The organism is Paenibacillus sp. GCM10028914 (assembly GCF_042666275.1).
GTDB lineage: Bacteria > Bacillota > Bacilli > Paenibacillales > Paenibacillaceae > Paenibacillus_AQ.
Genome location: NZ_JBHTFO010000015.1, coordinates 1 through 115,343, shown reverse-complemented (window position 1 = coordinate 115,343; position 115,343 = coordinate 1). Strand labels below are relative to the sequence as shown.

Here is a 115,343-nt window from a genome sequence, read left to right as displayed (position 1 = left end):
AAGGCATCTTCATTATTAAAGGTGCGGACGATTTAGGATACTTTAATGTTGAACTTGAACCTGGTGATGTAATCTCGGTACCTGAAAACACACCTCACTTCTTCACATTAATGGAGAATCGCCAAATTATTGCTGTACGTCTCTTTATCGAAGAGAATGGTTGGGTTGCTGAACCAGTAGCTGACCCTGGATTCCAATAAGCTTTTATATCTATATTCATTATGTAAAACAGCAGCCTGAGCTCTCGATGGGAGCCCTGGCTGCTGTTTTTAGATTAAGAGCGGTCAATCCATTGAGCCTTTGTCTAATCGAATAGAATAAACATTATCGTTCGATAGCCAAAACTCAATTGTTTGGTTTAAATTCTTGTCAACAAAGCCGATGATATCGGCCCCTTGTTCAACTCTTGTGTAAAAATTATTTCCATACGCACGAATGACTTTTTCTTTGGAATCCCCAACTTGAATTCCTTTTGAAGTTGCAAACGAACTATTCTCATAAACAATAATACGAATTATTTTATCATCGTTAAAGTTTGTTGCGATTTTTGTTCCGTACTCCCAAGTGTAGTATTCAAAAAGAGAATTATTTTTGTCTGCGGTTGGGGCAGGCTTCAAGCCATTGATGCTCTGATTCAGTGCCAAATTTCCGATTTTCTCTTGGACAAGTGGTGTTGTTTTTACGGTCAAATAATGAGCGTTACGAGGACCCAAATTTACATACACAGTGAATGCCAAATAGATTCCAACACCTATAAGTAAGATTAAAAGAGCATAAGAATAACTTTTCTTAATTTTCAAAATTGAAACACTCACTTTCTCAGATGCACCAGCTACCCAAAGATAAGACTGAATTATTCAGTCACTGTTAACTCTTTTAATGGCATGGAGTGCTGTCCTCGTGCAGTTACATGTGATGTAATTCGGTATGTCCCCGGTTCATTAAACGATTTTTCCAACTCATAGTTTCCGTCCTGAACATGTTGAATAGGAACCTTCACTTTCATGCCTCCTCCTTCGCGTACAATTTCAAACTCAACGTCACTCGCATCCTCAACTGGCTCCCCAGACTGAGTGACTTTCACTTGAATAAGCACTTTTTCTCCAACAGCCACCGTTTCAGCATTCAAACTCAGATCTACTATAATTGGATCAACCATGACTAGCTCATCATTTTGTTCTGCTTTACTATTGTTACAAGCAGCTAAGGCGATTGCCATTAGAATCATAACCGAAATCAGAGCGTACTTTTTCTTCATCAAGTTATACACCTACTTTTGAGTCGTATGTATTTTTCATTTCACTCTAATGCTGTCGATAATTTCTTCCATCATTATACAACTGTTTTAATGAACTAATATGCTCCTTTGCTTACAATTGTGTGACGTTTATCACAGAGAAATGTTATAAAAAAAACGATTCTCTCATCAAAGAGAGAATCGCTTTTAGTCCTTCAAAAATTATAAAGAGGATAAAATATCGTGAAGCTCGGTCAAACTCTGTATTTCAAAAGAAGGTACAATCTCTGGATCCTTAGGACGGTCCGTACGGTTAATCCAAACGGTTGTCAATCCAGCAGCGTTGCCGCCTTTTATGTCTGTAGTCAGTTTATCTCCAACCATTACAGCATTCTTCGGTTCAATTCCAAGCAACCCAAGCGCATGTGTAAAGATGGAAGGATCCGGTTTGCCTTTACCAAAGTTCCCCGAGATTACAATGTGATCAAAGTAAGGAGCCAGATCAGGAACCCCATCTAGCTTCTCTTGTTGAAGGTCGGGACTACCATTAGTAAGAAGCAGAAGCTTCACATTACCTTGTAGCTGTTTTAAAACATCAAAAGTCTCATCATAGACATAAGGACGTTTTCTGCGTTCTGCAGCGAATCGTTCTGCGAGTTCAGCAGCTAGCTCATCGTTGTCTACCCCGAGAGATTTCAAGCCTCTACGCCAGGATTCAGTTCTGTAAACAGGAGCGAGTTCCTCCAGACGACGGAATTCCGGTTGATCACCGGCGGAGAAATTTGCCCACAAGCCTTCATATGGATTAATGCCGATCATTTTGGTAAACGCAAAAGTGTCATAAGATTCATACAATGTTCTTGCTTCATTACGAACCGCAGTTAAGAGAGCACCAGCATCAATCCCAGTGCTCTTCGCAGCAACCTGACAAGTTGCTTCAAAAGCTTCCTCTACACTTCTTTCATCCCATAATAACGTATCATCCAAATCAAACATTACCGCAGTTACCGACATCTCTCTCCATCTCCCTCTACTCTCCGCTATTGAACAAACAATCCTTCTATTGGTGTTCTATTGGTGTTCTACTGGAATATTATTAACTTTCGCAAATTGCTCAAGTCTTTCCCCCATCGCTTTTGTATCATAACGATTAATTAGACGAGAGAACACCCAGTTTCCACCACGACCTTTAGTCTCGATGACTACAGAACCTTGCAAAACCTTGATTTTAGAAATTTCGGATGCAGTCAATTTACGCTCACGGTTAAACTTGAAGGTCGAAACTGTACTGCGTCCTACTTTTAAATACGGTTTCCGTAAGAAAATCATTAAAGCAAGTAACAAGTACAAGCTTACGCCGACCCAGTTCAACGTCTGACTACCAGCTCCAGCTTCAACAGTAGCGATACCAAGCAGTGCATATAAAGCTGCCAATGCCACTAGAACGATAGGCAACACATATTTACGACCTTTAAATACATCACCATCGTTGGTTACTGTCGAGGTAGTACCCACCATTGCTTGCCCTTGCTTCTTACGTTGCTTGTTTAGTTGAGACATATTCTTGCTGACTTTTCTTTCCCAAGATCGAGACATGAGTCTCCTCCTCTTCTCTATTGGTCATATATTGAAAATATTTCACAAGCAGACAGTCGGTGATAGATTAATGTTTAAGACCAGCACGATCCTTCTCTTCATCAACCCATTCGATTGTATCCAACTGCTGACGGAAGTTTTTCCGGAAATTATTAAGATAGATTTGACGAAGCTCAGAACGCTCTTTCTGTTCCTCCTCTGTCAACCCTTCATTTTTGTTTTTTCTAGCTAGAACGTTAATACGTTCTACCAAAGCATCGATATCCATTCTTTCGCCTCCAATAAATAATTCAGTTTTAACTTTGACATGTGAAAAAGAGCTTGTCAAGGAATCTTCTCCTTATCAAGCTCGTACATGCGCGCTCTTCTATTATTGTATCATTTTTCTCATAGATTATAAATTCGGGTTCAAAAAAATGTGCGGTTACCAAAGAGGTAAGGAAAGTACATCTCCTGCTTGAATTTCGGGTCCTTTCAGTCCATTCGCCTCACTAATAGAGCTTATGTATGCCCTTGTGTCCATCTTTTCTGGTTTGTATGTTGCTGCGATACTCCAGAGTGAGTCACCTGGTTGTACAATTACATTCTTCTCAGCTATAGGCTTCTCCAATCCGCCAGCAAAAACTGAGAATGCCCCCGTCCAGCCAGAAACAAAAATTAAAATTACGAGCATCATCTTACCAACTCGTGTCTTCATCCATTCCACTGTACGTTCCCATAGCGTGTTCTCTTTATGTCCTTCTTCTTGAAACTGCCCCTCGTAAATACTGCGATATGTAGTGTATCTCATCATTTATCATCATCTCCCAAACAAGTGTTCTCTTATGAATTCAATATAACACGAACACTTGTTTGTTTCAATAGTTTTACGAACGGTTGTTCTTAATATTTTTTTATTTTAGAACTTATGTTTGTACGAACGGTAGTTCTATGATATAATTTTCCCAAACGTTACTAAATGGGGTTGATACGGAATGTCGAAGATATCCAGCCGCCAGCAGGCGATTTTGGAATTTATCCGCAACGAAGTTCGGAGTAAGGGCTATCCGCCTTCCGTACGAGAAATCGGTGAAGCTGTTGGACTAGCTTCCAGTTCAACAGTACATGGTCATCTTGACCGTTTAGAGAAGAAAGGCTTAATCCGACGTGACCCTACGAAACCGAGAGCCATTGAGCTACTTGGTCAAGAAGAATCGGAGACTAGCAATTACTTTACACACACCATCTCCAGAGTACCTGTCGTTGGTAAGGTAACTGCCGGTGTTCCAATTACAGCAACAGAGAACATCGAAGACTACTTCCCATTGCCTCAGCATTTTGTTGGAGACAATAAAGTATTCATGTTAACCGTAGTAGGCGACAGTATGGTTGAAGCTGGCATACATAATGGTGATTATGTCATTGTCCGCCAACAACAAACTGCCGACAACGGAGACATCGTTGTTGCTATGACTGAAGAAGATGAAGCTACTGTGAAAACTTTTTATAAAGAGAAAGACCATATTCGTCTTCAACCAGAGAACCCGATTTACGAGCCACTTCGCTTAAATCACGTCACCATTCTTGGTAAAGTTGTTGGTGTTTTTAGAGATATTCACTAAGTTCGATGATTATCTTTGCAAGGAATTGAAAAGGCTGCTGTCTTGTCTTAGTACAAGCAGCAGCCTTTTTGTGTGTTTCCTTACATAAGGAGCAACTTTCCTTTAACTCCCGCGTCTATAAAGGTAATTACTTTTTTAAAGTTAACAGTCGTAATTGGATTAGGGCTACATGAAAGGAGTTTGCTTTAAATGAAGAACATTACAAGTATATTTATGTGCGCTATATTAAGTATCATTTTGTTTGGCTGCTCGTTTGAGCAAAAAGAAGTCTCAAATTCGGATAGTCCAGTAATGAATTATGAATTATTGGAGCTAAGTGATGTTTATAATAACCTTGAAGATTTAGCCAATGATTCTTCACTCGTTGTAGAAGTCAAACTCACAGCGAAAACGGAAGAAGTCTCGTATGGAGGGGCTGATTTTATTTTGACGAATGCAACAATCATGGATGTTATTAATGGAGACACTAAGTATATGGATCAAGAAATCAAACTTTTTGAAGTAAAATACTATCATACAGACCCATCCTCAACGGGGGATCATTTTATATTATTCTTAGATAAATATGAGGGTCCCGTATATAAAGAGGAAGCATTTGTAATCACAGGGGTCTACCAAGGCAAATATACCATTGATCAAAACAATAATGTTCATTATAAAGCTTCAGATTACAACGGGATTGTCACATTCCAATCAAAAATCACACCAACAACCGTTGATTTATTTAAAGAACAGATTAAGAGCATAAGGAAATAAATAAACTCAATACGAACTATGTAATATTACCCAGACGAACTTTGATCTTGTCAATCCGTATTGCGCACTCTTCATCATGATCTCACTGAAATTAGAATAATTGCCTTATTGTATTCAGTTGAAGTTTGATGGGTAAGTAATATTTACAGACACATATAATTCTGTAGTAAATATTTCCTACTTTTGATAAACTGTATATAGTGCTTATGACATGGAGGGGAGATTATGCTGAAAGAAATAAAAACAGCAATACAGAAAAAACAGATCGTGACGATACGCCTTAATAATGGAGACATAATGCAAGGCATACCTGATGCATGTACAGACCGTGTAACGATGCGTAGTGTGTATGGTCCTGTCTGGGTGCCGTTGGATGAAATAAAACATGTTAGCCGATTGATCAAATTTGAACGTAAAAAAGACCCTGTCAGAATATAACTGACAGGGTCTTCACGTCTTCTCGCTTTCCTTCTGTCGCTTGTGCAATACACACCGACTTATTGCTTGATAAATATAAGTCCCACACAAACTTCGGAGCAATATGGAGGCAAAGTCCTCAAAGTAACTCCTCTTCTCACAGTGCCCCCAAAAAGAAAAACCCTCAACGCTTAGAGCGTCAAGGGTTTCATCTATTAGTACAAAGTCATGTATTGATCGCGTTCCCACTGATGAACTTGGGTGCGGTACATATCCCATTCAATTTCTTTCAATTCGTAGAAGTGTGCGAGTGCATGGTCTCCCAGAGCTTCGCAGATCACTTCACTACGGATCAACTCGTTAAGAGCTTCCTTCAAGTCAGCTGGCAAACTTGGAATACCTTCTTCGATCCGCTCCTCTTCCGACATCACATAGATGTTACGGTCAATTGGCGCAGGCAAAGGAAGTTTACGCTTGATGCCGTCAAGTCCCGCTTTAAGCATAACAGCCAAAGCAAGGTAAGGGTTAGCTGATGGATCCGGGTTACGTAGCTCTACACGAGTACTAAGACCGCGGGAAGCCGGAATACGGATCATCGGGCTACGGTTACTCGCAGACCAAGCGACATAACAAGGAGCTTCGTAACCTGGTACAAGACGCTTGTAGGAGTTAACTGTCGGATTAGTGATTGCCGCAAAAGCACGAGCATGTTTCAGCTCACCAGCCATGAAGTAACGAGCTGTTTCACTAAGTCCTAACTCATCGCTTTCATCCACAAACATGTTCTCCTTACCATTAAAGAGGGACATGTTGCAGTGCATACCGGAACCAGCTACACCAAAGAGTGGTTTAGGCATAAATGTTGCAATCAGACCATGCTGACGAGCAATCGTTTTGACAACAAGCTTAAACGTTTGAATCTGATCAGCTGCTTTAACAGCATTCGCATATTTGAAATCAATCTCGTGTTGTCCTGGAGCTACTTCATGGTGGGAAGCTTCAATTTCAAATCCCATCTCTTCCAGTGTAAGCACGATATCACGGCGGCAGTTCTCACCAAGATCTGTAGGAGCAAGGTCAAAGTATCCACCTTGGTCATTAAGTTCCATCGTAGGGTTGCCTTTCTCATCGGTTTTGAACAAGAAGAATTCCGGTTCTGGACCAACGTTCATGGAAGTGAAACCCATTTCTTCTGCTTCTTTCAGACTTCTTTTTAAAATGTAACGAGGATCACCCTCAAATGGTCTTCCGTCCGGCATATAGATATCACAGATCAGACGAGCAACACGATCTTCAGAAACCCAAGGGAAAATGACCCATGTATCAAGGTCCGGATAAAGGTACATATCCGATTCTTCGATTCGCACATAACCTTCGATAGAAGAGCCATCAAACATCATTTTGTTATCCAGAGCCTTAGGAAGCTGGCTAACCGGAATTTCAACGTTCTTAATTGTTCCTAGCAAATCCGTGAACTGCAAACGGATAAACCTAACGTTCTCTTCTTTAGCAATACGCAGAATATCATCTTTCGAATAACTCACTCTATCCTCTCCCTTACAACATCTGTTTATTTATTAAAAAAGCGGGACAACTCTCCTTGAATTAAAGACACTTGCCCCGGTCTTTTAGCGGTAATCAATTCCTGTCTGAGCAGGCGACGGAGCTGTGATTCCGACATTTCTCTACGTTTATTCTCTGTATCAGGTGTTATTACTGTTGCTTCTTCTGATTCTTTTGTCACCGGGTTCATTACCTGTTTAATCCCCGCTATGTTTACACCCTTCTCAATCAATGCCTTAATCTCTAGAAGTCGTTCAACATCATTGAAGGAAAACAAGCGTTGGTTGCCTGACGTCCGGGCAGGTACAATCAAACTGTGCTGCTCGTAGTAACGAATTTGTCTTGCAGACAAATCGGTGAGCTTCATGACAATCCCAATCGGAAACAAAGCCATATTTCTCCGAATCTCATCACCCATTACTCATCAACCTTCCAAGTGATCTTTTCTGTACTATTGTAATATTTACTGCTATGACATGTCAATCACATGTTAGGAAATCTCACAACAAATTTCGATCCTTCATCGTTTGAAGGGCCATAAGCACTCCATATTTAACATGAGAATAAGTCAAACCGCCCTGCATATAGCCAATATAAGGCTCTCGAATAGGCGCATCGGCCGACAACTCCAGGCTACCACCCTGAATAAATGTTCCGGCAGCCATAATAACAGGATGCTCGTATCCAGGCATGTCCCACGGTTCAGGTACAACATGACTATCCACTGCTGCTGCTCGCTGAATCCCTTGAACAAAAGCGATCAAATGCTCTGGACCAGAAAAGGATACCGCTTGGATTAAATCCGTTCTCTTCTCATCCCAGGCTGGCTTCGTAACGAATCCTACCTCTTCAAAAATTGCCGCAGCATAGATACTTCCTTTCACAGCTTGTCCTACCGTGTTCGGCGCGAGGAACAAACCTTGATATATTCCGCGTGTAGTTCCAAGCATCGCGCCCACTTCACGTCCAATTCCAGGAGCAGTCAGTCGATAAGCTGCTTGATCTACATACTTCTGCTTACCACAAATATACCCACCGGTTTCTGCAATACCGCCGCCAGGATTTTTAATCAAAGAGCCTGCCATTAAATCTACACCAACTTCTGTCGGTTCACGCTCTTCCGTAAATTCTCCATAACAATTGTCAACGAAGACGATAACGTCAGATTTCATGGATTTAACCTTCTCAACCATGATACCGATCTCTTCAACGGTGAAAGATGAACGCCAATCATAACCACGTGAACGTTGAATACCGATAACCTTCGTTGCTGAAGTGATTGCCTCACTTACACCCTTCCAATCAATCCCTCCGTCTTCAAGCAAATCAACTTCCCGATATCCTATACCAAAATCCTTCAGTGATCCCGTTCCATCACCTGATTCACCAATCACCTTATGAAGGGTATCGTATGGACGTCCTGTTATGTACAACAATTCGTCCCCAGGGCGCAACACACCAAACAAAGCTGTAGATATGGTGTGTGTCCCTGAAGCAAAATGAGGACGTACCAGGGCCGATTCGGCCCCGAATACGTCAGCATATACCTCATCAATCACTTCTCTTCCCCGGTCATTGTATGCATAACCCGTAGAGCCTGCAAAGTGGAAATCACTCACTTTATTCCGCTGGAATGCTTCGATCACTTTCCATTGGTTTCGATCAACAATACGATCAATTTCTTGAATCTGATCAACAATCTTACGTTCTGCTTTAATACTTAACTCTTCGATGTCTTGCGAAAATCTTGCCATAACGAACCGCTCTCTCCTCTTGTCTTTTGTATATATTTATTTTATTAAAAATAATTATTGTTCTATATATTCTTTGACCATATAGCCCATTTTTTCATAATCAGCTTTATTAATACGGACTGCATAAATGATATCGTTATCTTCGAACGTCTGCTCGACAACATCTCCGATTCGATAAAGGATTGCACTTACGTCACCGCGATCAGCTGCAATCCGGAACTTAACAATACCACCTGAAAGATGTTTCTGAATCGCATGGCGCACAGCATCCAGATCCTGCTCATCATAAGCACTAATCTTCAGGTATCCTTCTCCGGATGGCAGCATTTCCAGCTGCTTAGGATCACACGCGTCTTTCTTGTTGAAGAGAACCAATTGCGGTTTATCCGCAGCTCCCAAGTCCTCCAAAATTGACTCTACAACCTTCATCTGCTCTTCCCTCATATCTGAGGAAGCATCCACAACATGCAGAATCAAATCAGCTTCATTCGCTTCCTCCAGCGTCGCACGGAACGCTGCTACAAGATCATGCGGCAGGTTTTGAATAAATCCAACTGTGTCAGTCAGAACTACTTCTTTTCCACTCGGAAGCTCTAGTACACGTGATGTAGGGTCCAGGGTTGCAAACAATTGATTCTCAATATATACATCGGCTGCAGTCAATCGATTGAGCAAAGTAGATTTTCCCGCATTTGTATACCCAACCAATGCAACTTGGACTGCACCCGTTTTTTTACGCCGTTCACGGTGTAACACACGGTGTCTCGTAATCTCATCCAACTGTCGCTTCAGATCGCTGATTCGACCTCTAATATGTCTGCGGTCCGTTTCCAGCTTGCTTTCCCCCGGTCCTCTCGTACCGATACCACCCCCAAGACGCGAGAGATTCTTACCGTGACCAGACAAACGAGGCAGCAAATAGCTGTGCTGTGCCAGTTCAACTTGTATGATACCTTCCCTCGTCTTAGCTCGCTGTGCAAAAATATCCAAGATCAACTGGGTTCTGTCGATGATCTTCACATCCAGCGCTTCTTCAAGGTTTCGAACTTGCGCTCCCGATAATTCCTGATCAAATATCGCAGTATTGGCTCCCAGACCATCGATAGCCATACGCAGTTCTTCCACTTTTCCTTTACCAACAAACCATTTCGTATCCGGTGTTTCTCGATTCTGAGAGATGACCTCAAGCACCTGCACACCCGCAGTTTCAGCAAGCTGAACAAGCTCCTGGAGTGAATGCTCCGAATTAATTCCTGACCTTTTTACTTGCTCGGTTACAAGACTCACGAGAATAGCTTTATCCGGCAGATTCGTCTTCGTCTCATGTATTTCATTTGCCATAATCATTGCTCCTTTAATAAAGTTGTCTCTTTGGACAACTTAACGTTCTTTCATTCTTGTTCTACGTAACTACTTTTGATGGCAGTTTAAAATCTTCGGGACGCAGTGTCATCAGTTCCAGTTTGCTAGGATTTCCGGCGACATAATGGTTCAAAAGTCTGACCGCCTGGTTCCGAATGGATTTCTCAATTACATTTCGTACATAACGGGCATTACTAAATGCGTGAATGTGGCTATCTTTTTCAGCCTGAAGATGTTCCTTTAATTTGATCATAGACTGCGGCATTAGAATATAATCTCTCTCCTTGGCCATCAGTTCAGATATTTGTATCAATTGATCCATGTTGTAATCCGGAAAGTCCATTTGGATCGGAAAACGAGAATGTAACCCCGGGTTACTGCACATAAAGAAATCAATTTCATCAGAATACCCTGCCAAAATAAGAACAAATTGATTCTTATGATCTTCCATCGCCTTTACCAGCGTATCAATTGCTTCCTTACCAAAGTCTTTTTCCCCGCCACGCGCTAAGCTATACGCCTCATCAATGAACAGGATACCGCCTATAGCTTTCTTAACCAAATCTCTGGTTTTCTGAGCAGTGTGACCTATATATTCACCTACAAGGTCCGCACGCTCTACTTCAACTAAATGACCCTTGCTGAGCACACCCATTTTTTGAAATAATTTCGCAACAATACGCGCAACCGTGGTTTTGCCTGTACCCGGATTGCCTTTGAAAATCATATGAAATACTTGCCCACCGCTTAATAACCCGGCCTCTGAACGCATCTGAGCTACTTGTAGTAATGCATAGATTTCATAAACCAGCTCTTTAATTTGATCAAGCCCAACCAATTGGTCGAGCTCTTTCTGAATTTCCTGGAATAGAACATGTTGCGTCAATGGACTCGGCGATGGGGCCGGTTCGCGTTCGGGAACCGCAGAGCTGACCAGAGGAGGTTCAGCACTACGGAGCACAACATTGATCTGTCTGGATGGCCGTCCTTCTGACCGACTTCCCGCGGCCGTTACACGTCCGTTCATAGCTCCTCACCTCATTATCCATAGGGCTGACTATCTACTCCAATATATTCTATTTACAAACGGGTTATTAGAAGTTTCATCACTTCAAGCCAAGCTCGATTAATATTTTGTCTGCAGTCCATTTCGTATAAGCTAGAATCTCACGACTCTTATGTTTAACCATCGGAAGCACAGTTGACGTAGTGATAGACAGTTCTGGATTTTCATACTCAAGTGTCTTCGCCACCTCTAGCGATCTCGTACCATGATAATCATGGGTCACAATAATTGCTGTAGACCACCCATGCTCTCTCATAATCCGCTGGCTGAACAACAGATTTTCATAGGTGCTTGTCGCTTCATTTTCAAGGAAGATGTTCTCTTCCGGTACTCCAGCGTCAACTAGGTAATTCCGCATTCCTTCAGCTTCGGTATACTTTAATCCTGGCGCATCCAGACCACCCGTTACGATGATGGATTGATATAGTCCATCTTCATACAGTTTCAGTCCATGCTCTAGCCGCTCTCTAAGCCCAGGACTAGGCTCATCCCCCCACATCGAAGCACCTAGAATAATTCCCACATCCGCTTTATCCGTCACGGTACTTTCTGCTCTATTGATCTGATAATAAACATAAGCCGACCACAAGATCCCGAGCAGAACGATAGCTAACAGTCCGAATAAACTCCTTCTAATCCACACGTGGCTTTTAAAAGAATGTCGGCTTTTTACGCCAGAGTACATTTGATGACGCATTATTGTTTCCTCCTGAACTCTCCGTTATGAAACAATCGATCTCGATCCTCAAGAGACATCATAAAGTATGGAAATTCATGTGCGTCAATGGCCCTGAGTAAATTGCGGGCTGTAACCTTAGCTTGCCGATAGTCATCACGGGTGATATCGCTCCGCTGAAGCGCATCCTCTAATTCATCTTCATCCAGCAAGAATACCTCACCATTCTTGTTCACGACAACATCGAGATACAAATCATCAAACCATGGAACACCTTGATCCGTAACTCCCTGCTTCTTGCATATGTCTATGTACCACTGAACGATATGCCTTTTGTCATCGAACATAGCCGTCACAATAAAGTGACTATCCTTTGGATAATACTGTAACCAGGAATATCCCTTATCCGCAATGCGGTATGTATGCTGCCCGTAAGTTTTCCACAGCGGCTCTTTCAGGCCGTATATCGTATATAAGGTAAGATATCCTGTAAACCGTTCACATTCCACATAGCGGGAAGTGAAGTGCCGGCGGGTAATGCGGCGCCAATTCGCCCGGTCTCCGAATTTACGTTTCATGGAACTTTTCCTCCCCATATCGTAACCTCAGCTTACCACATTTAAGTTTCACACTCAAAAAAAAGAAGCCTCCGCATTTACGCGGAGGCTCCGTTATTAAACGGTGTAATAAACAAAACTACTCGTCAACTGAATTCTCTTGAGTTGTTGCCGGATCAACGGGTTCTTCATCATTCGGGGGCGTAGTACCCGGGACAGTCGTTCCATCTCCTGGACTTTCCGAACCACCGTCGGTACCGCCACCCGGATTCCCTGTGTCACTTCCGTTATCAGGACTGCCACTTCCCTGTCCGTTACCTTGATTTCCACCTTGGCCGTTACCGCTGCCTTGACCTGGAATGGTACCTTCACCACTTCCCTGGCCATTACCATTCCCTTGATCTTGACCGCCGTTACCTTGACCATTACCTTGGCCGGTTCCTTCACCGTTACCTGGCTCTTGACCCGGATTTTCGGTACCTTCACCAGGCACGTCTATAGGTGGAACAGGCTCATTATTGTCATCTGGTGTCTCTTCAGGCTCCTCCTCAGGAGGTGCGGCGCCAGTTATAACAATCTCAACTGTATTAGATGGTTCTGACTCCAAATCCTGAACAGGATCATAGGCCGCAACATAATAACTATACGTTAAACCTTCCATAGCAGTCATATCATCAAATGATGTAGCCGGCGTATCCTGAATACGTGTGTATTCAGCTTCTGAAGTCTCTTTCCGGTACACGCGATACTGAATTCCTTCTCCGTCTACTGCACTCCAGCTAAGGTTTACTTTATTGGTCTGTGCATCATAGGAACCAATCAAGTTCCTAACCGCTTCAAGCTCCTGCGGTTCTTCCTCCTCCGGAGGTGGAGCCGGAGCTTCGGTAGTAGGGAACGATTTCGCTTCATACCCCTGCACAGCTTTCTCCATAACCTTACCCCATAAAGCTGCGGCCATCGGACTACTTTGACGCAACATTCGCTCTGCGCTCGGCTCATCGTAGCCAAGCCATACAGCAGCGGTGAGTTCAGGCGTATATCCAGCAAACCACACATCACGAACTCCACTTACGCCACTAAGACCACTTTGAGTTGTACCGGTTTTACCTGCAACCGGACGACTGATTTTTGCGTTTCTGCCCGTACCGTCTTGAACAACTCGCTCCATCATTTTTGTCATCTCAGACGCCGTTTCAGCTGTCATGACACGTTCTTTGTTGTTTCCTTTATTCTCATGAATGACTTTGCCCTTACTATCCTTTATTTGCTTGATAGCGTAAGCTTCATTCAATTCACCGCCATTTGCAAAGGCACTGAATGCTTGTGCCATTTCAAACGTATTCGTACCGGTACTCATACCCCCTAGAGCAAGACTCAGGTTCTTGTCTTCCTCTCCTGCTTGAATGCCCAGCTTCTGGACAAATTCGAGTCCTTTACTTATACCGATTTTATTTAGCAACCATACAGCTGGAATGTTCTCGGAATTCTGAATAGCATCTTGCATACTAACGGTATCAGAATATCCATGTAAGTTATTCGGACAATAACTACCGAAACATTGCTTCTGGTTACTCAGTCTAGAATCCTTATTGTACTCTCCAGTCTCAAGAGCTGGTGCATATACAGCAATTGGCTTAAGCGCCGACCCCGGCTGACGACGGCTATCCGTCGCACGGTTAAATCCACCGCGCTGGTAGTCACGACCACCAGCCATCGCTACGATTCCACCGGTATGCTGATTCATAATAACCATAGACCCTTGAATGATCGCATCGCCTACGCCTTTTTCAAAATTGTCCGGATTATTAAACTCGGCTTCGAGTGCTTGTTGAGCGCCTGCGTCCATCGTTGTGTAGATCTGATAGCCACCGATGTTTAGATCATCCTCTGTAAGGCCCCACTTCTCTTCAGCTTCCTCCATCACATAATCGATAAAGGCAGTGTATTTCTGCTGTTTGACTGGTGGTTCATAAGCATAGTCCACTTTCTTCGCTTCTTCCGCTTCCTTCGCCGTGATGTAACCTTGTTGTTCCATCAGCGTTAACACGACAGCACGACGCTCTTTGCTTAGTTCTGGATTCTTCAGTGGATTGTATTTGGAAGGTCCTTTCGGCATGGCAGCTAAAGTTGCAATCTCCCACAATTCCAAATCATTCAGATCACTCTTACCAAAATAACGTTCAGAGGCTGCCTTTATTCCGTAATAAGGGCCCCCGAAGTTAATCCGGTTCAAGTACATTTCAATAATATCTTCTTTCGTATGATTCCGCTCTAGCGCCAGAGCAATGGATACCTCTGTTGCCTTACGGAAAAACGTTTTGTCCCGCGTTAAGAAAATATTTTTGGCAAGTTGCTGTGTAATTGTACTTCCACCTTCAACCATAGAACGGGCCATAATATCTTTGACAGCTGCGCGTCCAATAGACCAAATATCTACGCCACTATGCTCCCAAAAACGCTTATCCTCGGTTGCGACAAAAGCATCGACTAATAGTTTAGGAATATCTTCATATTCCACAGGATCACTCTTCTGAATCGAAAGCTCGCCCATCAGCGTCCCGCTTCGATCATATACTTTGGATGTTCCATAAGCTGTAAGCTTGTCCTGGTTTTCCTCCAACAGTTTTTCACCGCTGACCATGATGAACAAATAACCAGCCAATGCACAAAATATAGCGATAACCGCTGTGAAGAATAACGCCCAACCTATACGTTTTCCTCTTCCTTTTTTCTTCTTTTTTGATTTTGGAGATGTCTTAGGGGTCTCTTTGTTTTTATTCACCCTGGACATTTGATTTCGATCTCTACCAGACATAGTTCCCCTCCTGACTCCCTTAATGATTTACATGTTGCACGGTGGAATGAAAAGAACAACCTTCTCAGGTTGCTCCTCTGCAGTCCTATACAACTAAACGAATTATACACAAAAAAGTTTCAATTAAATCATCCCTGCTAAAAATAACCACTTTATTGCTCGTTGTTGTCCTGCATCAGGGAAACATTGCGCTGCGGCATGAACGTAGAGATGGCATGCTTATATACCATTTGTTGACGTCCGTCACTATCGATCACGATCGTAAAATTATCGAATGCTTTGATCGTTCCACGAATTTGAAAGCCGTTTGTCAGGTATACCGTGGCCGGAATGTTCTCTTTACGCAGCTGGTTCAAGAACGTATCTTGGATGTTTATGGACTTGTTCATTCGCCGTACCCCCAATGATTCAATTAGATTGTTTTGAAGTATATTCAATATTTGAGAGAAGCTTTCCTGCTATTATACCATGGATTTTTTCGTAATTAGCAGAAAAATTTTCAGAGTCGGTGACGTCTACCCACTCAATGTCTTTCATATGACGGAACCAGGAAAGCTGACGCTTAGCAAAACGACGCGTGTCTCGCTTTAGCAGTTCTACTGCTTCCTCATAGCTGTACTCGCCTTGAAGATACGACACGATCTCTTTATAACCTAGACCCTGCATCGATACGAGGCCTGGAGCAAACCCCTTATCCATAAGCTTGGCGACTTCATCAACAAGTCCCTGATGCAGCATCAAATCGATACGCTCTTCAATACGGTTATATAGCATTTGCCTGTCCATTGTCAAACCGACCAAGCAAAGATGGTAGGGAGACTCCTTCTTTTGAGAGGCTAATTGGGCTGATAAAGGCGTACCCGTCAAATGAAATATTTCTAAGGCACGCACGACCCGGCGCAGATCATTCGGGTGCAATCGAGCGGCACTTTGGGGATCAACCTCTTCCAGCTTATGGTGCAGGGCCTCAGCGCCATGAATCTCTGCGTATCTAAATTGTTCTTGCCTGAACTCTTCATCTGCGCCAGTTTCACTAAACTGAAAACCATAACATACGGATTCGATATAGAGTCCTGTTCCCCCTACGATAAACGGCAAGCGGCCTCGGTTTGTAATATCGCTGATCAACTGAGTACTCTGTTCCTGAAACTCGGCTACAGAATATGGATGATCTGGTTCATGTATATCAATTAAATGATGGGGAATTCCTTCCATTTCATCTCTTGATATTTTGGCTGTACCAATATCCATTCCTCGATAAACCTGCATAGAATCACCAGAAATGATCTCACAGTTAAATGATTTCGCAAGTTCAATACTCATTTTTGTTTTCCCCACAGCTGTCGGACCAATCAGCACAAGAAGATTCGGTTTAGTTTGTTCTGTCAATGGATATCACTCCGTACGTAATTTTCGATTGGCTCCGTTCGGGAACGGTAAAACCTAGTCGTGAGAATTCCTTACTTCCTCTTTTTTCCTTAAGCACAACCGTTTTGCGGGCAACCCGTACCGCTTCCCTAATACTTTGTTCATCCAGCGCTTCACCGTTAGCATAGTGCCTTAAGGGGTTGATGGAGGCAGATTCAGTTACCGGTTCTCGGAACATCGGGTCAAAGTAAACAATATCGACGCTATTGTCAGGTAAAGACTTCAAGTAATCCAAGTGGTGCCCATGCACAACATTAATTCTCCGCATCGCATCATCACTAGCTTTCAAATTACTTTGGTAGGACCTCAGTCCTTCCTTAAGAAACACATAGAGTGGGAATGAACATTCCAGTGCTGTTACACTCCCGCTCTCGCCACCCTTTATGGAGAAGACAAGAGAATCTGCACCTAATCCAGCTGTACAGTCAAGAACCGAGTCTCCCTCTTGCATTTTTGTCGCCTCAAGCATCGGGTCTGGATCCCCTCGTAAAACCCGTTTTAAGCGGACATATCCCATACTGGGATGAAACTCTAAGACAGCTCGATTAGGACCTCCTAATCGTACATGACCGTCCAATACAACCAGAACATCCTCATCTCCGGTTTTTAAAGCAAGCCGTCTTAGCGATTGGCCGCCGCGAGTAACGTACCTGCAGCCCACTTCCTCCGCTAAAGACTTGGCCCTTTCAACGAGAGCAGGCGCCTCTGCCTCTCCAGTAGTAATAATCATAATTTCCTCCTTGCTGCTTTACATAACACGTTTGAACATTTTCTCAAGATCATAGCTGGAGAAAGAAACAACGATTGGACGACCGTGTGGACAGGTATATGGCTGCCGGCAGGCAGCTAGACGCTCAATTAATGTTCCTGCTTCCTGCTCCGTAAGCTTTTGATTGGCTTTAATCGATGCTTTACACGAGCATAATATAGAAGATGTTTCCCGCAGCTTCGCCAGATCGATGTTTCGTTCACTAAGCACCCATTCCGCCATCTCTTCTATGAGCTCTTTCTCCTCGCCTTTCGGAAACCAGAACGGATGGGATCGCACCAAGAAGGTCTGACCTCCGAAATGCTCTAAATATACACCCACCTGCTCGAACCAATGCAATCGTTCTTTTACCTTTTCCGACTCGGAAGGAGTGAATTCCAAAGTAATGGGGATCAGCAGTTCTTGCGAAGCATCAGCTGGTTTCCCAAACTTTTCATAATAATATTCATAGTTAATCCGTTCATGTGCAGCATGCTGATCGATCAAGTATAGACCGGTGTCATTTTGCGCAATCAGATATGTGCCATGATGCTGTCCGATGATGGACAGTTCTGGAAATGGTGGAATCTCTGGAGCCGTTCCTCCTGCTCTCTGAATCCATTCTTGAGTCATGCCAGGTTTATTATTTATCGCTTTCTTCTCATAACGAGAATCTGGCCGATAATCCGTTGTTGCTCCTGACTCACGCATCTGAAATGAGCCAGGTTTAGGTGAAACACCGCTCACTCCACTATATCCTTTTGACTCCGAATTATTGGAAAACTCCGCAAGTCCAGAAGATCTTTGGATTAGATTGTTAGAACCTATACCTTCAAATTGAGCCGCTGAATTCAAAATATTCCCTTCAGGATTTCTCTGGACAGACGTATTCTCCGGACTGGCTTCGGAACTGCGTTTAGAGAAGTGGAACTGTTCCTGAATAAATGCATTACCTTCTTTACCAATGTTTTGCTTCACTGGTCGAGGAATAAGCACATCCTGCATTAAAACTTTTCGTATTTCTTCTTCAGCGAACGCCATTAGCTCCGGCTCTTTACTGAAACGGACTTCGAGCTTCGATGGATGAACGTTCACATCTACGAGTGATGGATGCATATTCAACTGCAACACAATCAGCGGAAAACGATTGATCGGAAGGAGCGTGTGATATCCCCGCAAAATAGCTTGATTTAAACCGTAGTTCCGGATGTAACGACCATTAATTATAAACGACATAGCATTCCTATTTGCTCGCGTAATGTCTGGTCGACTAATGTAACCTGATAAGGTGTAATCCATATTCTCAGCTTGTATCGGCATCATAGCTTTCGCAGCTTGAGTACCGTAGATTGCTGCAATAACTTGAAGGAGATCTCCATTGCCAAGAGTCTGAAGCAGTGCATTTCCGTTATGACGAACGGTAAATGCTATTTCCGGATGAGATAACGCTAGGCGATACATATAATCCGAAATATGTCCTAGCTCCGTCTGAATAGTCTTCATATACTTCAGCCTTGCCGGAGTGTTATAGAACAATTCCTTCACCAAGAAATCTGTTCCTTTGGGTGCAGCAGTATCCTCATTGACCTTCAAATTCCCGCCTTCGATCTCGAGCACTCTTCCCCTGCCGTCCTCGGAGTTTGAGGTAACCAGTCTGACCTTGGATACAGCGGCTATCGAGGGGAGCGCCTCTCCCCGGAAGCCAAGACTCGTTATATGAAACAGGTCTCGTCCCTGCGAGATTTTACTTGTTGCATGACGATAAAAGGCTGTCTCACAATCCTCTGGATCAATACCAGCTCCATTGTCAGTCACCCGTATACTTAACAGGCCTCCCTCTTCTACAGCAACATCTATTTTGGTGCTCCCCGCATCAATCGCATTTTCCACCAGCTCTTTTACGACGGAGGCAGGTCGCTCCACCACTTCACCGGCTGCGATTTGGTTGGCGATATGCTCGTCCAATATGTGTATTTTAGCCATGTTACCTACCTCCGTTAATCAATTGCAAACTTTGATTACACATTACAAATGATTTGCCTTTATTCTTAGTTCATTTAAGAACTGCATAGCTTGTAGTGGGGTCATATTCATAACATCCACTGATTTTACCGCCTCGATAATCCCCATCACTTCAGGATTCACCTTAGAAGATGCAGCTGAACTGCTCTCCGAGTTCGATGAAGATGACTTCACCGTCTGGGACTCTTCATCTCCGAATATAGACAACTGAACAACAGCACTACCGGTTTGGAAGGAGACATCATCATTTTGTTCCGAACGAACGTCCCCAGAATGAATGTGATTATTTGGGCCGATATATGCTGCTTTATTTTCTTGAGTGACTGACTCTTCAACAGAGCGTACGCTAGAGGATGCTGAAGAAGTATGACTCTCCCCTGTCACCGCAACCAGCGAAGCTTGCTCCAGTCCTTGAAGCAGTCCGTACGCCCGCTCTGTAATACTGCTAGGAAGTCCTGCTAAGCGAGCACAGTAAATACCGTAACTGCTATCTGCAGCCCCTGGAATGAGCTTTCTAAGGAAGTGAACCTTGTCGCCACTCTCCTGAACCGCCATCGAGTAATTCTTCAAACCTGTCAGGCTGTCTTGGAGATGAGCAAGTTCATGAAAGTGGGTCGAGACAAGTGCCTTGCAACCAATATGATCATGTACATATTCAATAACTGCCTGAGCAATGGCCATACCTTCACTTGTTGAAGTACCTCGTCCAAGTTCATCAATGATAATCAAGCTTCGAGGAGTTGCTTTTTCCGTCATGACTTGAATATCTGCCATCTCTACCATAAAAGTACTCTGACCGCCAATCAAATCATCTGCAGCACCAATTCGAGTAAAAATACGGTCAACTAATGGCAGCACTGCAAGGTCAGCTGGAACAAAACAACCAATCTGCGCCATAATAGACACCAGTGCCACTTGACGCATGTATGTGCTCTTCCCCGCCATATTAGGGCCGGTGATTAGTAAAATAGATGATCCTTCTTTTTTAAGCTCCGTTCCGTTAGCAATAAAGGAACTATCCTTCATTACGGCCTCCACTACGGGGTGGCGACCGCCCTCAACGACCAGATCATATCCTTCACTAAGCTCAGGTCTCACAAAACGGTGCTCTGCACTAACAGCTGCAAGCGACTGATAGACATCAATCTCCGCGATCTTCTCAGCAAGCTGCTGAAGTCTAGCAATCTGCGTGTTGAGCTTGTCCCGTAGCTCGATAAACAGAGTATATTCAAGATCCACCATCTTTTCCTGCGCTTCCAGAATAAGTCCTTCCTTCTCTTTCAGTTCAGGAGTTACATATCTTTCGGCGTTGGCCAGCGTCTGTTTACGCTCATATCTGCCTTCAGGGAGTGCAGCAATATTGGATTTCGTTATTTCGATATAATAGCCAAACACCTTGTTATAGCCAATCTTCAAAGACTTGATTCCAGTAACATTCCGCTCTCTAGCTTCTAACTCGGCGATCCAACGCTTACCGTTCGTGCTCGCTTCTCTTAATTCATCAAGCCGTTCATGATAACCTGGCTTGATGATACCTCCATCTCTAACCGACACAGGTGGTTCATCTACAATGGACTCTTCGATAAGCTCGCATAAGTCATCACATACGTCTGTAGCCTCAGCCAACTTCTGGAGTGTTACAGATCCTGACTCAGCACACAAGCTCTTGAGAGCTGGTATTTGACGCAGCGATAACTTCAAAGCGTTCAAATCTCTTCCATTTGCGCTGCCGAAAGCAATCCGTCCGACCAATCGTTCCAGATCATATATCTCCTTCAGAGCCATCCGTAAGTCTTCACGGAGTATGTACTGGTTATATAGATGGTCTACTGCGTCAAGACGCTCTTCAATACGGCTACGCTGCAAGAGCGGTTTATCAATTCGGCGTCTCAACAAACGAGCGCCCATTGATGTTTCTGTACGGTCAAGCAGCCAGAGAAGTGATCCTTTCTTGGACCGCTCTCTGACCGTTTCCACCAATTCCAGGTTACGCCGAGTAAATGGATCGAGCACCATGTACTGTCCAGGTTCATAGGAAGAAATCTGTGTGAGTTGTCCCAAGGAACGTTTTTGCGTCTCACTCAGATATGCAATCAACATGGATACACATGCTCTTCTTTCATCATCTAATCTCGCCCAAGCAGGTTCCCCGAACTGAGTACGAACCAGATTATCATCTCGCCGTTCCCAAGATGTGTACACAACTGGGCGACTTGACACTAGCGCCTGTGAAGAAACGATCTCTAGCAAGTTATCGTCCCCTATAATCTCAGAAGGCTCATAAATGCCAATTTCATCACGCAGCCACTCTTCTGAAGAGGGCACGGATGTTACATAGAGTTCTCCTGTAGATAAATCGCATGCTGCTAATGCTGTAAGACCGCCATAAGCTGTTATACAGACCATATAGTTATTAGACTTGTCGTTGACTACTTTACCATCCATGATCGTCCCTGGCGTGACTACACGGACGATCTCGCGCCTTACCATACCTTTAGTAGCAGAAGCATCCTCCATTTGCTCACAAATGGCTACTTTGTACCCTTTTTCAATCAGCCGCTGAATATAGCCTTCAGCCGAATGATACGGTACGCCGCACATCGGAATTTTCTCTGAGCCACCACCTTCTCGGCCCGTTAGCGTAATTTCAAGTTCTTTGGACGCCAGTACAGCATCCTCGAAAAACATCTCGTAAAAATCTCCTAAACGGAAAAAAAGAAACGCATCCTGCGCTTGTTCCTTAACACTTAAATATTGTTCAATCATAGGCGTATATTTTGCCATGAGTTACCTCCATGCCGTTTCTAGCTTGACCTCTATTATAACAGAAAAAGTTAGAAGGTCACGGCACGGCCGGAATATTCCAAAGCGACCTTATATCACGGCTTTCATCCCAAGTACATCCATCCCTGATATGCTCAAATATCTGATCAATCACCTTACTGTATGCAGCGTAATTAGGTAGGAGCGTGAAATCCTGATGCAGCTTTATAGCGACTTCCCTTAACACCGCTGGCCTTCCTTCATAATAAGCCTTATGATACCTCTCACGGTTCAGTGGCCTAGCTCGAAGGATGTCATGATGGAGAATGATCAGATGAGCCATATAAAGTGTAGCCTTGGTAATTAAAGGTGATACCAAAAAGCTTGGGAGCGTGCGATATTCAAACCCTCCGTATGGTTGACGTCTAAAATCTCCAAGAAATCCGTATCTTGGCCTGCGCCCTCGCCCCTTTGGATCTTCAAGGATTGCCAATGGGAGTGCCAAGTAATTGTCCAGACACTGTATTACTGACAAAGTGAGAGGAACACCACTGAAATGAATATGCCCCCCTAGCGGATATCCAGGAGCAGGAAGTCCCCCGGCCTTCCATAGAAGCGAATGATCTGTTATAAGTCTAGAGGCTTCATATAGAGTCTGGCGCATGGCTCTCAATAATCCATCCGGATCAGGGTATGGTGGCGGCCGAAGCTCACCTAGAGGATAACTCACTTCATCGCCATCACGAACGGCATCGCTACCAGCTGTACCATTTCGCTCTAAGTATAAAGAAGCGGGAACTACACGTCCGTCCTTACTTACAAGAATAAACTCTGGATCCATTCCCATCAGAATAACCGATTGTTCCATCTTGAATTGCTGCAAATCGTTTTGTTGCTGTTCAGCTCGAATTGCTTCATGCGACCCTTTTTTATCGATAATAATCTCTTCTACAGCGTAACGCCGACCTGGAAGAGCCGCGATTTCAACCTCTCCAGAATCTATGCCCAGCGTGTACAATGCGCGAATAGCCGCCTTCTCCATCCGTTTACGGAGACCGTCTTCAACTCCATCCTGAACCAAGCCGATCTTGCCGCCTCCTCGCATAGACTGCATCACTGCTGCTGAACTCAGTCCCCTAACCTTTACTCGGTATCTAGCTGTATATCGTCCCGTATCATCGATTTGCTTGCGAAGAATACGACTTGGTATACCCGATCGCTTTAATCTGGCATTCATTGTTTCTAGCGTGAACATTTCTTTGGAATACAAACCGGTTAGATCATCAAGTACCCTTGCCAACTTCAAGCCCTCCCGAGTCCTCTATATATACCTAAAGAATTATAAAAAAAGAGGGCGTTTGCCCTCTGCAAAGCCGCCCCCACTGCATATGCTATACTAAGTTGCCGGCGGGGAGGTCTGGCTTACAGTTCATCCTCCAGATCCTCGAACTCAAGATCCGCGTAATCCCCATCTTCCCCACCGATGAAATCAAATTCTTTGTCCTCATAATCACCGTGATTATGTCCGCACACCTTAACCATCACCTTCGTCTCAGCAATCAGCTCTACAGAGTACTCCCGCTCAACACGCAGAATTACACTTTTTCCGTTAGAGGAAACGCTAGCTTCCACACAGCTTGGTTCCTGCGTCGCTTCCGCGGATACTTCTACCGTAGATGCCCGGTGCTTGGGATCCAGATAAGATAGAGGCACGCGTTCTACATAAGATACCGTCTCTTTCGCCACATCGGTCTGAGAATTTTTGTCATAGGAATACCAGATGTTAGCATCGTAAGTACCAATAACTTCAATTCCGTCTCCGGCGGCAACCGCCTCATACTGATGATTTATAATCCAGGCCCCCAAAATACTGGTTGGATTATTGGGCGGAGTCACGGTATGTGTTACGGTAGAGAACTTACGACCTTTGCCGCAGACTGCCTTCGTAATGATCTCTCTACATTGGTGTTTACTACTCAATGACATCTTCGAACCTCCTCCATACGATCATTCCATACATGTGTATGCAGGAGATGGGCGAATGTTGATGAAGTGGTCCAAATAAATTCATATGATGCTAAAAATAGCAGAAAAAGATTACAAAAGTTAGAAATTGTTTCGTAACCTATACTCTATCTTTCATCCGATCAGGGTTGGTTCTGCTTGTTGGAGCTTTGTTTTTCTTGGATATATTCAAAAAATACTCTAGCTCACGACATAGCTGTAATATTGCAGAACGTATTTCAAATTCTTCCCGCGTATGGGGTAAATCCATCTCTCTGAAAATAAGCTGAAGCTCATTCAGCAGTTTCTCAGTCTTCCCCGTATATTCTTCCGTAACAACGTCCTCGCTTAACTGATCGAATAAATTGGCCGCTAGCTCTCCGTGCGTTAGCCGCTCATAGACCTGAGAGATCAAATGCATCATCGCCTGAATGTTCTCCATCTGCTCTTTTCGCATATAAAAATATACATTCCAAGCCACATCTGGCTGCAGCATCTGATTCTCCAAGAAACGATTACTTTCCTGAACACCTCGCTCTACTGCCTGATTCGCTTCAATCAACTCTTTACCGTCCCATACATGGTCTGGTTCACGCAGCGTACGTGAAATATGTTTGAAAATAACCGAGAACAGCCCGTCCACTTCACGACGAATCTCCATTAGACGGCCTTCACCCTTAGGCATGTACGCCAAATTAACTAGAACAGCCGAGCCAAGCCCGATCACGAGCAATTCCATTTGGGTTATGAAAATATCCATACTAATCTCTTCCGCTCCAAATACGCGAAAAACAACGACCGAGCTTGTAACAATCCCCTCTTTAAAGTTTGCCTTCGATATAATAGGAAATCCAAGGAGGATGTATAGCGCAAGCACCCAGTAATGAAAACCGAGGAAATGAAACAGGACGAACGCTAACAGCAGCCCAAGTATGGATGCAAACAGACGTGCAGATACGGAGCGTAAACTACGTTTTCGCGTCACATCCACGCCCAGAATCGCCAGCAACCCCGCCGAAGTTGCACCCGGAATATTTAATGCATCGGTAACGAGGATGGCAAGCATCGTCGCTACCGCCGTTTTAATAATTCGAAAACCCATGAGCAACCCTCTCTTATGATCAACATGTACTCATGGTATCCGATTTGATCTGCATGAACAACTCGATTCCTCACTATGGCTTGTATTCAACTACTCTGCAAAGTTATCGATGCTTAAGTAATCTTTTCTCTATATACACAACCATCTGGTACATTGCCGTTGCGACAACCGCAATGATCAACAAACTCGACAATACGAGTGTAAAGTTAAACACCTGGAAACCGTACATGATCAAATATCCCAAACCAGATTTTGCCACAAGAAATTCTCCGACAATTACACCAACCCAGGCCATCCCAACGTTTACCTTTAATGTTGACACAATGGCCGGAAAAGATGCGGGCAGAATAACACGTTTAAATACCTGTGACTTAGAGCCGCCAAATGTCCGAACGACTTTGATCAAGTTAGAATCCACCTCAGAAAAGCTATTGTATACCACTAGTGTCGTCACAATAACGGTAATAGAAAGTGTTGTCACAACTATCGCCGTAAAGCCAGCTCCAAACATTACGATAAATATCGGACCTAGTGCTACCTTCGGCATACTATTAAACACGACCATATAGGGATCTAACACTCTATTCAGGAAAGGCGACCACCATATCAATACAGCGAGCAGTGTTCCTAACAAAGTACCAAGGAGAAATCCGACAGCAGTCTCCCCTACCGTCACTCCTAAATGCTCCCATAGATCTCCTGAAACCATATCCCCCCATATGTTCGCAAAGATCTTGGTTGGATAACTGAATAAAAGTACATCGATCCATTTTGATCGTCCCGCCAGCTCCCAAAGCGCAAAGAAAAGGAGTAAGAGAGCTGTCTGAACCATAATGACATGATTCCTGACTTTACGTTTATGTTTCATATGACGAGCATGTATCTGCTCAAGCCAGCTGGGATCAGAAGAATCCGGGCCGGCCTGAACTTGTTCCGGATCGTTCATATCGCTTCACTCCTTACCGTCTAGAGATTCCATCTCGCTCCATATTTCGTGGAACAGCTCGTTAAACCCCGGTTCTTTACGGGCATAGAACGGCTGGGTATTCCGAATATGCTCAGGGACGATGAATGTCCGATGGATTCTGCCCGGGTTCCGCTTGAGCAGTACAACCTTGTCACTCATAGCTATCGCTTCTGATAAATCGTGCGTCACAAGTATGGCGGTCTTGTTCCGCTCACGCAGTGTCTCCACAATTAGATCCTCAAGCTGAAGTTTCGTCTGATAATCCAGCGCTGAAAAGGGTTCATCGAGCAGTAATAGTCCGGGATCCGTCGCTAAGGTTCGAACAAGTGCTACACGTTGCCTCATCCCCCCAGACAGTTGCTGCGGATACAATCTACTGCTTGCTCCGAGTCCCATTTCCTTCAAGAGCTCTGCCGTAGATATGCGGCTTTGTTCTGTCAGCCTCCCCGTCAACTCCAATCCAATCAGTGTATTGTCCATGATCGTCCGCCATGGAAAGAGGAAATCCTGCTGGAGCATATACCCCACTTCAGGAGACGGTCCATTTACCGAATGACCGTTCACCTTAGCTTCGCCTAGGGAAGGTTGCAGCAAGCCTGCAATGATCGATAAAATCGTAGTCTTGCCGCACCCGCTAGGTCCAACGAGGCTGACGAATTCGCCTGGAAGTACCTTTAATTGAATCCCTTCAACAGAAAGAAGGGCTTCCCGGTCAGTCACATACACATGAGCAATGTTACGAAGTTCAACTACCGGTACCATGACGCTCCCTCCTTTCGTTTGTGAGATTGATTTCAATCATTATTTACCTGTCTGCTTCGCTTTCTCAGCAAAACTGTTGTCCACAATCTTGTCTGTGGAAACTCGTTCTTTCAGTTCGCCAGCCTGTTCCATGACATCCAGCAGGTTATTCCACTCTTGCTCATCAAGAATTGGATCTGTCGCGTAAGTCCCTTGTTCTTTATAACGTTTCACCGAAGAAATAACGATGTCCCGCTCTGTATCTTTGAAGTATGGAATAATTACATCTGCAATCTCTTCGGGGCTATGTGAATCCACCCATTGTTGTGCTTTATAGAGAGCATTCGTGAACTTTTGTACTGTGTCTTTATTTTTATTGATATAACTCTGTTTGGTCATAAATACGGTATATGGCAGATGACCACTCTCTACGCCGAATGAAGCCACGACCTTGCCTTTGCCCTCTTTTTCGAATATCGAAGCCTGTGGTTCAAACAGCTGTACATATTGCCCTGTACCCGATGCAAAAGCAGATGCTATATTCGCAAACTCGATATTTTGTATCAGCTCGAGATCAGTTCGTGGATTGATTCCATTCTTATTCAGTGTAAATTCGCCTGCCATCTGCGGCATTCCGCCTTTTCGCTGCCCGAGAAAAATGCTCCCCTTCAGCATATCCCAGTTAAAATCACTATCGAGATCCCGAGCTACAAGGAAGGTACCGTCTGTTTGAGTCAATTGACCAAAGTTGATAACCGGATCATCTGCCCCCTGCTGATAAACATAAATCGATGTTTCCGAGCCGACTAATGCTACATCAATCGCATCCGAGAGCAGTGCCGTCATCGTTTTATCCCCGCCGAAGGTAGTTTGGAGCTCTATATCCAATCCTTCCTCCTTGAAGAATCCCTTCTCAATCGCCACATACTCAGGTGCGTAAAAAATTGAACGCGTAACCTCGCCAACCTTAACCTTTGTGCCTGAACCACCGTTCCCACCGCAGCCAACAAGTGCCACTCCGCATACAAGCAGAATGGATAAAGCCAGGCCGAACCATTTTTTGTGCATTTCAGAAACCTCCATTCCCTTAACCATGCGTTTCCTTCCAGCTTATGCACAACGCCCGGAAATGGTTAAATATCCATACAGGCTTCAGCGGATCAGATTCAGAAGGCATAGGAATGGCTGTCCACCTACTAATAGGTCAGTACAACAAAAAAAACAGCCGCCCCATCAATAGGAGCAGCTGCCTCTTGCTTTACTAACTTATAAGTTTTATAGCTTATAAATCTCTTTATATTTAGCTTCAAGATAATCTGCCAAGTAATCCGGATTCAATTCTTCACCAGTTACACGGAGTATAATCTCAGCCGGTGTTTCACTCTTACCGTACTTGTGGATTTTGTCAGTCAGCCATTCTTTGATTGGGAGCAGATTCCCCTCTTCAATCAAATTATCCAAGTTAGGTATCTCTTTACGCATCATGTGCATAAACTGAGCTGCATACATATTCCCAAGTGAATAAGATGCGAAGTATCCAAAGTCCCCGCCAGACCAGTGTACGTCTTGCAGCACACCTAATCCATCATTCGGAGGCATAATACCTAGGTATTCTTTATATTTTCGATTCCACACTTCAGGAAGATCCTTCACGGATAGACCTTCATTAAACAACATCTTCTCTATCTCGTAGCGAATAATGATATGGAGGTTATACGTCAATTCATCCGCTTCAATCCGAATAAGGGAATTCTCAACCTTATTGATTGCACGGTAAAACGCTTCGGCATCCACGGAGCTAAATTGATCAGGAAAATGCTGCTGCAAATCACGGAAGTAACGGTTCCAGAAAGGACGGCTGCGGCCGATCATATTTTCCCAAAGGCGGGACTGTGATTCATGAATCCCCATGGAAGCGCCATATGCAAGCCCTGTACCTTCCAGCTCTTTGTCGATATTTTGCTCATACAGCGCATGGCCGCCCTCGTGCAAACAACTGAATAGAGAACTTGTCACATCATCTTGAATATAATTCGTAGTTATCCGCACATCTCCGATACTTAAGCCGATACAGAATGGATGAACGCTCTCGTCCATACGACCTGCCTCAAAATCATAGCCCATCTGTTCCAAGAGAAACGTACCGAACTTTTCCTGCTGTTCATTAGTGAACAGTTGATCTAAGAACTCGGTTTCCGGCTTATTCGGCGAATCCAGAATAGATTTTACGAGTGGAACGAGACGAGCACGCAAGCGATCAAATACTTCATCAAGCTTTTGTACGGTCAAATCCGGTTCATACATATCAAGGAGTGTATCATATCGAGTCTCTTTTACACCCCAGTAATCAATAAATTCTTGCTTGAACGCAACAATTTTGGATAGATACGGTTCAAAACCAGCAAAGTCACTATTCTCTTTCGCTTCTTCCCACTTGGACTCAGAATGAGCTGCAAGCACCGTATATTCCTTGAACTTTTGCTCCGGAATCAGTTTACTACGGTTATATTCCTTCCGACATTCCTCAACCATACGGCGTTTTCTATCATCAAGCTGCTCTATAATTTCCGACTGTGCAAAAAAGTCCAGCAATTCACCCATCTCTTGTGACGTTTGAAGTTTAAATGCCTCCGTAGAAAGCATACCAATCGTTTCAGAACGAGCTTCTACTCCTTTACGGGGTGCTCCTGTTCGCAGATCCCAATGTAATAAACCAACTGCCTCGGAGTAACTGATTATTTTGCTCATCAATTGTTGGAGTTGTTCCCAGCGCTCTTTGAATTGTGCATCCATTAATGGGCCACCTGCTTTCGTGTATGTATTTTGTGCTTACTATTGATGATACTTTTTAGAAGGTTTATAATCAACTTTTAAGTAGACAATATCAAAATACATATTAAAGGAGTGTCAAAATAAGCCATGATCATCGAACTGACCGCAGATGCGGAAAGGAAGCTGAAGGAGAAGATCGGCGGATCGCCAAGCAGAGTCAGGCTTGTATATGACACTGAGGGATGCGGTTGCGCTGTAAATGGGATACCGGGACTTCAAATTATCGATGAACTGGATCATGACGATATTGATCTATCATCCGGGGGTTCAGTCTCATTCGTTATAAACCAAAGGCAAGCAGTTTTTTTCGAGGATTCTTTGAAATTAGATGTCCATCCAGGTCTTAGCTCTTTCCGTTTGGATAGCAGCAATCAAACCTACGGAACGAACATCCAGCTGGTAGATACCAGACAATTATAATCATACGATTCATGATACTCATATACTTGGGAGGAACTATCTAATGTCACATGTTAGCGAAATTATGGAACATAACCGCACTTTTGTTGAGGAAAAAGAGTATGAAGCTTACCGCACAAGTAAATTCCCTGATAAAAAAACGATCGTCATTACATGCATGGACACGCGTCTTGTAGAATTGCTGCCGAAAGCGATGAATTTCAAGAATGGCGATGTTAAGCTTATTAAGAATGCCGGTGGGATCATCTCCCAACCTTTTGGATCCGTTATGCGGAGTGTACTTGTTGCACTGTATGAACTCAATGCAGATGAAGTTATTGTCGTAGGGCACCACGAATGCGGCATGGCTTCCTTGAATGCGGATCACATGATCAAAGAAATGATTGATCGAGGCGTTTCCGAGCAGGTAATGTCAACACTTGAAAACTCCGGTATCAAGCTAACCAAATGGCTGCGTGGTTTCGATAATGTGACGGCTGCGGTTGAGCACACTGTAAGTGTCATTAAGAATCACCCTCTACTACCTCCAAATATTCCTGTTCACGGGATGGTCATTGACCCGACAACAGGGGCGCTGGATCTCGTTGTTGAAGGCTACGATAAATAGAAACAAATATTCATAAATTGTTCATATATAAAGCACAAGCTGATCATCAGCTTGTGCTTTTTTGGTTGATGCAAATCGTTCAGGTTGTCAAACCATACAGTTTCAGTGTACACTTTGAACAAACGGACCGAAACCGGTATGAATTATCGACTCGGGGTTCCGCGATTTTGTTTCAAAGGGAGTTATGTACATGAACACGTTGTCATACGGCCTGCTGGGTCTGCTCGCACGAAGAGAATCATCTGGTTATGAACTTATGCTCCGTATTCAACCATTTTGGCAAGCGAAGCATAGTCAGATTTATCCACTGCTAGCTCGGATGGAAGAGAAGCAGCTTCTCAGCTCACGCTGGGTTCAACAAAGTGATAAGCCTGACAAAAAGATTTATGTTATTACTGAATCAGGTTTGCAGAAGCTGCGCGATTGGATGTATCTTCCCATTGCTCCTGCTGTGACAAAGGACGAGCTATCTCTCCGTACATTTTGTATTTGGTTAACTGACATCGGGATTGCGCTCGACATCTATGAAGAACGACGAGTGATTTATTTGGATAAGATCCAGTATTATGAAGGGATTTTGAAAGGTATTTCAAAAGATAATACGCAATTCGCCAGTAAGGAATTCAGTAACTACATCCTCGCTTCTAAGGGTCTCATGATGGCCGAAACCGAACTAAAATGGTGTGATTGGGTTCTGGAGCTTCTGAAGCAGCACCAAATGCAGGAAAAAAACAACAAGTGATCATGAGCAAAACTTTTTGAAACTTTATCGCATGCCTGTCCGTATTATTCATTATGACTCAAATATCTAATTTTACTGGGAGGTTCAACAGAACACGATGAAAAAAGTACTTGCAATTTTCTTAGCACTCACCATGTTTTTGGTTGTAGTTGCCCCTGATTCTGTAGATGCTAGAAGAGGCGGCGGTGGATTCAGTTCCGGAAAGAAAACTTACAATAGTACCCCTAAAAAGACAGACAATGTTCAGAATTCAACGAATAAATCCAATACAACTGGTACAGCTGGTACAACAGGTGCAGCTAAAAAGCCTGGATTCTTCAGTGGTGGTAGCTTGATGAAAGGTCTGATGATCGGTGGTATCGCTGGTATGCTGTTCGGTGGAATGTTCGATGGAATGGGTATGCTAGGTAACATTATGGGTCTTCTGATTAACTTGCTTGCCGTTTGGGTTCTCATCATGGTTGTTATGGCTGTTGTTCGCTCCGTTAAAAATCGCCGTCGTCAAAACGAACGCCGGGACGATCGGTACTAATCTATGATTCTAAGTATGGATGAAATCATCAATGCGGTCTGCCTTCACCAGGCTGAACGCAAGGGTGTTAAGCCTACGGATGTTACCGTAGAACTGAGTTGGGACGAAGATACAGGCTTTACGGCTGAGGTTTGGGTTAACAGTCGCAGCCAATATTTGATCGAATCGAATCTGATCGAAGCCATCCTCCGCTACCTCTATTCCGAATATAATATTCGGACATATAGCGAACGAGTAAAACTTGATCTAGAAGATGAGATTATTGCAATTGTAGAACAATAAACGGTATGAAATAGTAGAAGCCGCTTTCGCATAATGAAAGCGGCTTTTTTATATTTGATCATAAACACTTTAACGTTCAATGCTTCCTCTTCTCGCTCATTACTTTTTCAATATCAATCCATTGACCGTTCATCACTACAGCAGGAATAGATGTAACACCTAAGGTTAGAATTTTAGCCTCAAGAGCGGAATTTGAACAAGGATCCTTCAAGTTATATACAGTAACTTCACATTTGGCACATGATAATTCTCTGACTTTATTTATAACCTCACTGCTTAAACTACTATCATCCACAAACACTTCAATGATTGCAGCCATCTTCATACCTACCCTTCAGAGCATTTTTGTAAAACTGGACACTGGTTCGGGGGAAGTGGAAGATCTGATGCTGGAAGTTTCATTACCGATTCTAATATAGCTTTTAATTTGGACAATTGGTTAATTTTCGCATCAATTTCTTGAACCTTTGTAAGTGTTAGCTGATACATTTCTTGAGTAGAAATACAATCATCATTCTTATATCGTGCTAAAAGCTCACGCACCTCAACAAGGGAGAATCCGAGTTCCTGTGCGCTTTTAATAAACTGGATATTAGACACCGTCTCTTGTGTAAACATCCGATAACCCGATTCATTTCGTGGTGGTATGCTAATGAGTCCTCGTCTTTCATAATATCGTACGGTTTCTATATTAACATTCGAAGCTTTAGCTACTTGGCCTATCGTTAAACCCTCCATCTCCCACCTCCTCTTTCCTATTTTAAACCCTATACCTAAGTACAGAGTCAATATATAAATATATTCGTATATAACATTTGTCACAAAAAGTTCACTTATGAAAGAAAAATAATTTTGCTATGCTTGAAACCACCTAAAGAGAGAGGAAGATTGATTTTGCCGAGTAATAAAAGAGAAGGTATTTATTTTGGTCTGATGATGGTATTTTGTATGGCGTCTATCATGTGGTTCTACAACTTGTACATGGAGGGGCTATTAGGCACAATATCCGCTAAGGGTGCAGTACTTCAGTTTATAATCACTTTCATTGTTGCTTTTGTAGTGGAGTCTTTAATCGGGCCTTTGATGCTAGGAGTGGCATCTAAGCTTCCTATTGATAAGTCTAAAAAGGCTTACGTTATCATTGCAAATTCGACCTTTATGGTAATTGGTATGGTTCTATGTATGTCTATGTTTGGTTTGATTATGACTGTATTAAATCACGGTATTGAAGGGTCCCTACTCCAACATTATTTGCTATTGATCAGTCGTAATTTTGTAGTTGCATTTCCACTTCAACTGTTAATCGCAGGCCCCCTCGTCAGATGGGCATTTGTTAAGTTTATTAAAGAAAAAAACAGCCCTAATTATGCATAAGATTCGTTATAAGCTTAGCTCATCAAAGGAGCTGTCCTAAAAGTAAGGTTCAGTTTCTTTGAGTTTTAATAGTAAAGGTTCAGCACAGAGTAGCGGAGTGGACGAATTGATTTCGGACAAGCGTTAGCGATCGCCTTTGCTTCCACATTTCATCCTTGCTCATAACCATTCCAAGAAATGTGGGAGCAACAGCGATGGTAGGAACAATTCGTACACGTAGCGTCTTCGAACAGCATGAAGGACCCTTAACGATTTCGATTTCGATGAACCAGATGTTTATTTCACTAATTTACGCAGTACATTAAAAAATATATAATTCATACTTTTAGTCTGGTATGCAGTTTGATTAAAGCTCCCTACGATATATACATCCATATCGGGGAAGTAAAGCATGGAGGAACCACTCGCACCGAGATGTCCCCACCCGATATATTTCCGAGTAAAGGGAAGAAAGCGCAACCGCATCAAGCCATACCCATAATCCAATCCTATCCACATTTTGTTCCATTGCTGCATGATATCCAATGTTTCTTTTTGAATGATCTGATTGTTAACGAGGGCTTTCATGAAGATCAACAAATCTTCTAGTGTACTTACAGTTTGACCCCCCGCATAAAAGCTGCTAAAACTGCGATATTGATCTACGTTTATTTTCAAATCATCTATATATAAGTTCGCAATGGGATCATTGTTTTGTATTGCAGAAATAGAATATTGGGATAAGAATGAATGATTCATATTCAGAGGAGTAAAGATGTAGTCATGAAGAACTTCATGATATGGTTTAGAAGTAATGGATTCGATTATGAGTCCTAAGAGGTTATAACCCGTGTCTGTATAATGAATTCTTTTCCCTGGAGAAAAACAGGGTTTCAAGTGTTCTTTGGTCCACTGTATGGTTTCTTGCGGGGTCCAGTAACGAGACGGATTTTCAAGAATCTCTTCCATAAATGTTCTTCCATGCTTAGGCTTATCCTCAAAGTAATCGGCTATCCCCGATGTATTGTTTAACAAATGTTTGATCTGAATGTCGTATGTATAATCTTTTCCTTTAAATAGGTGGAGATCTTTAAGAATATCTTCGGGTAAGTAATTAGCGATCGGATCATCAAATTTAACCAGACCTTCTTCTACTAAAGTGGCAATAATTACTGAAGTAAAAGTCTTGCCGATGCTAGCCGTATGAAAAGGTTGGATAGGATTTGCAGGGAATCCATCTGTTTCCCCTGCAGCGATAGGCCAGTGGATCCCTAACTTATCTGAATGTACCAACAGATAAACATTATGTAGCTTAGGATCAGAAGCCACACTTCTATTCAGCTTCAATTCAATCTCTTTTCTTACTTCCTTTTTCTCCATACAGGTCCCTCACTTTTATCCAAATAGAAGACCACAAACCTTCACTTCACCCTAATGTATGCTTTTAATTTTTGTTGATGCAGACACAGTATCTTTTCAAACGAAGCCAAAGAACTCTTAAATATTATGATCTTCTTCAACATAGGCATCTCTCTTTTGTCTCTCTAATATAGTTTAGTGTAAGGGAGGGATGCATGTGGCAGCTATTACTGGCCAAGACCAATGGGCAATTTTTCTAGCGGCAGTCTGTGGGCAGACCTATGATCAATATTCGAGCGCGGATGGTTCTTTCGTCGTCCCCATTAATTATCGAGTTCACTATACCATTGAAGCAAAATCCATTAATAACGAATGGGAACGCTTTGGGTTTATCTTAGAATCCGACCAGAACATTATTATTGCGTTTAGAGGAACCAGCTCTCGAACAGACTGGGTATCTGACATGATCGCCTCGCAGAAGAAGTTCCCTTATATTCTAGAAGACACCCTTACCCATCGAGGCTTCACGGATATCTATTCTTCGGCACGTTTAGGGATTGTAGCAGCCCTCTCGAGAATGTCACCTGACAAGTCATTAATCGTTACAGGTCACAGTCTTGGCGCCGCGCTCGCGACATTATGTGCGATCGACATGGCAGTAAATACACCTTATACCTCACCTAATCTGTATACCTATGGGTCTCCTCGTGTCGGTGATCCAGATTTCACGAAAGCTTTCAAACAATATGTGCAGAACAGCTACCGTTATGCAAATATACTTGACATCGTAACCCACGCCCCTCCACCTATCTACAAGCTTCCTAAGCGCATGAAAAAATACTACTACCAGCATGTCCAATCCTTATCTACACTGTCTTTCAACAATGGATCCATCAGTGCTAATCATATAATTAGTAGCTATTTCAAGGATATTTCCAAACGTGAGCCTAAGTTTGCTGAGTCGCTATGCACAACTAACCCGGGCTTCTGTCCGGTTGTAATACCGAAATCCAAGGGATAACGTAAACAACGATTTCGAATATCATTTAATAAAAACTAAGCATTGCTGATTTCTAACGAACGATTATAATATGATTAAAACCCACTCGTAGAATAAGTAAGAGAGGAGACGGACAGTGCTACCAAATGAAGTACAAAATTATGATTTTGCCTTTACGCAAGCTTCGATTGGTATGGCTCTTATCTCATTAGATGGTCTCCTTCTAAAGGCGAATTCAGCATTATGTAAACTCCTGGGGTATACTCTGGACGATTTAAATACTCTTTCTCCTAACCCCCCTGCAGTTCACGAGCTTATCCATAACCTGATTCAAAATGGAAAACCTCTTCAATCTAAGCTACTTGATCAAGCTCTATTAGAGCCATCTTACGACCATCCTGCTGGATATCGGTTATCACTGGGAATCACCATTTCAGTTATTCGAGATCAACAGGATGAGCCTTTATATTATTTTGCACAATTCGAAAATAAGAGCTTGATAAGACAGATGGAGAACCATGTTCAACATACGAAGATCAATCTCCATGAAAATGAGGACGCCTTCCAGCAAATGTTAGACGGTTTACCATTAGCCGTGCTTATTACCGACCATGGAATCATTCAATATACGAATCCTGCTGGATTAAGACTCATTCATGCAGACAATATGGATATGATCATTGGAATGTCCACAAACAATATCGTGGATGCTTCCAATCATGATCGGATCTCTGAGCGAAGAAAGAAATATTATACCCATAATTCGGCAGGGGCGATATGTTACCTGATCCGTTGCTTAAATGGAGAGCAAAAATATGTAGAGGGGTATTCATTCTCTATTACCTATAACGGAAATAGGGCAATTCTTGGCGTTTTCAAAGATTTATCTGAGCAAATGGTAGAAGATGAAAGACTCATGCAGTCTGAAAGATTGTCTACAGCAGGACAATTGGCTGCTGGCATCGCTCATGAAATACGGAATCCGCTAACAGCCATTAACGGGTTTATGAAGCTCCTTCGTTCTTCGGAGCACAAAAACGAACAATATTTCTCTATTATTGAATCGGAATTGAAACGTATTGAGTTCATCGTCAACGAACTTCTTATTTTATCTAAACCTCAAACTGTAAATATAAACAAACCTTTAAACTTTTCTTCTATCATCGAACAAGTGATTACATTGATGAGCGGACAAGCCGCTATGAAGAATATTGAAATCCTGCCTACCTTCCCTGAACAGTCCATCTGGATTCTAGGAGAGCCCAATCAGTTGAAGCAGGTATTTATTAATTTGTTTAAAAATGCGATTGAAGCCATGGATCATGGCGGTATCATTCATATTCAGATATGCTCCAGTGATAACAAAGCCCGAATTCATGTTCAGGACGAAGGCTGTGGCATGACTGAGGAGCAAATTCAGAGACTTGGTAGACCGTTCTTCACGACAAAAGAAAGCGGAACCGGGCTCGGATTTATGATTACGCAAAATATTATACATAACCATGGAGGCGTTATCTCGATTGTGAGCGAACTAGAACATGGCACAACTTTCACTGTTACAATACCCACAATTATGGAGCCAGAAGAAGCGATAATATAATTAAGTATTCCTAAAACCCAGCCTATTCTCAACTCTGTCTCTTCTTCCCTCCGCATGAGTCACGCATATTGTGGAATAGAAACAGTATCTTTCTCTACTACAGTATCACTTATTACATTTAATATTTTCGTCACCGCTTGAGAGGCTGAATCCTGCTGTCTGCACTCCCCAGCCTTCTTTCTCATATCCTGCAACAACTCTGGATACTCAACCATTTCATTTAGCTGAGATTGCAACATTTCGACCTCGCAAGGCATAGCTACGCCTTTACGAATCAAATATTTTGCATTGTCCCGCTCTTGCCCCAGTTGAGGCTCAAAAAGAAGCATAGGCAGCTGCTGCGCCAGCGCCTCTGAGGTTGTAAGACCTCCCGGCTTGGTGATCAATATATCCGATACAGCCATCCATTCATGGATTTCCTCCACAAATCCTTTAATCTGTACGTTCGCCTTGTCGTGCAATGCTTCATGCACACGATGCATCAGCTTCACGTTCCGTCCACAGATAATAATGAACTGCACATCTGGACGAAGGAGATTCGATTGCACTTGATCAATAAAGGTATGATCAATCATTCCCCATCCTCCCCCCATCACTAGCGCAACAAACGATGTTGGATCAATTCCAAATTTCTCACGCAAGCGCTGTTTACTGCATGCCTGAGTACTAAACGGGCGTACGGGTATGCCCGTTACAGAAATTTTCAGATCTGGAACCCCTTTATTTAACAATGCCTTATGTACTTCTTCAGAACCAACCAGATAAAGGTCGGTATGTGGATGAATCCAGTAACTATGGTCGGAGTGATCTGTAATCACAGTCACAGAACATAGTTCTGTCATCCCTTTCTCCTTGAGCATCGAAATCGCCGCAGAAGCCGGTGGAAAGGTACTCACAAGCACGGTTGGGTTCACTTCCTGAATCAATTTACATAATCGTTGTAAACTGGATGAGCGAAATTGTTTTAACAGATATGTAAGCGGGTTCTCCACGCGAGTCTTCTGATATAAATACCCATACAATGAAGGAAAATGCTTCACCCATTTCATAAAGCAATATCGTTCAAACACATGCATACGAGGGTGAATCCACTCCATTATATCTACTACTTTCACAGTTACATTCGGTTTATAAATTGCCGACGCCTCCAGTATAGCTTTCGCCGCCTGCATATGGCCATCCCCAAGCGAGCCGGACAGGATCAATATTTTCTCTCTTTGGGTTGTCATATCAAAACCACCTTTTATTATATTTACAGGACTCCATAATCGTTGCTTGCATCAGACTATGATTATCAGATCAATATATTAATCACTTTACATGTATCATACTTAATCCATCTTGAATAACAAACCGACTAAGGTACGGTTTCTGTCCCCGCCTCAAGACGGAGGTACAATAAAAACAGCCTATCCTCTATTGAGAATAGGCTGTTAACTTATCCAAACTTAACGATATACTCCAGACTTACCCGCTATCCAATCATCATATGCATCCTACACAGAACCACTAACAAGATGTCCCTCAAAACATACCATCTGGCGCTTCGCTCTTCGTGCTACCGCTTCCGCGGAGCAGCTAGCATGAACGAGCACAAAGCTTGCTGCATCCCCTACCCTTGGCCAGATCTGTTCACCATCTTCGTTCAGTGGCGTGATTCCACCTGTAATAAATCCAAGGCTTTGCGCTAAAGACTTTTCATTATTGTAGCCGTATAATTCTGCGAATCTCCCCGCTTTCTCCAAGAGATCTCCATTTCCAAAAGGTGACCAGTGATCCGTAAGACTGTCTGTTGCAAGTTTTACCTTCACCCCTTGTTTATGGAGCATGGGAAGCGGCATCGTTGTACGTCCAATTGGAACGGTAGACGTTATAGACATGCCAAGCGAAGCCATACGTTTCGCCATCTCTTCAGCCTCTTGCGAATCAGCATTCGCAAACCAGAATGCGTGACTCACTGTCACTTTATCCTGTAAGCCCGCCTCTTCTGCCAGATCGAGCAGCTTCGTCAGTGATTGTTTGCCTGATTCTCCACCTTCGTGCAAGTGAATATCAATAGGTGCGTTACTGAGAACCGCCAGTTCAACCATGGTATTAATGGATTTCTCAAAATCACCGTCTACCGAATGGGGATCCAGCCCACCTACATGAGTTGCACCTTCTGCCAGAGACTGTTTCACGAGCTGAACCGAGTCGGAATGAAGTAATCCATGCTGTGGAAAAGCTACGATTTCATAAGATAATTTTCCGGAGAATGTGTTCAAAGCTTGTATCGTCGCTTCTAAGCGACGCAATCCGCTCACAGGCTCAATATTACATTGAGCTCGAACATGAGTAGTCCCCAAACCTTGGATATGTGTCAAAATACTTTCAGCTTGCTCTTTGGCCGTAGGCAAAAGTTTAGGAAGTAATATCTTCTCTTCTTCAATCCGATCAAAGATGCTGGAAATGGGCTTCACCGCTTTCCAAGAACCACCAAAATACGTTTTGTCCAAATGAATATGTGACTCCTCAAAAGAAGGTAACATTAAAAGCTCTTTACAGTCATATTTCGGTAAACTATTGTACTGCTCAGGATATGACTCGCTAACTTCTGCGATTTTCCCATCCTCAACCCGAATATGACAGATCTTCGTTAGCGTCTCTGCGACCCGATCTTCCTCCATAATATAGCCATGTTCCAATCTGACGTTCGTTAACCAATATGAAGTATTCAACATGATAGCATTCCCTTCTGTCGACAATTGAGCCTACTTCGCTTCCTTCTTCACTAGCATTTCTATCATTTCTTGATAACCCCTACTCTTCGCATGTTGTAAAGGCGTAACTCCATCAGAATCCGCAAGATTAACATCAGCACCATGATCGATTAACAGTTGCACAATAGCTTGATGCTTCTTGCCGCCATCACCCAAGATCACAGCTTCAAGTAAAGCTGTCCAACCCAGATTATTGACATGATCAATATTAACATCAGATGTTGTAAGAAGTTCTCTCACAATCTCCACATGCCCTCGGTCTGCCGCAGGAATCAGAGCAGTTCCACCAAAACGGTTAGTTACGGTAGTGTCTGCTCCAGCAGCAACAGCCACTTTCACAAAATCTAGCATTCCCTCTGCTCCAGCATACAAAAGTGGATTATCTGTGCGATTATCTCGAATATTAATATCCGCACCTTGTTCAATCAACAATTTGAATGTATCCAGTTGCTTGGTGTGTACGGCGATCATTGCAGGCGTCCTACCACTACTGTCTCTAGTATTAATATCTGCACCATCAGCTAATAAGTTGTTAATCTTATCTTTATTTCCTTGTTCGGTAACAGATAACAGCTCTTGGTTTAACTTGTCCATAGATTTGTTCACCGTCTGCGTTGATTGCTGCTCTTCTTGGTTTATCGGCTTGACATCATCTGTCTGACATCCTGTAAGTAAGAGGATTAGTGTCAATACGAGAAAGCGCATCGCAAATCAACACCCTTTCGTATAGATTTCATATTTCGAGCTTATCGGCTTGTGAATGTTACTTCAGAAGCTGTTGCCCAAGAACCAACGGGTTCTACTGTATATGTAGTTTCTGCATCCATCTTACCATTATTTTGGATATCGAACACACCTACCGCATTCTTGCGACTGGAGTATTTATAAGAAGCAACCAATTTATCCCCGTTGGGAGCTGTCAATTCAATACTGCGACCAGAAAACAACTCATCACCAGGGTCTTGTGCCAATGTTACCTCGAGAGATGTTTCACTTACCGCTTCAGCACCGGTAATTTGCAAAGAAGCAATGTCCGTAGCTACAAATGTTGGATTATCAATAATAGCCCAATCCGAAGTAACGGTATATTTCACACCAGGCTTCAACGTTTGCCCCTCAGGAAGTCGGAATTTCGGCTCAGCCTTACCATCAGTCGATTGTGTGAACGGTACATAGTTAGCAATTATCGCCTCTTCACCTTCTGGTGTTATCGTTACGTATCTTCCTTGCATTGAAGAGATAATTTGATATGTCATGCCATTTGCACTCTCATTCTCATCCAGTACAAACGCATTAGCACCCCGACCACCGCTATACGCAGATATGACATATCCATAGTCAGTGACGCCATTCGCTTTGAGCGATTCAATCTCGAAAGTATCGCTTGTTACTTGACTTGTCGTTGTCATTTCCACTTTAGTTTCATTTGCTGCAAATGTTCCTGCATTTTTCCCTTTGTATTTCAAGGTATAGTTGATGCCAAGTTGTTGTACCGATGTCGGGACGATATATGTAGCTATCGAGCCTGTTTTTAGACGCGGCATGTTCGTAAGTGTTAGCTCATCATTAAACACGAAATCTTCCTTCGCTTTAGCGAATGCTTCGTTCTCAGCTGTTAATGGAGCATCAAATGTAACGATCAGCGTCATATTGTTGATTGATTTTACATCTGTAATTTTTGCTTTCTCTGATGGGATTGCTTGGCGAGCAGTTTTCAATAAGCTAGCTACTTCTCCACGAGATGCGGAACCACTAGCGGAATAGAAATTATTAGCCCAGTATTTGACCGATAAAAGATCACGCTTTAATGCCTTGGATACGACTTGTACAAGTTCTTCATCCGTTACTGCTGCATTCGGATTGAATTTACCATCCTTCACTTCCATGATACCAAGGTCAACAAGCACCGACGCATATTTGTGATACCAAGCATTCGGTTTTACATCAGAGAACGGAGTAGAACTCTCTGTTTTACCTTGAAGCTTAAAAGTCAACACAACCATCTTTGCAAGTTCTGCACGATTAATTTGTGTGTTAGCACGCATGGACTGATCTTTATAACCATGTAACACACCAAGCCCTGCAAGTACTTCAATAGCTTGTTGAATCTCTAAATCTGTTAAATTAGTCGATGAAGCGGAAATTCTATTCTTGCTTGTTACAGCATCTGCATTTACATGTAGAACTGCGAAAGGTAAAGAAGACATACCAAGTGTAGCTACCACCATCAAGGCTCCGAGTTTTTTAGATGCTAATTTCATATTATTTCCTCCTTAGATCATTTCGTTATATAGTTTCTAGCTATAACAGAATGATAAAGGATAGAAATAAACTCCCAAGAAAAAGATATTAACAAAAGATTAACGGGATCTTAAAATTATCGAAAATCAGTGACAATATTTCGCTTACACCGTAAATCGGTATCCCGCTCCCCACACGGTTTCAATATATTGAGGATTCGATGGATCTGCTTCTAACTTCTCTCGCAGTTTGCGAATATGAACGGTGACCGTTGCAATATCTCCATTAGAATCCATCCCCCAGATCCGTTCAAACAGTTCATCTTTACTAAACACCCGATTGGGATTACTCGCTAAGAACACAAGCAGATCGAATTCACGAGCTGTAAACAACACCTCTTTATTCCGCACATACACCCTTCGTGAATCTTTATCAATATGAACGCCGCGAATTTGAATCTCATTCTTCTCCACAGGCTCTAGCTTACGAAGTATACGCTCGTATCTAGTCAAGTGTGCTTTCGCCCGGGCCACTAATTCACTTGGACTGAATGGTTTTGTAATGTAATCATCCGCTCCGAGATTGAATGCTCTAAGTTTATCGATTTCTTCTTTTTTCGCTGAGACGATAAAGATCGGTACTTCCTTCGCCTCTCGAATGCGGCGGCATAATTCGAACCCATCAAGCATTGGCAACTGCAAATCTATAATGATGAGATTGTAATCCCCCTCAAGCGCAAGCTTTAGCCCCTCAGTACCAGAATGACATAGATCCACATCAAATCCATTAATCTCAAAATAATCCCGTTCCAACTGTGCGATCGTAAGCTCATCTTCAATGATCAAAATTCGTGTCATGTGAATTCTGTCCTTCTTTCTCTATTGATCTTTGCAAAGTAAAGAATAGGCTTGAACCCACACCTTGCTCGCTCTCCATCCAAATGGTCCCCCCATGCCCTTCAATGATTTGACGAGCAATCGCTAGTCCTAATCCGCTGCCTCCTGTCGATAAGTTTCGGGAAGGCTCTTCTCGATAGAACCGTTCGAAAATATGAGGAAGGGCTTTAGGATCAACCCCCATACCGTTATCCTTTATTTCAACAGTCACCCATTCTGAATCTACATGTAGTGATATACAGATTACTGGATCAGGTTTATCCATATACTTGAGGGCATTTCCGATGACGTTTAGTACCACTCTCTTTAACTTGTCCAGATCGGCAACGACTTCAATTCGTTTTGATACACGCTGGTTCCACTTGAAAGTAACACCCTTCTTCTCCATGTCGTAATTCATCTCTTCGAAACAATCATCAAGGAAGCTTACAATATCAACGGTTTCGAATGTAAAATGAACTTGTTTCAAATCCAGTTTGGAATATAGAAACAATTCATCTACCAATTTGTCCATCTCCACCGTCTTGTTGTAGATAATATCGACATACTTGTCCATCTTCTCAGGTGTATTGGCGACACCATCACGTATACCTTCAATAAAGCCTTTAATACTCGTTATTGGCGTACGCAAATCATGTGATATGTTGGAGATTAATTCTTTACGATTCTCCTCGTATTGCTGACGTATATCAACGGTTTCCTGTAATCGTTTCCGCATCGTCTCAAACGCTTGATTTAACTGTCCAATTTCATTCTTGGACTGCAAATTCAGTTCAAATTGAAGATCACCTTCTTGAATTCGTTTGGCAGAGTCTCTTAATAAGTTAAGTGGTTTTACCACACTTCTCGTAATAGAACGATACAACAATACATTCGCAATGATCAGTACACCAATTAATATAAGCGAAAGAATCGGTAACAGTCTGCGGGTAACTTCCGCAAATGGACTCCGTTCTTTAATAACGAATACGCTGCCTTTATCTCCATCTGAATACTTAAAATCAAATTTGGCATACCCATAAAATCTTTCATGGATATTAAATGTGCTTCTAATTTGATAATTATTAAGATCATAGGAGGGCAATGCTTCACTTAATTCGGGTTGATTGAGTGAATAGGATTCAAATATTGTGGAACTCTCACGCCTTACATACAGCCCTGATCTTTCGGTCTTCAGCTTAAAATCGTATTCGCTTAATAGTTCATGGTTCTGTAATTCATCCGGGTCATTCTTGGCAAGGTATTTCAATTCTAAAAATATCGATTCTTCTTGCTCCGATAATGGATTTAACTGATAGTGCACTTTATAGAAATCTTTCAGACTATGTATATCCCCCGTTGAAGCGATGGTAAATAAGCTTGCAGTTAGCCCGAATATCATTAAGCTGACGACAAGCATTCCCGTGTAAGACAGCAATAACTTAATCCGAATCGACACAATTTCCGCCCTCTCATTAGCTTTGTAGAATACTACGAAATTTCTAATCTATCATTTTAGTGAAAATAGTATCACATGAATAAGTAGTTGGCTAATAGCCTTTATTATCGATAAGTATAAAAATTAACAATTAACATACGCTATACCTTATAAATTTTGACTTTTCATGTAGAGGCAGGTGAATTTCCCCATGTGGAAAAAGACGATTCTCACCATAATCTTGATCCTGGCCATGTTCACTTGCTTTGGCTGTCAAAGACAGGAGGCAAAACATAAAGAACAAGATCTTGTACACGTGAAATCGAGTAAAGGGGAACAAACGAAGAAGGTCATCTATGTAATGGTTGATTCTTTAATGGCACAAGCAATCGATCGAGGAATTCAGCAAAAGGAACTACCCACATTCAAATTTCTTATCGATAACGGTCAATATCACAAGGACTTGGTTAGCTCTTTTCCAACGATGTCTGTAACCATTGATAGTTCTCTAATCACTGGTGTGTATCCGGATCATCATCGTGTACCAGGGCTCGTATGGTATTCGGCAGACGATAAAAAGGTGATTAATTATTCAGTCGGTCCAAAGGAAGCGATTCAGCAAGGAGTCGATCCGTTTTTGTTTGACGCATTAGTCAATCTTAACGGGAAGCATTTGAATCAGCACCAACCTACAATTTTTGAAGACTTGTCTCGAAAAGGACTAAAAGCTGGATCCATTAACGGATTAATATATCGAGGGACGAAGGAACACACGTTGTCCATCCCCCCTTGGATTGAAGTCCCAACCTCTTTGCCAAAAGAAATTCAAGTAAAAGGACCCGATTATATGGCCCTTGGTTCTTTGACCAATCCACTCAAAGGTACTAAAAAATTGCCTGACGGGGTAACGCGTAGAATAGGCATAAATAATCAATTCTCGCTAGAAACAGCAAATTATTTAATAACAGAAAACAAATTACCCGACTTTTTATATGTGTATTTGCCAGACTTGGACCAGAAGCTTCATAAACATGGCCCATCTGAATTGAAAGGAGTCAAAGAAGTCGACAATCAGCTTCACTCTCTATTACAATCGTTTGGTTCGCCGGAGGAAGCCTTAAAGAAAGCAGTGTTTATCATCTCAGGGGATAGTGGAATGACCCAGATTCTATCTGAACCAGAAAATTCAAAAATCGATTTGCCGAGTTTTTTCAAGGATTATGAAATTTTACGCACCGGCGAAACCGTCACGGATGATACCGAAGTTGCTTTCGCTGTAAATGAAACGATGGCTTATGTATATAAGCTTAATACAGATAAATCTTTAAGAGACATGGCTCATTTATTAGTCACCGATCCACGGATTGATTTCGTTTCATGGAAAGAAAAGGGATGGATTCATGCAGTGAAAGGCGATCCTGCCAAGGAGGTCTTATATAAAGCAGGTGGTAAGCTCGTAGATCCGTATAAGCAAAACTGGACTGTAAAACAAAACTCAAATGTGCTGGATTTAAAAATCAATACGCTAAATAAGTCCTTAACATATGGGCAGTATCCAGATGCATTGCAGCGCTTATACGGTGCATTACATTCCCACGCGGGTGAATTTTTGGTTGTTACCGCAAAACCGGGGTATGAACTAGCAGACAGAAGCTCTACAACCCACGCTGGAGGCGGTGGACATGGATCTCTTCACCAAGAAGAATCTTTAGTACCTTTGATCATAACAGGAACAAATAAAAAACCTCAGTATCTGCGAATTGTAGATTTAAAATCATTTATAACTAGTCTATTTTAACTAATCTATACAGCTGAAAGGATGAGCCCCTTGGATTTTTTTGAAAGTAAGGAATCGCTGACAACCATCGAATGGATCTTGCGAGGCATTGTCAGCTTTATATTTCTCGTTCTTTCAACTAAATTCATGGGGCAGCGTTCTATTTCACAATTAAGATTTCTCGATTTTATTATTGCTCTGACTCTCGGAAACATCATAGCACATCCGCTTTCTGACGAAAAATTAGGAATGAAAGGTTCCATAATTACGACTCTTGTCCTTATCGTGCTATATGTTTCTACTACATGGTTGAGCCTTAAGTGGACATTCTTAAAGCGATATATGGATCCACTACCCATTACACTCATTGACAAGGGGCAAATTCATTTTCATAACCTGTCCAAAGCGAGAATTTCTATCGATTATCTATTATCCGAGCTTCGGAAAGAAAAAGCAGGTGATCTCAAACAAGTATCACTTGCCATATGGGAACCGGGTGGCACGATTTCTATATTCATGGACACACAGTACCAGCCGGTTACACCAGCAGATTTGAACATTCAAACTCAACCATTATCGATATCTAAACCTATTATTATAGATGGTAAGGTCGATATGTCACTACTTCTAGAACTCGGTAAAGATCTAACATGGCTAAGTACAGAAATATCACACACCCATAAAAAAATAAGTGATGTGAGATTAGCAACCATTACAGGAAAGACCATTCAGGTCTACTCTGAACCGAAAAAAGATTGATTTCCATTGATTATTTCATAGACTCTCTTCATATCGAGATGGTTCCGGACAATATCAGCTACTCGATCAAATTCTTCATACTTACGATCTTGAGCTTTGAACGTATGAGCTAAAGGGTTCAGTCCTTTCTTCAGGCGAATTCCATCCAGCCACATCCTCCGTAACTGATCATTGTCAAACAATCCATGCAGATATGTCCCCCATACAGATCCATCTCCGTTAGCTAGTCCTTCTTCGTGTGCTAAACTCGAAACATTCCTATCACTTCTTGACCGATCTTCTTCCAAGTGAAAAATAGGGCGGTATTCAAGCTCTTCACCTGCATCTGTTCGCTCCGTTACACCCATATGAATCTCATATGCCTCAATTAGCGGCATGGTCGCTTCCGATTGATTCATAAGCAGCGGATGCTTAGAAGATAACTGACCTCTTACTCTAACCGTCCTTTTTTTCTGAAGAAAAGTGGTCGTTATCGGCAACAAGCCGAGTCCTTTCGCTTCCATAACATTCCCTTCCACTGCATGAGGATCATTAAGCCATTCCCCAAGCATCTGATAGCCTCCGCACACGCCTACAAGCTGGACACCTCTATTGTTCACATGATCCAAGATAGCCTGATCCAGTCCGCGATCTCTCAAAAACTGTAGATCGCTGATCGTATCTTTCGTTCCTGGTAAAATGATTACATCCGGTGATCCTAGCTCTTGAACTGAATTGACATAACGAACAACTACATCTGATTCCCAGCTCAATGCATCAAAGTCAGTGAAATTCGAAATTCTTGGATAACGTATAACTACAATATCTATCTCTCGTTCTACCTGTCTTCGATACTGTAATTCATCGAGAACGACCGAATCCTCTGCCTCTATGCGCATATCCTGAATATATGGAAGAACACCGAGGACCGGAATGCCTGTCCGCTCTTCAAGCCAGTCCAGGCCCGGCTTCAGTAACTCGACGTCTCCTCGAAATTTGTTGATAATGAATCCTTTTATCCGCTTCACCTCATGAGGCTCAAGCAATTCCAGCGTACCTACAAGTGAAGCAAACACGCCGCCACGATCAATATCAGCAATCAAGATTACCGGAGCATCGGCCCAGCCTGCCAGATTCATGTTCACGATGTCCCGATCTTTGAGATTAATCTCTGCCGGGCTTCCCGCTCCCTCCATCACAACGACATCATACTCCTGACGTAGTCGATTCAGAGCATCTAGAACAATCTCCTTCGCCTTCGGCAAAAACTGATTTCTGTAATCCATAGCACTCATTTGCATTTCAGGCACGCCATGAATGACGATCTGAGAATGCATATCTTTGACCGGTTTGATCAATATCGGATTCATATCTGTTGTTGCGACAATACCACAAGCCTCAGCCTGAACTCCCTGAGCTCTTCCGATCTCCTTGCCTTCCATTGTTACATAAGAATTAAGCGCCATATTCTGCGATTTATACGGTGCAGGACGAAGCCCATCCTGTACAAAAATACGACATAAAGCGGTCGTTACAATACTTTTCCCGACGTCTGAAGCAGTTCCCTGTAGCATGAGAACGGCTCCCTTCCCCTTGTTAGCAAGCTTGATCTCAGCCTGCTTCACTAGCTCATCTTCTTGTTCAAACATAGATTCTTTCATGTTCTTCCGCCTTTCTTTTCTCGCTTTTCCGGAATCGCTTCGTCCTCTCCGCTAACTCAGAAATTGTTGAAGCGCCTGCTCTAGATCTGACGTATTCTCCGAATGAAGCCATTCGTCAGGAATAATGACATGCTGACTACTGTCGCTGTTTTGAAGATAACTATAAATGATTTGTGCTTGGTCAATCTCTTCCCGTTCTATCTGAGTATTCATAACGTTCTTGTGATCAGCAAAGTTACTTCTTATCAAGGATTCAACCTCGCTTCGCACCTGTTCGATTCCGATCTGTTCCAGATTATACTTACAGGACGCAAGGACGGTGTTCCGCTTAATCAGAAAAATCTTAAGGGTCTCGTAATCTATATATTCAGCCATGACAATATTACGGCTCTCCGCTGTGAAATCAAGAACTTCCTCCTTCTTCAAAATGAAGTGAGCGGACTCCATGTAATCTCTGTACTTCGCGGCTTTTTCAAAATCAAATTGTTCCGCAGCAAGCATCATTTGCTGCTCTATTTCTACATATAAACTCATATCTGCACCATCGAGCAGCGCAATGAAGCGATCCATCACTTGATTGTATTTGTTAGCAGCTTCTCCACCGAGACACATGCCAAGACATAACCCGATTGAATAATTTAAGCAAGGAGTGTTCGTCAAGGTTGTTTGGTTGCACGCAATTTTAAAACATTCCTGTATTCCTTGAACAGCTCTCTCCATCGCATTTCTGCTTGCTGCAAAAGGTCCATAACAAAGGCTTCCTTCATCTACGCTTGGATTGCTCGTTATTTCTATACGGCGTAAACCATTCACTAGTCGAATTACCAAATAGGAATACGCCAGTGGGTTCTTCATTCTTCTGTTATACATTGGCTTCATTTGCTGGATTAAACTACACTCGAGCATCAGAGCTTCAAATTCGGTATCTGTTGTCACATGCTCAATCGTTCTCACATGGTTAACAAGTTTCTTAATCTTAGGTGCATGTGATTTGGAATTTGTAAAATAGGATTGTACCCTTTTCTTTAAACTTTTCGATTTACCGACATACAGAATGCCGCCAAGGGAGTCCTTCATTAAGTACACTCCCGGCGTTGACGGTAACTTGCTTACTTGTTCTTGTATCGTAATAGAAGTGTAAATAGATGCTCCTCCTTTCAGCATTCTAAGCTACTAACTATTATAAAGAGTGAAACTAACTATGGATATATTAACGTATATACTTTTTATTTTAATAGAGTAGCCCTGATTATAATAGACGTAAAAAGAGGCCCCTTCCCTCGCAGTGAATCTTGCGCAGGAACAGACCTCTAATAATGAATTCAGCCGATCAGAATGGCTTCATACCCAATGTGTCGATTTTCTCACCTGTAACATCAATCCCCATTTGGCTTGTAATGTCACGATAATGACCGGCACGTCGCTTAACGGAGCTTCCTTCCGTCTCTCCCAAATTTGCTTCCAAACCATTGAGCACCATGATGGTGATACCAAACCCCGGTTGTCCCAAACCTTTAACTACATCATCCAAGGATGGCTTCCATTTGTTAATGATAACATCATGGGCAGAAGGTTTCGGTGCCTGTGGTGTCATCCAGAATAGAATAGCCGTCATAAAGCCAACTTTTCCATCTGCCGCCACAATTTCCGGATTGCTTAGAAGCATGTTTTTGTCCCCATAGATAATGGAGCTAAACAAACCGTAATTAAAGTTCCAGCTCAGCATAATTGGGCCGCGTCCATAATAACGCTTGTCCTTCACACCTGGATAAAGCTCACTGCTTGCCGGATCTACGAAAGCATCTTTATTCACGCCTGTTCTGCCCGCAATATTTTCATTCCAGAACAATCCCCACTTCAGTTCGCCGCCCGGTGCAGTGGACCATCCCCCGCCTGTTTCATGTGCTAGATTCGCAAGGAATGCTGCAAGCTCGCGTTTACGATCCTTTTTGAATCCCTCTTTCAAAAATGTACCGAAATCGATGATAACGGTTTCAATTTCCTTTTTCTTATTGGCAGCTGAGTTGAAATCCGAAGAACGCACGATTAAGGTTTCAATTCTGGCATCCTTATCAAGTCGATGAATTTCCTGTACACCATTTGCACCTTTACGGGTACTAATCTTCAACTTAATGTTAGAAACTTCTGTTACTGCTGCGATCAGATTGTCATAAGAAAAGTAATCCGTCTGATTGTCTTTGAAATATTCCTTCCCTTTCGCTACTTTAAACCATTCAGGTGAGCCTAATCGGTTAGGGAATAATTCCTCGTATTCCTTCTGTGGCAGAAGTGCTTTCACCGCGTCGACAGCTTGATCTGGCTTGTAATCCGGGTCTATTCCATCCCACTCTCGTTCAATTTCTTTGAGTGTTAGAAAGTGATGTTCACCGACGTCTAATGGACTTCCCTCATAACTATGTTCGTTGATGACAATAGTATGACTTATCCCGCTGTTTGATACGTTCTTCTCAATCGTTACTTCTGCTGCAGAAACCGTCATTGGCAATGCTAGTAAAACGGCACTAAGCGAAAAACTAATAGAGCGTTGAATCATTTTGCTGGATAAGGGATAGTTCCATTTGGACACAAGCATTCTCCTTTTTTCCTTTAAATTGGATGTTATTTCTTTATTATAAAAATTGTAAATATTTTGTATATAGTTCCAATTCCCTGAATGAACATGAAAACAAAGCCTAGGTTCGTCATGAAAAACAACCAAACATCATAATGTTATAATATTTACATAATAATTGCTCGAAAGGTGGAAACAAGTTCAAATATGTAAGATATAGTTTGACATTCACTACAATGCGTAGTATATTCCAATTACTACACGATGTAGTAATTATATGCATACACCGAATACCATATGTTAGAGGTGCTGGCCATGAAAGAAGTACAGAAGCTATCTGATACTGAAATGGAACTGATGGAGGTGATTTGGGAATGTGAGCATCCGGTAAATTCAACCGAATTATTGAAGATTTTTGCTCAAAGAGGAAAGGAGTGGAAATCGCAGACGATCTCTACTTTTTTGTCGAGGCTAGTTGATAAAGGGGCTTTATCTGCTACTCGGCAAGGTCGGATTAATTCCTATGTCCCAAACCTTTCACAGGCAGATTACAAGCTGGCAGAAACGCAAAATGTATTGAATGGATTATACCAGGGCTCAGTTAAGAATATGATCTCCGCGCTATATGACGGTGACAAGCTTTCCGACAAAGACATCGCAGAATTAAAACATTGGTTCTCCGAAAGGTAGGTATGCGTACATATGAGTCATATTCTCCAGCTACTGGTTACGCTTACGGTTGCAGGTAGCACCATTGTGAGCTGTATACTGCTCGTACGCCTCCTCCCATCTCATATTATTCCTCCGAAATGGCGTTACATCATGGGAAAGATGGCTGTTTGGTTCTTTATTCTTCCGGTAGCCTTTACCGCGAAGGAACTTATTGAACTCTTTGCTCCGAAGACTTCTATGGATGGATTATTGATGACTGGAATATTGTATCCAGTGCAGGAACCAGCTCCTGAACTACTGTCAGGTGCCTCTCCGGACCTGACGATTTCTGCCGAAGCTGCATGGATCTTATTAAGCCTATGGTTGATCGGCACTTTGCTCTTCGCGAGTTGGCAGATGTATTGCTACAAGAGATTTATAAAGAGCGTGAAAGAAACCAGCTCTCCCGCTTCGCGAAACAACGAAGATTATAAACTACTCTCTCACTTACTGCAGGTGCATGGGATAAAGGCGCATGTAAACCTTGCCTATTGCTCTAGTGTCAAAAGCCCTGTTCTTGTCGGACTCCTGAAGCCAACCATTCTGCTGCCCGCTAGCAGTGAACTAGATTTAGAACTTGGCATGGTCATTCACCATGAATTAATTCACCTGAAACGTAAAGATTTGTGGGTGAAAATGCTTGTGTTAGGCATAAGTTGTCTGCACTGGTTCAATCCTTTGGTTCATCTATTACGTAAAGACATTCATATCTGGAGCGAATTATCTTGTGATGAAGAGGTCGTAAAAAGTATGTCGTATGCTGAGCGGAAAAGATACGGGGAGACAATCCTGAATGTCATGATCGGTACAAGGGAATTGCCAGTCAAATTCGCTGCTTCCTTGTCTGGAAATGGACAACAATTAAAGAGGAGATTAACGATGATGATGAATGTAAAGAAGCTTAAGAAACGCACGGTATTTATGACGATCTCAGCCCTGCTTGTCATGGGTGCAGTTGGGACATCCACCGCTGTATGGGCTGCAAAAGTCTCGCCCGCTGTTGATATCTTCGGAGGCGAACAATATACAATTGAAGAAAAAGGTGGCTCCCATTTTTCAGATGGCTCCGAATATGATTATCACTTTGGAGGACTATCACCGATCCAGCAAAAGAAAGTTACAAAGGATATGGCTCAGTATTATCTGGACGAGCACGGGAATGTTGTTGATTACAGCACAGTAAATCCGGACAGTATTCCTTATGCAGATCTTACTCCGGAGCAACAGAAGCAAGCAACGAAGGAAATCGGCAAATACTCCCTTAAAGAAGTAAGAGAACTAGTGAATTAATTCGTTGTATTCCCCAAAAAAAGATCTTGAGGGAGAGCGCCTTTAACTTATGAGACGCTACGGGTACAAATCATTCCTCCCATCGCTCTTGTGCTCTTGTTTCCTGAACGAATTTATTTGTGGAAACTAGAGCACAAAGGCGACCGCATCCGCTTGTCCGGAAACGCTTTGTCCCCTCCGCTGCTTCGTGCATCCTATCAATAATATATAGATAACACAGATAAACCGTCCTTGTGTTTATGAAATAACTAAGCTATTACCTATCTTTAGAATCTTTGTATTCTCTGAGATGATATCTAAAAATAAAAATGCCAAGTATTAATGCTAATACAGGAATTATTAACAGCCAATATCGTGAATCATTTCACTTTTGTAACCTTTAGTTCATACTGTGTTCTTATTCACATGATATTCTATCGATTAATGATACGATACATTTATAAAGGAGAGATAAGTCAATGAAGAAACTTTACTACACTTCGTTTTTTTATGCGGTACTTGGGTTGATCGCAGGTGTTTTTTATCGGGAAATTACGAAGCATAGTGATTTTACGGGTGACACAGTATTAGTAGCGCTTCACACCCACATTCTTGTCCTTGGATTTATGTTCTTTATAATTGCTCTGATTCTATCCAAGGTGTTCCAAGTTCATGAAGCGAAATCCTTCGGTGCATGGTACATCGTCTATAACCTAGGATTACTGATTACCATTGGCGCGATGACGACACGTGGTATGCTGCAACTGAATGGCGAAGACATTAGTTTCTTGCCACATATCGCAGGTCTCGGGCATGCGATTCTAGGAGCCGGAATCATCTGGTTATTGATTCTACTAGGCAAACGAATTAAAGAATAGTCAGGGACCGCTGGAAACGATCCAGCGGTTTTTTTATGGCTCAATACATATGCTTTAAGCGAATGGATCATTATTACAATTACTGTTGTTCCCAAATTTATCGAAAAGTATCGAATTTCGTGGTATTATTAATCTTCTGAAAGATATTATAGAGTACTAGGTTCGGATGGTGGAAGTAATATTATGATGTATACAGACTGGTTTTATTGGCTATTTGTGTTCGTGGCAGTTGTGATCTACCATGTAAGTCCAATCCGCATGAGACCCTTAGTACTAGTTGCAGCTGGAGTCACGTTCTACTATTACTATGCTGGCTCTTTAGTTCTTTTGCTGCTTCTGGAAGCTGTTATAGCGTTCGTACTTATTCAGACGGCGATCAAAAGAACAAGCCGATGGATTTTTGCAACAGCTATTATGGGTGTCATTCTCGTTTTAGGGTATTTCAAGTATAGTAATATGCTAATCATGACGGTCAATGATTTATTGTCCTTCATCGATAAGCCATTCTTCCCAAAGGCTAAAGATATCGTATTACCACTTGGTATATCTTATTTTACATTTGAGCTCATTCATTATTTAGTTGAACGAAAACGCGGAAACCTTCCTGAGCACAAGTCAGTAAGTTTTTTTTCGTTTCTCTTCTTCTTTCCAACGATGGTTGCAGGTCCTATTAAACAATTTCAAAACTTTTATCCTCAACTGACTGCTCGCTTTCGTCTTGATCACGTGATCACTGGGGTTACCAGAATTGGAATTGGACTCTTTAAGAAGCTTGTACTTGCTGGCTCCATCGATTTGTTGGCTCAACCGATTTATTCTCAGGCAGGAATCGCAGGTTCAGATATGCAGACCCTGTGGATTTCACTTTTGGCCTATACTTTTGTCATTTATTTTGATTTCTCTGGTTACTCAGACATCGCGATTGGTACAGCGCGTTTGTTCGGTATTGTCATACCTGAGAACTTCCGATTCCCTTATTTGGCTCGCAGTATAGCTGAGTTCTGGAACAGATGGCATATTTCACTTGGCTCTTGGCTCACCCGTTATATTTATTTCCCACTTGGGGGCAGCCGTGTTCCCCCTCTGCGGATTTATTTCAACTTGATGTGTACAATGGCCGTTTCAGGCTTATGGCATGGTGCTGCTTGGAATTTTGTCGTGTGGGGATTATTCCATGGCGTTATGCTTTGTGTTCACCGCTTCTATCTGAAGGAACTAAAGCCTAAGTTGAAACCCGTACCGAAATGGCTCAAGCCAGGTACAACGCTATTGGCCATCGGAGTTACTTTTTTCGGAGTAACCATGAGCCGGGTATTCTTTGTTCTGCCCGTAAGTGATGGTTATGATTTAATGTTAAGACTGTTTGGTCTGAGATAAGGCTCAGAGAGTGAGGTATTTTAGATAATGGCTAGAAAGCTTCCAATAAAAAGACTAATCATATTCATGGTCATCTTGGCCGGAATTGGATTGGCCTTTGTCACCCGATGGGCAGATACAGTTGTAGAAAAGATGAGAGAAGATGTTGTGATACATGCGGAGAAAGAACTCCGCGTCCCTCAATATGACTCCATTGTTCTAACTCCTTTATGGATTGAATACTTGCAAGAACAAAATTTCGATGAACCTGTTGTAGGTATGTTCGGTGCTTCTACCGTTTATGGAACCACTGTAAAAGATGCGTGGAACACACCTGCTGGCATTTTGCAGGTACATCTTAATGATCAGCGTGTACTCAATCTGGGATTATCCGGGGCACGTCTTCCTGAGACTTACTCAATTCTATCATCTGTCATTGATAAAGTAGATTATGTGCTGTATGAATTGAACTACGGTATTATACCGATTACAGATAATAATCCTGAGGTTTCGGTGTATCCAACACTTATGAGTAAACTGGATCAGAATATCCCTCGCCAATGGTTAAATGATTTCACCCAGAAGGACAAGGAATCGGTCCCTAGTTCAGTGCATAATGCTGTAACTACCGGTATATTGAACCATTGGACCTTATATCATGATCGTGATGTCATTAACTATCGATTCTTCAAGACTCGTACGACAACCGAGAAAATCCGCCGTGAGATTAAAAAAGTGCGAGATGCAAAACAAGGGATTGTATCAACCTATATCCCTCCATATCGTCCTTTTGATAAGTTGAAACCCGAACAGCAAGAAGAAATCATTGAGCATTATACTTCCTTATATACTTGGGAGCAGCCGTTTGATAAGGACAATAGCTTTGGATTGTTCATGATCGAGAAAACGCTGGACCTTCTCGATGAACATAAGAAAAAAGCCGTGTTCTACACAGCCCCATTAGACAAGCAGATGATCAATGAAAATAATATGCTTGATTGGAATGAATATTACACCGTTATGGGTGCCTATCAGGAGTTAATAGAGTCTCGCAATTATTCATTCATCGAGTTTAATACAGACGACACGAATTTGATTCCTCATGAGTATTATCATGACGCTTCACACTTAATTGATGATGGAAGCATTATTTTCGGTGAAATCTTGTATGAAAGGTTGAGTGCTCTTGGAATTACAAACACAAAGTAAAGAACAAGATCGCCCAGAGGTTTATTCCATTGGTAAGCGCATCGCTCGCGTGATGTATCTGAGTTTAGTTACCGTTGGAGGGGCGCTAGCCATAATGGCTGTTGTGCTAGGAATACTGTTCTTCTCAGGCGAGACCTCTTCGTTTATTTATATGAATTTCTAGTTGAATATAAGGTTTTCTGAGGGTATCCAAAAAGACTATGATCTTGTTGGATGCCCTTTTACTTGTTGTAAGACGCTCCGCGTACGAACCGTTCCTTCCATCGCTGTTGTCCCCAAATTATCGGAATTATATGAACTAAGGTATAAATTCGGGGACAAAGGCGACCGTTACACTTGTCCGGAATCGTTTCGTCCGCTCCGCTACTACGTGCATATCACAAACAAAAAAGCAACCATCCACGGTTGCTTCTTCTTACATATCACACTCAATTTGATCTTATTTTACTTAATAAACAATCCACGAAATAATGATAAACTGCACCGCTCCGATAATCTCCATGATCCCTACCTTCATCGGACGCATCGTTTTACCGGAGAATAAGAAAGTACGAATCAGAGGGAATAGAAAAGGCAAGATCATCCACGGTTGACCTAATACAATAGGTACAATCAGAATAAGGACATGATATATGTAACTTGCTTTCTTCCAAGCGGCATTGTTCTTCTCGCGGAATACGGTTTTCACAAAGAACGCTGTTCCCATGAAATAAACCAAGTTATAGAGAACAATCGTAAGCATTTCGAAATTCCATCCACCGTCACCATACATGTAGGACGCAGCCCCACCTAAAGCAAAGATAAGAATGGCACAAAAATCATTAAATATAGCCCTTTCGGACTTACGTTTTACATGCCAAATGTTCAAGCTTAATAATAGGAGAAACGGAATTGCGAAATAAAACAATTGCGGTTTGATGATCAGCGGATATATGACGGCCGTCAACCCAATCAACCCATAGATCGCAGCAAATTTCAATAAATGAGTGCGCTGTTTCTTTCTTTTTAATGCTTGTAATAATGGATAAGATGCTAGATATAAAAACAACCAAGCTATAAATAATAGGATATGACTCCAGCGTGGTGTTCCCGCCAGTACCCCAAATAAAAATGGGACACTGACCATAGCCCAGCCCCCATGTTCATGAGGAAGTACGATTTTCTTATTGTTTTTCATTTGCTAAAACTCCCCCTTTATTTGTCGCTCTTAGATAAGCAGCAAAAAAACCGACCAAAGTCGGCGTATTAAAACAAGCAACTAAAATACTCCTATATTTCTCGAATGCTGAAATAATAGATCAACTCGCGCCCCTTGAGCTTGTGAACAAAAGTACAAATATTATTGCATGTTTTTCTTGTGAAACATCGTCGCGTCCCCTTCTAACCGCCAATTTGTGACATCCTACGATTTGTAGGCGTATATGTTGTCTTCGATCCGGCTAGCAGAAATTTAGACATTTCATGATTTTCTGGTTTGGTACCGAGCGCATCAAGAAACATCTGACGGAGTGCATCATCATCACCAAGCACATCACGCACCTGAAACTGTTCTGTCCATGCCAGACATGGTTTAATAAATCCATCTGCTGTAAGCCGGAGACGATTACAGGATTTACAGAAATGTTCACTAACGGGATGAATCAATCCAAAGCTGCCTATAGCACCTTTTAGACGATAATTCTCAGACGGCCCACTTCCTTTTACATTACTACTCGGCTCATAATCCCAATTCTGCCGCTCGCATATCTCTTTAACCTCTGTAAGTGGCAGGTAGAGATTCTTCCACCTAGAATCACTATGACCAATTGGCATATATTCAATGAAACGAACATTAATATCATTATCTTGTGTCATGGTGATAAAATCAATGATTTCATCATCATTAATCCCTTTCATCAGTACAACATTTAGTTTAATCGGGGTTAATCCAGCCTTCACACAAGCATCAATGCTATCCAGCACTTTCTTGACATTGCCCCCGCGTGTAATCATTTTGAATCGATCAGGACGTAGAGAATCCAGACTGATATTCACTCGTGTCAACCCGGCTTCCTTTAAACGAGCTGCTCGAGATGCAAGGAAAACGCCATTGGTAGTTAATGAAATGTCTTCAATTCCAGGAATGCTAGAGATCATTCCCACCAGTTTCTCCAGCTCTTTCCGAACGAGTGGTTCGCCACCTGTAAGACGTATCTTGCTTATTCCCATTCCTGCAGCGACCCTTACCACATCCGCTATTTCCTCGTAGGTAAGAACTTTGTCTGTTGGCTCAAACTCCATTCCTTCCTCTGGCATACAGTAAACACAGCGTAAATTACAGCGATCAGTCACTGATATTCTTAGATACTCATGCTGACGACCAAACGAATCCACTAGGCGAGGAATTGTCATTGATCATCATTTCCTTCCAATAAGGGGCGACCTTCCGGATAGCTGACTTGATTTAGCTGATCACCTATCCATGCCGAACCGTCTTCTCCGAATTCTTTCTTCCAGATCGGTACGATTTGTTTAATACGCTCAATCACATATTCATTTGCTTCATAAGCCGATTTGCGGTGTGGAGAAGAGACTGCAATGACAACCGCGATATCAGAGATTTCTAGACGACCCACACGATGCGTAATGGCTACCATGGTATCAGACCAGCGTTCTCGAACTTCCTCACCAATACGCTCCAATTGCTTTACTGCCATTGAAGGATAAGACTCATATTCAAGAAACAAGGTTTTTTTACCGTGAGTGAACTCCCTGACTGTTCCTAAAAATAGAGTAATTGCCCCTGCTTCTCTGCGCTTCACTTTCTCGGTTACTTCTTCAGGTTGAATAGGTTGATCAGTAATAACAAATAATGGATTATTCATGGCTCTCTTCCTCCTTATCCACCGCTAACTGGCGGAAGCATGGCAACCGTGTCGTTAGATTTAATCACATATAACTCATCTACGAATTGTTCATTTACTGCGATCATGACATCATCAAGAATTAAATGAGGGTAACGCTTCTTCATTTCCAAACGAAAATCTGCCACTGTGATAGAATCAAAATCCAGCTCCATAGCAGAAGTCCCAAGCTGTTCACTTAAATGAGCAAAACATAATAGTTTCATATTATTCACCTTTTCTAACATTAATCACGATATATAGTGCTGGTATAGTTTCTTAGCCGTCACTGGATCAGAAGTGCCATGAACCAATGCACGTCCATCTTGAAAAATCACGAGTCTGTTATTGGGCTCCTCAATTTGAATAAGGTAAGAATTCATTTTTACCGTTGTACCCTTCTCTCTTGCGTGCCGTGCGATTTCTTCCAAGTGCAGCGGAGCCTGCCTTGGATAACGAAGCCAAACTGAAGTCCGTCCACATAGTACCTCTGTTTTTATCTGTGCATCATGTTTCAGATAAGGATAGGTAGGCTGATTTCCACAGGTTGGACATGCACTGCTTCTAAGCTCGTTGTTAACCTGAATGGATTGAAACATATTCGACCAAAGATCAAATACGATGTATCGATTAGACATACTACTCTGATTTCCCGACAGAAACTTAAGCGCCTCAGCCGATTGCATAGACACTACCATCTGTACAGTTGGAGCAATAATCCCCTCACGATCACATGAAGCAGAACTAACAGGCAATCGTTTTAGTAAACAATGAAGACAAGGTGTCTGACCAGGAATCATGTTATACACCGCACCAAAGCTTCCTGAGCAGGCTCCGTAGATCCAAGGAATACCATAGCGGAAGGATATATCATTGATGATATATCGGATGGAAAAATGATCTGTAGCATCGATAATCAAATCAACTTTGTTGTTCTCCAATATGTTTTGAAGGTCTAGAGCGGTACAATCTAGTACAAGTGGATTCACACGAATACCAGAATTGATCTCTTTCAAGCGATTCGCCGCTGCAATTGCTTTAGGAAGCTGCTCATTTACATCCTCCTCTGAATACAGAGATTGACGCTGAAGATTGCTCCATTCCACGACATCCCGATCAACAATTGTAATGGTTCCAACTCCGGAGCGAGCAAGGATTTCCGCATTTCCCGAACCTAGTGCACCCGCGCCAATAATGAGTACATGTGCCTCAGAGAGAAGCTGCTGACCTTGTGAACCAATCGGCTTAAAAATTTCCTGCCTGCTATAACGATCATCATTCAACGCTATATCCTCCTTCCATGGTCGCTTAAGAGTGCTTCATATTGCTCTCTAGTGTCTACATCTACTGAAAACTCAGTACCTATACCCGCTTCTCTCCACTCTTTCTCGTCCATTCCAAGCCATGAGATCTGATCTAGTAGACCGGATAACCGGTACTGACCGGCCTCAAGTCTTCCTGAAATGATAGGTAACATCCGCTGAGCACGATATACACCGTGCAACATCTGATGCATTCCCCCTATGATAGGGATCACCGCATCATAATGGCTTGATATGAGCCTTGATAACATCCATTGTGCAGCAGGAGCAGACAAGTTAGGGTAATCACAACCAACGACCCAAGCATATTCCGTATTAATGTTAGAAAAAGCGGCATGAAATCCGCTAATCGGACCATGCCCCGTATAAATATCCGGTATACATATTACATCGTTCTCTATGAAATGATCATAAGAAGAAGGATCGTTCGCAACAATAATAAGCTGCTCGCAAACCTTCCTCATTTCTTTCATTTGACGTTCAAAGAAGAATTCATCATCATATTTCAAAAAAGCTTTATTGTGACCTTGCATACGGGAATTGCGGCCTCCCGCGAGAATAACTCCTGTCAACATGGAAACCGCCTCCCTTCATATTAACGACGTCTGCGATATACAACGTAGCTTCGTCCCAGGTACTTAATCGGCATACTGAGCATATGAACAAGTCTCGTAAAAGGAAATACCGCAAACAATGCTAAGCCCAGAACAACATGAATCTTGAAAATAACAGGCACTGTACTCATTAAGGTGTAATCCGGTCTGAAAATAAGCACACCTCTTAGCCATGGACCAATCGTCTCACGGTAATCGAATTCGCCACTGCCTCCCATATTGAATAAAGTAGCCAGCATACCAACCACAACAATTAATGTAAGGAGAATAATGGAGAGCATATCACCAAAGCTGCTCGTTCTACGAATACGAACATCAGTAAGACGGCGAATGACTAGGATAATACAGCCAATCAGGGTCATTAGCCCTGCAACGGTTCCAAGCGATAGGGCCATTAAGTGGTATAGGTGATCTGATACACCTAACGCCAAAAGCCAGGATTTCGGGATCAATATACCACCAACATGTCCAAAAAAGACGAATATGATACCGATATGGAACAGGTTGCTTCCTAGTCGAAGCTTCTTCTTCTCAAGCATCTCGCTTGATTTCGCTGTCCAACCGAATTGATCTGTCTGATAGCGATAGTAAAGACCTACTATAAACAGAATAAGTATAATATAAGGATAGATTACCCAGAGAAATTGGCTTCCCCAAGTCATGAGGCTCCCCCCTTAAATTGACCATATCCGGCAGCCGCCCACATCGGGCCGCAGCCCTGCGGGGCAGATGCACTGTCACAGGCAGCCGGAGCTGTTATCTCAATGAGTCCTTCTGTGATATTGGATTGATCCAGAATCCATAATATGGCGTCCATTACATGTCGATATGGACTTTGCTGCTCATCCAGTGCCGATTTAATACTCTCGAGCGCTTTACGGAAAGAGACTAGCAGCGCGATCCCTCGATTCTCTTGCGAAACCGCAACATATTCGAGTACGAGCGGCAAATAATCTGGCAACTCATCCGTATCAAGTATCATGTCTTCTTCTTCGTACAACTGTTTCAACCGAAGTAACGCAGGTCCACGTTCCCGATCTTCACCCAGCTGCCCATAAGTTAAGTACAAATTTGATTTTTTGCCAAAATCAAAAGTCTTAACATAGGCTGCTGTAATCGACTCTGCATCCATTCCGGCAAACGCAGCAATACATTCACCAGCTAATTTCTGAAGGGTATTCGCAACTTCTTCTTCCTCATCTTGAATCAAATGACACCAATCAACATACATCTCATCTGATGCATCCTGCCATGTTTCATCAGGATACTGTAGCAACTGCGAGAAGAGCATCCAGCTTGAGCGCAGCGTTATGTCTTTCATTTCATTCACTCCTTTTTTACAGGAAGCTTTGTGTTAACCTCCACAAGGTCCAGGTCCGCCCATCATATTCGTAAAGCCACAAGCGCCTTGCTCGGAATAGAGATCTGAGAACTCCTCCCGGTGTGCGGAAGGGATAACAAATCGATCATCATATTTCGCAATCGCAAGTAAACGATACATTTCCTCAATATCTTTCTCGGTCATATCAAATTGTTTCAGCATTTCAAGGTCTGGCTCCTGATTCAGGTTGCGTGAACGCATATGTGAACGCATAATAGCCATCTTTTTCAGCACATTTGTAATTACTTCTGTATCTCCAGCCGTTAGCAAGTTAGCAAGATATTCTACAGGGATGCGCATATCATCGATCGCTGGGAAAATATCTTCTGGTGTAGCTGCTGCACCTTTTCCTTCAACCATGTTCGTGATTGGACTAAGAGGTGGTACGTACCATACCATTGGTAGTGTCCGATATTCTGGATGAAGCGGAAGTGCAATCTTCCAGTCAACTACCATTTTGTATATTGGTGAACGCTGAGCATACTCAATCCAATCTTCTGGAATGTTTGCAGCACGCGCTGCAGCGATGACTTCCGGATCGTTAGGATCAAGGAACACATCAAGCTGGGATTCATAAAGTTTACGCTCGTCAGTAACTGAAGCAGCCGCTTCAACACGATCTGCATCATAGAACATAACTCCAAGGTAACGGATACGTCCTACACAGGTTTCGGAGCAGATTGTTGGTAGACCTTGCTCAAGCCGTGGGAAGCATAGCGTACATTTTTCCGCTTTATTGGTCTGCCAGTTGAAGTAAACCTTCTTATATGGACAGCTTGATACACAGAATCTCCAAGAACGGCAAGCATTCTGGTCAACCAGGACGATTCCGTCCTCTTCCCGCTTATACATCGCTCCAGATGGACAGCTTGAAACGCATGCCGGGTTGATGCAGTGCTCACAAATACGAGGCAAATACATCATAAATACTTGTTCAAATTCCATTCGAACGGATTCTTCAATGCCCTTCATATTAGGGTCCTGGTAGCCTGATTCATGCACGCCTGCAAGATCATCTTCCCAGTTCGGTCCCCACTCCAGATTCATATGTTCACCAGTGATCTTCGACTTTGGTCTAGCTACAGGCTGGTGTTTACGTTCAGGGCTTTGTTGAAGCTTCTCGTAATCGTAATCCCAAGGCTCATAGTAATCATCAATTGTCGGTTGATCTGGGTTATGGAATATATTCTTCAGACGGTTAGCCCGGCTGCCCGAACGAAGTTCGAGCTTGCCGTTCTTAAGTTCCCAGCCGCCTTTATATTTGTCTTGATTCTCCCATTGTTTTGGATATCCAATCCCTGGCTTTGTCTCCACATTGTTAAACCACATATACTCGGCACCTTTACGGTTCGTCCATGTGTTCTTACATGTAACAGAGCAGGTATGACATCCAATACATTTATCCAAGTTCATGACCATTCCGATTTGTGCTTTAATCTTCAAGCCAGTTCACCTCCTCAAGTTTACGGATCACGACATACAGATCCCGTTGATTTCCTGTTGGTCCGTAGTAGTTAAATCCATAGCTCAATTGTGCGTATCCGCCAATCATATGCGTAGGTTTTACATGAATTCGAGTTGGACTGTTATGCGTTCCTCCGCGAGTTGTTGTTACATCCGTTGCAGGAACGTTGATCGTACGGTCTTGCGCATGGTGCATGTACGCCATTCCTCGAGGCATACGGTGTGTAACTACCGCACGAGCAACAACCGCACCATTTTGGTTGAAGCATTCAATCCAGTCGTTATCTTTAAGATCTGCATCTGCCGCATCGTCTTTATTGATCCATACGGTTGGTCCGCCACGGAATAGCGTCAACATTGGAAGCGAGTCGAAGTACATACTGTGAATGGACCATTTGTTATGTGGCGTCATGTAATTTAGAACAATCTCTTTGCCTTTTGCCGCTGGACGGTTCTTATTCGTATGGAATGGCGCATGCTTCATTGTTGGTTTGTAAATCGCCATATTCTCACCGAACTCAGTCAACATTTCGTGATCTAGGAAGTAATGTTGACGACCCGTTAAAGTACGATAAGGAATGAGTCGTTCTACATTTGTCGTAAATGGTGAATAACGACGTCCATGCTGTTCGGAACCGCTGAAAGCAGGTGAAGTAATTACGGTCTTCGGCTTCGATGTTATATCATCAAATGTAAAGCGTTCATCCGAACGATCCTCTGCTAGATCTTTCAGTTTCATGGCCGTTTTTTGTTCTAGGGACTCCCATGCTTTCACGGCCATTTTTCCGTTACTTGTGGTCGATAGTGACAGAATTGCTTCCGCTACTTCACGGTCAGTTACGAGCTTCGGACATCCTTGGCTAATACCTGGCTCATCCACTACACCATTCACTTTTTTCATCAGTTCATACTCGTCTGCTGCGGACCAGTTGATTCCTTTAATGCCATATGGCTTATCTTTGATGTTCGGTCCAAGAGCCGTCATCTTCTTGTAAACCGAAGCATAATCACGATCTACAAGCACAAATTTAGGCATCGTCTTGCCTGGGATGGCGTCTACTTCACCTTTACTCCAATCCAGGATCTTACCGAATGGCTGTGCAAGTTCATCAGGTGTATCATGCTGAAGCGGTACAGCTACTACATCACGCTGCGGTCCTGTAAACTGTGTCTCCGCCATTTTAGAGAACGTCTTCGCAATGGTCTTAAACGTCTCCCAATCTGATTTCGATTCCCATAGTGGAGCCACTGCTGGATTGAATGGATGAATGAATGGATGCATATCTGTTGAGGACAGATCACTCTTCTCATACCAAGTTGCCGCTGGAAGCACGATATCGGAATAAACCGCTGTTCCGGACATCCGGAAGTCAATATTAACCATCAGATCAAGCTTTCCTTCAGATGCCTTTTCATGCCATTTGATTTCCTGCGGACGAATCGTCTCAGAATCATCATTCAACAGACCGTTATGAGCTCCAAGCAAGTATTTCAAGAAATACTCATGTCCTTTACCGGAACTTGAGATCAGGTTAGCGCGCCATACGAACATCACTTTCGGATGGTTCGAGGTAGCATCTGGATCTTCAATAGCAAATTGCAATTTACGATTCTTAAGCTGATCCGCTATATATTTAGCAACATCCTCTTGGGACACATGACCTTGTGCGGCCGCATCTTTAACTACATCAAGCGTATTCTCGTTAAACTGAGGATAAGAAGGCAACCATCCTAAACGGGCAGCCATTACGTTGTAATCACCATAGTGAGCATAACGCGCTTTATCTACCAGTGCAGAAGTATGTCCATCGACTGGATTGGATTCGAATCTCCACTGATTTGTCGCAAAATAGAAGAAAGAAGTACCATTTTGCTGACGAGGAGGCATCGTCCAATCCCGTGCAAATGCTATATTCGCCCAGCCTTCTGCAGGACGAAGCTTCTCTTGTCCCACATAGTGCGCCCAGCCGCCGCCATTAACACCTTGGCAGCCTGTCATGAGCACCAAATTCAGTACACTGCGATAAATGGTATCGGAGTTATACCAGTGGTTAATACCTGCACCAACGATAATCATGGAGCGACCTTTACTGTCAACCGCATTCTGAGCAAACTCACGAGCGATTTGAATAACGGATTCACGGTCAACACCAGTAATCTGTTCTTGCCATGCTGGTGAGTACACCGTGTTTGCATCGTCATAGTCGCTTCCGCTCACTGGATCTACACCATATTGTGCAAGCATCAGATCAAATACGCTGGTTACCCGGTAAGTCTTGTTGTCAGCACCTGTAACCGTACGATAAGGAATTTCACGTGATACGACTGTTTTTTGTTGATCGTCGAAGTAAGGCAAGTGGATCGTAAGGTTTCCTTCTGCTGTCGCACCGAGTCCAAGCTGTGGTGAAATTTCCTCTCCAGTAAGGGTGTCAACCATTTCGAGATTCCATTTCCCTTCTTCTCCCCACCGTGAACCAATGGTTCCGTTCGGGATTCGAAGCTCACCTGTCTTTTCATCGATAAGTACAGTTTTCCACTCTGCATTATTAGTCTCAATGCCCAAGTCCTTGGCAGTAATGAAGCGTTCTGCTACAAAGCCGTTCTCGTTCTCCTCAAGCATGATGAGGAATGGGAAATCCGTATATTTTTTAGAATATTCATTGAAGTAAGGTGTACTTTGCTTCACATAGAATTCATTTAAAATAACATGACCCATTGCCATCGCAAGAGCGCCATCCGTACCTTGCTTCGCCGGAAGCCATTTATCAGCGAATCGAACAAATTCCGCATAATCCGGACTGATCGAAACAACTTTCGTACCACGGTAACGTGCCTCAGTCATAAAGTGAGCATCGGGCGTTCTTGTCATCGGTAGGTTTGAGCCCCAAACGAGCAAGTAGCTGGAGTTATACCAGTCACTACTTTCCGGAACGTCCGTCTGATCTCCCCAAATTTGCGGAGATGCTGGCGGCAAGTCTGCATACCAGTCATAGAAGCTAAGCAGTGGAGATCCTACAAGGGATAGAAAACGGGAACCTGCTGCATAGCTGACCATGGACATCGCAGGAATTGGCGAGAATCCAACGACACGGTCCGGACCGTCTTTCTTGATCGTAGAAATCATCGATGCAGAGATAATTTCGGATACTTCATCCCATGAAGCACGAACCATTCCGCCTTTACCACGTGCAGATTTATAAATCAGTTTCTTCTTGTCATCTTGAACAATGGAGTTCCAGGCTTGAACCGGATCACTGTGCTCACGTTTTGCTTCACGCCACAGCTCAAGCAATTTACCACGTATGTATGGATACTTCACACGCAGCGGACTGTACAGATACCACGAAAAGCTGGCACCACGCGGACAACCTCGAGGTTCAAACTCCGGCATATCCGGTCCAGTTGTAGGATAATCTGTCTGTTGAGTTTCCCAAGTAACAATTCCATCTTTTACAAAAATCTTCCAACTACATGATCCTGTGCAGTTTACACCATGTGTTGAACGTACTACTTTGTCATGTGACCAACGATTGCGATATATTTCTTCCGAGGAACGGTCAGCAAGGGAAACCTCGCTCCATCCTTCTGAGTTCTTTTCGCGCTTACGGAAAAATTTCAACTTTTGTAATAGAGGATTGGTCTTATTCATCTTCCCAGCTCCTTGCGCCTTATGATACTTCTATTGTATACGTAAGGTCAGGGTGAATAAGAGGGGGGAACTCCCTCATTATGAGGTAGGGATTCCCCGGTATTTATAATAAAAGACGCTAATCATGCTATAGGAGGGATAATGCGAGGGACATAGACTGCTTAAGAACACTGGTTTCATGATGAATATGAACAATAGGAATATCCGTGTAACCATATGAGTTTAGCTGTGCTCTGTATGCTTCTTCACATAGAGAAGACTGCCAACTGATGAACAGCTTAATATTAGAAGTCTGCTTATGCAGACTCTCCAGATCATCGTGATCACGAAGCAGTGCTATTTTGGGGAAAGGGGCTGTTTTGAAGCCTTCTGCGATGACGAGGTCAACTCTTCCTTGCATTCCGGCTGCGATCTCTTCTAATGATATTTCTGATGGACGCATAATGCGGGTAGCACTTCCCGAAGTGAGTACCGTCTCAATGGCGCCACTCCCAAGATGCTTGGAGCTGTCAGTACCTTCATCATCCAACTCAAAATTGTGAGCATCATGCTTAGCTGAGCCAACACGAACTCCTTCAGCGGTTAATGCAGCAATTAATTGACATGATAGAGTCGTTTTGCCGCTGTTCTTATAACCTACAATCTGTAACACGGGTGTATTAGCTTGCATAATGGTTGGTTCATCCCCTTTCCATTAGGAATGGATTTCTTTCATAGGAATCACTTCGATCTGCGTCCCAGCGGTGTATCCTTCGGGTGAACCCGGAAGAACGATTAGACAATTCGCGTCTCGAATAGATACAGTCGCACTAGAGCGATCATTCTGCGCCGGCGTTGCCACTAGCTTGCCATCCTGTTCTCTTAAAGTCCCCCGAACAAAACGGGTACTACGATCCGATTTCTTATAATCTTCAGTAAGTGTTGCAGATATGCGAGGTTCTGGTCCCAGCGGCCCTCCCATCATTGCTCTTAATGCAGGACGGAGAAACAATCTGCTACCGACATAACAAGCAGACGGATTTCCCGAGAGTGCAAAAATCGGTTTATCATGCCAGACTCCAAATGTAGTTGGCGTTCCCGGACGCATCAGAACTTTGTTAAACTTTAGTTCTCCGTCCCATTCTTGCGTTAAATCATACAGAATATCATGATCGCCAACAGACACGCCACCTGTAGTGACGATAACATCATACTCGCTGATCGCTTTTAAGATCATTTGTTTAGCGAGATCTACGTCATCTGGTATATGGTCCAGTATAAAAGGAATTCCACCATATTCTATCACTGCGCCTGCGAGCATGTATGCATTGCTATTACGAATTCGGCCTGGCTGTAGTGGTTCATCGATACGTAGAAGCTCGGCACCTGTTGCGATGATCGCAACACGTGGCTGCTTATAAACACACACGGAGACTGCCCCAAACATCGCGAGTAACCCCATCTCTCCAGCGCCAATTGTCGCTCCTGCCTTCAGAACCGTTTCATCTTGTTTAAGCTCTTCACCGATCGGGGATACATTCTCACCTACACGGACGCTCCCTTTCACCTTGCATAATATCTCGGCGTCAGAACCTATCTCTTCTTCTGTCATTTCATATTTAATCACAGCATCTGCACCATCTGGCACAGCGCCACCTGTCATAATACGCATACATTGCTTTGGTCCTAGTTTCTTGTCCGACACCTTACCCGCAGGAATATTATCAACGATGCTCAAGGTCACCGGATGATTTACAGATGCTCCATGTGTATCTGCAGCCCGTACCGCAAATCCGTCCATTCCTGAACGGCGAAAATGCGGAATTGGCTGTGAAGCTTTAAGCTCCACAGCCAATGTTCTACCGATACTTTGCATGAGCGGTACTTGTTCTGTTGACATCATACGAATATTTTTAAGGACAAGATCCAGTGCCTTTTCTACGCTAATGGCTTTCCGTAAAAAGGTATCCATTGATTTTCTACCGTTCATGCTAGTGCCTCCATATTTTATTTGGTACTAAGGCCAAATTTTAACGAAGTACTTTGAATCTCCGCTGGGTCAATTTCACTAAATACACCTACGTAATAATTAATCTCTCCAGCCTCATTCTGAATTCCGTTAATCGTTAAGTACTGTAAGAACATCTCACCGTTCTTTTTCTTATTGCAAATATTACCTGACCAGGATTTCTTCTCTTTGAGTTGCTTCCATAAAGATTCGTAGAAAGCTTTATCATGTTTACCTGATTTCAAGAAGCCTGGCTTCTGACCAACAGATTCCTCAACCGTGTAACCGGTAATTTCCGTAAAAGCAGGGTTAATCGTCTGGATAATGCCTTTGGCATTCGTAACGAGTACCGCTTGCGAAGTTGTATGCACGATTCTCTCAGCAAGCTTCATTCGCTCTTGCCAGTACATATACAGCACCAGAAGAATACTGCACAAAGATACCATCGCTAGAGCCATAAAACCAATTGCATAATGACCTGTCATGCTATAGAGCATGGAGAGCATAAGAGGTGGGAAGAACCCGCCCAAACCACCTAGAGCAGAAATCAGTCCATTTGCAATACCGGATTGTTTGGAAAAGTATAGTGGTACCAACTTGAAAATTGTACCGTTACCCATACCTGCAGTCAATCCGATCAACAGACACCCTACTGTAAAGAGTGTGATCGCCGGGGAAAACGCAAGAATAATACCGCCGATTGTCAAGCCTGCAAATACAAACAACAAGATTTTAAATGGATTGAACTTATCACCAAGCCATCCCCCTACTGGACGCATAAAGGTTGCCAAGGCAATAAATCCAGCAGCACGCAATCCAGCATCCACTTTGTCGATTCCAAAAGTGTTAACGAGGTGGTTCGGTAAGAACACCGTGAAGGCTACAAATGCACCAAATGTAATGAAGTAGAAGAAGCACAACAACCATAGCTTCTCATTTTTGTAAACACCTTTAATTTGCTCGGTTAAGGAAGCGTTCAATTTAGCTTCTTTACGATCACCGAAAATAAAGTTCGCAAGAACAAAAACCGCGAGCAAGATTAAGTAAAATTGCACTGTTGCACGCCATCCAAATTGTGTCGCAAGCACCGGTGCAAAAAATGTACTAAGTGCAGAACCCAAATTACCGAGTCCGTAAATACCATTAACTAATCCATGCTTCTCTTTAGGATAGTACTTTGGTAGTGATGTAACACCTACGGAGAACGTTGCCCCCGAAATCCCGAGAAACAAACCTCCAATAATTAAATCGAAGAAACTGTCAGCTATGCTTATGTAGAATACAGGAATTAACAGGATAAGAAAACTGAACAAAAACATATTGCGAGCACCGAACTTATTCGTCCAAAATCCAAATGGTATTCGCAAAATTGAGCCCAGAACTACAGGTACCGCCGTAACGAGCGAGAGCTGTCCGGGTGTCAGCGGGATCCCGTCTTTAATAAATACAATTAATGATGATAAAATCCCCCATACCGCAAAACCCAGTATCAAGCTTGTAGTCTGTAAGGGAAGTATCGCCTTATTTGCTTTCATGGTCTTTCCTCCTCATGAGATCAACAACTATGAGTTCATTATCCTCTCATATAGGTAAGAAAAGAATTGGGGAATTCCCTCAATTATGCTCTAGGAATTCCCCCCATGTAAGTATTTACTATTAGGTCTGTTAGGTTTGATCAATACTCCAGTGAACCTCATCCAAAAGTAGGCGTGTGGGAAGCGTGAAGCGAACGGATTGACAATCTTCTTCGACTGATATTTCGAAGTCAGATTTAAGTGATTTCAAATGTTGCTTCATCGCATGAAAAACATCTTCGGACAAATAATATTTTCCTTTACCCTCAAACATAACGAGTGTATTCCCGATTTGATCCTGTTCCAATATCAGTGTTGCGTTAGACTGTGAACGTGAACAATCATATGCGAGAAGCTTTAACACCTCGGAAATCTCATGCTGGCGTCTATGGGAAAGACGCGTAATTCGCTGGTCCAATAATTCACAGGTAAAGCCTTCTTTATGGAACTCTCTTAGTCTATGGAGGATCGGACTCGTTAAATCCAGCGGCTCGGTCTCTTTCGTCTCACTCGTAGACAAAACTTTTGCCGAATCATCGTACAGGGCTGCAAGCATAGATGCGTACTGCTCAACTTGCTCGATCTCTTGGTGGCTAAATATACGTTCTTCCCTTTGGCCAACTAATAGTACCCCGTAGGAATGCTTCTGCTCAGGCAGCAATGAATCAACGGACACCCCAAGCCCAGAGCGTAATGATTCGACAAGAAAGATAGGATATTCGAGCATCTCATCCTGTACTTCTTCCGGAAAGTAGGTAATGATGTATGGACACTTCGCTTTCAAGACCTTACCGGCCATTCCCTTTCCCATGCGAACCATAATTTTGCGATAACGCTCTGTTCTTGCCCCAAGCGCGATCTTCCAGTAAATATCTCTGTAATTAGCATCTGCCAATGCTAACGCAACAAAGTCCAGCTTCAACTCTGATTTTAGCAGCTGTACTTGACAATGAATTTGCTCCTGAATCGTTAGAGAATGACGATCCTGATTAGTCAAAATCAAGCAGCCCCCTTTTATATGCAAATTCCGTCAATTCCCGACGGTTACTTAATTGAAGCTTATCCATAATATTTCCTTTATGATTTTCAACGGTTTTCACACTGATAATAAGAAGCTCAGCTATTTCCTTGTTCGTGTAACCTTTTGCAACCAATGTAAATATTTCTTTCTCACGCTCGGTCAGCGTTTCAAATCGATCCTTAAAATCTTCTGAATTGCCGTGCAGATATGCTTGTATTACCTTCTTGGTAGCATCCGGCTGCAAATATACCATTCCCTGGTGTACCTGTTGAATGGCTGTCGCTAATTCTGTAATTGGCGCGGATTTCAGGATATATCCTGATGCTCCCGCTTTAAGAGCTCTAAATAAATACTGCTCATCATTATGCATGGTTAGAATAATGACCTTAACCTCTGGCATGGATTGTAAGAGTTCGCTAGTCGTAGACAGACCATCTCTTCCATTAGGCATACTAAGATCCATGAGAACCAGGTCAGGTTTTAACTCTAAAGCTTTCTTTAAGCAAGATCTTCCGTCTGATGCTTCACCAACGACTTTTATTCCAGGCTTGGTATCAAGCACAGCCCGTATTCCCCCACGTACAAGCGCATGATCATCTACTAACAATACTTTAATATCCATATCAAATTCCATAAAACCCTCTCCTTATAAGGTAGTTGTGTCGCTGATTGGTACTTTCACTTCAATGATGGTTCCCTCACTCGGATAGGATTCTATGTTAAATTCACCTTGAAGAATATTGACTCTCTCTTCCATACTATAAAGTCCAACGCCTTGACGCAGTTCAGAAGTCATCTCAAATCCTACACCATAATCTCGAATATAGAGCTCAGCGCACGTTGATTGAAGCTTTAACTTCACCTCGATCACTTCCGTTTGTGAATACTTAGCTGCATTGATAAGTGCCTCTTGAATGATTCGATAGAATGCAATTTCATAGGCTGCAGGTAATCTTGCACTGTCTCCTTCTAGGGTAAGCAAGACCTGAATACCGAATTTCTGTCCATATTGACGGACATAGTTACGCAGTGCAGGTACAAGCCCAATATCATCAAGTGAAGATGGCCGAAGCTCGCCAGATAAATCCCGAATATCCTCGATGGTAAGTCGTATGGATTCCTGTAAAGCGTCTAACGGCTCATCTATGGATGGCTCATTCGTATTTTCTAATAGAGATTTAACAACTTCTGTTTGAATCAAAATGCTATATAGAGACTGCCCTATTCCATCATGCAGCTCACGTGAGAGTCGCTTTCGTTCATTTTCTTGAGCCGACAGAATCGAATGAGTAATCATCTTTGCAATTTTGTGCTGTTCTTCCTGTCTTTCTTTCTCTACTTCTTGAAATCGAATAATATTCAATGGACCATACACCGGATCTTTATACTGCGATACACTTGCGCTCACGGACTTGGTTATACCACTTGTTGTCGTGAGTTGAACCTCAGTTAATTGTGATTCCGGCTCGGTTACAAAACATTTTTGATAGGAGCACAATTTGTTCAGTCCAGCGTAATTAGAACAATGGCTGCAAAAATTTACGGATACCGGATCTTCGTCCAGCTTTAACAGTTGTCTAGCGGTTGGGTTCATACGTATAATATTCAGCTTACTGTCCGTCACAAGAATGCCATCGGGACTGTGCTGAAATACATTAGAGAACAACTTTTGTTCTGATCTCAGCTTGTGGCTTTGCCAATAGATAATGAAAAAGAATAAGGTCGTAATTACGAGAACGAATAAAAAGATAAGGACATTGTTAATAAACAACCGATTCTCTTGTTGTTCAATGGCTCTAATCGCAAAGACAATAATTAATGTCATGCTTATAGTTAAAATACCGTTTTTAACCATAAATTTCATAAATGCTTTCGTCTTGTGAGCCGTTGTTGACATCAAAGACTATCATCCCTTCTGTCATGAATTCCTTCAAATTTTAACACTAATAAATACACTTGAAGTGTGAGGTATGTCATATACAATGGGGGTTTCTCATCTCATTTGAGACTTCCATAATTCTTCACATCACAAATATGTAGCTTGTACATCACTACGAAATCGGGGCATCTGCAACAAATCATTATAGCGACTCGTTAGTTCTAATAAATACTTTAAAGGGAGCTTATTAATGAAGATAAAATCAGGAGTGTTATTATTAGTAATCATATTTGCATTAACAGGATGTATGGGTACTCAAACAAAGCAGCAACCAGATCCAGTGGCTGAGAATCCGAAGGTATCCGTAGAAATAGAGAGCAATATTACTCTGGAAGAAGTGACTAACGCTTTGAAATCTGAGGGAATTGAGATGTTTGATGATTCACAGCAAAATGATTGGATTCTGAATAAAGTGAAATCTAATCGGTTTTCTGTAAGCCGACCAAATGTAATCGAAAAATATAAAGAGTATATTTCAATCTACGTGTATGATTCGGAGAATGCCCGCAGTGAAGGACTTGCTGATTTCAATAAACAAAAGGAACTATATGATATGATGATCCCAAACATTTACGAACATAAAAACGTTCTTATCCTTTATTGGCATCATGAAGACATGAATAATGCCACAAACGCTAAGTTCAATAAACAGATTGAAATGGCCATTCAGAAGATGTAAGCTGATTTCCAGAAAAGTTGTATATTAAATCAGCTATACCAAAAGAGTTAGAAAAAATGTTTACTAATCAATAGCTACTAGATAAATATGGAACTAGCATTAAAAATTTGGTTTTATTACAATTGATTTGTTATGAAATGAAGTCAAGGAGGGCAATCTTTGAAAGTACATAAGAAGTTAAGCTTGTGGTTTACCATAATTGCTGTTGTCGTAGTTCTATACAATATGAGCGGAAAAGATGATAAGAATTTGTTATTATTTTTTACGAGTCCACCCTTTTGGGTTATTGAATACTATCCCTTTCGAGTTTCATTCTCGCTGCTCTATGTACTAAATATAACATTTTGGTTTCTGTTCGGTTTAGTTCTTGATTGTGGAATAACTAAGTTAAGAAAAAAAAGAAAACACTCTTCCCAAAATACCGTCCATTAGGGCGGTATTGCTTTACGATTTCCCCTACATTCCTCCAACACATACTCTCATCCGCCTTCCACCTCTCTCTATATTCTTCTTTTGTTTTATCACATGATCAAATCAATCCAAACTTTTCTGTTGACGTCTTTGGTTTGAAAAGCATGCAGTCAGGAGGCCCACTCTTTCTGTCGGAGACGCTCCGTGTACGAATCGTTCCTACCATCGCTGTTGTCCCCAAATTTCTCGAAATTGTTCTAAGCAAGGAAGAAATTTGGGGACAGCATATGCTTCCGAAGTGAGCTTTCCTTTGGAAAGCTTTTAGGCGACCGCTATCGCTTGTTCTGAATCGTTTCATCCCCTCTGCTACATTAGCCGCAGTTATACTTAAGATATACGATAAGAAACCGTTTCTTTGTACATTCAATAAGCGACAGCGGACTAAAAGACAAAAAATGGCGGTACAAGGATAACATCCTGGTCACCGCCATTTCTTCATTGACATATTTATTAATCTGACGAACCGTCCGTAAAATGAGCTAATCTACTTTATTAACTTGACGTTCCATATAGTAATCTGCCAAAACATAGATGAAACCAGCAACACCGAAAAGAATAATAGCTGTACTGCTATTCAAATGATATTCCATAACAAAGCGTTCATTATACGATCTTTGAAAGAATATATACCCTCCGATCACACTCAGTATTAATATAATTATGCGGCTAACTAAAGGATTGGCTATCTTTCGAACAACCCAGGTTAAAGGGAATATTACAATGGGATAAAGGACGCTTGGAACAAGGAATATGAGAAACAAATAAGCAATCCCGATGTTTCGAAAACCATAGTACTCCGTTGTAGAAATTTTGTTTCCTTCCAAAAGCTCCACTCCAAAGGATGCTGAGGTAAATAATATCATCGTAATCACCCATAGCATTATGTGTTTGACTACACGCAAAATAATCCCACCATTTTCATATGATTTATATTTAGACGAATTTGCTAAATCAAATGTTGCTGTTGGCACAAAAAAAACACAGCAGTTAAGGTTTCAAACCCTTTCTGCTGTGTTCCATTTTCTCTATATTCGTTTATTCGCTCCGCAATGCCGTAACAGGATCTTTCTTCGCAGCCATCTTCGCTGGAATGAATCCACCGATCATGGTGAGGATTACACTAATAATCACCAATGCAATTGCATGAACAGGATTCAGCTGCGCTACATTTTTAAGATCCGTCATCGTAAACAGTACCGAATTCACCGGGATCGTTAATAGATAAGCAATCAAAATCCCTAGTACACCCGAGAACATCCCTATGATAAACGTCTCTGCGTTAAATACCCTTGTAATATCCTTCTTACGGGCACCAAGTGCACGAAGAACACCAATTTCTTTCGTACGTTCCAGTACAGAGATGTAGGTAATAATGCCGATCATGATCAGTGATACAACAAGTGATATTGCTGCAAACGCGACTAATACTAACGTAATTCCATCCATAATGCTGCCGGAAATATTGGTTACAATTGCTGCCATATCGGTATACTCTATGCGATCCTCTTTAGCAAGATCTGTGTTCCAATCATCTAAATAAGCATTTACCTTTTCCTTGGCACTAAAATCAATCGGATACAAAGAAATCGACGTTGGAATTTCAGTCGCTCCAAGCGTAGCCAGTATATCATCCTTTGTCATGGCTGCAGAGCCGCTCATCCCAGCGCTCATGCCGCCTGCCATCATATTCATTCCGCCAGCTCCCATGCTGGCTGCATCATTTGCTTTTTCTTGCAGCAACTCACCTGTAATTACATTTACATCTGAATTCTGCTGTGCCTTGACGATATCTGAATTCTGAGCATCCTCGATAAAGGATGCTGACAATTCATCCGAATAAGCGATACCCGAAGGCAGTGTTGACATTCTGGAATCCTCTTGCGCACGAATTACACCAGCAATCTTAAGCGTCACAGCCTTATCACTGTTATACAACTCCTTCAGATTCGCTGCTGTCCCGTTTACCGTAAAGCGATCACCAACTTGCACATAGTAATCATTGTTCATAATCAGCTTCAGTTCGCGTCCAATCAGATCAGACAACTGAATGCTGTCCACATCAGGATTTACCCCTAGGGCTTCTAATGTCGCATCCGTCAACCGGTTATACTCATCTACGATTAAGACGAGATCCGTCTTTGAAGCAGGAAAGCTTCCTTCAAGTAGATCATAATACTGTTCCAGATAACTTCCAGCTGCCTCTCCAGGTTTGCTCGGATAAGTTGCGAAATTAATATCACTCTTATTCACATTCTTTACATTGCTGCCATCAGACGATAACAAGTTCATGTTGACCATTCTTGTATAAGAGATACCGTCAAGCAAAGCGGGATCAATGGCATTTACATAATCCAAATATTCCTCTGTCAACACATTCGTATGAACGATCGAATTCTCACTCGGATCATAAGGATATAACACCTTGTCAGTCGGATACATCGTAAGATCGGTTTTTCCTAATTGGGCATGCTCGCTTATATCCATATTCATCGCCGATTGACTGATCGTAATTGGGAAATTCGATAAAGCTCCTGTTTCATACGAGCTGATCTGTTTATCGAACCCATTGGATAAAGACAGCACGAGCGCTATACCAATAATGCCGATACTTGAAGCAAATGCGGTGAGCGCTGTTCGCCATTTTTTCGTCGCAATGTTCTTGCCTGACAACTTCAATGCCGTCCAGAAGCCCATGCTTGTCTTCTTCAGAGAATAGTTGGTTGAAGTCTGCTGATCAGCCAGCGGATTGCTGTCTGAAATGGCATTACCGTCTGAAAAACGAATGATGCGATCTGCATACTGCTCCGCAAGCTCCGGATTATGCGTAACCATTATGACCAACTTGTTCTCTGCGATCTTTTTGATCAGCTCCATGATCTGTTCGCTTGTTTCGGAGTCCAACGCCCCTGTAGGTTCATCCGCTAGTATAATATCCGGATTGTTCGCAAGCGCACGCGCGATTGCCACCCGCTGCATCTGTCCACCTGACAGCTGATTCGGCTTCTTGTGGACATGTTCCTTCAGCCCGACTTGGTCCAGCACTTCAAGTGCCTTCGCACGCTTCTCTGCAGCAGAAACCCCGCTCAAGGTCATCCCCATCTCCACATTATCGACAATGCTAAGATGAGAGATCAGATTATAGCTCTGAAAAATAAAACCAACACTGTTATTGCGATATGCATCCCAATCGCTGTCCTTAAAGTTCTTAGTAGACTGCCCATTGATGATTAATTCTCCACCATCCAGCTTATCGAGTCCACCAATAACGTTCAGCAAGGTCGTCTTTCCTGATCCACTTTGACCCAAGATTGCAACGAATTCACTCTCTCTAAAATTCAGGCTGACCTTGTTCAAGGCAACCTGAACAAACTCTCCTGTCTTATAACTCTTCACAATCTGTTCTAACTTTAACATATTTGTGATCTCGCTCCTTCCTATCCGTATCATCGTGTTGTTACGATAGAACGAGCATACCACCAATATGTAAACCGAACATAAACAAAGCCAAACGTTCAGATTATATCCATAAGTTGCTTGCTGCGAGTTTATATTTACTTGATCTAGATCATGTATACTTTTACATGATAAGCCCTTCATCGAACGGAGGTCACCAGATGATAAACATACTCGTAGTAGAAGATGACAGCAAGCTGCGCCAGCTGTTCTGTACCGTCTTAAGTAAACATGGCTATCATGTATTATGTGCTGAAGATGGTGAAGCCGCCCTTGCTCTGCTGGACAAAGAAGTTATCGATTTAATCATTTCAGATATTATGATGCCGCGTCTTGACGGCTATGAACTAACGAAAACTTTGCGAGAAGCAGATATGAATCTACCGATCTTAATGGTCACGGCTAAGGAAAGCTACAATGACAAAGAAAGAGGATTTCTTGTCGGTACTGATGATTACATGGTCAAGCCGATTAACGTGAATGAGATGCTACTGCGCGTAAAAGCACTGTTACGCCGGGCGAAAATTGTTCATGACCGACAGATTGTATGCGGAGACACGACCTTATACTATGATACGTTGACAGTCATATCTCAAGGAGAAAGTATCGTGCTGCCGCAAAAGGAATTCTATTTGTTGTACAAGCTGCTTTCCTATCCCAATAAGATCTTTACCAAGCAACAATTAATGGATGAGATTTGGGGAATGGAATCCGAATCCGATGAGCATACGATCGTAGTGCATATCAATCGCTTGCGTGAGCGATTTAAGAACTGCTCAGACTTTGAGATCAATACAGTTAGAGGTCTTGGTTATAAGGCGGTACGGCACATATGAGAACACGAAAGATTAAAAGCTTGTGGTGGTATTTTGTCTCTCACGTATTTCTCATCATGCTGTTAACTTGTCTCATCATGACACCTGTTGCCTATTTCGTGATTCATTACGGTAATCTGACATCACATGGACGTTTTCCTTTTGCACCGATCCTGATCATTCTATTGTTCAGTGTTGCTATCGGTACGCTTATTACGAGTATCGTAGGGAAACGTATACTTGCTCCGATCACGAACTTCAGCAAAGCCACCAATGAAATCGCTAAAGGCAACTTCGAGATTGAACTTGATGAATCCCATTGGGTAAATGAGATTAGTGATATGGCCATTCATTTTAATCGGATGGTTCGTGAATTGCGCAGTATAGAGACGCTGCGAACCGACTTTGTTGTGAATGTATCGCATGAGTTCAGGACTCCGCTTGCTTCTATTGAAGGGTATACCATGTTATTACAAGATCATAGTCTGTCAGAGGCAGAGCGAGACGAATACACCAAGGTCATCTTAGACAGTGCTCAACAGCTCTCCACCCTGTCAGGCAATATCTTAAAGCTCTCAAAGCTTGAGAATCAAGAGTTGATAATTGAAAAGAAAACGTATCGTTTAGATGAGCAGATACGCCAAGCTATACTGCTACTTGAACCTCAATGGAGCAGCAAAGATTTAGAGCTTAACATTGAATTGATGAAGGTGCATTATGAAGGCAATGAGGAATTGGTGATGCAAGTATGGTTGAATCTGATGGGAAATGCGATCAAGTTCACGCCGGATGGCGGAGAAATCACGGTATCGCTAACGAATGATACGAACTATATTACAGTTCATATATCCGATACGGGGATTGGCATGTCGGAGGATGTGCAGAAGCATATGTTTGAGAAGTTCTATCAGGGGGATAATGCTCGTTACGCTGAAGGAAATGGACTTGGCCTTCCTCTAGTACGTCGAATTATTGACCTATGCGGGGGTAAGATCGAGGTTCAAAGTGAATGCGGATGTGGAACAACGTTTACGATTCAATTGCCTCTATAAGATGAAGAGCCGCTTGCGACGATATCCATTACAGATCGTACAAGCGGCTTCTTTTTCTTACTCTGAATCCTTCACAATCAAATTCTTTCGCCGTTTCAAGTTAGTGATTATTATGGATTCAGTTCTAACCATTTCATGCTATTATTGTCTGATATTCTTATCACTTTATCCTCATATAATTGGATCCTAGCTTCAAACTCATCCCTATTCTTCTCAAAATCATTTGTCCATTGAAACATCATTCTCAGCATTTTCAAATCAGATTTATAATGTGCCTGTTCTAGACCTGATTGTTGTTTAAAATAACGAGTAACGATTCGAATCTTGCGTTTCCATAAGGGCGGATCAAGGAATATGATGGTATCAGCCATCTCATATAAACACCGGTATGATTCCCTGTCTGTTCCTTCAAAAATCCACTGCCCTTGTCTATCAATCTCTTTAATAACTTCCATCTGTTCCTGTGGTGTACGCTTTATTCTTCCATTATTGGTTTGATGATGAACAATGGCATCTAATTCATACCAAGGTATGCCTATTTGTTTGGATAATCGTCTGGCGAGCGTTGTTTTTCCACTAGCTACGATTCCTATGATGAAGATCTTCTTCATTAAACTATCACCTACAGTTAATCAATCGTATAAATCTTCCATTGTCCTGCATCACTTTTTCTAAAGGCATACATCATTTTCATGGGACTAATTGTTCCATCGGGTGGTTGACTGTTTCCTATCACATAAATATGAATATTGCCTTTCTCCGGATAATGTTCAATACTTTCGATTTCAATGAATTGAAACTGATCTGGGCTCTCGAACCAAAACATGTTTGGATCTGCATTTTTTTCTGTCAAAAAGCTATTTCTAAACTGTTCTTCGTTATCTGTTATCAATGATTCGAAGTTTGATTTTAAGACCTCAAGTATTTGTTCTTCCTTAACCGCTTCTTTGTATTTTGCAAAATCAACGAAGATACCTTCTTTAAATGGCTCTGTGAAAACTTCCACCGTTTCTGGCGTAGTTGTATCCCTGCTCTCAACTTCAAGTTCGCTTTGTTTATCTTCGATTGTTGAATTGGTAACGTCTGCTGTATTATTACCGCAGGCTGCCAGTACTACAACCATTACAACCATAATAAGTTGCTTTCTATTCATACAACACCTTCCTCCTTACATACTTTCATTTCTCAATGTAAAATACATCAGACCATCTTTTAATTCGTGTTCCTTGCTAAATCCCATCTTCTCCAAAAGTCTTTGGGATTGCAGATTCTCAATTTCAGTTGTCGCTTCAATACAATCAAGTTCCATCCGGTTAAAACCAATCATGATCAGTTCATTCAAAGCTTCCTGCATGAATCCTTTCCCCCAATAATCCGGAGATAAATCAAAACCTACTTCAGCTCGCGACCCTTCATTATCCTTGATCCAGCAATGGAAACCACATGTTCCAATGAGTTCGTTCTTTTCTTTGGAGAATAAACCGTACCTACAGCCGGAATCATTGATATGAAATGAAATAATTTCTTCTGCTTCATTTAAATCTTTACATACTTCGATATCCATGTACCTGGTGACTTCAGGATTAGAAAAATGTCTGTAAACAGACTCCACATCAGTTAAAGAAAGTTCCCGCATGAATAATCGCTTGGTTTCTATGACCGAAAAATCTACCATCTGGTATTCGTCCTTTTCTATGTATAATGATTGCCTTCCCCTACCGACTGCCGTCCTCATTACCTGAGCAAATTTCTATTAGGATACCCTCAGGGTCAACGACATAGCAGACAAGCATTCCATCGAAGTCGCCTGTAATTGCGTTGATTACATAAAACGTTGTTGTATTCACAAAACGCCCCAACCTTAGATTACTCTTATCTTAGGTTGAGGCGTGTCACTGAATTAACTTATTCCATTATTATACATTTGCCGGATGCCGAAAGCATATATTCTTTGATATCTTTAATTAGTTCGTTCCTTCTATTTACCAACCATTAGATCTTTGTAATAATTATAAATAATATCTTATAACTAGTAAATACTGGAGGGATCTATCAAGATGATCATAAGAAATAATAAGAACATAGTAATCATCCTAACGATCGTATTATTTGTCCTATTGATGCTGGTATCTCCGACACCTGGGATGGCAAATCCTTCACCTAACACAGAGTCATCAAACATTGAAATATTACATTCCGACTATAAGATAATTGATGGCAAAATGAAAGTAACCGCTGACGTGCGAGTTCAAGAAGGTGAGAAAGTATCGCTCTTAGTCATTGGATATGATAAATCTGGAGAGATTATAGAAATCAAACAGACTAGTACACATATATTCGGTGGCAGTACATACGCATTCCAATTAACCATGGATAACGGAAAGCAGCTGAGCAAAGTTGACATTCAGGCTCTAGGAGCAACTCAAGAACCGTATAAAATCTTAGCCCAAACCACGATTAAACACAAAGACCATGTGGAGGCTGTGGTCGCTGTAAAAAACGGGCCAATATCACAAAAAATGAATCTAGTCGCTAAGGGGATTAATAAAAGTGGTAAGGTCGTTGAAGTTAGAGGAACCGGAAGTCATGCTTTTGAGCAATCTATTTTAATTTACAAAATTAAACTTGAAGCCGTTAATGATATCGCTAAAGTGCAGTATCTCGTGCTCGTTGATGATCAGACCTATCTGGTCGACTATGGAACATACATAAAGAATGGACAACTGATTGTCACTTCCGTTTTTAAGAATGGTGCCAAGCCGCAGCAGATCATGTCCAAAGTAACTCCGTACACCGCCAATGGAAAAGCATTGAAAATTCGAACAAATTCAAGCCATGCCTTCAGCAATTCTACCTATAACCTAAAAGTGGTGATCAATGATAAAGGCGCGAATAGAGTCGATCTTAAGTTTTATGACGAAACAGGAAAGAATGAAATTAAGAAGCGTAAGGGCATTATCGTTACCATTGATGGACAAGGACTAGCAGTCAAACACCCCCCTGTCATGAAAAAAGGCAGTGTTAGCGTTCCTATGAGGGAGATTTTCGAAGCTTTAGAGCTAACATTGAGTGGAATCAGGAAACAAGTACGATAATTGCAACTAGAAGTACCAAGGAAATCAAACTTCAAATTGGTTCCAAGCTCGCCTATATTGACGGGGAGCAAGTAACCCTATCCGTAGAGCCATCTGTTATTAATGGCAGCACCATGGTTCCAATAAGGTTTGTATCGGAAGCATTAGGATCACAAGTATACTGGGACAATGGTTCACAAACCGTTATGATTATAAGGTAGTCTTAACCCTGTACAATAATCCCTTTTATCTAATATGAGACAAAAACCCACCTTCGGCTCACAAGCTTGGGGTGGGTTTTCATTTTCTCCTGTTGTTATTGATGTATTTTAATTTGTCGGCAATACCGGCATTGAACAAGCCTCTACGAAGAGGCACAGCTTCATTTTCGTGCTATTCTTGGCCTTCTGTTTCTGTTCCCTGGGTATGACAAGGTGTTTCACAAGGCTTGTAACTTCCTTCTCTTGAATTGTTAACTCGCTATCCGATTCCCAAAGAACTCTTAGACGAAGATCCTGATGAGGTCATCACAGTACTACTTTCCAATCGTAAAGGGCGCGCTTGGAATGAATCAAAACTACAACAATTAATTGAGATTGCTTACAATAGTCTTCCATAGGTAGGACCACTAACAGCTTCTTTGCTCATCGCTGAAATGTGACATAAAGAGGTTCCCATCCGTTAAGCAGCTAACAGCTTTTACAGAACTAGTTTATACGCTTTCGTATTCTTTGAGAAACTTGAACAAGGTTACTATTGTACTTCATTTCTCTTTGAGTCTGCCCGCTAATACTCCTGCTCTTCTAATGACTTCAAATCGTTCTTCTCGTCCTTCTATTTTTTGTATCATTTCAATAGCTGTTTCAAAGTTCATTATTACGTATCCGGTTGTTTCGTAGCCTTTTGGTATTTCTACGAATCGTTTCACTCTCGCTAAGTAAATCAATCTGTGAGTATCAAATTGTTTCCAATGCCAACTTGAAAATAGCGTTCTGTCTTCCATTAGTTCGATTCCTGCTTCTTCCATTATTTCTCGATTCCAGACCATGATTATATTTCCATTGTCCAATATCGGAATGCAATGTACGCCACCATTTTTTTGTCTGGAGATATTTTCGATATAAATTCCAACATCTTGGCATCAGGCCACCCATAAAATAATGTTTCTTGCTAATAATCATCTTAATGCGCCATGAGGAAGTACTGCATGAACACCATTAACTCCATTTACAACTTGAGTTATTCTTATATGTATTTACTCTGATTTCATAAACTTTTGTTGTATCCACAAAACGCCCCAGCCTTAGATAGCTTTAGGCTGGGGCGTTTATTGTCTGAGCTTCTTCCTTGATTATACATCTGACAACCGAGGAGAGACAGTGAAATATCGGTATCTTTTACTAGATTCATTCGATTTAAATTTATAAATATTATACTTCCCATTATCAGAAGAGTACTTTAATAAGTTCCCGTCCTCTGGAATTCCACTGAAATAAGCTCCCATGCAACCTGTAGTAAATCTGTGCCCAGATATTAATATATTCACATCACTTGTCCCATATTTAGCTTCAAGTTCAGCCATGAAATTAAAATTTAAATGGCTTTTATCCATTTTTTCCAATTCATCATAGTGTTATACGATTCAGTTGCCATCGTTTGAAAATACTCATAAATTAGATTTTATGTAATTTTTTGTGGATATCTTTAACGACATGCATCTGATGATTGTGCGACATTCCATTGCCATTACTGACTCTGTTCCATAGTTCTTTAGTTAGCCGCGCTTTAATGTCTTCTTGAAATACTTACTACTAATTAAAAAGGTAGATCATCGTCTTCAATATCTACTTCTTGCGATTCTTCTCTTTCTTGGAAATTCTCATATTCTTCCTTAATTGTTTCATAGAATTCAGTCTTATCGACATCCCACATAAACAAGTCTTCTAATTTGGTATAAATTCTATTGTCCCCATCTTTAAGTCTTTGCTTTATAATCCGATAGAAGGAGTAATCGGGCAGTTCAATGTTCTCTATAATATCATTCCAAAAATAATTTAAAACATAATCAACTTCTGTTCTATCTGTGGATTCAAGTTTCTTTACGAGAATTCCAATTGCATCTCCGATAAAAGTAAAATGTTGTAGTTTCCCCAAAGCTACCCAACTTGCAAGTGAACCGCCTTTACATCTATTTTGATTAATTAAATATTTTCCGTCTTTCATAGATTCCATTAGTGTATTCTCAATACGAATCCTAGAGATTTCTCGAATTCTATACCACATCTTAAAGGGGATAATTTGCAAATTTAATCGTATTATTTTTTCTTCAGTTACTGTAGATAACTCATCTGATACTACAGTGAAAAACTGTGTAATTTCTTCTTCGTTAAATTGCTTTAACATAGCGCGAATAAAGAAACCGAGCTTTTTTCCATCACCAGTATCTTTTTTCCTGTAAACTTCAATAGTAAAATTAAGTCTTTTTCTTTTGGGTATTTCTTCCACCAATAATTCTGCGTACCTGTTGTTAGGGACGAAATCACTATCAAAGACCCTATTCATAAATTCTACTTCCGAAAACTGTGTTTTAGATTGATCAATTATAGAACAGAGATAATCGATAAACGTAATAATCGCATCAGCCTCTTTTTGTGAGTCTTCGAATCTATCGTGACTCCTCGGATTTCTAATTGCCTGGTAAATCCCTCTTAAAATTTGCTCAAGTCCTTTTTGTACATTTATTTCTGATTCTGTTTGCAACGCATTTACTTTAATTAAGGGCTGTGTACCCCCAAAAGCTTGACCGATAAGGGCAGCACCATCACTCTCTAAAGCTGTCTTATCTCGGATAAGGTTACTCAAATAATATATTGAATCAATTATTGACTCTGAGAAACTTCTAGACTCGTAATTTTTCTTTATTGAGTTCCATAATTTCTTATCTATATGCGTTTCCAACATTGTTATTATACGCCTCTCATTTCTTTTGCATTAATTTTCACATTATTCTAATATAGTTTTTATACTTTAGTTACTTTTTTCTTTCTAATCAAGCCCTTATGCACTGTATGTTGTTAATTCATTTAGCCTTTTAAATCTTCTTAATAGGTATTGTATCCTATCTTTACCACTTCCGAATTGATATTCCAATGTAAAAAGATCGCCTCGGCGGCGAAGGCATAACTCCTTACTAGCTTATAGCGCAACTAATTTACTTATTTTAGAGAATTGTTTTAAGCTTTTTATAATGTTATACCAGTTTTGAAGGTTTCGGATAACGTTCTCGTATTCACGACGCCTGGGGAATGCCAGGTGTGTCCGGCTGCCTTAGCTTCGCCGAAACCCTCTGCCAGTCCGAGGGCGTATGCCCGATGTGTAAATATATTGTTATACGACGGAATTACTTCTTAGACAAGACTCACTACTATTTTCGAAGGTTCCAAATTTTATTTCATATGAATTTTTCTACATTTTTTTGAATGTGAATTTTATTTTCAGCGCAAACTACGAATCAGTCTCGTATCCGGCACATATCCATTGTACCTGAAGCTAAGAATGGTGCTTGCACATCGTAAAATCATCAATTTCGTGTCGGTCGATGAGGTTGTGTGCACATCCTAATCAACTCTCTTTATCAGATCATTTTGAATAACTTAATCTGTCATGCCATTATCAATCCAGTCGTTGAAATCCGTCATTATTACGTTTCCATGATAGTAAGTTCCATATGAACTATCATACTTCATTGTCCACCAGTTTTTTTCTTCATCAGAAGCATTATCAATATAGTTACTATAAAACACTGAGGACATAACAATAGCTCCATTTCCATTTTTATTCCCCAAATCAGATAAATTTGAGGCTTTTGCAACAGACTCACCGATCCAGACTAAATTATGAATTCCTGAAGATTTCCTACCGGCTTTTACTGCAAGCGTCGGATTGGTTGCTAAGCCTATACCCGCTTTAATAGTAGGTAAAGAACGATTCTTCAATAACTTGTTTAGCATTTTCATATACGTGTTAATAAAAAATGCTCTATTTGCAATCTCATTTATATCCGTTTTTAAAGGAGTAGAATAAACTGCAAAAACACAATCTCCTCTTATACCAATCTCTTTCAGATCATTAGCTTCGAGGTCTTTTCTTAAAATTTCAATGATTTCTGATGTAAAACCTCGAATCACCTTCGCTATATCTACATCGTTATTACTAGTAAACAATGTAGTGGAATCTCTCAAGTCTACAAAAATTGCACCTGCCCATGCTTTATATGCATTTGTATAAGTAAAGTCCTCGTCTCTTGGAAATTTATCTACTTCATTAACTTTATCCGTATTGTCTAATATTTCTTCCACTTTCTTTTTACGATCTTTATAACTATAATCCAAGCTTTTCATATTAGCCTCCAAATATAAAGATAATTTTTAATAGGTAACTTAGATGAATATTATTGAAAATTAAATGTTATTCAAAAATATATATAATAGTAATAAAATAAGGTTCACGAAAAGATATTCCATTGCCTTGTTTAAGCGATAAGTTTTAATTTTCATTATCTTTGAAACTTCGTACACTTGTCCTACTATTTCTTCTACCATTATCACTTCATTCGCTGCTAAATATCCTTTTAATACATCAGACTTCTTCATACTTGCTATATGTTCGAAGTAAAAGATAGAATGTTCATCTTCTTTATAATTTAATGATAACCTCGGTTTAAGGACCTGCATAATAATGAAAAAAAGTTGATAAACCAATAAGAACGAAAGAACTATTCCTACAAGGAGAACAAGTATAGATATTAGTGCATCATAAAAATTGAGTTTCATAATGTTTAAAAAACTCATTTTTTTTGCCGTATCCATAAATACGGTTAGAATCAAGCCATACACAACTAAAAGTGCGCTAGCCTTAGTATCTATGAAGCGAATCAATTCCTGAATGTTTTTCAAACTCTCCAGCGCGAAAGTACTATTGGGCATGCTGTTCTCTTTGTTAGAATCATCACTCATGTTCCTTCATCTCTCCTTAGAAATTATAGGTTGTTCGTTAAATCAATTGGAACTATATTATACATACTAGATTTTGAATTATTCGAAACGAAACAAGCTACTACAGTTTAAATCTCTACATTTTTTATTCCTCTGATTCTGTCGTATAACGTTCTGGTATTCGCGACGTTCGTCCCCCTTAGATAGCTGTTATCTTAGGGGGATGAATATGCCCGGCTGATTCCACTTCTTTGAAATCCCTCTGGCGGATCGAGGATCGCTCGGGATCCAGCGCGTGAATACAATGTTATAGGAAGTTGATTACTACTAGGATCTAAAGCCTGTAACTCTAAAGTCATCTCCTGTAATTTCAGATGATATCATATCTATAAATTGTACTGATGATTTTGTAATAAATTCAGTGAGTAACCAACCTGAACCACTGGACAAGTGTTTTTCAAGTGCATTAGGATCGTATCTCGACATCTCACTTAATCTGTGCATTGCAGCAAAAGTAAGCACAAGTGTATTTCTATCAATTATTCCATTTGTTAAATTGCTCCTTTTTATGTACCAAAGTTTATTTGGACTATAAATATATCTAAACTTTTTTCTATTATTAAGATAATACTTTTTGAAGCTACTAAGACTTTTGGCATTTGGAGCATTATGCGATGCTTCCCAATAAAATGTCTTATTTCTTCTAATAATATAAATATCATTATTATCATAATACCTATCTTTACTAAAACCTGTTATTTTCTTCATTGTGCCCTGATTAGAATACTGCGATTCTAATGTTACCTCTAACCAACCTTCTTTACGATGTTTATCATGTACAAATCTAATTTCGTCTACTGGAATAAATAACTCTGATTGATTTGAAAATGTCATTAAATAGGCTCTATGTATATATTCAAGGTTATATAAAATATCTTTCAAGTTATATGTCTCATTATTCTGTGGTTTTAGTTCTTCAAAATAATCTATTAAACCTGATAAAACACCTCTTGGTTTTAATGAAATCAACTCATTTTGAATATGTGTTCTTCCAGGAATTCTCTTACCTGAAACACCATGTTTCATTCCAAATTTTATGTTTTTAAATGTTAGTAAAGTTTTTGTAGCATTCAATAAGCAATAATATGATGTTAGAGGTTTAGATATAATATCCAAATTTTGAGTAGCTAAAAAGAAGTTTTCTGCTTGTTTCCAATAATTTAATGCTTCTTTATTACTTTTGCTTTTGAGAAGTATCTCGACATACCTCCACGTAGAATCAGTAAGTACCGTTTTATTTGTGAATTCAGGACTTATATAAGCTTTACGAATTGATATTGTAGATTTACTAGTTTTTATTTCTGGTCTTAGCAATTTAGGTTTTCTACTTTTCTTAAGCTCTTTTATTTCTTCAGTATTTCTACTAATAGATTCTTTAATATCTTTAATTATTAGATTATTTTTCGTCATATTTTTCTCCTTCGAGTTAAATCAATTTCCTATAACGCATCTATATTCACGACGTCCAGCGAATGCTAAGTGTGTCGGGCTGCTACGCCTCTTCGAAATCCCTCTGCAGGACCGAGGACGTATGCCCGATGCGTGAATATAATGTTATAGGATGTCAATGCCTTCCTTAAAACACTAACGCTATCATTATCTATCTTGCTATCATCTTCCCAATCTACATAGTTGACGATTAAACATATAAAAGGAATAATTGTATTGTTGTGATAATTATAAAATAAGTTAGAAAGAGGGTTTGTAAATGAGTAAGGAATGCAATAATTGTTTTAATGGAAAAGTTGTTGATCCAGATAAGGAAGTAGAAGCTGACAAGCTTTTTGACGGTGGTCAGTTTACTTACTATGAAGCAATGTTGAAAGTAGGATACGTCATGTGCCCCAAATGCAACGGTACAGGAAAAATCGAGAAATAGCGATTTTTAAGTAAACCCACGATTAGCGGTGGGTCTAGAATACGGTAATTTAGTTATTTAGTAATTCTTCCTGCCGCTATTTGAATTAATATTAGCATTTCATTACCTATAATAGTTTAAGATTTTCAATGATCTCCTATGAGTTTATATACTACATTCTTCAAAGAATAATCTTTATCTTAACAGGAAAGGCGCCTGCATAGGCAAGGAATCAACTTCTTTTTATTTTGGGCTGATTTCCTATAACGTTACCGTGTTCAAGACGTCCCCCACCGACTTAAGCGAACGTAGTGAACGGCCGCGTTGCGGTTAGTCGGTGCTAATGTGTCCCGGCAATCACCTCTTCAACTTATCTTCCGGGACCGAGCAGATTGCCCACTGATGCATAAACACATTGTTATCAGACGCGCCTATCTTCGTAGCTATACAAAATTACTTCCTCTTTATATAGATTTTTAATAACCTTGCATATTTGTATATCGTTCTTTTTCTCTTCAAAAGCAAACCAACCAATACCCTTTAAAACTTGTTTATCTTCTTGTAGTTCAGGATCTTCTCCAAGTTCTGCTTCTTCTTCGTTATTCACTTCTACCAAATAGCAGTGGTTCGGACCATATTCATACGAATCTTCAAACAGTAATCGGATTACATTACAGTTTAGTTTTACTTCTTCATTCACTTCCCGTACAACCGCTTCTTCGAAAGTTTCTCCTTCTTCTACAGCACCGCCAGGTAGAGTCCAAAAACTTCTATCGCCATGGTCATGAAAAACCATAAGAATCTTATTGTTCCTTATTATTGCTGCACAAACCCTCGGTCTAAATGTCATTTATTCAACTCCTAACATTGTTTAATCTTCAAATGTTGATAATTTTTTAATTTGTTCTGTATTGCTATTCATGGTAACGTTATATGCATCAATCTTCGGATTCAAACAAAATTGGTTCTATTTACCTATCATAACACAATCCTATATTCCTAGATATACAAAAAAAACCAGTAATTCCATCCAAATCTTTATCAATTATTCTAGATCTCAACACTCCCCCACACATGTAAAATCTTACCGCAACCATCCACCAATCCCCACGTACAATGTATAAGAATCACCACTTCCCAAAAGGAGAGTTCCTCGCATGATTAAACAACGCCTTAGTTCCAAACAACTAAAGCTATCGTCAATCTTCACCCTAGCTGTCATGCTCATCATCAGTATTGTGCTGATCACCTTCGCCATTACATACTTCTCTGTATCCGTCTTCTATGTAAACACCCACAAATATAAAATTGCGAACGAACAACCTAATCGCATTCTGTATCAATCCAGCAAAGGACCCTCTATAGAAGTAGCAATCAGCGGGCATAACCGAACCGTACTCATTGATGGCGAAGAATACTTGATAAACAGTACAGAAGACATCTACCCCCCCACCTACAATGTAAGTTATCCAGATGGGAAACAGTATACGGTAAAAGATCATTCTGGAATGCTGCTCAGTTATGACGAGAATGATGAGATAGTCGATTTCGTATCCGTTCACGCTTATGCAAGTGATGGTACAGAAATCATAAACAATGCAGAAGAAGGAGAAAAAGTTGAACTATACTACCCCAGTTCGTTAGTCGAAGCAGCTTATACTGAATATCACGAGAAACAAGGGGTTGCCCCCATTTACTGGGCGGCAGTATTTCTACTTATTTTTGGATGGTGCCAGTTTAAGTACGTGAAATTTCAGGACTTCTTGTATAAAATTACTCCACGCTATTCATGGCAGGATGATGAACCGAACGATTTTCATTACTTCTTGTTTAAGTTAGGTGGTGTCCTGCTCATGATTGCCTCCCTTCCTATCTTTTTAAAGTCACTGTAACCCCCCAACCGTTTAATAATGGATACGCAAAAAAAGACACTACCACGATGGTAAGTGTCTTTCTCTGCTTCAATTCCTCTTCTATGCCAAATATCTTTCCTTCATTATATTCAGATGATGGAGTGCATGCCCCGTGAGCACATATGCCAGAGCACAAGCAGTCATTGGATTCTCGTTAACGATTCCTCTTCTGTCCCAAGCTTCCTCAGCTAATCCGTTCACCAAAGTTATGCTAGCGTGTCTCACTGACTTATATTCTTCAAGAAGATCTGACATGGAACGTTGATCATAATGAGCATGGTTCACGTATGAATTTTCTTCGAATCCCGCAAGTGGTGTTTGATCTCCTCTGGCGATTCGCAAGAGTCGGTAACTCATAATCCGCTCCGTATCGATGATATGCCCGAATACTTCCTTTAGACTCCATTTCCCCGGAGCATAGCGACTGTTCGCCTGAGTATCCGTGATCGTATTGATCAGTTCCTCCGTAATCTTCTGTTGTTCTACTAGAATGTCGTTAATAGCTCCATCTGGTACCAACTTTACATACGTATGAAAGTGTTCTGGATAATCCTCATGTAAAGGTCTTTTCGACATTCGCATTCCCTCCTTCTATATATGTTCTTCTTCAACGGGTATCTATTACATATTTTATTCCTATGTATCATCGATTACATCAATTATTTTCCAATAAAACGTTCTCGATCCTTATTATCTTTCTACTATATATTCTTTCCCAAACAATTGACCGTTGAAAAAATATTCATTATACTACTAATATGTAAAATATAGGGAAGTGACCCAGATGGATGAAATCGCAATCGATACCGTTACATTAGATAGTGCCGTGAAAATGTTAAAGCTCACTTATTCGCTTGAGCTATGGGATCAGTTAATAGATTTATCCGATAAGCTCTTCATAAGGGCAAACCATCTGTATGAGAATCGAGCTAACATGTCTATACGAATCAATACAGAAAGACCTTTGGTCTATTATTACGGATACAGTTTGTTGATGAAGGGTCTAGCCTATAAAGAGCTTGGTAATTATGACTCCGCTTTACAATGTATTGATGAATATTCCAATCTATACTGGTTTGATAACCTTAGCGAAGAAGGATTGAAGGAAGTAAACTATTATCAATTCATTTCTGAACCCAACCGTTTTGAGGTTCTTCTTCTCTCCGGTGATTTTACTATCTTAGACGCTTATGTGGAGTTTCTAACGAATAACCGAAATGAAATTCTGCCTGGCACGATCTCCATTCTAAAAGCAGCCAACACCTATCAATACAATATTAACTATATTATCGACACATTCTCTCAAGAGATCATTCAATCAATCTCTCACTCTCCTCAGGACATCATACATACCGCTTACTACCAATCCTTTTTAATGCAAATCATTAAATACAAAATCGATCATTCCGACCATATCGTAGCTATAGACTATACGCTTCAGCTCATGTTCTCCTCGCATCTAGCAGCCAATGATAGATTATATAAATACGCCGTTGTGTGTTTTGAATCTATTCGCGATTACGCGACTCAGAGGCAACTGGATACTTTTAAAGATCATATTGCTAAGATCATGGGAGAAGGAAAGGTGGTGATATAAATGAAAAAATTCATCGTTTCTGCTGTATTGATTTTGACTTTCATCAGCATTGTCGTACTTCCGTCCTCCCCAACACAACCTCAGATTTCTCCACTCGGACATGGCGCTGAACATAATCCTTTTTAACTTACATAGCTAATAGGGCTGGCTGATCGTCCGAATGACTTTCAGCCAGCCCTATTTTTTTATCTTCTAATATAAGTGAAACTCTTGCTTCATACGTGCGAACTCTCGGCTCTCTTCACGGAACTGCTCCAACAACTTCGGCACATCCACACCTTCATCGCGGTACATCTTATCCCCTCCAAGCAGGTCAATAAATGGCCTGGATCCCTCCCGGAGTGGCGGCAGGAATGAAAACTCCTCATAATTTCGCTTAATCGTATACATTAATGATACACCCGTATCTAAAGGTCGGATCGCTCTCTGATCTGTAATATGAAGTTGAACACCGTGACATAACTCGCCTTGGAACTTGGAGAATGTAGGTTTGAAATAGGCGGGACGAAACATGACGCCTGGAAGTCGATGTCCGTTCATCTCGTCAGCTAGCTTTTCAGCCTTGATGAATGGGGCTCCAATCATTTCAAAAGGTGCAGTCGTTCCTCTTCCTTCCGAAAGATTCGTTCCCTCGAATAAACAGGTTCCTGGATAGAGCAGCGCCGAATCAAACCGGGGAAGTCCCATGGAAGGCATGATCCACGGCCGCCCCGTATCCGTAAGCAGCATATTCCGATCCCATCCATCACACTGTACAATATGCAGCTTTCCATTCCAATTCATCTGTTCATTGGCCATCTGTGCCACTTCACCTGCCGTCAACCCATAGCGAACAGTCAATGGATAATTACCGATGAATGATTTATATCCTTCTTTCAAAATATTGCCCTCTACCGTAACCCCATCCAGCGGATTAATCCGATCCAGCACCACAAATTCCTTACCCGCTTTCGCGCAATCTTCCAAGGCATAGAGCATCGTATAAATAAACGTATAATATCTAGCTCCAACGTCCTGTATGTCATAAACGATCATATCCACTTCATCCAGCATTTCAGATGTAAACCGTTTAGAGTCTTTACGATATAAGCTGTAAACCGGAACATTTGTAATCGGATCCAAGTAAGTGTCGACCATTGTCCCAGCACCCAGATCCCCCCGTACACCGTGTTCGGGTGAGAATAACGCCACTAGATTAAAATGCTCGTGCAAAATTTGAATCGTGGATACGAAATTTTGGTTCAAACCGGTAGGTGATGTAATCAGACCTAGCCGTTTCCCTCTAAACAGATGTGCATCCTCTAGTATGCGATCAATCCCATTACGAACCATAGCAACCTCCCTAATCGTAAGTCATCTATAAAAATGACTGTAACAAGGCCCTTGTTACAGTCACTTAACGAAGCTAAAGCTCGCTTTTCAGAACACGCTTGCTCTCTTCTGGAATCATGAATGTTTCAGCATACTCTTTTCTCGCTTCAATACCGCGCACTCGTGCCAGATGCTTGTAGTACTCCAGATAAGGAAAGGATTTGCTTCCTGTTACGAACCAATGCTGTGACACCGCCTTAATCCACAGATCGTAGGCCTCCTTGGAGAAGTCGACATAGACATAAGGCTTATAGTCAACCGCATCCTCCCAGTTCTCAGCATAATAAAGACGAGAAGCAAAAAATGCGGGAAGCTCTCGCTCGAATGATGGCAGACCTGCATAAAATCTGGCGTCATTGACAATACGATGTGTTGTCATATGGTCTTTGTGCATACTGTTCTTCCAGTGAGTGATAATGACATTCGGACGAACCCTGCGAATCACATCGCATACGGCCCAGCGGTTCTCTTCGTCATCCTTCAGCTCGCCATCCGGTGTACCGAATACAATAGCTTCTCCGCCGAGCATTTCGGCAAAAGCATTCGCTTCACGCACTTTTTGCTTCCGGTATTCAGCCATATCTTGTCCAGCGGGAACGCCCCGTTCTCCTGCCGTTAAGGCTAATGTAACAATACGATCTCCTTTTAAGGCATGATGGGCGAGTACACCGCCAGCTGTTAGCTCGGCATCACCCACATGTCCGCCAATGGCAAGAACAGTTACGCTCTGATCACTCATCGTGATAACTCCCTTCGCATGACTGAAAATTGTCTCACAGTATGAAATCCCGCTCTCTCATAAATTCGAATTGCTGGATTCGTGCTCCCCGTATAGAGTGACATATAATCGGTTCCGATCTCTTTAAAAGCCTCACACAGTTTAAAGAATAGAATACTGCCAAGCCCGTGGCCTTCATGATCCGGATGAACACCTATGCCAGCGAAATACCCCCTACCATTATCCTGACGAATGACTGGTCCAGCGAAGCCAACGGCTTTGCCATGAAGCGCTGCAACAACGACCGGTATCCCTTTTTCCGTAGACTCCCCAATTTCCTTCTGCCATAACGGATTACCCAGTCGCTCTAGCATTTCAGCCACGCCGTGATGCATAACCGGGTCATATAATTCAACGTGATAACCTTGCTCTGCCGCAGACTTTTCTTTGGCCTTCATCTGTTCGGGTGTGATATAAGCGGACAAGTTCAAATACATTGCGTGTTCTCGCGCACGTTCTTTGTAACCTTCACGAATCAGAAATTCATACAACGAACTATCAATGGGTACACCCGGTGCATTGTTATGTTCATGCTTTGGCGTTTCCGGAATATACCAAGGAAGCATCATCGGATTGAAGAACAGCACGTCGGACTGCGTTTTGCCCAATTGTCGAAACCGATTCTCTATCGATTCCAGCAACAGCTTGTAGTATTCATCTGTTTGATATTGTTGTGTAAGTACAATGCAAGTCATATATCCTGCAGCATCACCGAGAGGGAGATCATCTCCCGTGCAGCCACAAGCAAAACCTTTGACCTGATTCGATTCCAAGAGCACAAATGTGTTCTCAGGGTCAAAATAACGATTGGATTGAAAAAGTGATTCAAAGCTCTCTTCATTCAGTTCTTTGTATCCATCCTTCACTGCAACTTCATTCCACAAATCAATAACCGCTCGGGTATATACACGATCCCAGGTTTTTATCATGCAGATTCACCCCTCACCATGTGACAGATTTATAGCCAAGTTTAGATTGATCAGCCAAGCTACAATAGAAATGCAATCTATATCAGATGAGCCAAGTGACCTTGCGAACAGATCGGTACAGGCTGCTGTAATACAACGAAGGATCTGGCGCTTATATCTGCCTGCTTACCCCGCAGTGGCTCCTCGAAGTATTCATCGTTGTGGGTATCCAATTCAATTGAGCTGGATTGCCATCAATTAGCCCTTCACCGCACCAACCGTTACACCCTCAAGGAAGTACTTTTGCAAACTGAAGAAGAGAATGAACATAGGAAGTGCTGATATGGTGGCACCTGCCATCATGGGTGCAAAATACGTTGTGTTCGCAAACCTGAAGTTTTTAAGTCCCACCTGGATCGTCTGCATTTCCATCGTGTTCGTAACGAGGAAAGGCCAGAAGAATGTATTCCAGTTGTCCATGAATGTTAGAATCGCCATAACCGCTAGGACGGTCTTGGATAATGGCAATACAATTTTGAAATAAATCTGGAATTGATTGCACCCTTCTATCTTCGCGCATTCCAATACTTCGGAAGGAATACTCCCCATAAATTGCTTAGCCAAAAATATGTTATAAACCGTAACCAGACCCGGTAAGATCATCGCTTGATACGTATTTTGAATTTGGAACGTGTTAACAATCAGGATGTAAAGAGGCACCTGTGTAACTTGATAAGGAATCATCATCGAAACGAGCAATACAGCGAATAATACTGCTCTGCCCTTAAATCGGATCTTAGAAAATGCATAACCCGCAAGACTTGCAAAAAACACATTGGAAATCATGACGGTTGTTGCCACGAATAGTGAGTTGAACAGCCAACGTATAGAATGTTCACTATAATCGAAGAAAAACTTATATGAATCTAACGATATTTTGCTAGGAAACAGGGAATAACTCATCGCGCCCGCTTCCACCGGATCCCCAAAGGATGAAATCACCATAAAGTAAATCGGAAAAAGTGTTGCCAAGGCAAATAGAACCAACAGAACCATGATTACTGTATTACGCGTTTGTCTCCGTACAGGTTTACCTGTGTGACTGTTATATAACGCCATATCGGTGCCCTCCTCTCCTTAATACTCCACTTCTTTGCCCAGAAATTTGAATTGAATGAATGAAATCGTAGCAATGATAAAGGCAAGCACCAACGATTGGGCAGCAGCTTCACCAAACTCGAAATATTTGAAGGCGTTATTGAATATGAGCAAGCCCACCATCGTTGTTGCGTTATCCGGACCGCCGCCTGTCATCAGGTATGCGTTCTGGAACACTTGGAAGGAGCCGATCACGCCAGTTACGAGCAAGAATAGGGTCGTTGGCTTCAGACATGGAATGACGATGTACCATAATTTTTTCAAGAAAGATGCACCGTCAAGCTCAGCCGCCTCATAATAACTCTCGTCAATACCTAGAAGAGCAGCCAAATAAATGATGATACTCGTACCATGACTCGATAACCAAGACATGAGCACCAGAGAGAACATGGCAGTTGAACTAGAGCCAAGCCAGTTGTTGTTGCTAATGCCAAACACATTTAGTAGCTGATTCAGAATACCAGACGGCATCGGATCGAATATCCATAGCCATACCACGGAAAGAGCTACACCGGATGCAACAGCCGGCAGATAATAGATCGCTTTAAATATACTTTGCGTCTTCTTACGTAATGGGAGAATAAGAATCGCTACGGCAAAAGAAATGAACAACCCGACCGGTACGGTGAGCACCGTATATACCACGGTGTTGATAACCGATTTCCAGAACAGACTATCACTGAAAGTGGCAATATAGTTCTCGAATCCGATGTATTCTGAACCAAGCGGTTTGTATTTTTGAAAACTGATAATAAACGCACTTACGACGGGGTACGCGGTAAACATCGCAAATACAACGAGGGCAACAGCGATGAAGAGATATCCATAGCCGCTGTCTCCTTTAATACGACTGATACGACGCCTTTTTATTGGTTTGGCAATTTGAGTCATCACTTTGGCGCTCCTTTCACGGCTTGGTTCTAAAACATGGATCGGATAGCCGCATGGAGGTACCAACGGCTATCCGAAATAAAAACCTTAGTCTGTTACTATTCCATCATCTCCGAAAGCTTGAACAGCTGCTTGCTTCACAGCGTCATACATCGCTTCAGGTGTAATCTCACCAGCAATCAGCGCTTGCAGTTTCGGAATCATAACCTCATCTTCCAGCTTGATCGCTTTCGCACCGAGATCTGTTGGAATATCAGGGCGTGCAGGTGTAGCTTGGGACAGCAATGTCTCAACAGCAGCAACGTTATCTGGATTTCTTTCAATCGGCATATCCTTGGCTATTTCTCGGCCACTCTTTGTAATATGAGCTGCAAACAGGTCATTATTGGTCGTAGCTGCTACTTTACCAGAAGCGAGGAAGTAGGCTGCTTTTACAACATTCGCTTTGTGCTCTGGTGTTGGCTCTTTCTTGCCACGGAACGTGACGTAACCGTCAACAGCAACGCTGGATTGTTGTTTCTCACCCAGGAACGTTGGAACCGGAAGAACGATATAGTCTACAGGAATACTGCCTTGAACAGCACTTCCGTCGTTAGCTTTGATCTTCTCATTGTTCTTGTTAGCGGAGTTCTCAAATGTTGCCAAGCCTTTACCTGTAATCATCGTTTGGCCTGTCAGGAACATGTTCCAGCGCTTACCTGCATCTACAGAGCTAAGCTCTTTCGGCATGGAGCCGTCGTCAATCATCTGACGAATCGCTTTAAGCACTTCCAGGAAGTTCTTGCTTGTGTATGCATATTTCAGATCCTTATCAAAGGCATGAGGCATGCCCGCATTTTTGATCAAAATGTTCAGATAGTCTTTAGAAGCTACACCTGATGTTGCAAACACAAATCCGTAACGGGATGTGTTATTGCCTTCTTTGACAACACCTTTCTTGATCTCCTCGCGGAACTGTTCGTAAGTCCAGCCTTCTTTTTGCACTTTTTTGTAGTCAATTCCGGCTTCCTCTAGGAACTGCTTGTTACCACCGATGGCGTGAACCTCCATATATCCAGGGAAACCATAGAGGCTATCGCCCATCTTCATGTATTCGATTGGTGCTGGGTCAAAGTCTTCGACCATTTCCTTTGTTGCCGTATCCGTGATGTCCATGAGCATTCCTTGCTCTACATATTTAGAAAGACCACCAGAGCCGATAAATGCGATATCCGGCGGACTGCCCGCATTCACTTGTGTATCAAGTTTCTGCGTCATATCCTCCCAGCTGGCAGGCTCAATTTTCAAAGTTAGATTCGGGTACAAGGCATTAAAGTCTTTTTCCAATTGCGCGAAACTATCTTGGAAATTTGCCGATACAGGTGGAAGAAGGGCCGTAATTGTATCTTTAGCGTCCGTTGTCGTGCCACCACCAGCCGTTCCTGTATTTGGCGTTTCAACCTTACCCCCGCTTCCACCGCCACAAGCGGATAATGCCAGGGTTAAAGCAAGAACAGGTGCTAATACACGCATTTTCTTTTTCATTACTTGTAAACCTCCCCTAGGAATATACGATTCTCTTCCAATTACTTTTGTAATTGTGCGAATGCTCTTTTTAGACTGCCTTCATTGTCATTCAGCGCTTGTTCCGCTTTCGCTGCGTCCAAACCGGACTTGATCATCATAATCGCCAGCTTGCAGCTCATGGAAGCGCTTTCTAAATAAGTAATAGCTGTCTGTGCGTCGACCCCCGTAGCTGCTTGAATGATCCGAACTGAGCGGTCATATAGTTTGATATTGCTTGCCTTCAGATCGACCATCAGATTGTTGTAGGTCTTTCCTAGCTTCACCATCGTACAGGTTGTCAGCATGTTCAGTACAAGCTTTTGTGCTGTGCCCGCTTTCAGTCGAGTCGAGCCCATAATCACCTCGGGTCCAACAACAGGCGCGATACATACGTCGCACACCGGTTCAACCCTGGAGTTCTTATTGTTAACGACTCCGATGGTTGCCGCTCCAATCTCCCTTGCCTTTTGCAGTCCGGCTATGACAAATTGAGCACTTCCGCTTGCTGTTAATCCTACAACAACGTCCTTGTCGGTTACGCCGCAGCGTTCAATAAGTGCAATCCCCTCCTCTGCATTGTCTTCATAACCTTCAACTGCCAGTCTCAGTGCCACATCGCCTCCGGCAATATGACCCTGTACCAGCAATGGGTCAGTACCAAAAGTAGGAGGACATTCCGAAGCGTCAAGCACGCCTAATCTTCCGGAAGTTCCAGCCCCTATATAAAACATTTTGCCGCCATCTTTAAGCACTCGATGTAAAATATCAACCGCTTTCATAATTTGCGGTATTTCTGCTGCTACAGCGCCCGGAACCTTGGAATCCTGCTCATTCATTAGACGCAGCATTTGTTCCGTTGTACACTCGTCGATCATCTGAGTCTTCTCATTGATCTCTTCTGTCGTCAATCCCGCCAGATACTCATCCATGGCCATCCCCCTATCCCAGTTTTTTGAATTTCTTAATTGAATATTAACGAGAAATTTCATTTCGGTCAACAGTTTTTGAAATAAAATTTTATAATAAAATATTTTACTGGTTTTTTATTTTTGTATTTTGACAAAAAAAGACACCGGCAAAGTCGTATTTCCGCCGATGTCTTTCCTTTATTTTCGCTGTTTGCTCGATATAATATTATGCGTTTTAGACAAGTACTTTTTAACATTTCGATACTCTGCACTGGCTACGCCGGCAAACAGGATATCAATGACCGTAAGCATCGCGATTCGGGAACCCATAGCTCCACTTCGAATTGTCAGCTCAGGTGTAGAAATACTCAACACGATATCCGCTTTTTCAGCTAACTCACTCTTATTGTATTTCGTTATAGCAATAATGCATGCTCCTGTTTTCTTGGCAATATCAAGCGCATTAAGGATATCCACCGTTTCCCCAGAATTGGATATAAAGATGGCAACATCGTTCTTCTCAAGCAAAGTAGCTGCTGTAAGTTGACTATGTCCATCTGTATACGCGTGGCACATTTTGTTGATACGAGTAAATTTCTGTTCCGCGTCGATCCCTACCAAACCGGAAGCACCAATACCAAAAAACACAATGCGTTTGCTCTGGCGCAGTACTTGCACAGCACGGTCTACCGCATCTTTATTGATAACACTTCGGGTATCTTCAATGGACTTGATATTGTTACGAGCTATATTCGAAATGATTGTATTCAGATCATCTCCCGGCTGGATATCCGTATACTGGTGCTTCTGCTCCTCATCCATGGACCCAAGCGATGCAGAGATACTAACAATAAAGCTTCTGTAACCCGTATATCCCATCGTCTTACAGAACCGCAGCACAGACGCGTCACTGGTCTTGGTTAACTGCGCTAAACTCTTAATCGAAAGATGTGGAATTTCTTCTAAGTTCTCCAGTATGTATTCGGCAAGCATCTTCTCCACGGGCGTCAAGCTGTCTTTCATATCCCGAATCTTAATCAAAATATTATCGTTGATTGACATATGATTTCCCTACTCATCCTTTAGAATAAAATATATTATATCTCGCGATTTTCCGAAAATTTATTTCATTAAGTATAGTTCACTTCGGAAAATTAATTCTATTCTATATTGCAGTGTTGACAAAAGCAATGATATAATACCGCAAAAATAAAAGACGGATTCTCATGGAGATCTCCAAGCAGAAGCCGTCTTTGTTATGTATAGATGCTAAACTGCATCCAATAGTGTACAAGTATCAATTATATAACCTTTTCTCGAAAATTCATTTTGCTCTCCGAGCTTAACTCCGGATAATCATAGAGCATTCCTTCGTAGATGACTTCAAGCTCTGGATGAATAAGAAAATCATTAGGCGTTACCAAGGCAGCAGGCTTATTCCACAACTCAACATCTATTCCCCGTAACATTTCAGCGACGAATTGAGAACAAAAGTAAGCATTTTTAGGTGCATAATTGACTTTCATCGTTAGGAAGAACAATCCTAATAGATTATATCTATACATTTCCTTATTCCGCTTATATAACTGAATCTTACGTTTCAATTCTTCCCGTTGTTCCCTGGAAACCTTCAGCCGTAAGACTACACATCTTGTTAAAGGAAAGTGACGATAGACACCGTCATATATATCTTCTTCCACAAAGCCTGCCAACCACGGATTGTTAGCACGTTTACGACCAAAACTATATATTTCTGTCAGGCCTCTGTCCAATGCAATTGAAGCGTGATTATAGGGTGCCATTGTATATCCTTTTATTAATCGCGTAAACATCGTACCTGTATCTGTCAATAGAATGAATACATCATTTGAGTTAGTCATTTCCGCTCGTTCCCCCACGCCATAAAATACTAATCTACCCTAAGTTTAGTCGGCTTCTCACATTTTCAAAACCGACTGAAGGAGAGGATTGGAACTGGACTAAGGTCTTGTTTTGTAAGATCATTTCAAAGTATGAAATGGTACCGCATTATCAGTTGAATAAGACCATTGACTCTTATGGAAAAAAATCGTTAGATCCACCTTTTGATCTGTTTATAGATCGATAATTTCACCTGGTGTTGATTAGCCCATTCGGTTAACTCTTCCATAGCTCTGTCTTCTTGTTCAGAAAAGATACGAAAACATAGATCGACTGGGGTTATTTTCTTTCCCTTCGGGAGAATGCCAATAATCGGGTTAAAATATCCTTGTACTCTGATTTCCTTAATATCAGTAGCTTTAATATTTCTGTTCTTCACCTGAAGAGAATCGTCCATGATTTGCATTGTAAATGGCTTTGCGTACATTCTAATAATTGTTATTACAATAACTGTAAAGCTAAGGATAATTACAACTATCCTTGACCAAAAAATGAAATCTAATATTAGACGCTGCTCATCCACTCCGATCATCAATACAACATATATATGTGTAAGAAGCAGTATAGACATCGCAAAGATCAAACTTAGGCCCGAAGGATTCTTAGCCTTAAATATCTTCTCTATATTGTTCAGCCCCATTCTTATCACAGTAGAAACACACTATATTTATCCGAATAAAATATCCATCGCAGTTCCAAATTCCCCTGACTTATGCCCTCTTAGGACATCCGGATTATATACGACCACAATCCCGCAAGTCATACAAGACACAAATAAATAATGATTGTAATCGATGTCGAACACTTTGCTCAGTCCCGTTCCACTCATCGCCACTTCCTGAATTTCACACTCATTGCCTCCGCATGTCGCACACTTAAAGCGATTTTCAATCCGATCCTCTATACTTAACTCATCAGCATACGACTCATCTGTTAGCACAGGTTGATCGTTCTCATCAACGTTAATTACAGCATTCAGATGCTCTGGCAGTACCTCAGTCTTACATTCAGGACATACATCTCCTATTATAATAACTTTCTCTCCGCACCAAGGACAGGTAACCATTACACTTCATCCTTTCTAGTAAAATGTATAATTCAGTAAACCCTCCCATTAATAATACACAAAAACCATTATTCACGGCAGTCTGGTATATTTTAATCAATAACTTCAGTATGAAAGCAAAGTTTCATATGGTTCACCATTGTTTCTCCAAGATCAGTAAAGGTAGCCACACCTCGATTATGAATTACTGTTTTAAACCCTTCTGCGTCTGCTCCTGCAGCTGTTAAAAACACACAAATATCTGTGCATACCCCAACAATATGAGCCTTTTCTACTTCTAATCTTCTTAAAGCTTCAGCTAAATCTGTATTAAAAAATGCATTGTAGTTCGTTTTAGGCATATAAATTAAATTTTCACTATCTTTGTTATGTTGAAACCAATGATATAAATCTCCGTACAATTGTTGGCCCGCAGTACCTACAATATTATGTGGAGTCCATGATATAAAATGTGGATCATCTGGTTGGTGTGCATCCATTGTTACTACAACTACATTACCCTCGGCTAAAAAGTTTGTTGCCAATTTTTTAATGTAAGGTACTACTTGTTGTGCTGGCTTTCCCACAGTTAACGTTCCATTATCAGCCACAAAATCATTGCTCATATCTACAATTAACAAAGCTTCTCTTTCCATTATTGACAACTCCTGTTTACCCTCTATGTTTTCAATTTGTATTCTCCAACGACAAATTTATCATGAACCTTCATTGCTAAAATGTTGTCTTGATAACACCTCCTCCAAGGCAAACTTCACCTTTGTAAAAAACAACAGATTGTCCCGGTGTGATCGCCTTTTGTGGGACATCAAAAATCACCTTGCAGCTTCCATCTGTTTGGAAGGAAAGAGTTACCCCTTGATCCGGTTGGCGATAACGAAACTTGGCTGTACAATGAAAATCGGATGCTGGCAGATCTCCGCTGATCCAATTGATCTCCTCTGCAAGAAGTGAGGTTGAATATAACGAAGGATGCTTGTTACCCTGAACGACGTATAATATATTTGCCTCCAAATCCTTGTCTGTAACAAACCACGGCTCGCCTGTACCTGAGCCACCGATACCAAGCCCCTGGCGTTGGCCGAGCGTGTAATACATGAGCCCGTCATGACTACCTTTCAACTCACCATCCAGCGTTCGAATCTCTCCCGGACGAGCTGGTAGATATCCGCTCAGAAACTGCTTGAAGTTACGCTCCCCGATAAAACAAACACCGGTACTGTCTTTTTTCTGGGCTGTCGCAAGTCCTGCTTCCAGTGCAATTTCACGAACGCGTGGTTTTTGCAGATGACCGATCGGAAACATCGCTTTAGACAATTGGTATTGGTTCAGAGCACTTAAAAAATAGGATTGATCCTTATTGGTATCAGCACCGCGCAGCAGGCGGTATTTACCATTATCCTGATCCACTTGTGCGTAGTGACCAGTGGCGATATAATCTGCCTTGAGATCGAGCGCTTTTTGCAAAAACTCTCCGAACTTGATTTCCCGATTGCACATGACATCGGGGTTAGGGGTATAACCGCGGCTGTACTCATCAAGAAAATAAGCAAATACTTTGTTATAATATTGTTTTTCAAAATTGACCGTATAATAAGGAATGTCTAGCTTGGCGCAGACTCTGTGGACATCCTCAGCATCTTCTTCAGCTGTGCAGTTTCCATTTTCATCTGTATCGTCCCAGTTCTTCATGAAAATCCCCACTACATCGTAGCCCTGTTCCTTCAGGAGGAGTGCAGATACTGAAGAATCGACGCCACCTGACATACCAACCACAACGCGCGTATTTCTATTCGATTTGTTCATATTTACTTCCCCCGAAAACGTTTGTAAAAATGCGTATCTTGATTTGTTGTAAGAATAAAATAGTTTAATCCAAATAAGGCTGGCTAATCACTCATAAAACGTCGGCAAAAAAATCTTTAACAATTGACTTTTCGATCAACGTCTTCTGAACAACATCGATACCATCGCTAATGATTTGTGCGTGATCAAATGCGAGATCTAGTTTAAAGACTTCTTTGATGGAAACCAGCTGAACATCTCGGGCGTCATCATTTGCTTGCCGCTGCGAAAGCTTGTGTTCCGGCACAATGGCGAAGTGTGCATTGGATATGATCCAACCTCTCGGATCCCGCCCTGGTTTATCGTATACCCCGAAGTGTTCAAGATGAATGTTCTCTACACCAGTCTCTTCTCTCAACTCACGCTTTGCACACTCGAATGCTGTCTCGTTGGGATTCACAAATCCACCCGGTAATGCCCACTTCCCTGCTTCAATATTAGGATATCCTTCGCTATCGGTCATACTTCTCTGTATCAGCATTAATTTCATATCCATTACAGACGGTTTAAATTCTTCGTCTCTACTATGTAAAATCGTGAAAACCGCAATGTCAGAAGTATAACCATCCGGAGTTATATATTTCTTCACATTATACTGATTTTTGTTATTTTCGTTCGACATCATGTTCCCCCTGTATCCTTCGTGTTGTGTGTTTTTTTTCCTCAATGTTTTTCATTTTTTTATCCCAACAAGCCTGACTTAAGACCACTGGATATTCTGCTGGATTTGAAGATCGTTTGTACTCTTCCCATAAAAGGTTTAGTTGTTGTTCTACATAGGATTGAATCTTATGAATAGAAGGAGATTCATATATAAGCTTGCCTTGGTGGAAAATATCTATATGCAAGTCTTTGGCCATAAAATCAGTGACGAACTTTCCAATGTACGTATGCACAGAATGAAACATGTAAAGTTTCGATTCTTTTTCTAGTTGTTCGCTAGCTAAGGCGATATAATCTCCTTCTGATTTTTTTGTATGTTTGTTGATAATACGATATATCTTTTTTAATCCTGGAGTCGTAACTTTTTCGGGATTTGCAGAGATTTTGATGGTATCCCTCATGTTTCCATTATCATCCTCAATGGAGACCAGTTTGTACACAGCACCTAAGGCAGGTTGATCGAAAGCAGTAATAGCTTTAGTACCAACTCCCCAGGCATCAATTTTTGCTCCTTGTGCGTTCAAATTCATAATGGTATGTTCATCGAGATCGTTCGAAGCATATATTTTGGTGTTAACGAATCCTGCCTGATCTAATCGTTTCCTTGCTTCTTTAGAAAGGTAAGCCAAGTCCCCGCTATCTAACCGAATGCCTACAAAATTTATGTTATTACCGAGTTCTTTAGCGACTTTAATTGCTGTAGGAACACCTGATTTTAGAGTGTCATAGGTATCCACTAAGAAGACACAATTCCTGTGACTTTTTGCGTATTTATGAAAAGCGATGTACTCATCTCTATACGCTAAAACAAAAGAATGAGCATGTGTTCCTGAAACAGGAAGACCAAATCGTTTTCCTGCTCGGACATTACTTGTACCAGAGAACCCTCCAATATAAGCAACTCTTGTACCCCATAACGCTGCATCAAATTCATGTGCGCGTCTTGTTCCAAACTCTAAAACAGGCTTATCACCCACGACTTGTTTGATTCGAGAAGCTTTAGTAGCAATAAGTGTTTGATAATTAACGATATTTAACAAAGCCGTCTCGATGAGTTGTGCTTCAATTAATGGTGCTTCGATACGAAGAATTGGTTCATTACCAAATACGATTTCCCCTTCTTTCATAGCACGAACTGAACCTGTAAAACGCACCGTTCTTAGAAAATTAACGTAGTCTTCTTGATAGCCGAGTTCTTTTAAATAATCCAAATCTTCTTCAGAAAAATGAAACGTTTGAAGATAATCTATGATTCGTTCTAATCCAGCAAAGACTGCATAACCGTTTCCAAATGGTAGTTTTCGAAAATACAATTCAAATACAGCTTTTTTGGTATGAATGTTGTCTCCCCAATAAGCTTCAGCCATATTGATTTGATACAAGTCCGTATGGAGTGCGAAACTATCATCCATATACTTGTTCATATTATTTACCTCCTACCTCATAAAAAAACAATTGCCAAAAACACTCGTTGATACAGTTGATCGAACTGCTGTATCAACGGGTGTACATTAAAATATGAAACTATATTTTCACGTAAGATTTTTACTGCTTTTTAGCAAGAGATATTTTGCAAATTCAACAAATTTATATGCCTCTTCTGTCCGAAGCATATTCACATCCAAAGCATCCGCGCCTAGACGGAATCGATCTAGTGCGTCAGCATCCTTGAAAATCTGATACAGTAGCAAAGCACGCTCACTTAAAGAAGGCGACTTTGCAATCTCTGACATACCAAGTGAATCATCCTGGTCATGATAATAAGTGATATAGTAGGTGACTGCTTCATAAGGTAAATTATGCTCACGACAATAGTCTTTATAATACGCTGCGGCACGACTACCGTGTCCCTTATCAATCCCATCATCAAGGCGACGAGAATCGTGAAAAATGGCTGCCATCCCTAGAGCATTCATCTCTTCATCACTCAGTCCTTTTTGATGTCCCATAACAAGCGCTAGAATAAGTACACGAGCAGAGTGAGCTTTCGTATGCCATTCACTATCTGGAAGCCAAAATTCTATTGTTTCTTCCATAACTCGATACCAACGTTCATAGGACTTTTTGATTGGTTGGCAGACAGGATCATTCAGAATATCTGTTAGAAACATCTTTGCTTCCCTCCCCTTAGTCTCACTAAGCTAAATCAACTGATTTCATTTGCACTAATTTTTGCAGAACTTCCGCAATATCGCCATCCATGCCAATTGATTTAGGAGCAATTGCCTCCGGGATATAAAGTTCACTTCCTTTATTAAAAGTAATGTAGGACGCATATTCTTCTTGATGCGTTAACCTCATAAATGGTAGTTTAATCAATTGGTTTCCTGAACCTACGCCTAGTTCCAGCAGAACTAATTTTTTACCTTGAGATTTTTCAATGAAGTCCTGATAGGCTTGATAACTCGTTTGCCAAGCTTCACCTTTTAGAAAGCTACGATCGATTTCAATATGGACTGACATGAGGCCACCACACTCAGGACACGTAGGAATTAGATTCTGAGGAATCTTTCCGTTCTTTTGATTTCGGGCCATCTTGCTCAATATTTCATCACCAGGATAGATTTGCTGATGACAACCATTCGCACATTGTAAATTCCGACAATTTCCTTCTATTTCAAAGAGGCGCTCTTTTGGAACTCCTGCCTGTCTAAAATGATCATCGATATTAGAAGTAACTACAAAATAGTTTTTGTCTTTTACCAATTCATAAAGAGTTTTCATAACCGGACTGGCTTCGTTCTTGTATAAAAAGTAATCGTACAACCGGCTGAAGAATCCCCACTTTTCTTCTTCGGAAGGAAATGGATAAAAACATCCGTGTATAATACTGCGAAAACCATATTTCTCACGAAAATCTCCAAAATTCTCTTGGAAGGCTGAATTGTCTGCAAAGATATGAATACCTTCCGAAATAGAAAAGCCATTACTAGCACCGATAACAATCGCGTCCGCCTCGTCGATTTTTGATAAAACCCTACTATATTTGTCTTCCATGAAATGAACTCCTTTTCTACTTGCGTCTTATTGTGCTATCTTTGCTTTCTCGTTTAAAGCATCTTTTAATATACGAGCAATATCTTCATGAATGGCGAGTCCCTTACCCTCCAGTTCCTTCGGTAGCAATGCGTCATTGGGATTGATGGTAATATAGTATGCATCCGGCCAAGTGTAAGTCATGTTCCAGAAAGGTTCTTTGATGAACATTGGAGTCATTTGACCGACGCCCAACTCCAAAAAGAGGACTTTCTTGTTTTTACTTTTTAATATAACTTCACGATATTTATTCTTCTCGCTTCTATATTTTCTTCCTTCAAGAAAAACAAAGGAACGCACCCACAGTTCCATAGGACCGCCGCACACCGGGCAATGAGGTACCATATGGGATGGAATCCTTGTCCCTTCAATGTGGGCACAAAGTTCCTTTGCCTGTTCTGCATAAGGATAAATACCATCGTGACAGGGCTGACTGCATTGTATATAGGTCCAGTCACCCTGAATAGCACTGACTTTATCTTCAGGGAAGACTTGTAAAAATTGAGTGTCCTGATTTGTTGTAATAATATAATAGTCTTTGCCTTGCAGAAGTTGATATAAATCCTTGTAGGGCTGGCCGATTGGAGCTTCAGCAACATAGTTGATCAAAGTGGCTAGATACGCCCAGCGTTCTTCTTCAGTCCGGAATCTATAGTAAAAGCCCCCAAAGATACTGTCGATCCCATATTCTTCAGCAAATGCGTTAAAGTGCGCTCGAAAATTAGCATCATCACGATACCAGTTATATCCCGCAGCTGCAGACATTCCGGCGGCACCACCAACTATAATCATTTCTGCTTCCTCAATTTTGTTCAGTAAAGTTTCTATATTGTCTTGATATGGTTGTGATAGCATATTTTCTTCTTCCCCTTATAACAATCTTCATAATAGTAAAAAAATTTCAATAGTTAGTTTGAATAGTGTATAGAATGACTGAATTTTTTAGATGTATGAACTTTATTGCTTATACTTTCTTAAAAGAAAGTACAGTTGGTCTCATATGACCCTCTAAAAGTCATCTTTACATAAGTATTTTCACTGGTATACAATTCGCCCTGTTTTTCCTCTCATTATCAAAGCCTCTTGTAACACATGAGCAATGTCTTCCTTAATAGCAAGTCCTTTTTTCTCTATGTCTCTAGGAACCACAGCATCTTTAGGATTAATGGTAATATAGTGAGCATTAGGTAAACTATATGTCATCTCCCAGAATGGCTCTTTAATAAACATGGGTGTCATCATTCCTACGCCTAATTCTAGGAACAGAATCTTGTTATATTTATTTTTCATAAGATAAGCTTGGAACTTATATAATTCGCTTCTAAAAAAGCTTCCTTCCAAAAATACACGAGATCGAACCCATGGTTCCATATCCTGCCCACATTTTGGACATGTCGGAATCAACTCTGTGGGTATTCTAGTTCCCTCTATATTTCGATACATGTTCTCAACTTGCTCTTTATTCAAATAAACTTGGTCATGGCAACAGTCACTACATTGAAAATAACGCCAGTCTCCTTGAATCGCTGATACTTTTTCTTTAGGAAAAACTTTTGAGAACTGTGTATCTTGATTCGTTGTAACAATAAAATAGTCTTTATCTTGTAGCAGTTGAAATAAATCAAGATAAGGCTGACCGGCATCAGAATCATAAACAAACTTGATTAAAGTAGCGATATAAGCCCAGCGTTCTTCCCTTGTCTCAAAACGATAATAAAACCCATAAAAAATACTTTCGATATCATACTTATCTGCAAATTCACCAAAGTACTTCATAAATAGTTCGTCGGTCCGATACCAGTTATATCCGGCGGCAGAAGACATCCCAGCAGCGCCACCGACCACAACCGCCTCTGCTTCTTCTATTTTCTCAAGTAATGTGGTTACGTTGTCTTGATAGGGTTGTGATAACATCCTTTATTTATCCTCCTAACATTATCTTCATATTGCATAGATCGAGATATTTCTATTGAGATTGGATCCACTTATCGTTGGATTACAATGTATTATATAGTTGCATATACCTGCGAACAAGTATGCACTTTTATGACATATACTATCTAATAAGATAGTATAAAAGGTTCTATAATAGCCCAATCTATACTTTACGATTCAATTTCGCAGGTATATTAATCCTCATTAAAGGATGCCAGTCAGCGGAGCACGTTTTTTAATGTCTTGTATGGATAGATACATAGAGTAATTTCCATAATCGAGAATTTTATTAAGCAGAACATTCAATTGTTCTTGAGAATTCACCTTTATTTTTAAATGGTAACAACCTTCTCCCGATACTCGATGAGCTTCAGTCACCTCTATTTGCTCATTAATAAAGCCAATAAATGAATCATGATTTGCTGTTTTCATATAGATGATGACAAACGCTGTATAAGAAAGACCTAATTTCATTTCATCTACAATTAGAGAGTAGGCTTTAATTACACCACTCTCCTCAAGTTTTTTAATACGATTCCCTACTGCTTGTCCGGTCATATGAACTTGTGCTCCTAAGTCTTTCCATTGAATACGTGAATTATCGGATAGCAACCTGAGAATCTGAAAATCTATGTTATCGAGTTCCATACTAACTTCCTTTCACCATGAAATCATTTGATATAAAAGTCTTTCATCAAAGTATCGATAGAAATCAAGATATTATTTATCATTTTAATATACTAAATTTTAATGAGGTGGAAATAATGAGCACAGGATTAATCATTGTAGATATTCAAAATGACTATTTTCCAAATGGAAAAATGGAACTAAGCAACCCTGAAAAGGCAGCCGCTAACGCTGCTAAAGTTCTTGAGTGGTTTAGAAAGAATAACAAAGATAATATTTTTCATGTCCAGCATATCGCAAGTGATCCAAGTTTAGGTTTCTTTTTACCGAATACGGAGGGAGTTAAGCTAAATGAGTCAGTATTACCATTGCAACACGAAAGCATGATCATTAAACATTTCCCTAACAGCTTTTTAAAGACCGAATTAGAGTCTAAATTAAAAGAAAAAGGAATAACCAAGTTAGTGGTTGTAGGTATGATGACACATATGTGTATTGATGCAACAGTTAGAGCTGCAGTGGATCTAGGCTTTGAAACTACTCTTATTGAAGATGCTTGTGCAACAAGAGATTTATCTTATCAGGACAAAATTGTTCCAGCAGAACAAGTTCATTATGCGTTTGTCAGCGCACTTAATGGTATGTATGCTAATGTAATTTCTACTGCAGATTTTCTGCAAGAGTATAACTAGTTTAATTACAAAATAGAGCTTACCTAAAAAATTAATCTCTGGTAGAAAACAAATCCGATCCTTTAAAGGGTCTGCTCAAAATGTCGACAGAAGGTGTTGGAACGAGAACATTTCCAATGCCTTTTGTCTTTTTATTTCTTCTCACGCACAGGCAATTTTTTAGCAGGGTTATCCATTCGCATGCCGTGCTTGGTGGCCGTGGAAAGTTGTCACTACATTTGGGGTCCATTATCCACTTTTTGCAGCAATTTAGCACTTCACATTCAAACATTTCTTTACTTGAATGTCAGCATATTATATAGTTGATATATATTCATGAACAAGTATGATCTTATAGGATATATACTATCTAGGAGGATAGTGCAATAATGACAATACCTAAAATCAATCTTGCTGACAGCAACGAGAAGAGTTCCAATAGCCAGGAGCCTTTTTTTGGTTACACTCTCTCTATTATCAGTGGTAAATGGAAGTTATCAATCATTTACCATTTATCAACGAACGGTACAGTACGCTATAATGAACTTCAGCGCATGTTAGGGAAAATTACTTATAAAACCCTCAGTACTACATTAAAGGAAATGCAGAATGATGGATTAATTCATCGTGAGGAATATCCACAAATCCCACCAAAGGTCGAATATAGCCTTACTGAAAAAGGGCAAAGTCTTTGGCCTATAATCCAAGAAATGTGCCAATGGGGCGAGCATAATAAAGAAAAATAAAAGAGAGAAAACAGGCCTGGAGTCATTCTGAACTGCACCCCAATTGTTAGACACACTCTAACAGTTGGAGGTGCAGTTTTTTTATGACTAAAT

119 protein-coding genes (1 of these 119 running past the window's edge) are annotated in these 115,343 nt (G+C 41.5%); 32 read left to right on the top strand and 87 right to left on the bottom strand.

Annotation, left to right across the window (positions count from 1 at the left end):
- Positions 1 to 200, top strand: partial view of an acireductone dioxygenase gene (locus ACFQV5_RS14045; protein ID WP_379247825.1) — the 3' end only. The gene continues 337 nt to the left of window position 1, outside the view; the window shows 200 of its 537 coding nt (coding positions 338–537); its start codon lies beyond the left edge, outside the window; it ends in the stop codon at positions 198 to 200.
- 84 nt (positions 201 to 284) lie between these two features.
- Here ACFQV5_RS14045 and ACFQV5_RS14040 read toward each other — a convergent pair whose 3' ends face one another.
- From ACFQV5_RS14040 to ACFQV5_RS14015, 6 genes are all read right to left on the bottom strand, one after another.
- Positions 285 to 800: a hypothetical protein gene (locus ACFQV5_RS14040; RefSeq protein WP_379247823.1), complete on the bottom strand. Its 516-nt coding sequence runs from the start codon at positions 798 to 800 to the stop codon at positions 285 to 287.
- A gap of 53 nt (positions 801 to 853) precedes the next feature.
- Entirely contained in the window at positions 854 to 1,258 is a 405-nt protein-coding gene (locus ACFQV5_RS14035; protein WP_379247821.1) for a FixH family protein, read from the bottom strand.
- A gap of 201 nt (positions 1,259 to 1,459) precedes the next feature.
- Positions 1,460 to 2,251, bottom strand: coding sequence for an HAD family hydrolase (locus tag ACFQV5_RS14030; protein WP_379247819.1), 792 nt, complete (start codon positions 2,249 to 2,251; stop codon positions 1,460 to 1,462).
- Positions 2,252 to 2,308: 57 nt separating this feature from the next.
- Positions 2,309 to 2,833 (bottom strand): hypothetical protein, encoded by a 525-nt coding sequence (locus tag ACFQV5_RS14025; RefSeq protein WP_379247817.1) that lies wholly within the window; start codon positions 2,831 to 2,833, stop codon positions 2,309 to 2,311.
- A gap of 67 nt (positions 2,834 to 2,900) precedes the next feature.
- Positions 2,901 to 3,101 (bottom strand): DUF896 domain-containing protein, encoded by a 201-nt coding sequence (locus ACFQV5_RS14020; protein ID WP_379247815.1) that lies wholly within the window; start codon positions 3,099 to 3,101, stop codon positions 2,901 to 2,903.
- Between the two features lie 156 nt (positions 3,102 to 3,257).
- Positions 3,258 to 3,626: a LysM peptidoglycan-binding domain-containing protein gene (locus tag ACFQV5_RS14015; RefSeq protein WP_379247813.1), complete on the bottom strand. Its 369-nt coding sequence runs from the start codon at positions 3,624 to 3,626 to the stop codon at positions 3,258 to 3,260.
- A 181-nt stretch (positions 3,627 to 3,807) separates the two neighbouring features.
- Between ACFQV5_RS14015 and lexA the strand changes: the two genes are divergently transcribed.
- The 3 genes from lexA (at position 3,808) to ACFQV5_RS14000 (ending at position 5,628) form a co-directional block, all read left to right on the top strand.
- The gene (lexA, locus tag ACFQV5_RS14010; RefSeq protein WP_379247811.1) at positions 3,808 to 4,434 is read left to right on the top strand and encodes a transcriptional repressor LexA; all 627 of its coding nucleotides are present in this window, start codon (positions 3,808 to 3,810) and stop codon (positions 4,432 to 4,434) included.
- Positions 4,435 to 4,623: 189 nt separating this feature from the next.
- Positions 4,624 to 5,190, top strand: coding sequence for a hypothetical protein (locus ACFQV5_RS14005; RefSeq protein WP_379247809.1), 567 nt, complete (start codon positions 4,624 to 4,626; stop codon positions 5,188 to 5,190).
- A gap of 225 nt (positions 5,191 to 5,415) precedes the next feature.
- Positions 5,416 to 5,628 carry a hypothetical protein gene (locus ACFQV5_RS14000; protein WP_379247807.1) on the top strand — a complete coding sequence of 71 codons (213 nt, stop codon included), beginning with the start codon at positions 5,416 to 5,418 and terminating at the stop codon, positions 5,626 to 5,628.
- A gap of 194 nt (positions 5,629 to 5,822) precedes the next feature.
- Here the strand turns inward: ACFQV5_RS14000 and glnA are convergent, their stop codons facing one another.
- The 20 genes from glnA to ACFQV5_RS13900 all read right to left on the bottom strand — a co-directional run bounded on the left by glnA (position 5,823) and on the right by ACFQV5_RS13900 (position 29,968).
- The gene (gene glnA, locus ACFQV5_RS13995) at positions 5,823 to 7,151 is read right to left on the bottom strand and encodes a type I glutamate--ammonia ligase (RefSeq protein WP_379247805.1); all 1,329 of its coding nucleotides are present in this window, start codon (positions 7,149 to 7,151) and stop codon (positions 5,823 to 5,825) included.
- 26 nt (positions 7,152 to 7,177) lie between these two features.
- On the bottom strand, positions 7,178 to 7,588 hold the full coding sequence (locus tag ACFQV5_RS13990; protein ID WP_379247803.1) for a MerR family transcriptional regulator: 411 nt from the start codon (positions 7,586 to 7,588) through the stop codon (positions 7,178 to 7,180).
- 82 nt (positions 7,589 to 7,670) lie between these two features.
- Entirely contained in the window at positions 7,671 to 8,924 is a 1,254-nt protein-coding gene (locus tag ACFQV5_RS13985; protein ID WP_379247801.1) for a methionine gamma-lyase family protein, read from the bottom strand.
- Between the two features lie 54 nt (positions 8,925 to 8,978).
- Positions 8,979 to 10,265, bottom strand: a complete 1,287-nt coding sequence (gene hflX, locus ACFQV5_RS13980) for a GTPase HflX (protein WP_379247799.1) — start codon at positions 10,263 to 10,265, stop codon at positions 8,979 to 8,981.
- 61 nt (positions 10,266 to 10,326) lie between these two features.
- Positions 10,327 to 11,313, bottom strand: a complete 987-nt coding sequence (locus tag ACFQV5_RS13975) for an AAA family ATPase (RefSeq protein WP_379247797.1) — start codon at positions 11,311 to 11,313, stop codon at positions 10,327 to 10,329.
- A 79-nt stretch (positions 11,314 to 11,392) separates the two neighbouring features.
- On the bottom strand, positions 11,393 to 12,049 hold the full coding sequence (locus tag ACFQV5_RS13970) for a YdcF family protein (protein WP_379247795.1): 657 nt from the start codon (positions 12,047 to 12,049) through the stop codon (positions 11,393 to 11,395).
- Positions 12,049 to 12,606 carry a ribonuclease FAU-1 family protein gene (locus ACFQV5_RS13965; RefSeq protein ID WP_379247793.1) on the bottom strand — a complete coding sequence of 186 codons (558 nt, stop codon included), beginning with the start codon at positions 12,604 to 12,606 and terminating at the stop codon, positions 12,049 to 12,051. Before ACFQV5_RS13965 ends, ACFQV5_RS13970 begins: the two co-directional genes overlap by 1 nt.
- A 118-nt stretch (positions 12,607 to 12,724) precedes the next feature.
- Positions 12,725 to 15,400: a PBP1A family penicillin-binding protein gene (locus tag ACFQV5_RS13960; protein ID WP_379247791.1), complete on the bottom strand. Its 2,676-nt coding sequence runs from the start codon at positions 15,398 to 15,400 to the stop codon at positions 12,725 to 12,727.
- 152 nt (positions 15,401 to 15,552) lie between these two features.
- Positions 15,553 to 15,789, bottom strand: a complete 237-nt coding sequence (gene hfq, locus ACFQV5_RS13955) for an RNA chaperone Hfq (protein WP_379247788.1) — start codon at positions 15,787 to 15,789, stop codon at positions 15,553 to 15,555.
- Positions 15,790 to 15,808: 19 nt separating this feature from the next.
- A complete protein-coding gene (gene miaA, locus ACFQV5_RS13950) occupies positions 15,809 to 16,789 on the bottom strand; it encodes a tRNA (adenosine(37)-N6)-dimethylallyltransferase MiaA (RefSeq protein ID WP_379247786.1) in 981 nt (326 codons plus the stop codon).
- Positions 16,773 to 17,558 (bottom strand): class I SAM-dependent methyltransferase, encoded by a 786-nt coding sequence (locus ACFQV5_RS13945; RefSeq protein ID WP_379247784.1) that lies wholly within the window; start codon positions 17,556 to 17,558, stop codon positions 16,773 to 16,775. Before ACFQV5_RS13945 ends, miaA begins: the two co-directional genes overlap by 17 nt.
- 18 nt (positions 17,559 to 17,576) lie before the next feature.
- Positions 17,577 to 19,559: a DNA mismatch repair endonuclease MutL gene (gene mutL / locus ACFQV5_RS13940; protein WP_379247782.1), complete on the bottom strand. Its 1,983-nt coding sequence runs from the start codon at positions 19,557 to 19,559 to the stop codon at positions 17,577 to 17,579.
- Between the two features lie 42 nt (positions 19,560 to 19,601).
- On the bottom strand, positions 19,602 to 22,382 hold the full coding sequence (gene mutS / locus ACFQV5_RS13935; RefSeq protein WP_379247780.1) for a DNA mismatch repair protein MutS: 2,781 nt from the start codon (positions 22,380 to 22,382) through the stop codon (positions 19,602 to 19,604).
- 58 nt (positions 22,383 to 22,440) lie between these two features.
- The gene (locus ACFQV5_RS13930) at positions 22,441 to 23,661 is read right to left on the bottom strand and encodes a putative amidoligase domain-containing protein (protein WP_379247778.1); all 1,221 of its coding nucleotides are present in this window, start codon (positions 23,659 to 23,661) and stop codon (positions 22,441 to 22,443) included.
- A gap of 122 nt (positions 23,662 to 23,783) precedes the next feature.
- Positions 23,784 to 24,347 carry an outer spore coat protein CotE gene (locus tag ACFQV5_RS13925; RefSeq protein ID WP_379247776.1) on the bottom strand — a complete coding sequence of 188 codons (564 nt, stop codon included), beginning with the start codon at positions 24,345 to 24,347 and terminating at the stop codon, positions 23,784 to 23,786.
- A gap of 139 nt (positions 24,348 to 24,486) precedes the next feature.
- Positions 24,487 to 25,467, bottom strand: a complete 981-nt coding sequence (locus tag ACFQV5_RS13920; RefSeq protein ID WP_379247774.1) for an aromatic acid exporter family protein — start codon at positions 25,465 to 25,467, stop codon at positions 24,487 to 24,489.
- Positions 25,468 to 25,570: 103 nt separating this feature from the next.
- On the bottom strand, positions 25,571 to 26,335 hold the full coding sequence (locus ACFQV5_RS13915; RefSeq protein ID WP_379248268.1) for an ABC transporter permease: 765 nt from the start codon (positions 26,333 to 26,335) through the stop codon (positions 25,571 to 25,573).
- 84 nt (positions 26,336 to 26,419) lie between these two features.
- Positions 26,420 to 27,196, bottom strand: coding sequence for an ABC transporter ATP-binding protein (locus ACFQV5_RS13910; RefSeq protein ID WP_379247772.1), 777 nt, complete (start codon positions 27,194 to 27,196; stop codon positions 26,420 to 26,422).
- 39 nt (positions 27,197 to 27,235) lie between these two features.
- Positions 27,236 to 28,243: an ABC transporter substrate-binding protein gene (locus tag ACFQV5_RS13905; RefSeq protein ID WP_379247770.1), complete on the bottom strand. Its 1,008-nt coding sequence runs from the start codon at positions 28,241 to 28,243 to the stop codon at positions 27,236 to 27,238.
- A 207-nt stretch (positions 28,244 to 28,450) separates the two neighbouring features.
- Positions 28,451 to 29,968 carry a carboxypeptidase M32 gene (locus tag ACFQV5_RS13900; RefSeq protein WP_379247768.1) on the bottom strand — a complete coding sequence of 506 codons (1,518 nt, stop codon included), beginning with the start codon at positions 29,966 to 29,968 and terminating at the stop codon, positions 28,451 to 28,453.
- Positions 29,969 to 30,094: 126 nt separating this feature from the next.
- Here ACFQV5_RS13900 and ACFQV5_RS13895 point away from each other — a divergent pair, with 126 nt between their 5' ends.
- The 5 genes from ACFQV5_RS13895 (at position 30,095) to ACFQV5_RS13875 (ending at position 32,590) form a co-directional block, all read left to right on the top strand.
- Positions 30,095 to 30,427, top strand: a complete 333-nt coding sequence (locus tag ACFQV5_RS13895; protein ID WP_379247766.1) for an iron-sulfur cluster biosynthesis family protein — start codon at positions 30,095 to 30,097, stop codon at positions 30,425 to 30,427.
- Between the two features lie 43 nt (positions 30,428 to 30,470).
- Complete coding sequence (locus ACFQV5_RS13890) at positions 30,471 to 31,034, top strand: beta-class carbonic anhydrase (protein WP_379247763.1); 564 nt, start codon at positions 30,471 to 30,473, stop codon at positions 31,032 to 31,034.
- Positions 31,035 to 31,224: 190 nt separating this feature from the next.
- Positions 31,225 to 31,776: a PadR family transcriptional regulator gene (locus tag ACFQV5_RS13885; RefSeq protein ID WP_379247761.1), complete on the top strand. Its 552-nt coding sequence runs from the start codon at positions 31,225 to 31,227 to the stop codon at positions 31,774 to 31,776.
- 97 nt (positions 31,777 to 31,873) lie between these two features.
- The gene (locus ACFQV5_RS13880; RefSeq protein ID WP_379247759.1) at positions 31,874 to 32,308 is read left to right on the top strand and encodes a hypothetical protein; all 435 of its coding nucleotides are present in this window, start codon (positions 31,874 to 31,876) and stop codon (positions 32,306 to 32,308) included.
- Positions 32,309 to 32,311: 3 nt separating this feature from the next.
- Positions 32,312 to 32,590, top strand: a complete 279-nt coding sequence (locus tag ACFQV5_RS13875) for a YxcD family protein (protein ID WP_379247757.1) — start codon at positions 32,312 to 32,314, stop codon at positions 32,588 to 32,590.
- 76 nt (positions 32,591 to 32,666) lie between these two features.
- Here the strand turns inward: ACFQV5_RS13875 and ACFQV5_RS13870 are convergent, their stop codons facing one another.
- Positions 32,667 to 32,909: a glutaredoxin gene (locus tag ACFQV5_RS13870; RefSeq protein ID WP_379247755.1), complete on the bottom strand. Its 243-nt coding sequence runs from the start codon at positions 32,907 to 32,909 to the stop codon at positions 32,667 to 32,669.
- Positions 32,910 to 32,917: 8 nt separating this feature from the next.
- Positions 32,918 to 33,328 (bottom strand): MerR family transcriptional regulator, encoded by a 411-nt coding sequence (locus ACFQV5_RS13865; protein WP_379247753.1) that lies wholly within the window; start codon positions 33,326 to 33,328, stop codon positions 32,918 to 32,920.
- 156 nt (positions 33,329 to 33,484) lie between these two features.
- Here ACFQV5_RS13865 and ACFQV5_RS13860 point away from each other — a divergent pair, with 156 nt between their 5' ends.
- Positions 33,485 to 33,964 (top strand): DUF2798 domain-containing protein, encoded by a 480-nt coding sequence (locus tag ACFQV5_RS13860; protein ID WP_379247751.1) that lies wholly within the window; start codon positions 33,485 to 33,487, stop codon positions 33,962 to 33,964.
- A 276-nt stretch (positions 33,965 to 34,240) separates the two neighbouring features.
- Here the strand turns inward: ACFQV5_RS13860 and ACFQV5_RS13855 are convergent, their stop codons facing one another.
- Positions 34,241 to 35,323: a serine hydrolase domain-containing protein gene (locus ACFQV5_RS13855; protein ID WP_379247749.1), complete on the bottom strand. Its 1,083-nt coding sequence runs from the start codon at positions 35,321 to 35,323 to the stop codon at positions 34,241 to 34,243.
- Between the two features lie 190 nt (positions 35,324 to 35,513).
- Between ACFQV5_RS13855 and ACFQV5_RS13850 the strand changes: the two genes are divergently transcribed.
- The gene (locus ACFQV5_RS13850) at positions 35,514 to 36,323 is read left to right on the top strand and encodes a lipase family protein (RefSeq protein WP_379247747.1); all 810 of its coding nucleotides are present in this window, start codon (positions 35,514 to 35,516) and stop codon (positions 36,321 to 36,323) included.
- A 115-nt stretch (positions 36,324 to 36,438) separates the two neighbouring features.
- A complete protein-coding gene (locus ACFQV5_RS13845) occupies positions 36,439 to 37,902 on the top strand; it encodes an ATP-binding protein (protein WP_379247745.1) in 1,464 nt (487 codons plus the stop codon).
- Positions 37,903 to 37,961: 59 nt separating this feature from the next.
- On the opposite strand, the gene ACFQV5_RS13840 is transcribed toward ACFQV5_RS13845, so the two are convergent.
- The 6 genes from ACFQV5_RS13840 to ACFQV5_RS13815 form a co-directional block, all read right to left on the bottom strand.
- Positions 37,962 to 39,131, bottom strand: a complete 1,170-nt coding sequence (locus tag ACFQV5_RS13840) for an MGDG synthase family glycosyltransferase (protein WP_379247743.1) — start codon at positions 39,129 to 39,131, stop codon at positions 37,962 to 37,964.
- A gap of 267 nt (positions 39,132 to 39,398) precedes the next feature.
- Complete coding sequence (locus ACFQV5_RS13835) at positions 39,399 to 40,622, bottom strand: amidohydrolase (protein ID WP_379247741.1); 1,224 nt, start codon at positions 40,620 to 40,622, stop codon at positions 39,399 to 39,401.
- A 30-nt stretch (positions 40,623 to 40,652) separates the two neighbouring features.
- Positions 40,653 to 41,366 carry an ankyrin repeat domain-containing protein gene (locus ACFQV5_RS13830; RefSeq protein WP_379247739.1) on the bottom strand — a complete coding sequence of 238 codons (714 nt, stop codon included), beginning with the start codon at positions 41,364 to 41,366 and terminating at the stop codon, positions 40,653 to 40,655.
- 41 nt (positions 41,367 to 41,407) lie between these two features.
- Positions 41,408 to 42,922: an S-layer homology domain-containing protein gene (locus ACFQV5_RS13825; protein WP_379247737.1), complete on the bottom strand. Its 1,515-nt coding sequence runs from the start codon at positions 42,920 to 42,922 to the stop codon at positions 41,408 to 41,410.
- Between the two features lie 144 nt (positions 42,923 to 43,066).
- Positions 43,067 to 43,759, bottom strand: a complete 693-nt coding sequence (locus ACFQV5_RS13820) for a response regulator transcription factor (protein WP_379247735.1) — start codon at positions 43,757 to 43,759, stop codon at positions 43,067 to 43,069.
- A complete protein-coding gene (locus ACFQV5_RS13815) occupies positions 43,737 to 45,236 on the bottom strand; it encodes a HAMP domain-containing sensor histidine kinase (protein WP_379247733.1) in 1,500 nt (499 codons plus the stop codon). Before ACFQV5_RS13815 ends, ACFQV5_RS13820 begins: the two co-directional genes overlap by 23 nt.
- Positions 45,237 to 45,426: 190 nt before the next feature.
- Here ACFQV5_RS13815 and ACFQV5_RS13810 point away from each other — a divergent pair, with 190 nt between their 5' ends.
- A complete protein-coding gene (locus tag ACFQV5_RS13810) occupies positions 45,427 to 47,013 on the top strand; it encodes an alkaline phosphatase family protein (RefSeq protein WP_379247731.1) in 1,587 nt (528 codons plus the stop codon).
- A gap of 30 nt (positions 47,014 to 47,043) precedes the next feature.
- Positions 47,044 to 47,751, top strand: a complete 708-nt coding sequence (locus tag ACFQV5_RS13805; protein WP_379247729.1) for a DUF421 domain-containing protein — start codon at positions 47,044 to 47,046, stop codon at positions 47,749 to 47,751.
- On the opposite strand, the gene ACFQV5_RS13800 is transcribed toward ACFQV5_RS13805, so the two are convergent.
- The 3 genes from ACFQV5_RS13800 to ACFQV5_RS13790 form a co-directional block, all read right to left on the bottom strand.
- A complete protein-coding gene (locus ACFQV5_RS13800) occupies positions 47,727 to 49,304 on the bottom strand; it encodes a cobyric acid synthase (RefSeq protein ID WP_379248267.1) in 1,578 nt (525 codons plus the stop codon). The two genes, ACFQV5_RS13805 and ACFQV5_RS13800, sit on opposite strands and share 25 nt — an antisense overlap.
- A 138-nt stretch (positions 49,305 to 49,442) precedes the next feature.
- Entirely contained in the window at positions 49,443 to 50,555 is a 1,113-nt protein-coding gene (locus tag ACFQV5_RS13795) for a GIY-YIG nuclease family protein (protein WP_379247727.1), read from the bottom strand.
- A gap of 166 nt (positions 50,556 to 50,721) precedes the next feature.
- A complete protein-coding gene (locus ACFQV5_RS13790) occupies positions 50,722 to 51,978 on the bottom strand; it encodes a chitinase (protein WP_379247725.1) in 1,257 nt (418 codons plus the stop codon).
- 300 nt (positions 51,979 to 52,278) lie between these two features.
- Between ACFQV5_RS13790 and ACFQV5_RS13785 the strand changes: the two genes are divergently transcribed.
- From ACFQV5_RS13785 to ACFQV5_RS13760, 6 genes are all read left to right on the top strand, one after another.
- A complete protein-coding gene (locus ACFQV5_RS13785; protein WP_379247723.1) occupies positions 52,279 to 52,653 on the top strand; it encodes a BlaI/MecI/CopY family transcriptional regulator in 375 nt (124 codons plus the stop codon).
- 12 nt (positions 52,654 to 52,665) lie between these two features.
- Positions 52,666 to 53,964 carry a M56 family metallopeptidase gene (locus ACFQV5_RS13780; RefSeq protein ID WP_379247721.1) on the top strand — a complete coding sequence of 433 codons (1,299 nt, stop codon included), beginning with the start codon at positions 52,666 to 52,668 and terminating at the stop codon, positions 53,962 to 53,964.
- Positions 53,965 to 54,422: 458 nt separating this feature from the next.
- A complete protein-coding gene (locus ACFQV5_RS13775; RefSeq protein ID WP_379247719.1) occupies positions 54,423 to 54,821 on the top strand; it encodes a DUF2871 domain-containing protein in 399 nt (132 codons plus the stop codon).
- Between the two features lie 183 nt (positions 54,822 to 55,004).
- On the top strand, positions 55,005 to 56,198 hold the full coding sequence (locus tag ACFQV5_RS13770) for an MBOAT family O-acyltransferase (RefSeq protein WP_379247717.1): 1,194 nt from the start codon (positions 55,005 to 55,007) through the stop codon (positions 56,196 to 56,198).
- A 27-nt stretch (positions 56,199 to 56,225) separates the two neighbouring features.
- Positions 56,226 to 57,386: a hypothetical protein gene (locus ACFQV5_RS13765; RefSeq protein WP_379247715.1), complete on the top strand. Its 1,161-nt coding sequence runs from the start codon at positions 56,226 to 56,228 to the stop codon at positions 57,384 to 57,386.
- On the top strand, positions 57,364 to 57,549 hold the full coding sequence (locus tag ACFQV5_RS13760; protein WP_379247713.1) for a hypothetical protein: 186 nt from the start codon (positions 57,364 to 57,366) through the stop codon (positions 57,547 to 57,549). The genes ACFQV5_RS13765 and ACFQV5_RS13760 overlap by 23 nt, the downstream gene beginning before the upstream one ends.
- Positions 57,550 to 57,834: 285 nt before the next feature.
- Here the strand turns inward: ACFQV5_RS13760 and ACFQV5_RS13755 are convergent, their stop codons facing one another.
- From ACFQV5_RS13755 to ACFQV5_RS13680, 16 genes are all read right to left on the bottom strand, one after another.
- Positions 57,835 to 58,563, bottom strand: a complete 729-nt coding sequence (locus ACFQV5_RS13755; RefSeq protein ID WP_379247711.1) for a YwiC-like family protein — start codon at positions 58,561 to 58,563, stop codon at positions 57,835 to 57,837.
- A 203-nt stretch (positions 58,564 to 58,766) separates the two neighbouring features.
- Entirely contained in the window at positions 58,767 to 59,777 is a 1,011-nt protein-coding gene (gene moaA / locus ACFQV5_RS13750) for a GTP 3',8-cyclase MoaA (RefSeq protein WP_379247709.1), read from the bottom strand.
- Positions 59,774 to 60,250: a molybdenum cofactor biosynthesis protein MoaE gene (locus tag ACFQV5_RS13745; protein WP_379247707.1), complete on the bottom strand. Its 477-nt coding sequence runs from the start codon at positions 60,248 to 60,250 to the stop codon at positions 59,774 to 59,776. Before ACFQV5_RS13745 ends, moaA begins: the two co-directional genes overlap by 4 nt.
- A 14-nt stretch (positions 60,251 to 60,264) precedes the next feature.
- Complete coding sequence (locus tag ACFQV5_RS13740; protein ID WP_379247705.1) at positions 60,265 to 60,495, bottom strand: MoaD/ThiS family protein; 231 nt, start codon at positions 60,493 to 60,495, stop codon at positions 60,265 to 60,267.
- Positions 60,496 to 60,519: 24 nt separating this feature from the next.
- On the bottom strand, positions 60,520 to 61,551 hold the full coding sequence (locus ACFQV5_RS13735) for a ThiF family adenylyltransferase (RefSeq protein WP_379247703.1): 1,032 nt from the start codon (positions 61,549 to 61,551) through the stop codon (positions 60,520 to 60,522).
- A 2-nt stretch (positions 61,552 to 61,553) separates the two neighbouring features.
- Positions 61,554 to 62,165: a molybdenum cofactor guanylyltransferase gene (gene mobA / locus ACFQV5_RS13730; protein ID WP_379247701.1), complete on the bottom strand. Its 612-nt coding sequence runs from the start codon at positions 62,163 to 62,165 to the stop codon at positions 61,554 to 61,556.
- A gap of 20 nt (positions 62,166 to 62,185) precedes the next feature.
- Positions 62,186 to 62,866, bottom strand: coding sequence for a respiratory nitrate reductase subunit gamma (gene narI / locus ACFQV5_RS13725; protein ID WP_379247698.1), 681 nt, complete (start codon positions 62,864 to 62,866; stop codon positions 62,186 to 62,188).
- Complete coding sequence (gene narJ / locus ACFQV5_RS13720) at positions 62,863 to 63,525, bottom strand: nitrate reductase molybdenum cofactor assembly chaperone (RefSeq protein WP_379247696.1); 663 nt, start codon at positions 63,523 to 63,525, stop codon at positions 62,863 to 62,865. The genes narI and narJ overlap by 4 nt, the downstream gene beginning before the upstream one ends.
- 33 nt (positions 63,526 to 63,558) lie before the next feature.
- Positions 63,559 to 65,028 carry a nitrate reductase subunit beta gene (narH, locus tag ACFQV5_RS13715; protein ID WP_379247694.1) on the bottom strand — a complete coding sequence of 490 codons (1,470 nt, stop codon included), beginning with the start codon at positions 65,026 to 65,028 and terminating at the stop codon, positions 63,559 to 63,561.
- Entirely contained in the window at positions 65,018 to 68,698 is a 3,681-nt protein-coding gene (locus ACFQV5_RS13710) for a nitrate reductase subunit alpha (RefSeq protein WP_379247692.1), read from the bottom strand. Before ACFQV5_RS13710 ends, narH begins: the two co-directional genes overlap by 11 nt.
- Positions 68,699 to 68,825: 127 nt before the next feature.
- Positions 68,826 to 69,368, bottom strand: a complete 543-nt coding sequence (gene mobB, locus ACFQV5_RS13705; RefSeq protein WP_379247690.1) for a molybdopterin-guanine dinucleotide biosynthesis protein B — start codon at positions 69,366 to 69,368, stop codon at positions 68,826 to 68,828.
- A 24-nt stretch (positions 69,369 to 69,392) separates the two neighbouring features.
- Positions 69,393 to 70,667: a molybdopterin molybdotransferase MoeA gene (locus tag ACFQV5_RS13700; protein WP_379247688.1), complete on the bottom strand. Its 1,275-nt coding sequence runs from the start codon at positions 70,665 to 70,667 to the stop codon at positions 69,393 to 69,395.
- Between the two features lie 17 nt (positions 70,668 to 70,684).
- Positions 70,685 to 72,220: a nitrate/nitrite transporter gene (locus ACFQV5_RS13695; protein WP_379247686.1), complete on the bottom strand. Its 1,536-nt coding sequence runs from the start codon at positions 72,218 to 72,220 to the stop codon at positions 70,685 to 70,687.
- A 130-nt stretch (positions 72,221 to 72,350) separates the two neighbouring features.
- Positions 72,351 to 73,256, bottom strand: coding sequence for a hypothetical protein (locus ACFQV5_RS13690; RefSeq protein ID WP_379247684.1), 906 nt, complete (start codon positions 73,254 to 73,256; stop codon positions 72,351 to 72,353).
- Positions 73,249 to 73,914 carry a response regulator gene (locus ACFQV5_RS13685; RefSeq protein WP_379247682.1) on the bottom strand — a complete coding sequence of 222 codons (666 nt, stop codon included), beginning with the start codon at positions 73,912 to 73,914 and terminating at the stop codon, positions 73,249 to 73,251. Before ACFQV5_RS13685 ends, ACFQV5_RS13690 begins: the two co-directional genes overlap by 8 nt.
- 12 nt (positions 73,915 to 73,926) lie before the next feature.
- On the bottom strand, positions 73,927 to 75,177 hold the full coding sequence (locus ACFQV5_RS13680) for a sensor histidine kinase (RefSeq protein ID WP_379247680.1): 1,251 nt from the start codon (positions 75,175 to 75,177) through the stop codon (positions 73,927 to 73,929).
- A gap of 232 nt (positions 75,178 to 75,409) precedes the next feature.
- Between ACFQV5_RS13680 and ACFQV5_RS13675 the strand changes: the two genes are divergently transcribed.
- Positions 75,410 to 75,898: a hypothetical protein gene (locus tag ACFQV5_RS13675; RefSeq protein ID WP_379247678.1), complete on the top strand. Its 489-nt coding sequence runs from the start codon at positions 75,410 to 75,412 to the stop codon at positions 75,896 to 75,898.
- A 950-nt stretch (positions 75,899 to 76,848) separates the two neighbouring features.
- Here ACFQV5_RS13675 and ACFQV5_RS13670 read toward each other — a convergent pair.
- Positions 76,849 to 77,340, bottom strand: coding sequence for a hypothetical protein (locus tag ACFQV5_RS13670; RefSeq protein ID WP_379247676.1), 492 nt, complete (start codon positions 77,338 to 77,340; stop codon positions 76,849 to 76,851).
- Positions 77,341 to 77,404: 64 nt separating this feature from the next.
- Entirely contained in the window at positions 77,405 to 79,783 is a 2,379-nt protein-coding gene (locus ACFQV5_RS13665; protein ID WP_379247674.1) for an ABC transporter ATP-binding protein/permease, read from the bottom strand.
- 200 nt (positions 79,784 to 79,983) lie between these two features.
- Here ACFQV5_RS13665 and ACFQV5_RS13660 point away from each other — a divergent pair, with 200 nt between their 5' ends.
- Together ACFQV5_RS13660 and ACFQV5_RS13655 are read left to right on the top strand one after the other, a co-directional pair.
- Positions 79,984 to 80,658, top strand: coding sequence for a response regulator transcription factor (locus ACFQV5_RS13660; RefSeq protein ID WP_379247672.1), 675 nt, complete (start codon positions 79,984 to 79,986; stop codon positions 80,656 to 80,658).
- Complete coding sequence (locus ACFQV5_RS13655; RefSeq protein WP_379247670.1) at positions 80,655 to 81,689, top strand: HAMP domain-containing sensor histidine kinase; 1,035 nt, start codon at positions 80,655 to 80,657, stop codon at positions 81,687 to 81,689. Before ACFQV5_RS13660 ends, ACFQV5_RS13655 begins: the two co-directional genes overlap by 4 nt.
- A gap of 110 nt (positions 81,690 to 81,799) precedes the next feature.
- Here the strand turns inward: ACFQV5_RS13655 and ACFQV5_RS13650 are convergent, their stop codons facing one another.
- From ACFQV5_RS13650 to ACFQV5_RS13635, 4 genes are read right to left on the bottom strand one after another with little or no spacing between them, the layout of a single operon-like run.
- A complete protein-coding gene (locus ACFQV5_RS13650; protein ID WP_379247668.1) occupies positions 81,800 to 82,300 on the bottom strand; it encodes a P-loop NTPase family protein in 501 nt (166 codons plus the stop codon).
- Positions 82,301 to 82,317: 17 nt separating this feature from the next.
- Entirely contained in the window at positions 82,318 to 82,842 is a 525-nt protein-coding gene (locus tag ACFQV5_RS13645; RefSeq protein WP_379247666.1) for a hypothetical protein, read from the bottom strand.
- Positions 82,843 to 82,857: 15 nt separating this feature from the next.
- Positions 82,858 to 83,364, bottom strand: a complete 507-nt coding sequence (locus ACFQV5_RS13640) for a GNAT family N-acetyltransferase (protein ID WP_379247664.1) — start codon at positions 83,362 to 83,364, stop codon at positions 82,858 to 82,860.
- Between the two features lie 40 nt (positions 83,365 to 83,404).
- On the bottom strand, positions 83,405 to 83,536 hold the full coding sequence (locus ACFQV5_RS13635; protein ID WP_379247662.1) for a hypothetical protein: 132 nt from the start codon (positions 83,534 to 83,536) through the stop codon (positions 83,405 to 83,407).
- A 210-nt stretch (positions 83,537 to 83,746) separates the two neighbouring features.
- Here ACFQV5_RS13635 and ACFQV5_RS13630 point away from each other — a divergent pair, with 210 nt between their 5' ends.
- Entirely contained in the window at positions 83,747 to 84,784 is a 1,038-nt protein-coding gene (locus ACFQV5_RS13630) for a hypothetical protein (RefSeq protein ID WP_379247660.1), read from the top strand.
- Positions 84,754 to 84,984, top strand: coding sequence for a copper amine oxidase N-terminal domain-containing protein (locus ACFQV5_RS13625; protein ID WP_379248266.1), 231 nt, complete (start codon positions 84,754 to 84,756; stop codon positions 84,982 to 84,984). Before ACFQV5_RS13630 ends, ACFQV5_RS13625 begins: the two co-directional genes overlap by 31 nt.
- Positions 84,985 to 85,526: 542 nt before the next feature.
- On the opposite strand, the gene ACFQV5_RS13620 is transcribed toward ACFQV5_RS13625, so the two are convergent.
- From ACFQV5_RS13620 to ACFQV5_RS13600, 5 genes are all read right to left on the bottom strand, one after another.
- Positions 85,527 to 85,790 carry a hypothetical protein gene (locus tag ACFQV5_RS13620; protein WP_379247658.1) on the bottom strand — a complete coding sequence of 88 codons (264 nt, stop codon included), beginning with the start codon at positions 85,788 to 85,790 and terminating at the stop codon, positions 85,527 to 85,529.
- A gap of 788 nt (positions 85,791 to 86,578) precedes the next feature.
- Complete coding sequence (locus ACFQV5_RS13615; RefSeq protein ID WP_379247656.1) at positions 86,579 to 87,724, bottom strand: TIGR02391 family protein; 1,146 nt, start codon at positions 87,722 to 87,724, stop codon at positions 86,579 to 86,581.
- Positions 87,725 to 88,416: 692 nt separating this feature from the next.
- Positions 88,417 to 89,163 carry an adenylate cyclase gene (locus ACFQV5_RS13610; RefSeq protein WP_379247654.1) on the bottom strand — a complete coding sequence of 249 codons (747 nt, stop codon included), beginning with the start codon at positions 89,161 to 89,163 and terminating at the stop codon, positions 88,417 to 88,419.
- Positions 89,164 to 89,223: 60 nt separating this feature from the next.
- Positions 89,224 to 89,778 (bottom strand): Pycsar system effector family protein, encoded by a 555-nt coding sequence (locus ACFQV5_RS13605; protein ID WP_379247652.1) that lies wholly within the window; start codon positions 89,776 to 89,778, stop codon positions 89,224 to 89,226.
- Between the two features lie 306 nt (positions 89,779 to 90,084).
- Positions 90,085 to 91,227: a YaaC family protein gene (locus tag ACFQV5_RS13600; RefSeq protein WP_379247650.1), complete on the bottom strand. Its 1,143-nt coding sequence runs from the start codon at positions 91,225 to 91,227 to the stop codon at positions 90,085 to 90,087.
- A gap of 298 nt (positions 91,228 to 91,525) precedes the next feature.
- Here ACFQV5_RS13600 and ACFQV5_RS13595 point away from each other — a divergent pair, with 298 nt between their 5' ends.
- A complete protein-coding gene (locus ACFQV5_RS13595; RefSeq protein ID WP_379247648.1) occupies positions 91,526 to 91,696 on the top strand; it encodes a hypothetical protein in 171 nt (56 codons plus the stop codon).
- 400 nt (positions 91,697 to 92,096) lie between these two features.
- On the opposite strand, the gene ACFQV5_RS13590 is transcribed toward ACFQV5_RS13595, so the two are convergent.
- Positions 92,097 to 92,525: an NUDIX domain-containing protein gene (locus ACFQV5_RS13590; protein WP_379247646.1), complete on the bottom strand. Its 429-nt coding sequence runs from the start codon at positions 92,523 to 92,525 to the stop codon at positions 92,097 to 92,099.
- Positions 92,526 to 92,832: 307 nt separating this feature from the next.
- Here ACFQV5_RS13590 and ACFQV5_RS13585 point away from each other — a divergent pair, with 307 nt between their 5' ends.
- Complete coding sequence (locus tag ACFQV5_RS13585) at positions 92,833 to 93,567, top strand: DUF6199 family natural product biosynthesis protein (protein ID WP_379247644.1); 735 nt, start codon at positions 92,833 to 92,835, stop codon at positions 93,565 to 93,567.
- Positions 93,568 to 93,648: 81 nt separating this feature from the next.
- On the opposite strand, the gene ACFQV5_RS13580 is transcribed toward ACFQV5_RS13585, so the two are convergent.
- The gene (locus tag ACFQV5_RS13580) at positions 93,649 to 94,164 is read right to left on the bottom strand and encodes a DinB family protein (protein WP_379247642.1); all 516 of its coding nucleotides are present in this window, start codon (positions 94,162 to 94,164) and stop codon (positions 93,649 to 93,651) included.
- Positions 94,165 to 94,372: 208 nt separating this feature from the next.
- On the opposite strand from ACFQV5_RS13580, the gene ACFQV5_RS13575 reads away from it, so the two are divergent.
- Both ACFQV5_RS13575 and ACFQV5_RS13570 read left to right on the top strand, forming a co-directional pair.
- On the top strand, positions 94,373 to 95,185 hold the full coding sequence (locus ACFQV5_RS13575) for a hypothetical protein (protein ID WP_379247640.1): 813 nt from the start codon (positions 94,373 to 94,375) through the stop codon (positions 95,183 to 95,185).
- Positions 95,186 to 95,311: a hypothetical protein gene (locus ACFQV5_RS13570; protein WP_379247638.1), complete on the top strand. Its 126-nt coding sequence runs from the start codon at positions 95,186 to 95,188 to the stop codon at positions 95,309 to 95,311.
- A 66-nt stretch (positions 95,312 to 95,377) separates the two neighbouring features.
- On the opposite strand, the gene ACFQV5_RS13565 is transcribed toward ACFQV5_RS13570, so the two are convergent.
- From ACFQV5_RS13565 to ACFQV5_RS13555, 3 genes are all read right to left on the bottom strand, one after another.
- The gene (locus ACFQV5_RS13565; protein WP_379247636.1) at positions 95,378 to 96,517 is read right to left on the bottom strand and encodes an exo-beta-N-acetylmuramidase NamZ family protein; all 1,140 of its coding nucleotides are present in this window, start codon (positions 96,515 to 96,517) and stop codon (positions 95,378 to 95,380) included.
- A 73-nt stretch (positions 96,518 to 96,590) separates the two neighbouring features.
- Positions 96,591 to 97,295 carry a PIG-L deacetylase family protein gene (locus tag ACFQV5_RS13560; RefSeq protein WP_379247634.1) on the bottom strand — a complete coding sequence of 235 codons (705 nt, stop codon included), beginning with the start codon at positions 97,293 to 97,295 and terminating at the stop codon, positions 96,591 to 96,593.
- Positions 97,292 to 98,263, bottom strand: a complete 972-nt coding sequence (locus ACFQV5_RS13555; RefSeq protein ID WP_379247632.1) for a GNAT family N-acetyltransferase — start codon at positions 98,261 to 98,263, stop codon at positions 97,292 to 97,294. The genes ACFQV5_RS13560 and ACFQV5_RS13555 overlap by 4 nt, the downstream gene beginning before the upstream one ends.
- Here ACFQV5_RS13555 and ACFQV5_RS13550 point away from each other — a divergent pair.
- Complete coding sequence (locus tag ACFQV5_RS13550) at positions 98,262 to 98,504, top strand: hypothetical protein (protein WP_379247630.1); 243 nt, start codon at positions 98,262 to 98,264, stop codon at positions 98,502 to 98,504. The genes ACFQV5_RS13555 and ACFQV5_RS13550 overlap by 2 nt on opposite strands.
- On the opposite strand, the gene ACFQV5_RS13545 is transcribed toward ACFQV5_RS13550, so the two are convergent.
- The 17 genes from ACFQV5_RS13545 to ACFQV5_RS13465 form a co-directional block, all read right to left on the bottom strand.
- Positions 98,501 to 99,361, bottom strand: coding sequence for a carbohydrate ABC transporter permease (locus ACFQV5_RS13545; protein WP_379247628.1), 861 nt, complete (start codon positions 99,359 to 99,361; stop codon positions 98,501 to 98,503). The two genes, ACFQV5_RS13550 and ACFQV5_RS13545, sit on opposite strands and share 4 nt — an antisense overlap.
- An 18-nt stretch (positions 99,362 to 99,379) precedes the next feature.
- Entirely contained in the window at positions 99,380 to 100,291 is a 912-nt protein-coding gene (locus ACFQV5_RS13540; RefSeq protein ID WP_379247626.1) for a carbohydrate ABC transporter permease, read from the bottom strand.
- 87 nt (positions 100,292 to 100,378) lie between these two features.
- On the bottom strand, positions 100,379 to 101,815 hold the full coding sequence (locus tag ACFQV5_RS13535) for an ABC transporter substrate-binding protein (RefSeq protein WP_379247624.1): 1,437 nt from the start codon (positions 101,813 to 101,815) through the stop codon (positions 100,379 to 100,381).
- Positions 101,816 to 101,856: 41 nt separating this feature from the next.
- Complete coding sequence (gene murQ, locus ACFQV5_RS13530; protein WP_379247622.1) at positions 101,857 to 102,765, bottom strand: N-acetylmuramic acid 6-phosphate etherase; 909 nt, start codon at positions 102,763 to 102,765, stop codon at positions 101,857 to 101,859.
- Positions 102,766 to 102,942: 177 nt separating this feature from the next.
- On the bottom strand, positions 102,943 to 103,806 hold the full coding sequence (locus tag ACFQV5_RS13525; protein WP_379247620.1) for a MurR/RpiR family transcriptional regulator: 864 nt from the start codon (positions 103,804 to 103,806) through the stop codon (positions 102,943 to 102,945).
- 239 nt (positions 103,807 to 104,045) lie between these two features.
- Complete coding sequence (locus tag ACFQV5_RS13520; protein WP_379247618.1) at positions 104,046 to 104,624, bottom strand: hypothetical protein; 579 nt, start codon at positions 104,622 to 104,624, stop codon at positions 104,046 to 104,048.
- Positions 104,625 to 104,815: 191 nt separating this feature from the next.
- Positions 104,816 to 105,313 (bottom strand): hypothetical protein, encoded by a 498-nt coding sequence (locus tag ACFQV5_RS13515; protein ID WP_379247616.1) that lies wholly within the window; start codon positions 105,311 to 105,313, stop codon positions 104,816 to 104,818.
- A gap of 18 nt (positions 105,314 to 105,331) precedes the next feature.
- Complete coding sequence (locus ACFQV5_RS13510) at positions 105,332 to 105,730, bottom strand: zinc ribbon domain-containing protein (RefSeq protein ID WP_379247614.1); 399 nt, start codon at positions 105,728 to 105,730, stop codon at positions 105,332 to 105,334.
- A gap of 92 nt (positions 105,731 to 105,822) precedes the next feature.
- Positions 105,823 to 106,365 carry a cysteine hydrolase family protein gene (locus tag ACFQV5_RS13505; RefSeq protein ID WP_379247612.1) on the bottom strand — a complete coding sequence of 181 codons (543 nt, stop codon included), beginning with the start codon at positions 106,363 to 106,365 and terminating at the stop codon, positions 105,823 to 105,825.
- Positions 106,366 to 106,441: 76 nt separating this feature from the next.
- Positions 106,442 to 107,533, bottom strand: a complete 1,092-nt coding sequence (gene mnmA, locus ACFQV5_RS13500; protein WP_379247610.1) for a tRNA 2-thiouridine(34) synthase MnmA — start codon at positions 107,531 to 107,533, stop codon at positions 106,442 to 106,444.
- A 91-nt stretch (positions 107,534 to 107,624) separates the two neighbouring features.
- The gene (locus ACFQV5_RS13495; protein WP_379247608.1) at positions 107,625 to 108,197 is read right to left on the bottom strand and encodes an NUDIX domain-containing protein; all 573 of its coding nucleotides are present in this window, start codon (positions 108,195 to 108,197) and stop codon (positions 107,625 to 107,627) included.
- The gene (locus tag ACFQV5_RS13490; RefSeq protein WP_379247606.1) at positions 108,178 to 109,659 is read right to left on the bottom strand and encodes a nicotinate phosphoribosyltransferase; all 1,482 of its coding nucleotides are present in this window, start codon (positions 109,657 to 109,659) and stop codon (positions 108,178 to 108,180) included. Before ACFQV5_RS13490 ends, ACFQV5_RS13495 begins: the two co-directional genes overlap by 20 nt.
- 108 nt (positions 109,660 to 109,767) lie before the next feature.
- Positions 109,768 to 110,346 (bottom strand): hypothetical protein, encoded by a 579-nt coding sequence (locus tag ACFQV5_RS13485; protein WP_379247604.1) that lies wholly within the window; start codon positions 110,344 to 110,346, stop codon positions 109,768 to 109,770.
- A 25-nt stretch (positions 110,347 to 110,371) separates the two neighbouring features.
- Positions 110,372 to 111,232, bottom strand: a complete 861-nt coding sequence (locus ACFQV5_RS13480) for a Sir2 family NAD-dependent protein deacetylase (RefSeq protein WP_379247602.1) — start codon at positions 111,230 to 111,232, stop codon at positions 110,372 to 110,374.
- Positions 111,233 to 111,259: 27 nt separating this feature from the next.
- A complete protein-coding gene (locus ACFQV5_RS13475; RefSeq protein ID WP_379247600.1) occupies positions 111,260 to 112,126 on the bottom strand; it encodes an SIR2 family NAD-dependent protein deacylase in 867 nt (288 codons plus the stop codon).
- Between the two features lie 180 nt (positions 112,127 to 112,306).
- Complete coding sequence (locus ACFQV5_RS13470; protein WP_379247598.1) at positions 112,307 to 113,185, bottom strand: SIR2 family NAD-dependent protein deacylase; 879 nt, start codon at positions 113,183 to 113,185, stop codon at positions 112,307 to 112,309.
- Between the two features lie 225 nt (positions 113,186 to 113,410).
- On the bottom strand, positions 113,411 to 113,854 hold the full coding sequence (locus tag ACFQV5_RS13465) for an Lrp/AsnC family transcriptional regulator (protein WP_379247596.1): 444 nt from the start codon (positions 113,852 to 113,854) through the stop codon (positions 113,411 to 113,413).
- A 116-nt stretch (positions 113,855 to 113,970) separates the two neighbouring features.
- On the opposite strand from ACFQV5_RS13465, the gene ACFQV5_RS13460 reads away from it, so the two are divergent.
- Together ACFQV5_RS13460 and ACFQV5_RS13455 are read left to right on the top strand one after the other, a co-directional pair.
- Complete coding sequence (locus ACFQV5_RS13460) at positions 113,971 to 114,525, top strand: cysteine hydrolase family protein (RefSeq protein WP_379248265.1); 555 nt, start codon at positions 113,971 to 113,973, stop codon at positions 114,523 to 114,525.
- A gap of 383 nt (positions 114,526 to 114,908) precedes the next feature.
- Entirely contained in the window at positions 114,909 to 115,250 is a 342-nt protein-coding gene (locus ACFQV5_RS13455) for a winged helix-turn-helix transcriptional regulator (RefSeq protein ID WP_379248264.1), read from the top strand.
- Positions 115,251 to 115,343 lie beyond the last annotated feature (93 nt).

Bases quoted from the DNA above. Each gene is read 5' to 3' on its own strand.
- mutL (WP_379247782.1), bottom strand. From the start codon at position 19,559: ATGGCTAAAATACACATATTGGACGAGCATATCGCCAACCAAATCGCA.
- ACFQV5_RS13655 (WP_379247670.1), top strand. From the start codon at position 80,655: ATGAGAACACGAAAGATTAAAAGCTTGTGGTGGTATTTTGTCTCTCAC.
- ACFQV5_RS13900 (WP_379247768.1), bottom strand. From the start codon at position 29,968: ATGGATGCACAATTCAAAGAGCGCTGGGAACAACTCCAACAATTGATG.
- ACFQV5_RS13485 (WP_379247604.1), bottom strand. From the start codon at position 110,346: ATGTTTCTAACAGATATTCTGAATGATCCTGTCTGCCAACCAATCAAA.
- mobA (WP_379247701.1), bottom strand. From the start codon at position 62,165: ATGTTGACAGGAGTTATTCTCGCGGGAGGCCGCAATTCCCGTATGCAA.
- ACFQV5_RS13545 (WP_379247628.1), bottom strand. From the start codon at position 99,361: ATGGCGTTATATAACAGTCACACAGGTAAACCTGTACGGAGACAAACG.
- ACFQV5_RS13650 (WP_379247668.1), bottom strand. From the start codon at position 82,300: ATGAAGAAGATCTTCATCATAGGAATCGTAGCTAGTGGAAAAACAACG.
- ACFQV5_RS13525 (WP_379247620.1), bottom strand. From the start codon at position 103,806: ATGTCAATCAACGATAATATTTTGATTAAGATTCGGGATATGAAAGAC.
- ACFQV5_RS13965 (WP_379247793.1), bottom strand. From the start codon at position 12,606: ATGAAACGTAAATTCGGAGACCGGGCGAATTGGCGCCGCATTACCCGC.
- ACFQV5_RS13820 (WP_379247735.1), bottom strand. From the start codon at position 43,759: ATGACACGAATTTTGATCATTGAAGATGAGCTTACGATCGCACAGTTG.
- ACFQV5_RS13775 (WP_379247719.1), top strand. From the start codon at position 54,423: ATGAAGAAACTTTACTACACTTCGTTTTTTTATGCGGTACTTGGGTTG.
- ACFQV5_RS13825 (WP_379247737.1), bottom strand. From the start codon at position 42,922: ATGAAATTAGCATCTAAAAAACTCGGAGCCTTGATGGTGGTAGCTACA.
- hfq (WP_379247788.1), bottom strand. From the start codon at position 15,789: ATGAACAAGTCCATAAACATCCAAGATACGTTCTTGAACCAGCTGCGT.
- ACFQV5_RS13780 (WP_379247721.1), top strand. From the start codon at position 52,666: ATGAGTCATATTCTCCAGCTACTGGTTACGCTTACGGTTGCAGGTAGC.
- ACFQV5_RS13470 (WP_379247598.1), bottom strand. From the start codon at position 113,185: ATGTTATCACAACCCTATCAAGACAACGTAACCACATTACTTGAGAAA.
- ACFQV5_RS13835 (WP_379247741.1), bottom strand. From the start codon at position 40,622: ATGTTGAATACTTCATATTGGTTAACGAACGTCAGATTGGAACATGGC.
- moaA (WP_379247709.1), bottom strand. From the start codon at position 59,777: ATGACAATTCCTCGCCTAGTGGATTCGTTTGGTCGTCAGCATGAGTAT.
- ACFQV5_RS13680 (WP_379247680.1), bottom strand. From the start codon at position 75,177: ATGTCAACAACGGCTCACAAGACGAAAGCATTTATGAAATTTATGGTT.
- ACFQV5_RS13945 (WP_379247784.1), bottom strand. From the start codon at position 17,558: ATGATTATTACTACTGGAGAGGCAGAGGCGCCTGCTCTCGTTGAAAGG.
- ACFQV5_RS13595 (WP_379247648.1), top strand. From the start codon at position 91,526: ATGAGTAAGGAATGCAATAATTGTTTTAATGGAAAAGTTGTTGATCCA.
- ACFQV5_RS13875 (WP_379247757.1), top strand. From the start codon at position 32,312: ATGATTCTAAGTATGGATGAAATCATCAATGCGGTCTGCCTTCACCAG.
- ACFQV5_RS13465 (WP_379247596.1), bottom strand. From the start codon at position 113,854: ATGGAACTCGATAACATAGATTTTCAGATTCTCAGGTTGCTATCCGAT.
- ACFQV5_RS13880 (WP_379247759.1), top strand. From the start codon at position 31,874: ATGAAAAAAGTACTTGCAATTTTCTTAGCACTCACCATGTTTTTGGTT.
- ACFQV5_RS13575 (WP_379247640.1), top strand. From the start codon at position 94,373: ATGGATGAAATCGCAATCGATACCGTTACATTAGATAGTGCCGTGAAA.
- ACFQV5_RS13585 (WP_379247644.1), top strand. From the start codon at position 92,833: ATGATTAAACAACGCCTTAGTTCCAAACAACTAAAGCTATCGTCAATC.
- ACFQV5_RS13510 (WP_379247614.1), bottom strand. From the start codon at position 105,730: ATGGTTACCTGTCCTTGGTGCGGAGAGAAAGTTATTATAATAGGAGAT.
- ACFQV5_RS13975 (WP_379247797.1), bottom strand. From the start codon at position 11,313: ATGAACGGACGTGTAACGGCCGCGGGAAGTCGGTCAGAAGGACGGCCA.
- ACFQV5_RS13630 (WP_379247660.1), top strand. From the start codon at position 83,747: ATGATCATAAGAAATAATAAGAACATAGTAATCATCCTAACGATCGTA.
- ACFQV5_RS13580 (WP_379247642.1), bottom strand. From the start codon at position 94,164: ATGTCGAAAAGACCTTTACATGAGGATTATCCAGAACACTTTCATACG.
- ACFQV5_RS13460 (WP_379248265.1), top strand. From the start codon at position 113,971: ATGAGCACAGGATTAATCATTGTAGATATTCAAAATGACTATTTTCCA.
- mnmA (WP_379247610.1), bottom strand. From the start codon at position 107,533: ATGAACAAATCGAATAGAAATACGCGCGTTGTGGTTGGTATGTCAGGT.
- ACFQV5_RS13555 (WP_379247632.1), bottom strand. From the start codon at position 98,263: ATGATAAAAACCTGGGATCGTGTATATACCCGAGCGGTTATTGATTTG.
- ACFQV5_RS13915 (WP_379248268.1), bottom strand. From the start codon at position 26,335: ATGAAACATAAACGTAAAGTCAGGAATCATGTCATTATGGTTCAGACA.
- murQ (WP_379247622.1), bottom strand. From the start codon at position 102,765: ATGGATGAGTATCTGGCGGGATTGACGACAGAAGAGATCAATGAGAAG.
- ACFQV5_RS13615 (WP_379247656.1), bottom strand. From the start codon at position 87,724: ATGTTGGAAACGCATATAGATAAGAAATTATGGAACTCAATAAAGAAA.
- ACFQV5_RS13700 (WP_379247688.1), bottom strand. From the start codon at position 70,667: ATGAACGGTAGAAAATCAATGGATACCTTTTTACGGAAAGCCATTAGC.
- ACFQV5_RS13970 (WP_379247795.1), bottom strand. From the start codon at position 12,049: ATGCGTCATCAAATGTACTCTGGCGTAAAAAGCCGACATTCTTTTAAA.
- ACFQV5_RS13890 (WP_379247763.1), top strand. From the start codon at position 30,471: ATGTCACATGTTAGCGAAATTATGGAACATAACCGCACTTTTGTTGAG.
- ACFQV5_RS13770 (WP_379247717.1), top strand. From the start codon at position 55,005: ATGATGTATACAGACTGGTTTTATTGGCTATTTGTGTTCGTGGCAGTT.
- ACFQV5_RS13560 (WP_379247634.1), bottom strand. From the start codon at position 97,295: ATGAGTGATCAGAGCGTAACTGTTCTTGCCATTGGCGGACATGTGGGT.
- ACFQV5_RS13865 (WP_379247753.1), bottom strand. From the start codon at position 33,328: ATGGAGGGTTTAACGATAGGCCAAGTAGCTAAAGCTTCGAATGTTAAT.
- ACFQV5_RS13850 (WP_379247747.1), top strand. From the start codon at position 35,514: ATGCATGTGGCAGCTATTACTGGCCAAGACCAATGGGCAATTTTTCTA.
- ACFQV5_RS13540 (WP_379247626.1), bottom strand. From the start codon at position 100,291: ATGACTCAAATTGCCAAACCAATAAAAAGGCGTCGTATCAGTCGTATT.
- ACFQV5_RS13905 (WP_379247770.1), bottom strand. From the start codon at position 28,243: ATGCACAAAAAATGGTTCGGCCTGGCTTTATCCATTCTGCTTGTATGC.
- ACFQV5_RS14030 (WP_379247819.1), bottom strand. From the start codon at position 2,251: ATGTCGGTAACTGCGGTAATGTTTGATTTGGATGATACGTTATTATGG.
- ACFQV5_RS13495 (WP_379247608.1), bottom strand. From the start codon at position 108,197: ATGATGTCGAACGAAAATAACAAAAATCAGTATAATGTGAAGAAATAT.
- ACFQV5_RS13535 (WP_379247624.1), bottom strand. From the start codon at position 101,815: ATGAAAAAGAAAATGCGTGTATTAGCACCTGTTCTTGCTTTAACCCTG.
- ACFQV5_RS13870 (WP_379247755.1), bottom strand. From the start codon at position 32,909: ATGGCTGCAATCATTGAAGTGTTTGTGGATGATAGTAGTTTAAGCAGT.
- ACFQV5_RS13740 (WP_379247705.1), bottom strand. From the start codon at position 60,495: ATGAAACTATTATGTTTTGCTCATTTAAGTGAACAGCTTGGGACTTCT.
- ACFQV5_RS13810 (WP_379247731.1), top strand. From the start codon at position 45,427: ATGTGGAAAAAGACGATTCTCACCATAATCTTGATCCTGGCCATGTTC.
- ACFQV5_RS13675 (WP_379247678.1), top strand. From the start codon at position 75,410: ATGAAGATAAAATCAGGAGTGTTATTATTAGTAATCATATTTGCATTA.
- narJ (WP_379247696.1), bottom strand. From the start codon at position 63,525: ATGAAAGACATAACGCTGCGCTCAAGCTGGATGCTCTTCTCGCAGTTG.
- ACFQV5_RS13800 (WP_379248267.1), bottom strand. From the start codon at position 49,304: ATGCTACAGGGAACTGCTTCAGACGTCGGGAAAAGTATTGTAACGACC.
- ACFQV5_RS13855 (WP_379247749.1), bottom strand. From the start codon at position 35,323: ATGGAGAAAAAGGAAGTAAGAAAAGAGATTGAATTGAAGCTGAATAGA.
- ACFQV5_RS13590 (WP_379247646.1), bottom strand. From the start codon at position 92,525: ATGACATTTAGACCGAGGGTTTGTGCAGCAATAATAAGGAACAATAAG.
- ACFQV5_RS13660 (WP_379247672.1), top strand. From the start codon at position 79,984: ATGATAAACATACTCGTAGTAGAAGATGACAGCAAGCTGCGCCAGCTG.
- ACFQV5_RS14035 (WP_379247821.1), bottom strand. From the start codon at position 1,258: ATGAAGAAAAAGTACGCTCTGATTTCGGTTATGATTCTAATGGCAATC.
- ACFQV5_RS13795 (WP_379247727.1), bottom strand. From the start codon at position 50,555: ATGCTGAAAGGAGGAGCATCTATTTACACTTCTATTACGATACAAGAA.
- ACFQV5_RS13620 (WP_379247658.1), bottom strand. From the start codon at position 85,790: ATGGAAGAAGCAGGAATCGAACTAATGGAAGACAGAACGCTATTTTCA.
- ACFQV5_RS13520 (WP_379247618.1), bottom strand. From the start codon at position 104,624: ATGACTAACTCAAATGATGTATTCATTCTATTGACAGATACAGGTACG.
- ACFQV5_RS13695 (WP_379247686.1), bottom strand. From the start codon at position 72,220: ATGAAAGCAAATAAGGCGATACTTCCCTTACAGACTACAAGCTTGATA.
- ACFQV5_RS13505 (WP_379247612.1), bottom strand. From the start codon at position 106,365: ATGGAAAGAGAAGCTTTGTTAATTGTAGATATGAGCAATGATTTTGTG.
- ACFQV5_RS13600 (WP_379247650.1), bottom strand. From the start codon at position 91,227: ATGACGAAAAATAATCTAATAATTAAAGATATTAAAGAATCTATTAGT.
- ACFQV5_RS13840 (WP_379247743.1), bottom strand. From the start codon at position 39,131: ATGACAACCCAAAGAGAGAAAATATTGATCCTGTCCGGCTCGCTTGGG.
- ACFQV5_RS13605 (WP_379247652.1), bottom strand. From the start codon at position 89,778: ATGAGTGATGATTCTAACAAAGAGAACAGCATGCCCAATAGTACTTTC.
- ACFQV5_RS13885 (WP_379247761.1), top strand. From the start codon at position 31,225: ATGAACACGTTGTCATACGGCCTGCTGGGTCTGCTCGCACGAAGAGAA.
- ACFQV5_RS13645 (WP_379247666.1), bottom strand. From the start codon at position 82,842: ATGAATAGAAAGCAACTTATTATGGTTGTAATGGTTGTAGTACTGGCA.
- ACFQV5_RS14025 (WP_379247817.1), bottom strand. From the start codon at position 2,833: ATGTCTCGATCTTGGGAAAGAAAAGTCAGCAAGAATATGTCTCAACTA.
- hflX (WP_379247799.1), bottom strand. From the start codon at position 10,265: ATGGCAAATGAAATACATGAGACGAAGACGAATCTGCCGGATAAAGCT.
- ACFQV5_RS13960 (WP_379247791.1), bottom strand. From the start codon at position 15,400: ATGTCTGGTAGAGATCGAAATCAAATGTCCAGGGTGAATAAAAACAAA.
- ACFQV5_RS13925 (WP_379247776.1), bottom strand. From the start codon at position 24,347: ATGTCATTGAGTAGTAAACACCAATGTAGAGAGATCATTACGAAGGCA.
- ACFQV5_RS13745 (WP_379247707.1), bottom strand. From the start codon at position 60,250: ATGAATAATCCATTATTTGTTATTACTGATCAACCTATTCAACCTGAA.
- ACFQV5_RS13640 (WP_379247664.1), bottom strand. From the start codon at position 83,364: ATGGTAGATTTTTCGGTCATAGAAACCAAGCGATTATTCATGCGGGAA.
- ACFQV5_RS13785 (WP_379247723.1), top strand. From the start codon at position 52,279: ATGAAAGAAGTACAGAAGCTATCTGATACTGAAATGGAACTGATGGAG.
- ACFQV5_RS13755 (WP_379247711.1), bottom strand. From the start codon at position 58,563: ATGAAAAACAATAAGAAAATCGTACTTCCTCATGAACATGGGGGCTGG.
- lexA (WP_379247811.1), top strand. From the start codon at position 3,808: ATGTCGAAGATATCCAGCCGCCAGCAGGCGATTTTGGAATTTATCCGC.
- ACFQV5_RS14005 (WP_379247809.1), top strand. From the start codon at position 4,624: ATGAAGAACATTACAAGTATATTTATGTGCGCTATATTAAGTATCATT.
- ACFQV5_RS13475 (WP_379247600.1), bottom strand. From the start codon at position 112,126: ATGCTATCACAACCATATCAAGACAATATAGAAACTTTACTGAACAAA.
- ACFQV5_RS14015 (WP_379247813.1), bottom strand. From the start codon at position 3,626: ATGATGAGATACACTACATATCGCAGTATTTACGAGGGGCAGTTTCAA.
- ACFQV5_RS14020 (WP_379247815.1), bottom strand. From the start codon at position 3,101: ATGGATATCGATGCTTTGGTAGAACGTATTAACGTTCTAGCTAGAAAA.
- ACFQV5_RS13570 (WP_379247638.1), top strand. From the start codon at position 95,186: ATGAAAAAATTCATCGTTTCTGCTGTATTGATTTTGACTTTCATCAGC.
- ACFQV5_RS13565 (WP_379247636.1), bottom strand. From the start codon at position 96,517: ATGGTTCGTAATGGGATTGATCGCATACTAGAGGATGCACATCTGTTT.
- ACFQV5_RS13610 (WP_379247654.1), bottom strand. From the start codon at position 89,163: ATGAAAAGCTTGGATTATAGTTATAAAGATCGTAAAAAGAAAGTGGAA.
- ACFQV5_RS13920 (WP_379247774.1), bottom strand. From the start codon at position 25,467: ATGGGTTTTCGAATTATTAAAACGGCGGTAGCGACGATGCTTGCCATC.
- mutS (WP_379247780.1), bottom strand. From the start codon at position 22,382: ATGGCAAAATATACGCCTATGATTGAACAATATTTAAGTGTTAAGGAA.
- ACFQV5_RS14000 (WP_379247807.1), top strand. From the start codon at position 5,416: ATGCTGAAAGAAATAAAAACAGCAATACAGAAAAAACAGATCGTGACG.
- ACFQV5_RS13895 (WP_379247766.1), top strand. From the start codon at position 30,095: ATGATCATCGAACTGACCGCAGATGCGGAAAGGAAGCTGAAGGAGAAG.
- ACFQV5_RS13990 (WP_379247803.1), bottom strand. From the start codon at position 7,588: ATGGGTGATGAGATTCGGAGAAATATGGCTTTGTTTCCGATTGGGATT.
- ACFQV5_RS13480 (WP_379247602.1), bottom strand. From the start codon at position 111,232: ATGGAAGACAAATATAGTAGGGTTTTATCAAAAATCGACGAGGCGGAC.
- mobB (WP_379247690.1), bottom strand. From the start codon at position 69,368: ATGCAAGCTAATACACCCGTGTTACAGATTGTAGGTTATAAGAACAGC.
- ACFQV5_RS13490 (WP_379247606.1), bottom strand. From the start codon at position 109,659: ATGAACAAGTATATGGATGATAGTTTCGCACTCCATACGGACTTGTAT.
- ACFQV5_RS13985 (WP_379247801.1), bottom strand. From the start codon at position 8,924: ATGGCAAGATTTTCGCAAGACATCGAAGAGTTAAGTATTAAAGCAGAA.
- ACFQV5_RS13550 (WP_379247630.1), top strand. From the start codon at position 98,262: ATGCAGATTCACCCCTCACCATGTGACAGATTTATAGCCAAGTTTAGA.
- ACFQV5_RS13765 (WP_379247715.1), top strand. From the start codon at position 56,226: ATGGCTAGAAAGCTTCCAATAAAAAGACTAATCATATTCATGGTCATC.
- ACFQV5_RS13685 (WP_379247682.1), bottom strand. From the start codon at position 73,914: ATGGAATTTGATATGGATATTAAAGTATTGTTAGTAGATGATCATGCG.
- narI (WP_379247698.1), bottom strand. From the start codon at position 62,866: ATGACTTGGGGAAGCCAATTTCTCTGGGTAATCTATCCTTATATTATA.
- ACFQV5_RS13665 (WP_379247674.1), bottom strand. From the start codon at position 79,783: ATGTTAAAGTTAGAACAGATTGTGAAGAGTTATAAGACAGGAGAGTTT.
- ACFQV5_RS13710 (WP_379247692.1), bottom strand. From the start codon at position 68,698: ATGAATAAGACCAATCCTCTATTACAAAAGTTGAAATTTTTCCGTAAG.
- ACFQV5_RS13910 (WP_379247772.1), bottom strand. From the start codon at position 27,196: ATGGTACCGGTAGTTGAACTTCGTAACATTGCTCATGTGTATGTGACT.
- ACFQV5_RS13830 (WP_379247739.1), bottom strand. From the start codon at position 41,366: ATGCGCTTTCTCGTATTGACACTAATCCTCTTACTTACAGGATGTCAG.